Genomic DNA, 115,343 nt, shown 5'->3' with positions numbered 1-115,343 from the left:
GGTTCGTCGCCATCGCGGCGAAAAAGGCGCCGATCGGGATCCCGGCCACGAAGACAAACTCATAGGTGGCCAACGTCCACCCTTTGCTGGTTTCTTTCAGGTAAGGACTCCCGTCGGCAGCATCTGGAAGCACGCTGTGTAGTAGTACGCCGTCCAGCACCACGTACTGCGTGGATACTCCGATCGGCTGGACCAGCGCGACCGCGAGCAACAGAATGACTCCGATCCCAAGTCCCCCCGACCACCAAGGCATCACCGGGACCGTCCGATTCATATCGCGCGCTTGCTCGTCAGCCATGGTGTCTCACTCGTTTTCCGATGTTGCTCACCGCATTGCCTCCACGAATACTGCTCGTCGGCTCAATAGGGGACATCCGCCGGCTTGCCTCCTCTCGGCCAATCATGAATCTTGCCGGGAAAATCAGGCCGAGGCTGAGTATTGATATAGGCCGCCACGTCCACCGCCTCATCATCCGTCACCGTCCACCCCCAACCGCGCGGCATATTGGCCTTGATGAACGATGCCGCCACGCTGACCCGCGCCATCCCTGCACCGATGTTGTACGAACGAGGCCCCCACACCGGCGGTGCCGCCATGGTGCCTTGTCCGTCGGAGCCATGGCAAAAGACACACTTTTGCTCGAAGACTTTCTTGCCGACGACAGGATCAGGTTGATGAGTCGTGGTGAGACGGGGAATTCCTCGCCAGGGGACCGCGCTCCCAGGGGGCACGTTCTGCGATAACCACTCGATGTAGGCGACAATGGCCGTGAGCTTCACACTGTCGGGCGGCAGGGGTTTTCCGTTCATGCTGCGTTCGAAACACTCGTTGATTCGGTCGGCCAGAGTCATCTGTCGGCCGGCGCGTTCACGATATTGCGGATAGAGCGTGCTGATGCCGACGAAGGACGCGGAATTCGGATTGAGTCCCGCGTCCAAATGGCAGTTGGTACAGTTCAGCGCGTTCCCCACATATCGTTTCCCATATTCCTGTGTATCGGCGATCATTTTGTATCCCAGTCGAATCTGTTCGCCCCGCAGATCGCCCGGAATCGTTTCAGGGGAAGGCGGGGCAAACAAGGCGTGGATGGTCGCGTCCGTGCTCGGACGCCCGGCTGTTTCCTCACTATCCGTCACCCGTGGAGGCGGCACACAACTGATCGTCACCGACAAGGCACTCACCAGCACGATGCCTGTCCTGATCGGTCGGCTCATGACTGGAACCTCATTGTTTCACGTCGGAGGCCGGAGGGCAGGTATTGACACCGAACAGCATGAACAGCGGACAATACCCCATCGCTCCAGTGAGCAAGAGTATGGCACAGACTGCAATTGCCGCTCCTGAGACGGCCGTTGAAAACCCGGCAAAGAGGCCGATCATGACCGCCAGGAGTCCCGTTCCGATTCGTATCGGTCGCTCACTGCCTCCCACATTGCACTTCATGGCAACACCTCCCTCTTCTTCAAACCCGGGTGCTCGAGATTTGCCTCTCACGGGGTAAGATACAGCGACCGCTCATTGGATTCATCTTTATGGTTGTCCATTGGACTCGACCCTGAGCGTACGCACGTAGCTCAACACATCCCAAATTTCTTCTTCGGAGAGAGCATGTTTCCACGCACCCATGGCGGTATTCGGTTTGCCTTCATGAATGCGTCGAAACAAGGTACCGTCGAGCCGGCTTTGAACGGTAAGAGAGGTGAGATCCGCGGGAGGTGGAACCAGCTTGATTCCCAACGCGCCCTTGCCGTCGATGCCATGACATCGAATGCAGGTGTGTACATAGATTTCTCGCCCACTGACCGGATCCCCTCCTTTTCCTGAGGGAAGAAGGTCATTGATCCCGACATTGCCGAACCCCGCCGCCACCATCCCGGCGAACACTGCGCACCACACCAGCTTCCGTTCCGTCGTCGACATCTTCTCTTCCCCTTCCGATGAGGAAACCTTGCGATCAGCGTGCCATTGATGCGTAGGCCATACGTAAACATTTTCCCTTATCGGTCAATAGGATAGATGGTTTTGCTAGGATAGTGCCGGTTTGAGCGGAGTGAACTGGCGACAAATACCCCGGGGCTCGTCGTCTACTGATGCAGGATGCTACAGCGTTTACTATGGATCGAATCAGTACCCGAATCGAGCATGGTGGTCTGTCAAGCGTTCGAGGTTGGGATCGGTGGGAAAGCGGGAATTTCTTTGCATTGATGGCCAAACATACTAGGTTTGTAGTCGTCGGTAGACAGATCGCTGATCGAGGTTACTCGTAGCGGCGCAGAGGCAGTCTGTGTCTCACCTCCATGTCTAAACTTCCTCCTCGGGCTATTCACAATCTTTCTGATCTCTTCGAGTTCCGATGCCGGCAACAGCCGAATGCACTGGCCTATGCCCTGATTCGTGACAACCTCGACCTTGAGAGTCAGCTGACCTATGCGCAACTCGAACGCACCGTGCTTTCCCTTGCAGGCCGTCTCGCCTCCGAGGTTTCTTCTGGAACAAAAGCCCTTCTGCTCTACCCACAAGGCCTCGACATGGTCTGTGCATTTTGGGCCTGCGTTTGCGCCGGCCTCGTGCCGGTCCCTGCCCCTGCCCCCGATTTGGTCAGACAGAAACACAGCCTGCCGAGGCTGCGTTCCATCATTGACGATGCTCAGGCATCCCGTGTGCTCACAACCTCAAGCATCGAAGCCCAGGCGCGTGAGCTGTCCATCGCGAAGGAGATCGGTCAGATCAAGTGGATGGCCACAGATCAACACTATAAGCAAACCGACATGGATGAGCTGCCACGGTCTACGAACACCGCCCTTGCCTATTTGCAATATACCTCCGGATCGACCGCAATTCCTCGTGGGGTCATGATCAGCCATGGCAACGTGCTCGCTCATTGCAGAGCCATGAGTCAGGCCGGAGGCGTATCGAACGAGACTCGGTCTCTCTGCTGGTTGCCATATTTCCATGATTACGGATTGCTCCATGGTATCCTTGCCCCCTTCTACGTCGGCGCTCCAGCTTATCTGATGTCACCAGTCACGTTTCTCAGGCGACCATTACGTTGGCTCGAGGCAATCTCCAAATTTGCGGTTACCCACAGTGGTGGACCCAACTTTTCCTATGAAGCCTGTCTTCGGGCTGTCCGGCAGCAGAAAGAATGGCAGGGTGATCTGAGCAACTGGACAGTCGCGAGTTGCGGCGCCGAACCTATCCATGCGGAGACGGTTGAGCAGTTTATCGCCACCTTTGGTCCACGGGGCTTTCGGCGCACGTCATTTGCGCCAGCCTATGGGCTCGCCGAAGCCACTCTGGTGGTGACGATGAAGCAGGCTGGGATGGAACCGACTTTCTTGAAACCTGCGACCGACGCGTTGGCTCGGTCGATCGTCAAGGAATCTTCCTCCGCGGATGGAAAAACTCGAACCCTCGTCGGATGCGGAACACCGCTCGAACAGACCACTGTCAAAATCGTCAACCCCACCACGCACACCGAGTGCCCGCCGGACACAGTTGGCGAGGTGTGGCTGGCTGGTGCGGGAGTCGCAGCCGGGTACTGGGGCAAACCGGAATTGAATCGTGTCACATTTGGTGCGACCCTCGCTGATTCTGATGAAGGTCCTTATCTACGGACCGGCGATCTTGGATTCCTTCACGGGGGAGAGCTGTTCCTCACCGGACGGCTTAAGGATCTCATCATCGTCCGAGGACGTAACTACTATCCCCATGACTTGGAGTGGACCGCCGAGCAGGTGCATGCCGGCTTGCGCCGAGGAGGTGGGGCGGCCTTCTCGATTGAAGGCAAAACCGGAGAGCTGGTGGTGCTGGTCAACGAGATCGAACCGCAGTTGAGGGAATCTGACATGCCGGACGTAATGAGTTCGATCCGTCGTGCCTTAGCTGACGAACATGAATTGGAAGTCCATAGTGTAGTGCTTCTCCGACCCGGCACCATCCCACGAACATCTAGTGGAAAAATTCAGCGCCATGCCTGCAAAACTGCATTTGAGTCCGGTGAGCTCGCCGTGATCACATCGAGTACGCTGGACCTCTCGATAGGAGACGATCTCGGCGATGCTTCGACCGAAATGCCAGAGACTCCTGCCGAGAAAAGCCTGGCCGGCATCTGGCAAGAGGTGCTTGGATGCCCTCCTCCGCATCGCCATGAGAACTTCTTCGCACTCGGCGGCAATTCGCTCCTTGCTTCCCAAGTTGTAGCGCGTATCCTTGACGTATTCTCCGTTGAACTTCCCCTCGGTGTGCTGTTCGAAAGTCCGACCTTATCCGCACTGGCCGTTCGGATCGGTGAGCCGAGCAGGAGGCCGGACGCCGGCCAGATGGCACAGCGGCAGAGGGACGCAAGTGAAGGCGACGGAGCACGGGTTCCAACCGTTCCGCTTCCCTCGGCATCCAAGCGGGAAAGCAGGATTCCGCTCAGTTTCTCGCAGCAGCGACTGTGGTTCTTGGAGCAAGTTCATCCTGAGAGCGCGATCAACCACATCTCCATGGCGGTGCGCATCCATGGGCCGGTCAACCCTGAGATCTTGAAACGATCAGTGCGGGAAATCGTCCGCCGTCACGACATTCTTCGAACTCGTTTCGGATCGGAGCGAGGAGATGGATTCGCGGAAATATCCGACGAGATGATAGTGACGATCGGCCGGGAAGATTTTCAGCCATCGGAGCCTACGGAGCAAGACGCTCAAGTGCGGCAATTCCTCCAAACGGACAGGAGCCGACCGTTTGACTTGCGCCAAGGACCTCTCTTCAGGGTGACCTTGCTGGCGCTTGAACATCAAGTGCATGTCTTGGCGTTGACTTTCCACCGCCTTGTCGCCGACGGATGGTCTCTGCGTATCTTCTGGAAGGAACTGGCTCATCTGTGGGAAGCCGGTGGTGATGTACACCAGGCTGGTCTTCCTACGCTGGCCGTACAGTACGCGGACTATGCCGATTGGCAAAGATCCAGGCTTGATCAAGGTCTTCGGGAAATCCATCGAGCTTACTGGATCAAACAGTTGAGTGGCGCCCGTCCACCCGCCGAACTACCGGCCGATCGTCAACGGCCGCGGCCACGCACCTTCGAAGGAGGTGTGAGGTCTCGATCGCTCTCTCCGGAGCTTTCAGCCGGTCTCGATCGTCTATGCCGGCGCCAGAACGTCACGACGTTCATGGTGCTCTATGCCGTCTTTGTCACGTGGCTGCATCGTTACACACAAGAGTCTGACATCGTCATTGGATCGATCGTGACGGGCAGGCGTCGGAGAGAACTCGAAGACGTCATGGGATATTGCGTCAATACGGTGGCGTTGCGGTCCGAGGTATCCGATGGGCTGACAGGAGAGGAATTGTTGAAGCAGATCCGCCGGGTGGTGGCGGAAGCCTATGACCACCAAGACCTTCCGTTCGAAGAAGTGATCGAGGCGCTGTCGTTACAGCGCGAACGGTCGCTGTCTCCACTATTCAACGTGATGATGGTGTGCGAAGACGACCCTTTGTCCGCGCTCAGGATCAGAGATCTTGAGGTCACCCATCTTCCCTGGGAGCCAACGGCATCGGAGTTCGACCTCGTGTTGATGGTCGTGAACAAGGTCAACGGCCTGGAATTGGCGTTTCTTCATGACTCGACGATTTTTGATGACTCCACGATGGACCGAATGCTGGCGCAGCTGGAGATCTTGCTTGATGACTTTCTCAAAAGACCTGATGCCCCTCTTGATCAACTATCATTGCTGACCGCCGAGGAGAGACGGAACATTCCTTTGACGTGGGACAAACCGTTCACTCAGGCCTCCGGCATCCATAGTCTCATCGAGGCACAGGTGGAACGGACTCCCCTTGCAGTCGCCGTCACGTGCGAAGAGCAATCCATCAACTATCAGGAGCTGAACCGGCGAGCGAATCGCGTGGCTCACGCCTTACAGAAATTAGGAGTCCGGGCAGATCTCCCGGTGGGTCTCTGTGTTGAGCGCTCCGTGGACGCGCTCGTGGGCCTCTTAGGCATTCTCAAGGCCGGAGGCGGATACGTTCCCCTGGATCCGTCCTTCCCCGATCACCGCCTCCGACTCATCTTGGAGGATGCGGGGGTGTCCGTCGTCGTCACACAGGCTCATCTCCATAGTCATTTACAAGGCTACCGCGGCCGGATCTATGATGTAGAAGCTCTTTCTATACCCACAGGAAACGGAACGGAAGAAGAGAACCTCGTGCTTTCCGTTTCCCCGGATCAGCTCGCCTACATCATCTACACCTCGGGCTCGACGGGACGACCTAAAGGTGTGGCCGTGACCCATCACAGTTTGGTGACCTCCCTTCGGGCCCGGTTGCAGTACTATCAAGAGTCGGTCTCTCGATTCTTGCTGACCTTCTCGTTCGCCTTCGATGGGTCCGTGACAGGCATCTTTTGGACGTTGCTACAGGGGGGAGAACTGGTCATCCCAGCGGAAACCGCGCATCGCGATCCGGCGGATCTTGCGACGCTCATCGAGCACCATCGCATTTCCCACGTCGTGTGGGTCCCTTCCTTGTATCACGCCGTGCTGGGGGAGGCGTTGGATGCTCAGCTCGAATCGCTTCGTGTCGTCATCACCGCCGGAGAAAGCCTGCCCCTTGAACTCGTGCGGCGACATTATCAGCTCCTGCCCCATGCCACGCTGTACAACGAATATGGCCCGACGGAAGCCACCGTCTGGTGTAGCGTGTATCAAACGACTCGTGAAGAAGCCGGAGCCCGCGTACCGATCGGCAAACCTATCGCTTATATGCAACTCTATGTGCTGGATACGAATTTACAGCCGACGCCCATCGGCGTACCGGGAGAATTGTATATCGCGGGAGAATGCCTGGCCCGTGGCTATGTCAACCAGCCGCAGTTGACCCAAGAGCGATTTCCGGCGAATCCCTACGTGCCGGGCACCAGGCTGTATCGGACCGGTGACCTGGCTCGATACCGGGCCGACGGCAATGTGGAGTATCTCGGCCGGACGGATCAGCAGGTCAAACTGCGTGGCTATCGGATCGAACTGGGGGAAATCGAATATGTCCTGAGCAACTTCCCCGGTGTGCATCATGCGGCGGTGTTGCTTCGGGAAGACAAACGGGATCAGCACCGTTTGGTCGGCTATGTGGCCGGCGAATCGTCGCTCAAGGACAAGCTCGAACAGATTCGCAGTGATCTCGCCGCGCGCATCCCGCATTATATGGTGCCCTCCGTCATTCTGTGGCTCGACACGATGCCCCTCAGTCCCACCGGCAAAATCAATCGACAGGCGCTTCCGGCTCCGGAACAGGCAGCCGGTCACGCGACGCCCAGGATCGCCCCGAGAAATCAGGTCGAGGAATCCTTGGCAACACTATGGAAGTCGGTGCTCGAAGTGCCGGAAGCCGGTATCCATGACCATTTCTTCGAGCAGGGGGGGCATTCCCTTTTGGCGACCCAGCTCGTCTCCCGGATACGCGAGATCTTCGAAGTCGATGTGTCGTTGCCGGCGCTGTTTGAACGGCCGACGATCGCGGCGCTGGCCGAAGAAGTGACGCGGTTGCGCCGGAGGGACCGGAAGAAATCCGTTCTTCCACCGATCACTCCGGTGCCCAGGGATCGGCCGCTCCCCCTTTCCTATTCTCAGCAACGCATGTGGCTGCTGTATCAGCTGGCACCAGAAAGCACGGCGTATAACATGCCGTTTGCGTCGCGACAGATGGGACGTCTGAATAAATCGGCACTCCGAAGTACGATCGATGCCATCTGCACCCGCCATGAGGCATTTCGAACCACATTCACGATGAGGGATGACGGACCGGTTCAAGTGATTCACCCCTTTCGCCCTCCTCATTGGGTGGAAGTGGATCTGGGGCACCTGCCTTCCGAACAGCGACGACAGCAGGCGGCGCGGCTGGTGGAACAGGAAGCGAACCAGCGGTTCGATCTTGAGAACGGTCCGCTGGCACGGTTTCTTTTGATCGAGATTGAACCCGAGGACCATGTGTTGGTGCTCACGATGCACCATATCATCGGAGACCAGTGGTCGTTCGGCGTCATCGGCCATGAGTTTGCCTTCTTCTACAACGCGTTTTGCCGAGGAGACGTTCCCTCGGCAAAGCCTATTTCTCTTCAGTATGCCGACTACGCGGTGTGGCAACGGCGTTGTCTGACCGAGGTTTGGTTCCGCGCGCAATCGGACTATTGGCAGAAGAAATTGGCCGGGCTCTCCAAACTTTCATTGCCGACCGATCATCCGCGGCCCGCGATCCAGACATTTAACGGCTCACATTGCACGCTGGAGTTGCCCGCATCGTTGATCGACCGCCTAAAGCAATTCAGCGCGGAGCACAACGCAACGGTGTTCATGACCCTGTTGGCCTGTTTCCAGATTCTCTTGAGCCGCTATGCCGGCCAAACCGACGTCGCCGTCGGCACTCCGATCGCCAACCGGACTCAATCCGCGGTCGAGTCGATCATCGGCTCGTTCGTCAACACCCTCGTCATGCGGACCGATCTCACCGGCGATCCGGCTTTCACCGAGTTGATGGCTCGGGTGCGTGACACGGCGTTGGAGGCCTACACCAATCAAGACTTTCCCTTCGACAAGTTGGTCGAGACGATGCACTCCGCCCGCGACCATAGCTCGGCCCCGCTGGTGCAGGTCCTCTTCAACGTCCCGAATGCCCCTATCGGGGAGATCAACGTCCAGGGGTTGAGTTGGGTGCCCTTCGAAGTGGAAACCCAAGCCGCGCAATTCGACCTAAGCTTGACGATCGAGACGGAGTTCTCGCGAAGAGCCTACCTGTCTTTCAATACGGATCTCTTCGAACCCCGGACCGCGGAACGGATGTTGGGACAATATCGGGCCCTGCTCCAAGGCGCATTGGCAACCCCCAACCGCAAGCTGTCCGAGCTCCCGACTTTGACGGAGCCCGAGAGGCGACAGATATTGCTGGATTGGAACCGCACGCAACGGGACTACCCTCGGTCCGAGTGTGTTCCTCAGCTGTTTGAAGCCCAGGTCCAGAAGACGCCCGACGCCATGGCTGTATCGATGGGACAGACAGCGCTGCGGTACGGTGAGCTCAACGCCCAAGCCAATAGGCTGGCACGCTATCTCCAGACACTGGGCGTTAAACCCGGTGTGACGGTGGGAATCAGCCTCGAGCGATCCTTGGAGAAGGTCGTTGCGCTGCTGGCCGTGCTGAAAAGCGGCGCGGCCTATGTCCCGCTCGACCCGGATTTTCCGCGGGATCGCCTCCGGTTCATGGCAGAGGATGCTTCGGTCGCCGCCGTACTGACATCGACCGAGTTATCCGATCGGTTTGACGCCCAAGCCTGCCGCTTGCTGTGTCTTGATCGGGAGGGGGAACGCCTCACGCGGGAATCTGACCACAACTTAGGGCCGATCGCGACGCCTCAAGATCTGGCGTATATCCTCTATACGTCGGGATCGACCGGAAAGCCTAAGGGCGTGGAAATTCCGCACCGCGCGCTGGTGAACTTCTTGTGGTCGATGCTGCACGAGCCGGGATGTACCGCTCGAGATATCATGCTATCCGTGACGACCATCTCCTTCGATATCTTTGGATTGGAATTGTATGTGCCATTGCTGGCCGGGGCCCGGATCGAAATCGCCAGCCGAACGGTTGCGATGGACGGGCGACAACTGCGTGATCTTTGCGAGGCCGTACAGCCGACGATCATGCAAGCGACCCCGGCGACGTGGCGCATGTTGGTGGAAGCCGGCTGGCGAGGCAGCGAGAACTTGACGGTCCTCTGCGGAGGGGAGGGCTTGTCTCCCGACCTGGCGGCATCCTTGTTGGACCGAAGCCGCGCCTTGTGGAACATGTATGGGCCGACCGAAACGACAATCTGGTCCACAATCGAGAAGATCGAACGGACCGATCGGGAGATCACTATTGGAAGACCGATCGCCAACACGGACGTGTATATTCTGGATCAATTCCTTCAACCGGTTCCCGTCGGAGTGTCCGGCGAACTCTATATCGGCGGCGATGGAGTGGCCCGTGGCTATCGAGGACGGCCTGAGTTGACAAAGGAGCGGTTCATCCCTCATCCCTTTTCTCCGGAGCCCCTCTCGAGGCTGTATCGGACGGGAGACCTCGCCCGTTACCAGCCGGACGGACGCATCGTGCATCTGGGTCGCCTGGATAACCAGGTCAAGATTCGAGGATTCCGAGTAGAATTGGGTGATATTGAGGCGGCACTGAGTCGTCATTCAGCAGTCCGTCAAGCAGTGGTCACGGCACGGGAAGAGCAGCAAGGTGTCAAGCAATTGGTGGCGTATGTGGTTTGCCAAGATGGCCCTGTTCCAAGCCAGTCGGAACTCCGTGCATTTCTGAGATCCCAGATTCCAGACTATATGATCCCGTCGCTGTTCGTCTTTCTGGATGCCATGCCATTGACAGCCAATAACAAGATCGACAGGAAAGCACTCCCGGCTCCGGCTTCCGCTCTCCCGACTGCCGCTGTCCGTGTCCTCCCGACCGATCGAACGGATGTGCAAATGGCGGTGTTGTGGCAACAGGTGTTCGGCATCAATGACATCGGGATCCACGACAACTTCTTCGATCTGGGCGGCCATTCGCTCAAAGCCGCTCAACTGTTCTATCTTATTGAACAGGTCTATGGCCGACAGCTTCCCCTCTCCACGCTGTTTCAGGCGCCGACGATCGCCACGCTCACGTCGCTCCTTGTGCAGGATCAGCGGACATCGCCGTGGCAGTCACTGATCGCCATGCAGCCAAGCGGTTCGGCCACCCCCGTGTTTTTGGTGTCGGCAGCGGGAGGAGGAATATTGTGGTTCGCGCAGTTCGCACGGCTTCTCGGCCAGGCCCATCCCGTGTACGGCTTACAAGCCCGGGGATACGATGGGAAAGTGGAACCATATGACTCAGTGCCGGAGATGGCAAGACACTACATCGCTGAAATCCGCTCACGCTTTCCCCAAGGGCCCTATATCATCATCGGCGTATGTACCGGCGGGCTTGTCGCCTATGAGATCGCCCAACAATTGGTCGACCAGAAGGAAGCGGTCACGCTGGTTATCTTGAATAGCTGGCATCCAATTTCGTACAGCTCGTATAAGTATAGTTATGATTCCCCAACCGCACTGGCATTCCCGTCGGAACTCCTTTCTATAACTTTGAGCGCCTTCGGCGAACTCCGGCGTACACCTATGAAGGATTGGCTTCAAGTCCTGCAGTATAATAGCAACCTGCTCTTGTCACGGTTCTACAGACCGCGTGAAAGCGACCCGGAACATCGTCAGTACAACCATATGCGGCTTGCGATGTTCCGTGCGGCAGCCCGCTATACGATGCATCCCTATCCCGGGCGCATACTCAACTTCGTGGCCTCTCAACGGGTCATGGAGCATGATACCAGGCGTGTCTGGAGCGAACTGGCGGGCGGAGGGTGCCAGACTATAGAGGTGGCGGTTCGACGAACGACCGACCTGGTTGTTTCGCCGTCTGTTGAGGAAATATCCTCCCACATTCGACGCTATATCGCCGAATGCACGCAGGACACGCCGGTCCCGTCGAATAATCGAGCTGCGTGACTTTCATCACCTTCTTTTGCCGAACAGCAAAAACGGTGGCATCAGGATAACAATATGTTGATGTCGTTCACATCAATTGAGCGTCTCGCCGATACAAGTCAACCGGGTCATCCCCGTCTTGAACAACATGCCGTTCATCTCTGGGGGCTGGAGCTCCACGGAACGTCACAAAGTTTGGAGCGCTGTGCGGGGTGGTTGGATGAGGGAGAGCGGCATCGAGCGGCCCGTCTGGTTCGCGAGGAACATCGGCGGCACTATGTGTTGGCACACGGAGGTCTCAGAGCCGTGCTCGGCAAATACCTCGGAGTCCCACCGGATAAAATCGTGCTGGATCACAGTGCCACAGGCAAGCCCTTCCTGGCGGGGAACCTACGAGATCGATCTGCGATCACGTTCAATTTATCCCATGCCCATGGCCGTGCGCTCATCGCCGTCTCCAAAGGACAGGAAATCGGAGTCGACCTTGAACTCGTCCGTTCGGATGTCGACGTTACGAAACTATCTGAGCGATTTTTCGCGCGCTCCGAACATACGGCAATTGAGGAGTCGCCCCCGGAACGGCGCGCGAGAATATTCTTCCGCTACTGGGTGGCGAAAGAGGCACTGCTCAAGGCACAGGGTATCGGTCTCCAAGGCTTGTCCCATTGCGAGATTCTTCTTGAAGCGGACGGAGTCGACGGGGACGTTCGGGTTCGATTGGGTAGCCTGTTCCCAGATACGCTTAGCGTACTTCTGCTCCCCTGTGAACCGGGATGGGAAGCCGCCGTGGCCGCTCGGAGATTAGAATCGGTTACTCAGTGCGACTTCGAGCAACGGTCACCGCCTTAGTCGACAGAGTCCTCGTCACACAACACCCGCGCTCACAAGTCATAGGATCGGCGGCAAGTCGTCCGCAGGGCGGATAACCGGTTCCACGGTCACGGTGGCTTTCATTGAGTCGGAAATCAGACAATTGCGCTCGGCTTTTTCAATCGGCTCCCTGGCCTTGACCGCGTCACTTCCGGACTTCAAGGCGAGGGAAGGTTTGATGGTGATCGTCGTGAATCGGAATTTCCCCTCCACCAATTCCAGCCGGCCCTCCGCCGTGCTTTCGTAAGCGGAAAAGGCGAGTCCGGCTCGCTCGGCCATGGCCAGAAACATCGTCATCAAACAGACGTTGGCGGATGCCACGAAGAGATCTTCCGGGGACCACATGTCCTCATGGCCTTTGAACTCCGGAGGAGTGGCCACCTGAACATCCGGTTTCCCAGCGCAGGAGATGATTCCCTTTCGCTGTTCCGTCCGCTTCACGGCGGTTTGGTACAGATACACTTTGCTCTTGTGTTCCATTCGTCCTCTTCACTTCTTGCGATCGGCTGTCATCTCGCACTTTCTTCACGGCTTGATATAGATCCAACCCTGTTCTTGTCTCTGCATGAGTCTCACCATCGCCGGTACCGTATCGCCTACCTCATCGATCAAATCCTCTCTTGTCACCTTGAGAGTCTTCATGGTGTTGGAACAGGCGGTGTAGCGCACGCCGGAGGTGCGTTGTAAGTCAGCCAGTTCCTCCGCCAATGGCGTCACTTTCTTGATGAGGAGAGGGAGGGCTGCCCCATGCACGACCAGTTCAACCGTGAGATTCTGGGGCCCGAGTTCCTGATGGAGATTCCTGATGTTGTTCAGCGCGGCGCGCTGAACCTTTTCGTCGCCGGAGTTGAGGTGAATCACAACCCGGTGCGACCGTTCCTCGGTCGATTGCGCCGCCACCGACATCCCAGGACCGGAATAGGAGGAGGTCCAGACAACCACGCAGGCCAACGTCAGTAATGGTCGGATCATCATCGCTCCTTTGGCAATCGAGCGGGATAGCCGGATGCTCCGACACAGTGCCGGCCACGTTCGCACCAGTGTATCAGTTTTTATGCTAGGCGGCATGAGGCGAGACACGGATGAGTCAACGCGAGTCCTTGACGGTCAGCACCGGACTGGTCGCCTGGCGTAACACCGCCTTGGCCACACTCCCAAGGGGCGGACTGGTATGGCGTGCGGCGTGTGTTCCCATCACGATGAGATCACAATGGTGTTGAAGGGCTCCGGCGAGAATCGAGTCTTGCGTGATACCATCCCGAATCTCCTGCTCCGCAGCGAGACCGTACGAGCGTGCCCTGGTCGCTAGCTCGGTTAATCGGCTTAGCCACACCGTGCGGTTCGTTTCCTCGTTCGCGACATGGATCGTATCCTGGGGGTTCTGGCACGGTTGCAGGACATGCATCAACACCAGGCCGGCTTTGAGCCGGTCTGCCAACCACATCGCATACTCCAGAGCATTCAACGAAGATGTGGACTGGTCGATCGGCACCAGAATTCGACGAATCAAGACCGCCGCCGACTCACTTAGGGAACAAGGGCTGGCTTCTTTCTGCGGCAACGGGACGGATAGGACGGGACAGGCGGCGGCACCGATGACCCGTTCAACGGTACTTCCGATCAACCCAAACGGGGTGTGTGTATGACCTTGCATTCCCATGACAACCAAATCGGCGCCCAGTCGCTGTGCCGTACTGACAATTTGGTCACTGGGTCGCCCTCTCACCTGGCTCATGGTGACGGCAATTCCACCGGCGAGCAATTTGCGCTGCTCTTCGAGGAGCCGACTTACTTCGTCCGTTCTCTCAGGATCTGACTCATGGTCGTCTCGTTCTCTCGGCCCTTCGATCACGTGCAGTAGGTCCACGGGGAGGGTGAGGCGGGCGGCGAAATATTCGGCATAGACCCGTGCACAGGCGGAACTTTCTGAAAAATCCGTAGCTAACAGTATTCGAGACCCCATCGTATGAGACATCGGCGCGTCAGTCCATTATCGTGGTTCAACCCACCCTTGCATCCCGCACGTCGTCGTTACCCCCGACACTTCAAGCAGGTACGCCTCTATCCGGAAATCTGCATGCAGTGACGCTGGAGGGAAAAGCTCCTCCTTGATAGGACACGCTTCAGGATGATCGATTCGATCCGAAGTTCCCGTCTGCTCAATGGCACCGTAGAACCATAGAGCCATCCGCGGCGATGTGCCAACTGAATAGGAACACCCCGAAAACGAGCCGCGGCATGTTTGATATGACGCCTCACCACCACCAGGACGGTGATACGTATCTGGTCATACTGACAAGGCATGAGATACTAGGCGAGACACTAGCTCGACCGTCAGCCGAACGTTTTGCTGACAAATCGTCCAAGATAGAATGTGATCACGATGACGGCACAGGCGATGATCAGGTGTTCTCCCACGACGGTCCACGTCGGCAGCTGTTGGGCTCGAGCCATGATCCAACTAAGGAGACAGAGTAAGCTGATTCCCCAAATGAGGCTCGCGATGACGGCCGTTTCCAACGACAGCAGCAGGACCGGAATCGCAAAAGAGACGGCGACCGTGAACTTGGCCGCAAACGTGACGGCGGTCGATTCCCACACATGAGCACTGGGACCGCGTCGGTTGGCTTCTTCCGCGATGTGGATTCCCAACGCGTCAGACAACGCGTCGGCGATGGCGATAGTCAAAATACCCCCGAGAACCGCAGTTCGTGAATGAGTTCCCGAATGAAGACCGACGATGAGCCCCACCGTGGTGATGACCCCCGACGTCAGTCCGAAACCGAGCCCGGTTTTCCAGGAGGCTTTCATACTGGTGCATCGGTTCATCAGCGTGGGAATGTCAGAACATAGGCCAACACGTCTCGGACGGCTTCGTCTGATAGTTTTGACTTCCAGGCATCCATGGCGGTATTCGGTCGCCCATCGTGAATGTTCTTCACAAGGCTGGAATCCGACTTCCGAAGCACATCACTTGATGTCAGATCCGCCATGGGAGGATCAAACTGGACAACTCCGTCCCCTTTTCCCTGCGGGCCGTGACAGGCCACACAATACTTCTCATAGATCGTTTTGCCTCGTGCGAGATTTCGCTCACCGGCTTCAAGATCCGCCGTGGACGCCACGAGCCAACAGGCCGTCGTCAAGGCACACAAGACGTTGAACACATAGCCGCTCTCGACATCCATTTCCATTGGTCCTTGGAGTATCGTTACCGTCGGCATCCCGGTGAACGCTGAACGCAGTCTCGGACCCACGCTGCCACCTGATCCAGCATCACGGCGACGGCCCGGTTGGCGGCCAGCACACCGCCGTACGCATTCTCACTCGATGCAGGTTCGGCTACCTCAAACGTCTGCATGCCCACGATCGACGATTGCTTCATGTCCACGAGCTGCATGCGGGCGGTCAACCTGACCCGGCTGGGCTGTTGGAAAAACTCCTGTTGTAAAGTCAATCCATACGAATCGAGACGATAATCTTCCGGAACCGCACTCGGCAAGGACACGACGTCACGCCAGACGCCGCTCTCGCCCAGAACCTGCACGAGCAACGGCAGGAACATGCGTGCCGGCGCATCGGCCCATTGATTGAGCGCGTAATACTCCAACTCATACGGCCGTTTGACGTACACCATCCGAGGCGTTTCGAACCCCGGCTCGGCCTGCGGTAGGCTGACTAGAAGGACCGGCGCACCGGCATCGGCGGCGCGCGTGTCACTGCGTCGGTTGTCCAAGCTTAATTGATAAGTATGGGTCTTCGGAGCCTCCCCGAAGGGAGACAGACACCCGGCCGTCGCCATCAGCAACAGTGCGTACCCCACATATGCCAATCGATAGGTCATCGTCGCATCAACGCACACTGCTATTCCCCTGGTCCGCGTACCGGTGCCTTTTTTCCGAACACCAGCGAGCTCGGCTCCCGCTCCAATTCCCGCGCCACACGAGTCAACGTACCCGTCAGCTGCCGCAGTTCGGTTACCAACAAGCCGGCCTCGGGCAGAGTCCGGCGGGTGAACTGCTGCAATTCGGGCCTGGCTTCGTTGACGACCGTTCCAACGGTCTTGCTCGTGCGGGACAGTTCCTCCGTCGCCGTGCCGAGTGCCGCGACGCTCTTGTTGATGCCGGCCAGCAAGGTCGGAACCTCGGTATTCAGTGACGCCGTGAGCTTGACGAGATTGTCGGCGCTCTTGGCCGCCCCGTTCAAGCTTTGCTCGATCTGGGCCTTGTGCGCTGCGACGGTCTGGGCCACCTCCGAGAGATCCTTGATCGTTCGCTTCAGCATGGTGCGATTGTCTTCATCCAGGACCTGTGCCGCTCCCTTCGCGGCCGCATCAAGATCGACCAACAGTCGGGCCAGGCCTTCTTCCGAAAGTAAGCGGGAGACGGCTTCATCCAGGCGAACGAAGAGGGAAGGGCCTGTCTTGATGACCGGATACGTTTGTCCCTCCTGAGCCTGCAATGAAGGCGATTCCCGACTTCCTCCAGTCAAGTTGACGGTGGCCAGACCGGTGAGCCCCTGCGTTTCCAGGACGGCAATCGTGTCGATCTTGATCGGCGTCCCCCGCACGATGTCCATGGTCAGCAGCACCTCTTCCGGATTGTTCGGATTCAAGGCAATCGCCTTGACCCGGCCCACGTCGACGCCGCGGTATTTGACGGTGGAATCGACGCTCAATCCGGCCACCGACTCCTTCATATAGGCCTCGTACCGATCGTATGAACCCCGGTAGTCCGTCTTCCCCAGCCATAGAATACCGACCAGGACGGCCGCTCCCAGCAACGCCACGAAGGAGCCGACCAGGATATAGTTGACCTTGGGTTCCATCGTTTGTCCTTCAGTCACTCGGCATTGACGTGCTTCCGAGTTTCGGATGTTTAGTGTTGAGTCGAATGTGAACTCGTTCAACACTCCCAACTAAAAACCCAACGGAACGATGTGTTCGCTTACAGCTCCTTGTTCCAAGCCGCCTGTTCGCTCGCCGCGCGCCCGCGGGGGCCATGGAAATAATCTCGGACGATCGGGTCGTCCGATCGAGACAACTCCTGCATGGTGCCGACTCCCAGGACCGTTCCGCGGCCGAGTACCGCCACCCGATTCGCGATTCGCCACAGTGAGTCCAAGTCATGCGTCACCATCACCACCGTCAATCCCAAGAGGCTTTTCAACGAGAGAACAAGATCATCAAACCCCGCCGCGATGATCGGGTCGAGGCCGGCGGTCGGCTCGTCGAGAAACAAGAGCTCCGGATCCATGACGATCGCTCGGGCGAGCGCGGCCCGTCTCCGCATGCCGCCGCTGAGCTCGTTGGGATATTTCGCGGCACTGTCCGGCGGGAGTCCCACCATCGCGATCTTGGCGGCGACAATGTCGCGTATCAACCCGGCGCTCAGGGTCGTATGCTCGCGCAGCGGCACGGCGACATTCTCCGCCAGCGTGAACGAACTGAACAAAGCGCCGTGCTGGAACATCACGCCGAATCGGCGATGAACCGGGTGGCCGTCCCCCGTCTCCAATTTTCGGCTGTCCATTCCGAACAGCCGAATCGTACCGGCGGAAGGGGTGATCAGGCCGATGATCTCGCGCAGCAACGTGGTCTTGCCGCATCCATTGCCTCCGGCTATCGCAAAAATTTCTCCCCTGTGGATGGCCAGGCTGACGTCCTCGTGCACGACGGCCTGGCCGAATTTCGTGGCGACGTGGCTGACCTCGATCACGGGCGTCTCGATGTTCGCGGTCAACGGCATACAGGGCTACTTTCACACCGGCGTGCGCCGCTATAGATCCCACCAATTCAGCAGGATGCTGCAGAGGGCATCGAACACGATTACGAGAAAAATCCCTTGCACGACGCTGATGGTGGTATGCCGTCCGACGTCGTCCACCCCGCCCCTGATCTGAAATCCCTGATAACACCCGACCAAGGCGATGATCGCCGCGAAGAACGGCGCCTTCCCTAAGCCGATCAATAAGTGTCGCAGCGGGACGGCCTCCTCGAATCGAGCGATAAACTCGACGAAACTCACGTTGAGCTCTCCCAAGGCGATCAACATGCCGCCGAAGACACCGACCACATCCGCATACACCGTCAACAGAGGAAGGGCGATGACCAAGCCCAGCGACCGCGGCAGCACGAGCAGGTTCATGGGTGAGATGCCCAAGGTCCGCACCGCGTCCAATTCTTCCGTGACCTTCATCGTACCGATCTCGGCCGCATAGGCCGATCCGGAACGACCGGCGATGAGGATCGCCACGATCAACGGGGCGATCTCCCGTAACAGCGAGATGCCGACCAGATCTACGATGAAAATGTTCGTCCCGAATTTACGGAGCTGTTCCGCGCCCTGATAGGCGATCACGACACCGACCAGAAACGTCAGCAGGCCGGTGATCGGCAGGGCCCGTACGCCGTCGAGTTCCACGATCCGCAAGAGCGCTCTCCATCGGATGGTACGTGGCCGTATCAGCGCTCGACCGAACGCGATGGTACTTTCTCCGACAAATGCGAGCGCCCGCAAGACGGATGTCTGTCGGGAGCGCACAACTCGCGTGATGCGTTCCACCCACCTCGTACCGCCGACCGCAGCCTTTCGCTCGGACCAGGTCCACTGAGCCTCTACTTTGTGGAGCAGTTCGGCGAACTCAGGTTTCAATCCTTGGAGGGAAGTCTGTTGCCCCTTGCGCCGCACGCCGTCGAGACAGCGCCGCAACATGAGCGCACCGCCCGTATCCATGGCCGTCACGTCGCCGACATCGTAGAACACCGTGGAGGAACTCGGCCACTGAAGCGCTCGGCCTCTCCGCTCCAGTTGGGACAAGTTTGGAAGAGTCCAAGACCCTCGGCAGAGAATCACGTTATCTTGGACAGAGATGGTCGCCTGTTCCACTGTGCTCACTCCGTCGACCGCCTTGGCTCTTCACCATCTCGCATACCATCACCTCGAAAGACCGGCGGACAATCTTCCAGCTGTTGTTCACGTCGCCTCGAGGATGGCCTTGAGCTCAGCTCCGGTAATCACTTCCCGTTCCAACAAAAGCTGGGCTCCTTGTCGCAGCGCGGTTTTCCTCTCCTCCAGCAATCGCCTCACCCGTCCGTACTGCTCGTCAATGATCCGCCGCACTTCACAATCGATTTCACGGGCGGTTTCTTCCGAATAGTCGCCTTTTTCAGACGCGACCGGAAGCTGAAGGAACTGCGGTTGACGCTCACGTTCCAACGTGATGGTGCCCAATTTCTCGCTCATTCCGTACGCCTTCACCATGCTCTTCGCGATGTCCGTGGCCTTGACGAGGTCGTTCTGTGCGCCCGTGGAAGCTTCCCCGAAGATCGTTTCTTCGGCAATCCTCCCCCCGAGCAACACCGCAACTTTATTCTCTAATTCCGATTTCGTCATCAGAAACCGGTCTTCCGTCGGAAGCTGGAGCGTGTAACCGAGCGCCGCCACGCCGCGCGGAATAATGGAGATCTTCTGCACCTGATCGGAGCCCGGGATGGAAAGCGCGACGATGGCATGGCCCGATTCATGGAACGCCACCCGTTCCTTTTCCATCTTATTCAGGACACGATTTTTCTTTTCCAACCCGGCGATGACCCGTTCCACGGCCTCCTGCAATTCGGAAAGGCCCACTTGGTCTTTACCTCGACGGACCGCCAACAAGGCCGACTCGTTGATGACATTGGCCAGATCTGCGCCGGAGAATCCCGGGGTCATCGCGGCGATCTGCTCGAGATCGGCCTCCTGGCTCAACGCCACTTTCTTGGCATGAACTCGAAGCACATCCAGTCGGCCTTTTTTGTCGGGACGGTCTACGGTCACGTGACGATCGAATCGCCCCGCGCGCAGCAGCGCGGGATCGAGAATCTCCGGCCGGTTGGTCGCGGCCATGAGAATTACGCCGACCCGGGGATCGAATCCGTCCATCTCCACCAACAACTGGTTGAGCGTTTGCTCGCGTTCCTCGTGCGCCATGGGTCCCACGCCCCTGGCTTTCCCGAGGGCATCCAACTCATCGATGAAGATGATGCAAGGCGCTTTGCCCTTCGCTTGTTCGAACAGATCGCGAACGCGCGCCGCGCCGACTCCCACGAACATTTCGACGAATTCCGAGCCGCTGATGCTGAAAAACGGCACACCGGCTTCGCCGGCCACGGCGCGAGCGAGCAGCGTTTTGCCCGTCCCCGGCGGCCCGACGAGCAGGATTCCCTTGGGGATTTTTCCACCCAGCTTGGTGAATTTCTCCGGTGTCTTCAGGAACTCGATGACCTCCCGTAATTCATCTTTGGCCTCATCGACACCGGCCACGTCCGCGAACGTCACCTTGACGTCTTTTTCCATATAGATCTTCGCCTTGGACTGGCCGACCTGCATGAAACCGCCCTGCGCCTGCCCCAAACGACGGAAGATGAAGAACCAGATGCCGACGAAGAGGGCGACCGGAATGATCCACGACAGGAGATCCCGCCAAAAAGTGGATTCGATGACCCCGGTAAACATCACGCCATGTTGGTTGAGCTCACGGACGAGATCCGGGTCTTCGACCCGCACGGCCGCAAAGGCTTTCTGTTCTTTGGATTCTCCCTCCGGTTTCAGCTTTCCCGTCAGCACTTGGCTGGTCAGCGAGACTTCCGCCACCTTGCCGTCAGCTACCAGTTTTTTGAATTCACTGTAGGGGAGTTCCTCGACCTTATTGAGGGCATGAATGAAATCATGCACGATCACCACCGCCATGACGGCAAGCAGCACGTACCAGATGGAAAAAGAAACTTTATTGTTCATCGCTCTCCCTCCGTTTACGGGAATACGAGGGTCGCGACCGGAGAGCCGCTAAAACAAGAAATAGGCACCGGCTCCAAACGACTCGGTCTTCTGCGAGTAAAAGAATTGCCCATACGGATTATATCCATGATAGTAGTTGAAGAGAATCCGGAGGCGCTTGAAATATCCGGCCCGGGACATATCGATCCCCATGAGCAAATTGGTGTTGATGTACCAATCCTGCTCCTCGACGGACTTGAAGTCGGCGGTCAGGAGAGGCGTGAAGAGGATCGGATTCGAAAGCAGCCCAAACATATGGGATCGCCCCAAGGGCCTCGACGTCCGCGCTTCGAATCCCCATTGCGCGGTATTGCGGTCGATCCTGGAGGGTTGGCGATTGACCATGTACGCGCCTCCTCCATAGAGGCGCAGCCATCTCCGGACGTCATAGGACACAATCATATCGACTTCTTCAAACTGGAGGCCGATCGACTGAAAGCCGGGATTAGCCCCAAGGAATTCATCTCCGATGTGGCTACTCTGGTGATAAAAGCGTAGGCGCGCGGACCAGTTTCCATGGCGCCAGGTCAGTGGGATGCCCACATTGAAATCGACATTGATGAGCGCGGAATTCGACGTATCCAAGTCGAATTGCGCGAAAATGCCGGTCAGCAGACTGATCTGCCATCCGTTACATCCCCTGCGCCTGGTATAGAAGCCAAAATTCTCTCCAATCCCGACCGATCCGATGTTCGCATTGGTCCGTTCAAGGAGGGACTGGGTCGATTGCCAAAGGGCGAAGAATTGGGGTTGCTTCGGATCCGCCAAGAGGGGACGAAACAGATCGTCCGATGGAAACGTTTCACCGATCGTTTCCCCTTCGGAAAGCACGATCATTTGCTGGTACCGACAATCCAACACCTCCTCTGGAGCCTTCACATCATCATGTTTCTTGTCCGCTGAACCCTGCGCATACGCCCGGCCGCTCAGGAGAAACACGAGAGAAAGTATTCCGATAATCCATCGATCGCAACGCACTCTCCGGCCCATGCCTCTTCTCCCCTCTCACGTTGTAAGTTGTGAACTGAACACTCTTCATGGAGCCCCTTCGATAGCATATTGTGGGAGAAAATTCATAGGTTTTTAGAGACGTTGTCGACTGGATCGCCGTTTTCCGCAGAGCAACCGATCCCCAACGCGAGACCTCGTCCGCCTGCGTGCGTCCTTCACTGGGACGTGTTGTTCCGGTTCCATCTCCATTGCCGGATCTCCGGCATGTCTTCCCCATGCTCGGCGATGTACAGCTTGTGCTGGATGCGTTTATCCCGGAGGGCCTGTTTGGCATAGTCCGCACGAGAACCGCCCAACGGTATGCGATCGATGACATCGGCGACCAAATGAAACCGGTCGATATCGTTCATGACCGCCATGTCGAACGGAGTCGTGGTGGTGCCCTCTTCCTTATAGCCACGCACATGCAGATTCTTGTGGTTGGTCCGTCGGTACGTCAGTCGATGGATCAGCCAAGGATAGCCGTGGAAGGCGAAAATGATCGGTTTGTCGGTCGTAAAGAGGGAATCAAAATCCCGATCCGACAACCCGTTCGGATGCTCGGACGGCGGTTGCAGTTTCATGAGGTCCACCACGTTGACCACGCGCACTCTTACGCCCGGAAGGTACTCATGAATCAACGAGACCGCGGCCAATGTTTCCATCGTGGGGACGTCGCCGCAACAGGCCATCACCACGTCCGGTTCACTGTCCTTGTCGTTGCTGGCCCATTCCCAAATACCGATGCCCGCCGTGCAATGGATGACGGCTTGATCCATCTCGAGCCACTGTGGGGCAGACTGCTTGCCTGCGACGATCACGTTGACATGGTCGCGGCTGCGCAGACAGTGGTCGGTGACCGACAGGAGGGTGTTGGCATCGGGCGGCAGGTAAATCCGAATGACCTCGGCCTTTTTATTCACGACGTGATCGATGAAGCCGGGATCTTGATGGCTGAACCCGTTATGGTCTTGCCTCCAGACATGGGAGGATAAGAGATAATTCAATGACGCAATCGGCCTCCGCCAAGGGATGTGGCGGCAGCTCTTGAGCCACTTGGCATGCTGATTGAACATGGAATCGATGATGTGAATAAAGGCTTCATAGCAGGAGAAGAATCCGTGTCGGCCGGTCAGGAGATAGCCTTCGAGCCAACCCTGACATTGATGCTCGCTGAGCATCTCCATCACACGCCCGTCCGGCGCCAGATGGTCGTCGTACGGACGACGCTCCGCCACCCAGGTCCGGTTCGTCACCTCCAAGACATCCTGCCAGCGGTTGGAGTTGTTCTCGTCAGGACTGAAGAGACGGAAATTCCGGCTCTCCATATTCATCGCCATCGTGTCCCGCAGAAACGACCCCATGACGCGTGTCGCTTCCGCCTCGACGGCGCCCGGTTCCTTGACGGCCACGGCATACCGGCGGAAATCCGGGAGACGGAGCGCTTTGAGCAGAGTCCCCCCGTTCGCGTGAGGATTGGCGCTCATGCGATGGTCTCCCTTGGGGGCCAGTTCCGCAAGCTCGGCTTTGAATCGTCCGGTTTCGTCAAACAGCTCCCCTGGCTTGTAACTCTTCATCCACTGCTCAAGAATTTTGACATGGGCCTCCTTGTCCATGTCCCCCATCGGCACTTGATGGGATCGCCAGTAATCTTCTGTTCGCTTGCCGTCGATCTCGGATGGGCAGGTCCAGCCTTTCGGAGTCCTGAGTACAATCATGGGCCATTGCGGACGTTCCGTGGCCCCATTTCGCTGAGCAGCGTCCTTGATTCGATGGACGTCCTGCACGACAACGTCGAGCGTTGACGCCATGAGCTGATGCATCATGTGAGGGTCGTCCCCCTCAACGAAATAAGGACGATAGCCGTACCCATGGAAGAGCCGTTCCAATTCGTCATGACTGATCCGAGCCAAGACGGTGGGACTGGCAATCTTGTATCCGTTAAGGTGAAGAATGGGCAGGACGACGCCGTCGGTGAGCGGATTGAGAAACTTGTTGGAATGCCAGCTTGTCGCGAGCGGACCGGTTTCCGCCTCACCGTCACCGACGACACAGGCCGCGACCAAGTCCGGATTGTCGAATACGGCTCCGTACGCATGGGAAAGGGAGTATCCCAATTCTCCCCCCTCGTGAATCGAACCGGGTGTCTCCGGCGCCACATGGCTGGGGATTCCACCGGGAAAAGAGAATTGCTTGAACAACCGTTTCATGCCCGGCTCGTCCTGCGAGACGTTCGGATAGATTTCGCTGTAGGTCCCTTCCAGATAAGCACTGGCGACAAGCCCAGGGCCGCCATGACCCGGACCGGCGATATAGATCATATTGAGGTCATGTTGCTTGATGAGTCGGTTCAGATGCACATAGATGAAGTTCAGGCCCGGCGTGGTCCCCCAATGGCCGAGCAGGCGCGGCTTGATATGGGCGCGCGTCAACGGCTTCTTCAACAGCGGATTGTCATAGAGGTAAATCTGACCGACGGAGAGATAATTAGCCGCGCGCCAATAGGCATCCATCCTCCGCAGTGTCTCTTCATTCAACGGTGTGGTGTTCTTCATCATTGTGTTTCCTCAGTGATTCTCCGTTTCCTTGTTTAACAATCCCGTCACGGACTCGGCGATCTCGCGCTCTTCATCCGTGTGCATGACGCGCACGGTCACAGAACATCCCTCTTGGGAAATCACCGGCTCATTCGCTTCATTGCGCGCGTGATCGATCACGACTCCAAGAAAATCCAACTCAGTGCAGATCCGCGATCGAAGCACCGGAGAACGCTCTCCAATTCCCGCACTGAAGACCACCGTGTCCAGTCCGCCCATTGCCGCGGCCAAGGCCCCGATCGCTTTTCGAGCCTGGTAGCAGAACAACTCGATCGCCTGAGCAGCCTGTGGATCACGGGCTTCATGATCGAGTAGATCGCGCATGTCCGAACTGATCTCGGAGACACCGAGCAACCCCGATTCCGTATTGACCATCCGGTGGAACCGCTCCACGGTCATCCCTTCAGCTCGCGCCAGATACGAGATCAGGCCCGGATCAAGGTCTCCGGATCGGCGGCTCATCGGCAGGCCGGAAGCGGGGGTAAAACTCATTGTTGTGTCGATCGCCTGTCCATTCTTGACCGCCGCCATGCTGGCACCGTTTCCAAGATGGGCCAGAATAACGCGGCCTCGATATTCCTGCGGCGCACCGACACGTTCCAACTCCTTCATCAAATAAGCGTACGACAATCCGTGAAACCCGTACCGTTGAACTCCGGCAGAATAATATCGCCTTGGGATGGCCAAGAGACGCGCAACGGCAGGCATTCTCTGATGAAACGCCGTGTCGAAACAGGCGACCTGCGGGAGATGGGGATACCGCCGCGCAAACCCCGTGATCAATTCGATCTCAGCCGGGAGATGTTCCGGATCAGAGGGACTCAGCCGTCGCAGCTCCTCCATGATCATCGGTGTCACCAGTTGCGACTCACGGTACCGCCGACCGCCGTGCACGACGCGATGTCCGATTGCCCGAAGGGGATGATGCACGAGCATGTCTTTCACGCAAGCCATCAGAGGCTCGATGCAGGCGACATGATCCGACACCTCGATCGTCTGACGTTCAACGGTGCCGACTCTCGCATCCCTCCACGTGAACATCCCGTCCGGCGATCCGATGCGGTCGAACGAGCCCGCTACGCCACGAGCGGGGGGGTTACCGGCCTGAAAGAGCGCAAATTTCAGCGTGGAGGATCCTCCGTTGACGGTCAAGATCGATCCGGTACCGGTTACCGAAGTGGCCTCTATCATGATTGTCGAAATTTCAGCTTCGCCATCCGCGCGTCACATCATCTCTGTCGGACATACTCGCCGACCAGTCGATAGGCATTGTGCAGATACTGCGCCATCATCCGATGGGTGTTGAAGAACCCGCCGTTCAAGGCGATCGCATGGCGCATGATCTCGATAAACCGCTCACGATCCCGGTAGAAACAGGGTAACACTTTCTGTTCCAGCTTATCGTACAGCGCGGATGCATCGCGACTATCCACGCCCTCGCTTGATTCAAGGCTCGCCTTGATCCGACCACCGATCGACCAGCCGGTCACGTCTTCCACATGGCCTTCGATCCACCACCCATCGAGAATGCTCAGGCTTGGAACTCCATTGACCGCCGCCTTCATTCCGCTGGTCCCGGATGCCTCCATGGGAGGGAGCGGCGTATTGAGCCACACGTCTACACCGGCACAGAATAGCTTGGCCAGCGTCATATCGTAATTCGAGAGGTACGCGATCCGGACCTTGCCCTGGAGAAGATCGCGGAACTTGTGGATTCCGTGGATCAGTTGTTTCCCCTCTTGGTCGCGCGGATGCGCTTTGCCGCCAAAGACGATTTGAATCGGGCCGAGCTGCCCCGCAATCTTGCTCAGCCGCTCGACGTCGTGAAAAATCAAGGTCCCTCGTTTGTACGCTGTGGCCCGTCTGGCAAATCCGATCGTCAAGACGTCCCGATCAAAGCCCACATTCGTCACACGATTGACATAGTCGACGAGCGCCCGTTTCGCCTCCATATGCGCATCCCAAATTCTTTGACCGGGAATGCTGATGGCGTACCGAAGCGAGAGCTGATCATGTCGCCAGTCCGGAAGATGCCGATCATAGAGCGCCTGAAATGAAGACGCGGCCCATGTCACCGCATGGACGCCGTTCGTGATCGAGTGAATCGGATAGTCCGGGAAGAGACTATGAGACACCTCGCCGTGCTTCATCGCCACCCCGTTGACGAACCGTGAACCTCGCAACGCGAGCTGCGTCATGTTCAAACTACGGTCATGACCGCACGCTTGGAGCCAAGCACAGCGTCGGTCGCCCAGCACGCGATGGGCAAGGTCGGGGGGAAATTGATCGTGGCCCGCCGGCACCGGCGTATGGGTCGTAAACACACATTGTTCGCGAACGGTCTCGATGAGATCTGTGGAAACCCCTTGTTCCGGAGAGCGAGACGCCAGTTTTTCCTCCAGCAGGGCCAGCACGAGCAATGCCGCATGTCCTTCGTTCATATGGAACCGGCGAATATGGCTATAGCCTAGCGTCCGCAATAGGCGGTAGCCTCCGAATCCCAGCACCACCTCCTGGCAGAGCCGATAGTAATCGTCGCCGCCGTAGAGCAGGTCGGTCAGAGTTCGGTCCCAGGGCTGATTCTCGGGAAGGTCTGTATCGAGCAGATAGACAGGCAGTTCGCCACCCGATTCACCACGTACCCGAAACTGCCAAGCCGCGACATGCACGGTACGGCCTTCGATTTCAACAGTGACACGCGGTTCCACCGGTTTGCAAAAATCGTTGATCGGCCAGGCCACTGGCTCTTCATGCTGCCAACCCTGCTCATCCAGCCGTTGATAAAAATAGCCTCGGCGGTGCAACAGCGTCACCGCCACCATAGGGATTTCCAGATCGGCGGCCGATCGGACGGTGTCTCCGGCCAGCACGCCAAGACCGCCGGCATAGGTCGGCATGCCCGGATCCAGGCCGATCTCCATCGAAAAATAGGCCACCAGCGCGTCGTCAGACCGGTCTGTCATGATGACAGTACCACATGCTTGATGAGCTTCCGTTCATCGCGCACCTCCGCGAGGAAAGAAATGTTTACGCATATGCTTCGCCCGGGAAAGGCCGGAGGCACTCCGATGAGTTTTTTAAGTCGTATCACAAATACCCTCGTCACGAGTTTGGAAGGGTATGCGCCAGGTTGGGCAGCAATAACTCAGCCCTCGTGAAGATGACCGCATCATGCTCCTCGATGGACGGGACGCAGAAACTTGCTGATCTCCTTGTCCGAGCCGAACCGTCGATATGACAGCGCCAGATCCATTGGCGTCACACGGGCCGCGTGAATTGCCGAATCGCCGTGGCAGATCTTGACTCCAGCGAGCTCTTTCCCGAGTGCGACGAGTTATTCGTACGACTCATCACTCATCAGCGTACGACAACGCTCGACGTTCGTTTAGATCGTCCTGCAGCAACGCCCGATGCCCTCTTTCGGTAACATCGTCTTCCTTCCGCCATTCAGATATCCTCCTACTCCGAATAGAAGCCCGGATGTTGCGCAACCGACGCACGGAGCAGTCTTGCACTAAGCAACCAAAGATCCATGCCGAAAAATACGAGGACCCATCATCCGGCCGACATGGTATTTCATCGGCGATGATAGGATCCCGATCACAAACTCTCTACCCCGACGATCATGGCAAAGGTGCAAGGAAAGAGCCGTTACCACATCTAGTGGTCGCAACATCTGTCAGACCCAGAAAATTCATGGAGGGGTGATGTGGGATAGGAACTTCAGCGTCCGTTGAGTGGAATCTTGCGACAGAAGTCGGTGTGTGTCTGTCGCAGAAAGCGACAATGAGGATTCGTGGACGACAACTCAATCTCGCGCAGGCTTTTCTCGCCAATCAGCGGCCGCCAACGGATCTCCCTGCTTGGCCAACCCATTATCCGACATCGGCCTCGATAAGGCCGTCCGATAAAGTTCTGAGGCAACCGACTGTTTCAAAAATACCCGTTACTTGCAGTCTTAAATGTGCTCCGAACCCACCTCGGTGCGTGCCTACAGATCAGCTGTGCCATCTGCAACATTGACACGACCGATGGAAACATCGTCTCCTCTGGTTCCCGGAAATCGCGGGAGCGTCTCGAAGAGCTCCTTAAGTGTGACGAGTACTCCCCCGACGATCTGGCGAAGTTCCCCTTCCGTATATTGCAGAGGCACCAATCGCCGCCGCTGCCACCCTCGGAGAAAGAATTTCTGCCCAATCCGAGTATAGGACCGCTCACACCCCAGCACAAATTCCCTTCCTTGGTCATCCTCAAGAATGAATCCCTTGACATGCATTGTGGCTTCCCCTCCCCTTCTCTGAGATACAACTACGCGCCTTGCTTCCCTCGCAATGCCACACCCGTCGCCTGTCCTTAATTCATACAGCATCAGGACAGTGTTGGAATGAACTTGGTTGTGGCGACGATTCACCCTCGACCGAATCCATTCCACTGGTTACAAACCGGCCACTTTAAAAATAGGGCAGCTGCCCCATTCATCTCACACGATTCATATCAAACAGCAGTTGCACATTGACTTACGAGATCCGATGCGCATAGATCAGGAGCGTCTGTCGATTCGGCACACCGATCTTATAAAACATAGTGGTCAGACGATGTCGTTCGGTACGATCAGCGAGACACAGCTGATCAGAGATCTCAACCTCCGTCATAAACAGCTTTTTCAACTCTCAGCCCATCGGGTTCATGGCATCCAGGCTGGCCGGAGTTTCTAGTGGGAGTATAGAGCTCTTCAATCACGGCCAACATGACTTTCGGAGGTTGAACCGTGAGGATGACGCCGTCGACGCCGCAGGCAAAGACGTTGTGCAGACATTGCATGTCTTCGACTCCGCTCAACAAGATAATTTTGCTGGTCGGGGCCGATTTCCGAATCTGTCGGATCATGTCGATGGCGCCTTGATCGGTCTCCAGATCGAGCACGAACAGATCGGGGGGTCGCTCGGTCCGTAACGCCTCAGGGACCAATCGAGGAAGCAGGTGTACGGCCGTTCCTACACCCGCTAGTATGCTCTGGAATCCAACATGGATGAGATAGTGGCGACTGATCACTGCGAGGGTAAGCAATGGCAGCATTGGAGCGGTACCTGTCATAGTATCCCCTTGACCAAGTCCGACGGTCGGATAGCCAACAGGGCTAGGGATCCTGCATCACCTCGGTGCTCCCCGCAGGGGTTCTCAATTACTTGAACCCTCTCGAGATGCTTAGTCCCCATGTGACAGTTGAGAAGGCCGCGCATTAACGGCGGATCCCGCGTCTCTACCACAGGCACTAGGCCCGAACCCAGTACGTTCTGTCGACATCCAGCGTCAAGCGTACCCGACCGGTCTGAGCGAGGTAGTCGACCGCCAGAACGACCTGTTCGTCCGTTAGGTCGTGACAGAGCTGCGTCACCTCTTCCAGGAGACAGCGCTTCCTCTGTCGCTGCAACACAGTCAGAACCCGATCAATCTGCGCCTGCTCAACGGTGATGTCCCTGTTCATGCGTCACACCATGTGGCAATGTGAGTGTCACCCTAGGGCAGCGACCACTCCATGTGTACTCTCGCATAACCCAGGTCATGGAACGAAAATTACCTGAGTACCCAGGCGCTCTCCGGCCAAGGGGCCATGTCCGGCTGTCTGTGGGTCCTGCCAATCAACGAGCATGGATCAACTACGGCTGGTCACAGGTAAAGCCGTGTGCGATTGCATAACGCATCAATTCCGCCGTCGTGTGGATGTCCAATTCCTGCATCAGACAGTTCTTATGGAATTGGACCGTCTTCACCGACACGCCCAGCAGGGTAGCAATCTCCTTGGTGCCTTTCGCTTCCCCTATGAGTTGCAAGATTTCACGTTGGCGGGGCGTCAATTCCGCAACAGCCTTCTTGATGTCCGGTATCGCTTTGGCGTTCAGCGCTTGGTCGATCACCGGCTTGGCGATTGAGGGAGTGAGATAGTATTTCCCCTGTAAGACAGCCTCGATGGCCTGGGGCAGCTCGGACACGGCCGACTGTTTCAGCAGGAACCCGTGCGCGCCCGCCTTGAATGCTTCCGTGGCATAGCGGGGGCTCGCATGCATCGTCAGAAAGAGCAGTTTCGTCCCTGGCAGGGTTTTCTTGAGCTGCCGGGCGGCCTCCAGGCCGTTCAACAGGGGCATGGAGATATCGAGGAGAATGAGCTCCGGTTTGAGCCGACCAGCCGCGTCGAGTAAGGCCCGGCCATCCTCCACGGTTCCCACGACCTCACAGTGGTCTTCTATCAGCTTGCGCACCCCGGCCACGAGGATGGAATGGTCGTCGGCCATCAGCACGCGCGGCTTGCATACCCGATTCATGTACCTGCGCCTCCATTCATTGGGCCCTCACACCGGTCAAGGGGCAGCCAGGCATGGACTTCTGTGCCGTAACCCGGTTTCGCTTTGATACGGAACGTGCCTTGGAGCGCCCCGACTCGTTCTTGGAGGCTGATGAGACCCAGGCCCTTCCGTCCCCGTGACACCTCCTGCATGACGTCAAATCCCCGCCCGTCGTCATAAATACACAACCCCACCCCTCGCCTCGTGCCCAAGAGCCTAACCAGAACATGGCTCGCGTTGGCATGTTTGCGGACGTTCTGAAGACTTTCCTGCAACACCCGATAGAGACAGGTGGCTCGTATGAGGGAAAGGACGGCTGGTAGGTTGCGCACCACGACTTGCGTCTTCAAACGCGTTCTTCCCTCGAATTCCTCCGCGTGCTCCTGGACCGCAGCTTCCAATCCGACATGTTCGAGCAGGGAGGGGTGCAACTGATGCGCCAGACGCTGGAGATCCGTTGCAATCTGCTCGACCATCTTGCCAGCGCGGTGAACGCGAGCGACCAATAAGGCCTCGGACCCTGGCGGAATTGGGCGAACGCTCTGCAGATCAATCGCCACCGCGGCAATCCGCTGCGTCATATCGTCGTGCAGATCCTGCGCAAGTCTCCGCCGTTCGGTTTCTTGAGCCATGAGCAGCTTCGCGGCCAGGTCTTCCTGCCTGGCTCGCTGCCGGCGCAGTTCTTCTTCGTCCCATTTGCGCTGAGTGATGTCCTCCGTAAAAATGACGATGCCGCCTACTTGACCGTCGTTCACTCGCCAAGGTCGCACTTCCCAGTGAAGCCACTGCTCGGCACCGGTCGCTCGCACGAATCGATCCGCTTCTACCCGCACAATGTCGCCGGCCAATCCACGCCGATGCATCTCTTTCCACCGTTCAGGAATTTCGGGGAACACTTCGTAGTACGACCGTCCGATCACATCTCTTGGGGTCCCATAATCGGTCATCCACCGCCGGCTCAGGGCGAGATAGCGCATGTCACGGTCGAACATGGCAAGTGCCACTGGCGCATAGTCGATGAAGAGGCGCAACCGTTCCTCGCTCTCATCCCTGGCCTGTTGCATCACGGCAATCTGTTGTGCCGATCGCTTTTGAATAACCAAGAGGCCAGCGACGACGAGCAGCAATGCCGAAGCAATGGCCCGGTCTGCAGCAGCTGCGATGGTGAACTCACCTGGGGAAATGGCGATCCCCAGCATTGTCAAAAGGAGGGAACAGCCAGTGATCACGGTAGTGATTCTCGAGTCCGGCACTAACCAAGTGAGGAATATCGGGATCACATACAGCATCGGCACTGCGATGCCGACGGGGGTGAACAAATCGAGAACGAAGATCGCTGCTGCTGCAGTTGCTGCAATGATCCAACCGCCTGAGGATGGGTTCACCAATTCAGCCTTTCATCGGGCAGGATGATCCGACCACGGACCACAATGAACTCTTGGCTCACTTAGGACAGGCAGAAGAACCAGTTTCTTTGTGCTGTCTTATCCCAAAAGTCCCTACGTGGTGGTGGAGGTGTTCGATTCTAAATTTCTGTGTACGGACCTAGCAAGGGCGCGGCGACCTCAATCCTTTCGAAAGTGTCCAACCTGGTACGTTATCATAGACAACCTAGTCGAATGCCTAGGTGTTCAATGTGGTCTTCCGGTGCTTGTGGCGGCACCCTCGAACTGCTATGTGACCGCCGCCTGCGACTTGTCGGCCTCTTGCGCCAGCGTTCCAGATTGGTGATGCCAGTCTCTCTCATGACCGTTTCAATCGCTTCCCCTTTTCCACTCATACAAGCACGGACAACTCAATTGTTTTCGCTTCGATTTTTATCTTTTCCGCGGATGTGTTCCGACTCGGCACAGCCATGGCTTAGGCTACCCGGCACACCTTCGAGGAAGATGACCGGTCGGTGCTTTCGTCCCCGTTGGACTTCAGCTGGAAAGAATCGCGCTGTATGAGGACCCAAGGGCATGATTGTCCACAATGTCATGGTTTGCTTGAGGAGGCCTATTCCGATGTGTGGAGAGTCCGGGCGATACGGAACAGGACGTGATCGGATGAGGCTGCGTGAGTTGCAGAGAATATGTGCCGGACCGGATGGTCCTGCTGAATCGCGGGACACGGAAGGGAATTCCTGCCTACGTCGTGCTCTGTCGCTACCTGGGACAGCTTGTCGCACCAACAGAACGATGGATCGCGCCTTCACCTATAGTGAACGGATTAGAGGCCTATTCCTGTCCTGCTTAGGGAGTTACGGATATGCTTGAGACTACCGAGTCTTGTATCGCTCACTCGCCGTTCCGTCGTCCGACCTGCCTGAATCGTGACGCCAAGGTCGTTCCCATCGCCATTCCACAGTGATCATGACAGACCGGTCATCGTCAGTCTCGACGCACCGAGATGCGATGGAGTTAGGGCAAGGGTCCGGGCACGTCCGGCCGGGGGTCCGGAAGGAAACCGTGGCGGTTCGGCATGGAGATGCCGGGCAACGACTGAGCATTGAGAACGAAGTCCTCGGCAATGATGCCGTTTCGGTACAGCACCCAGGCGACGATCGAGTAGATTTCGTTCGGCAAGAGGCTTTGTGGCGCAGGAAACGGCATGGCGCGATGCACATAATCATACAGCGTTGTGGCATAGGGCCAGTAACTGCCGACGGTCTTGATCGGTTGTTGACTCGCCAACGAGCCTACCCCACCGACCAAGCGATCCATCGGGCCTTCCTGCCCCGTCGGTCCATGGCAGGCCGCACAGCGTGCGGCGAAGACGGCGGCACCTTCCTTGGCGGTCCCTCGACCGGGCGGCAAACCCTCGCCGGTCGGTGCCACATCGATGTTCCATGCTTGGATTTCCTGTTCCGTGGCGGGCCGCCCTAATCCGTAGCTGTGCGCCAGTTCCTGTCGCTCGAATTTGTCGCCGGCCCATGGAGTGTCCAGGCCAACGCTCAGGATGGTGGTGAGTGCCACGGTCAGGAGGTTACGGATGCACATTGCTCACCAGCCCGTCCGCGGCAATACGCCAACTTTGGATCGCATTGTAATGGTAGACGGAGTTTACTCCGCGTACTGCTACCAAGGCAGCACGATCAGGCTGCACGTAGCCTGTTTCATCGATACAGCGGCTTTGCAGAATCACGTCCTCTCCATTCCAACGCCAGGGCACATGGAACCTTGTATGGCACTTGGGCAATACAGGATCTTGTAATGCCGCTTGCCGCCACGATCTTCCTCCGTCCATGGACACCTCAACTTCGGTGATGCGGCCCCTGCCGCTCCAGGCCAAGCCGCGAATCTCCAGAAATCCCGGTTGTATTTGTTGTCCGCCCGAGGGAGAAGTGATGACCGATTTCGCCTCCATGACCATGGTGAATTGGCGGGCCTTGCCATCCGGCATCAAGTCCGTATATTGCGAGGTTTCTTCGCGGGTCATAAACGGTGCCCTGCCAAGTTTCAGCCGTCGCAACCATTTGATGCAGGTGTTGCCTTCCCAGCCTGGGATGACAAGGCGCAGCGGGTAGCCCTGTTCCGGTCGCAGCGGTTCGCCGTTCTGGGCATAGCAGAGCATCGCCTCGTCCAGCATGGATGCCAGTGGAAGGCTGCGGGTCATGGCAGCCGCATCGCTCCCTTCGGCCAACATCCAGGAGGCCTGGGGATTCACACCGACTTCCTGCAGCAGGGTCTTCAAGGCTACGCCGGTCCATTCACTGGTGCTCGTCAGGCCATGGGTGTCCTGCACGGTCTTTCCCGTCGGTCCTTTCCATTCGATCGCTGAATTGCCGGAACATTCGATGAAGGCCAGGCGTGAGACGGCAGGGAACCGCTTCAGGTCGTCCAGAGTGAAGGTCCACGGTTGGTCCACTAACCCGTGAACGAGGAGCCGGTGCTGCGCCGGATGGATCGTCGGCACCCCGTTATGATGTCGTTCGAAGTGCAACGCGGAGGGAGTCAGAATCCCATGAGAGTCTTGAAGCGGTGTCAGCGAAGCCCACCAAGCACGAGAAACACGGCCGGCTGTTTCAAAGCTCGATCGTTGTCCGTACGGCGTGGCCGCTTTGCCTGGCACTCTCGTGGGATCGGCCGGGAGACCGTCGGTGGCCGGTTCGGCGGACGATCGCGTCGATCCCATGACCATCGAGCCCACCAGGCCGACCGTTCCCGCCAGGAGGCTTCGCCGATTCAAAAGGGCGGCTCCTTCAGCTTCAGAACGGACACCATCCCCGGTTGTCTCATTCGTTTCGAGGCGATTTGTCATACCGTCCTCCTTCATGAGACGGCTGCAACGTCACACGGTCTCGCGAAGCTGACCGCAGTTCCCGGCTCTTCTCATTCGTTCAGGAAACTATCATGGGACCAACTGGTGGCCGAAATCAAACAGTCGCAATGGCCTGTTCAAACATACTTTCATCCTCGTCACCGGACGCTTACCCGAACTGCTTCCGGAACCGCCACAGGCCGAAACCGAACATGGCCGCCCCAAGCGCCGTCATCGCAAGCACGGAATCCCAGAGAATATTCAGGCCGGCGCCTTTCAGCAGAATGCCGTTCGCGATATCGATGAAATAACGCAGCGGCGACAGCCCCATCAGATAGCGAACCCAGGTCGGCATGGCCTCCATGGGCGCCGTGATACCCGACAGCATCAACATCGGAGCGGCCACCAGCAGCGTCATCATCCCCACCTGACCCTGATTCCGCGCGAGCGTTGCGCCGGCCAGCCCCATGCAGGCCGTGGTGACGACGAACAGAGCCGTGAGGGTAAAAAAAAGCCAGACGCTTCCTTTAATTGGCACTCCGAAAACCGGCTGCATGATGCCGAACAGACCGACCGCCGTCGCGCCGAGAATCACCACCGTCATCGCGAGAGCCTTGGAGGCCATGATCTGAAACGGCGACAACGGTGAGACTAACAGTTGTTCCACCGTACCCCGCTCTTTCTCCCGCACCAGGGCCGCCGCGGGAAGCAGCAGCGCGAAGATCGTAATTTGACGGAGGAGGTGAGAGATGCACTCGAACCAGGCCTCATTCTGGTCCGGGTTGTACCAGACGCGATGATCGCTCACGATGAGCGGCAGGTCTTGCGACGATTCCGCGGAACTCTCTGTCCTTTCGACCGCGATTTTCTGACCGAACCGCGCAACGATCCGTGCGGCATAGCTTGCGGCAGAGAGCCCGTTTGGCGAGTTAGTCGTGTCAACCAGCAGTTGCACGGCTGTGGGTTCCCCCGTGGCGAGTTGCTCGTGAAACCTCGGGGGAATCTCCAAAAACGCAATGGCGGTCCCCCGATCCAGCTGGCGGAGGCCTTCCCCTGAATCGAGGACTTCGCCATGCAGTCGGAAAAAGGGAGCTTGGAACCGATACATGAGCTCACGCGAGGAGACACTGTGATCGGCATCATGAACCAGCAGGCCGGCATCGTGCAGTTGCGATCGGATGCCGTTACCCGTGATGTAGACCGCCAGAGTGAAGGAATAGACGAGGAAGGCAATGATCGGGACGTCGCGAAACAACTGGAGCATCTCCTTTCGAGTCATGACGAACAGACGATGCCACCAAATGACGACGCGTTGCGAGCCGGCTCGGGGGACAGCGGTCACGATCGAGGCCTCTTTGTAAACAGTCGGTACCCCACGAATCGCAGGATGACGGCGTACAGGGCCAGCGCGAGGACATCCGTCCATAACACCTCCGGCCCTATGCCCTTCAGAAAGGTCCCGCGGACGATGTTGGTGTAATACATGCCTGGGAACAAGTGGGCCTGGAACTGCGCGCCGGGACTCAGGGAAGAGACCGGAACGATGAGACCGGAGAATAGGATGGTCGGCACCATTGCAATAATGATCGTGACGATCAGGGCGGCGATCTGCGTGCGGACCAGCAGCGACACGAGCAGGCCGACGCCGGTGCTGCTGAGCACGAACACGAAGGAGGCCATGAGGAAAAACAGGAGATTGCCCTTGAACGGCACGCCGAACCACAGAGTCGCCATGATCCAGAGGACCACGGCATTCATCGAGGAAATCAGCACATAGGGGAGCAGCTTGCCGACGAGAAATTCGACCTTGGTCACCGTCGAGCTGTAAATATTGTAAATGGAGCCGGTCTCTTTCTCTCGGACGATCCCCAGCGCGGTCAACAAAGGACACGAGAGCATCAAGGTAAACATCACGAGCGCCGGCACCATGGACCACGTGCTCCGAACCTCTTCGTTGTAGAGATAGCGCACCTCGAGCGTGATGGGTCGTGCCCGGTGCTCGGCCTGTGCGCGGGAAATTCCGATCCGGCGGGAGAGATGGTCGACAAGCCGCTCTTCGTTGAAGGCGCTGTTGATGGCGATCACATAGCCCTTGGTAATATCCGTGCGGAGCGGGAACGTTCCATCGATCAGCGTTTGCACGCCGACCGTCTGGCCGGCGTTCAGCCGCTCCTGAAACTTCTCGGGAACGATGATCGCAGCGCGGATGCGGCTTGAAGCAAGCAATGGCTCCACCTCTCGTTCGTCCCTCAAGGCCCCCTTGAAATCAAAATACCGCGACTGTTGAAAGCGATAGAGATAGTCCCGGCTGAGCGAACTCTGATCCCGATCCAGAGCTGCATAAGGAATGTTCTCCACGTCGAGCACCAGCCCGTAGCCGAAGACGAGCATCCAGAGGATCGGCAGCAAAAAGGCCAGCGAGAAGAACATTCGGTCCCTGACCGTCTCGCGCCATTCTTTGGACGCCACGGCTGTAATCCGTTTGAGATTCACGCGGACGTTCCCGGCAAGGCTCTGTGCTCCTGCTCTTCCAGAGCCATCACCTTGTAGACAAACACATCCTCGAGGCTTAACGGCCGAGGGGCTATGGATTTCACGGTCACTCCGCTCGACTCCAATGCCTGGCAGGCACATTCCTCGTCCCGTATCGGGTCACGGCAGAAGAAATGGATGCGGGTCCCGAAGAGCGATGCGCCGGCAAAGCCGGCTCGTTGCAATTGCGTTACAGCCAGGCCCGGTTGGTCAGTGATCACTTCAAGAAGCCGTCCTGCTTCTTGCTCGATCTGCTGTTTCATGTATTCGGGCGCGCCCTCCGCCACGAGACGTCCCGCGTACATGAGCGCAAGGTGATCGCAATGCTCCGCTTCGCTCATATAATGGGTGGTGATCAGAATCGCGACGCCCTCCTCGCGAGCCATCCGTGAAAGAATGTCCCAAAAATATCGGCGTCCGATCGGGTCCACGCCGGACGTCGGTTCATCAAGGAACAAGACGCGGGGTTGATGTACCAAGGCACACCCGAGCGCCAATCGCTGGCGGACCCCCATCGGCAACCGGCTGGTCAGACTTGACTCGTATCCTTCCAAACCAGCCATCGCGGTAATCCAGTCCAGTCGCTGGTTGGTCACTCTTCTATCCAGTCCATAGATCCCGGCAAAGAGACGAATATTTTCCACGACGGTCAGATCGAGATAGAGCGAGAAGGCTTGGGACATGTACCCGATTCGTTCCTTGATGATGCTGCCCGCGATCTTCATCTCTGCCCCCGCCACCCACCCTTGTCCGTCGGTGGGCGGCAAGATGCCGTTCAGCATCTTGATGACGGTCGTTTTTCCCGCTCCGTTCGCGCCCAAGAGACCGAAGATCTCGCCTTGCTTGACCTCAAAGCTCACATGATCCACGGCCCGGAACGACCCGAAGTCGCGCACGAGCTCGCGAGCCTCGATCGCAAGCCCGTGGTTCTCCGCCTGTTTCGCCGTCGACGGGATCGTCAGTACCTTTTGACTCTCAGCCTGCCGAAGGAGGAGAGAGACGAACACATCTTCCAATTCGGGATCATCCACGCGTACCTGATCCGGCTTGATATCACCGAGGCTCGCCTCGATGTTCCTGACGGCCCGATCGCGGTCGATCTCTGTTTCGAACACATGGAGTTTGGAACCCAATGCCTCGACTTGCCGGTAGGTCTGTTTGAGTCGAGCAATCGCAGCCAGTTGCGGTTTGGCCTCGAATGTCACGATTGAGCCGGGAACTAATGCCTGCACTTCTGCTGGTGTTCCGGAAATGACCACCTTCCCACCCGACAGGAACGACAGCCGATGAAACCGCGCGGCCTCGTCCATATAAGCCGTTGAGACAAGCGCCGTCATGCCCTTCTCCTGCAGCAGTTCTGCCAGGATGGCCCAGAAGTCGCGGCGCGAGACGGGATCAACACCGGTGGTCGGTTCATCGAGGATCGCCAGTTCCGGTTCATGAATGAGGGTGCAAATTAACCCCAGCTTTTGCTTCATGCCGCCGGACAAATTCTTCATGGCTCGATCGCGGAACTTCTCGAGGCGGGTCATGGCAAGGAGCCGGGCCTTTCGCTCGGACAAGTCAACCTCCGGCACAAGCCTGAGTCGCGCAAAGAAGTCGATGTTCTCCTCGACGGAGAGGTCGGGGTACAAATTCAGCCCCAGACCTTGCGGCAGAAAGCCGATTCGTTGCTTCACCCGCTCCGCGGCTCGTTCCGAATCGACCAACGTCCCGAACACTTCGACCGTGCCTTCGTCATAGGTCAACACACCGGCAATCGCTTTCATCAGACTGCTCTTGCCGGCTCCATCCGGCCCGATCAACCCGTAGATCTCACCCTTGCGGACCGTGAGATCGATACCATCCACCGACGGATGTTTCTTGTAACGTTTGACGAACTGTGAGACGCGCACGACGTTGTCAAAGTGCGGAGATCCGAGGGCTGAGTGCTGAGACGAAGGTTCTATTCCCATTTCTTTCTCTTTCCCCCTAGGGCGAGCGGGAGCCCCTTAACTGCGCGCTCAGCGAGCACAAAGGGCCCTGCTCGCCCTACCCCCTCGGCTTTGCCCACGCCACATCCTCTTTCCATCGAATGATGGCGTCGGCCGGCAATCCCGGCGTGAGCCGATGCTCCGGATTCTCAGCAAGGTACAGCCGCACGGCATAGATGAGTTTCACTCGTTCGTCGCGCGTTTGTACTTCCTTCGGCGTGAACTCAGCTCTTGAGGAGATATACTTCACCGTCGCGTCGTACGGCCGATCCGGGAACGCGTCCGTGTAGATCCGCGCCGGCAAAGCGAGGCGGAGTTTTCCGATCTGGATCTCAGGAACGAACACTTGAAGATAAAGCCGATCGAGATCGACGAGTTCGAGCAGCGGAGTCCCGGCCGACACCACTTCCCCCACATCGACCATGCGGGTGGTGATCGTGCCGTTCGTCGGGGCCGTGATGGTAAGGTCGCTCAGAATACTCGCGACTTCGGCCAAGGCCGCATCGGCTTGGTCGCGCTGTTGCTCCAGAGCGGCGACCTCTTTTTCTTTGGTCTGGATGCGCCTCCCGCCCAATTCCGCCTGGGCGAGTTCCTTGCGAGCCTGGGCCACGGTACCTTTCGCGGAAGCTTGGTCGCCGGCGGCGGCCCTCCATCGGGCTTCGGTCTGCTCGACCAATTGATGCGAGACCGCCTGCTCCGGCAACAGAGCCCGCATGCGCGCAAGATCGCGTCGGGCCTCCTGCTCGACCGCGCTGGTCTTCTCCAACGCGGCGACGGCGCTGTCCACCTTCGCTTGAGCGGCCTCGATCGCCAGGGGAACTTCGAGATTCAGGACGGCCAATGACGCGTGCGCAGCCTGCACCTGGGCCTCGAGCATATCGACCAACCGGCGTGCCTGTTCGACCTTCGCCCTCGTCTGGATATCGTCCAACCGCACCAACCGCTGGTCTTTGACGACGCTGTCGCCTTCGCGGGCCGACAACTCCACCACCCTGCCGGGGAATTTGCTGGCGATTGTCACGTGATCGCCTTCGATGCGGCCGTTCGCTTGAATCAAACCATCCGGCAATCCGCTGTCCAGCACCCATCGGTTGATCGCGACATAGCCGCTGATCACCAGCACCGCCATCAGAGCCATGAGAATCAGGTACCGCCGTGTCATCTTCATAGGCCTGCTTCACCGCAGCTGAGATTGGTCTGCTCATGTCCAGCCTTTCGCACTTCCAAGGTCGCCAGGTCCGATATATCCTTCATGCGAATCGGCTCCTCCCATTGAGATAGCCACCGACGTTCGGCAGGAGGGGCGCCGAGGCTCGCGTTGGCCTGAGCTTGACCGCAGCGATGCGCTCCCTCAGCAATCCACGTTGGCCTCGTTGTCGCCGACGACTTGAATGGCATCATGCAAACCGACCCTCAGCTCAGGAGACCGCCATGCGCTGCTCCGCAGCGGCAACTCCAGTGATGACCTCGCAAAGGAATACGGTGAGTACAAGGAAAGAGAGCGGCCTTCCGACATGGCGGTGTCGGCGTATGACTGGGAGCAATGTCATGGATGTATTCCGCGCTTCCGGGGATCACCCGAGAAGGAAGTGCAAGGAGAAAGCCGACGAGAAGGGAGATTGAGGAGGACAGCTTTTGATGGCAAATTCATGACTTGAACAGCTCCAGCCGGAAAAAGGGCTTCAAGACAGGGGAAAGGTGCGACAGGATGAAATACCGACTGTCGCAGAAGGCGACAGGACTGGAGGAGATTGGTCTGGGCTGGAGTGTTCTATCTCTTGACCCGTTCCGCTACGCGACAGGATCGTTAGTGGACGGGCAAGCCGGCATCCATGCGTTTGCCGACAGCCTGATAGATCGCATGGGGCAAGTGTTTATATGCCGTTCCCTTTTCGAGCAACAGGCAGGCACCGGCATCCAAAAGTGCTTCCCGATTCCCGTTTCCCACATAAAACGAGAGGCCAATGACCGGCAGGTGCGGATGTTTCCGTATGATGGAGCTTGTCGCTTCAATCCCGTTCATTCTCGGCATGTTGATATCCATAACAACGACATCCGGCTTGAGCGAGTCTGTCAGATTTACCGCCTCTTCCCCATTCGTTGCTTCGCCCACCAATTCGATGTCGATATGATGGCTGAGATACTTCCGTAGTCCTTGCCGGACGAGGAAATGATCATCCGCCAGCAACACACGAATGGATTTCATCTTCAATCGGTCGGCGACGGTATTCTGAGCATGGGAGGCTGAGCAAGTCGACATACGGGACTCCAGTTCGCTCGCCAGTCCATGATGCGGCCGCCCATAGATATCGGCGCACTGGTCGTGCTCATGGACTGACGTTTAAGTGGTTATTGACTCCTCGGTTCTCCCCCCTAAACCGTAATGGCGCGGGCACCGGGACAGGAACGGTTCATTCAACCGATTCGGTTATCTCTGACCGTGATATGGATCATCGATCACGGCCCTACATTCGAGACACCGTACCTTGCCTGTACGTTTGCCACCTCTGGTCAAAATATCATCAATCAGACGCTGATGCATGCACGCAGAGTGGAAGGAGGGTTGAGCAGCCGCGCCTTTTTCTTCCTCGGTATTCTGAACGGCGTGGGAAGGCATGGACACCCCAACATTCAAAAACATTGTCGCGTGTCACGGGAGGAGGACACCCTTCGCTTCCCCATCTCGGACCTATGAGCCTGGGTGTTCCGAAATTCACCCGCCGAGGTTCGGCTATGAGACGCTCTGGTCCCCGCCTGGAACCGATGAATCAGGAAGTACGATGGCAGGGCTCGGACCCGTCTGAGAACGGACCTGAACTCTATAGGTCCTGTCCGCTTCCATCGTCACCCGCACTTCCCCTCTCCGGCTCAAATCATCGATCGCAAAAAACATCTGATTCCACGTCAACTCGGGACAGAGGTCCATCATGTGTTCCAGCGGACAGTCCATTCCCGCCCGCTCCAACGTGGTTCTGACCCGATCAATGAGCTTTGTGTCCGTGGTGTCCATGACATCACCTTTTTTTGTCGTTTCAGCATAGAGGAAGGAGGAATCCGAATGAACTAGCAAAGACCCTAGTTCTTACCAAAAACCTTGCTAGGGGAAAGGCTATAGGCTCGGTGATACGCGACTGGTGACCGCGGATCCCCACCATTGCACGGGGGTCCGGCAGATCGTCTCAGGGCGAAGGGGCATGGGAAGCGTCTGCCGGAACGAGGCGGCGGATGTGAAGGTGGTAGAGCTGTTGAGGTAGGCGGCGGAGTTACGGTTGCTCACTTGCAAGGCCCTCGGTGATGGCGTAGCGCATCAATTCCGCCGTCGTGTGAAGATTCAGTTGCTTCATGATGGAGGTCTTATGGAATTCGACGGTCTTCACCGACACATGGAGCAGGAAGGCGATCTCCTTTGTCCCCTTGCCCTCGCCGATCAATTGCAAGACTTCACGCTGCCGGGGAGTGAGATCCGCAGCGGACCCTTTGATCGTCGAAGTCCGCTCATGCCCCAGAGTCGGCGCAAGCATTACCTTGGTGATCGATGGTGTCAGATACTGTTGTCCCTTGAGCACGGCATCAATCGCCAAGGTGAGCTCCATGGGCGCCGACCGTTTCAAGAGATAACCGCTTGCACCGACATCAAAGGCTTCCTTCACATAACTTGGACTCGTGTGCATCGTGAGAAACAGAAGTTTGGCCGACGGTTGGAGCTTCTTGATCTGACGTGCGGCATCGAGGCCGTTGAGCAGCGGCATGCTGATGTCCAAAAGGATCAGATCCGGTTCCAACTGCTGCGCGGCGTCCACCAGCGCCCGCCCGTCCTCGGCGGTGCCGACGACGTCGCAGGTTTCCTCGACCAGCCGGCGCAGACCGGCAAGCATCAGACAATGGTCGTCGGCTATGAGGGCCCGCGGCCTCCGCCTCACCTCATCCATGGTAGGAGCTCACTCCTTGAGTCATCCACGCCGGACTCTGCGCGTCATGGAGCTGCCTGTGGTCCGCCGTCCGCAAGCGGCACCCAGGCATGGACTTCCGTTCCGTCACCCGGACGCGTACGGACACGGAACGTCCCCTCCACTAGGCGAACCCGCTCTTCCATGCTGAGGAGTCCAAGCCCGCGCGTGGGTGCTGCTTGCGTTTCATATCCCTTCCCGTCGTCATGGATGCAGACACCGACTCCATGGGAGATCCCCAGTAACCGGACGAGGACCGTCGAGGCCTCGGCGTGCTTCATCACATTTTGCAGGCTTTCTTGGACGATACGATACAGGCAAATGGCCTTGTCGGTGGGAATCGATTTCGGTACGCCTCGCGAAGCATAGTGAACCATGAGTCCCGTGCGTTGCTCAAACTCGTGGGTATGATCCCGGATCGCCGCTTCCAGCCCCAGATGTTCCAGGCTGGAGGGATGGAGCCGATAGGCGAAGGTATGCACGTCGTCCGCGAGCTGCCCCGCCGCTTCTCGAATACTGCGGCATTGCGGCAACAGCGCGGGCACGGACTGGCACAACCGCTCGAGTGCGCCGGCATCCACCGACAGGCTGGCCAGCCGCTGCGTCACGTCGTCGTGCAAATCACGGGCGATACGTTGCCGTTCGAGTTCTTGTGCCGCGAGCAGTTTGGCCGTCAAACTTTCCAGCTTCACCTGATGCAGACGTAATGCCTCTTCCGCCTGCTTGCGTCTGGTGACATCGATCTGAAAACCGAACAACTCAACAGGCACACCGGCACTGTCACGAAGGAGACGCAATTCGTCGTGCATCCAGCGATACGTTCCGTCCTTATGGCGAAAACGGTACTCGTGCACCTCATACTCCCGTTCAAAAACCCGCGAGAGATCGGCAAGAACCCACGAACGATCGTCGGGATGAAGATGGGCGACCCAAAAATTCGAGTCGTCGATGAAGTCCGAGGGGCTGTAGCCGAGCTGCTCGACGACGTTTTCGCTTATGAAGGTCGTCCCGAACTCGCCGGTGGTTCTGCGCGCATAGAGCACCACGGGAGTCGCTTGCAACAGTAGTTGCAGTCTGGCCTGCACGGTGCATAACGCGGCCGTGCGCTCGGCGACCCGTTGTTCGAGCATCTCGTTGAGCTCGTGGAGTGTTCTCTCCGCTTGTTTACGCTCGGTGATGTCACTGCCGATCGTGAGCAGACATCGCTTTCCCTCGAGCACGATCACGTCGACGGAAATGAGAAAGTGTCGCAGCCCCCCGTGCCTCGTTCGCATCGACACTTCGACATTGCGGACGGAATCTTGGGATCGGAGCCGAGCAATCAACTTGGCTCGTTCTTGATGATCGGGCCAGATCCCCAGCATCAGCGTCGACTTTCCGATGACTTCATCGCGTTGAAACCCAAAAATGTTCAGGCAGGCGTCGTTGATTTCGAGACAGCGCCCGGTATCCAGTTCCGTGATCCCGATTGGATGGGGACTTAATCGAAGGGCCCGGTCGAAGAGATCGTCTCCCAGCCGCATCCTGCTCGATGACGTGCGCTTGCCGGTCCGTCCAGGAACGGTTGGTCGCCGTGACTTGTTCTTAGTGGTTTGGGGACGCATCGATGAGGCTGCAATTCTAGGCTCGGAGGCATTATTGAACAAGACCAAAGAGGGCATCTCGATGAACAACGCACGTTTCTAGTAAGTTTATCCGTCAAACCAAGGTGAACCCCTAGCTCCATGGCACGGCCTACTCGAGTGAGTCGGTCGCTTCCTATTCTCTGACGCGTCATTTTGCCTTGGCGTCAAACGGATTGCTCAGCGGTCGATGGTCGGAATGCCTACGCTGCAGGGCACAGCGGACTGCCTCTCCCCTCTGGGATCAATCCTAAGATGGATCATGCATTCGTGAAACCCAGGAATCTCCGTCTTTTGGTTATACCAGCGTGACAAAACTAGACTGGAACGGCTCCTGAATGCGCACGGTCAGAAGTCACGTCCTCTTTTTCCAGCGGCGCGTCGGCATCGTTCGGCCTCGACCCTAACGGCATTCCCCTCATCTGATAGTACAGGACCGGGATCACGATGAGGGTCAGCAGCGTCGAGGCGCCGACACCGAAGAGCAACGAGACGGCCAACCCTTGGAAAATGGGATCGAGAATGATGACGAAGGCGCCGACCATCAGCGCGGCGGCGGTCAGAAGTATGGGGCGCGTCCGAATCGCTCCCGCTGTGATGACGGCTTCCGACAAGGACACACCCGCTCGTTCTTGGAGCTGTATGAAATCGACCAAGAGAATAGAATTTCTCACGATGATCCCGGCGAGCGCGATAAATCCGATCATGGATGTCGCGGTAAAGTACGATCCGGTCAGCCAGTGCCCGGGCAGAATACCGATCAACGTGAGTGGGATGGGGGCCATGATGATCAGGGGGGTGATGAACGATTGGAACTGCCCGACGATCAGGAGATAGATCAGCAACATGGCCACGGCAAAGGCGAGGCCCATGTCACGGAACGTTTCATACGTGATGTGCCATTCACCATCCCACTTCATGGCGATCTTCTCTTCCGACCAGGGCGGGGACGCGTAATACTGTTCGATCTGATACCCTTCCGCCGGACGAAACGCGTCCAGCTTTTTCCCGACCCCCAGCACGCCATAGACCGGGCTTTCGGCTTTCTCCGCCCCGGAGCCGCCGACATCGGCGACGACATAGACGACCGGCTTTTGATTCTTGTGATAAATCGCATTATCTTGCACGGTCTGTTCGATCTTGAGCAGTTCCGACAACTGGACGATGCCGCCGGTGTTGGTGCGCATCCCGATCTCGCCGAGATGCTCCAGACCCGTCCGTTCGGCGATCGGCAAACGAAGGACGATTTGAACGGGGCTCTTCTCTTGAGGCATATGGACCAGCCCGACCTTCGCCCCCTGGAGCGCCATGCGCAGCGTGCTCACGATTTCTTCTGAAGGAATGCCGGCGAGGGCCGCCTTCGCCCGATCGACCGTGAAGACATATTTCACCTGGTCCGCTTCGATATAGTCGTCCACGTCAACCACTCCGGACGTGGATTCGAACAGGGTTCGCATTTCCCGAGCCACGGCGAGCTGCCTGTTGTAGTCGGGGCCGTAGACCTCCGCCACCAGCACCGATTGCACGGGTGGCCCGGGCGGCACTTCGACGATCTTCACATTGGCTCCGTATTCGCGGGCAATCTCTTGCACCGGTGGACGGATTCGTTGGGCGATCTCATGACTCTGAGCGTCGCGCCGATGCTTCGCGACCAGATTGATCTGGATATCGGCCTCGTGAGGTTGTTCCCTCAGGTAATAGTGGCGAACCAGCCCGCTAAAGTTAAAGGGTGAGGCCGTTCCGACATAGGCCTGATAGTCGCGTACCTCCGGCACGGTCTTCACGTATCGCCCCAACGCTTGCGTGACCCGCGCCGTTTCTTCGAGCGTGGTTCCTTCGGGCATATCAATGACCAGTTGAATTTCGCTTTTGTTGTCGAACGGAAGCATTTTGACGACCACATGGCGCGTATAGAACAACAACGTCGATCCCACGAGCAACAGTCCGACGACACCCAGGAATGCGTACGCGAGAATCGGATGGGCCAGCAATGGGGACAGGACTTTCCGATAGATTCGAGCGGTGAATCCCCTCTCGTCGCCCTCATGGTCCACTCCCGATACGGAGACTCCGGGGCGGTAGCACGTCTGGCAGAACCACGGAATCACGACGAACGCGACCAACAACGAAAAAAACATGGCGATGGAGGCATTGACGGGGATCGGTCTCATGTAGGGCCCCATCAAGCCGGAAACGAACGCCATCGGTAGGAGTGCGGCAATGACGGTGAACGTCGCCAGGATCGTGGGATTTCCGACTTCATCAACCGCCTGGATGGAGGCGTCGTGATGGGCCCTGAGACGCATCTTCAAGTGACGGTACGTGTTTTCGACCACCACGATGGCATCGTCCACGAGAATGCCGATCGAAAAGATGAGTGCAAACAACGTTACCCGGTTGATCGTGTAGCCGATCACCATCGAGGTGAAGAGCGTGAGAGCCAGGGTCAGAGGGATCGCGATCGACACGACGAGAGCCGGTCGCGGCCCCAATGCCACGCCGAGAAAGACCACCACGGCGACGACGGCGATGAGCAAATGCCATAACAATTCATTGGCTTTCTCCTGCGCCGTTTCTCCGTAATCGCGGGTGACGGTCACACGCACGTCCGACGGAATCGTCACGCCCTTCATCTCTTCAACCTTTCGGATCACGTCCGCGGCGACGGTCACGGCGTTCATGCCGGCCTGCTTGGCGACGGCGACGGTTACTGCCGGCTCTTCTTCCGTGAAACGCTCCTCGTGACGCGTATCTCGCGATCCCTTCTGCGCTTCACGATTCACGAACGACGAACGACTCGCTTCCGGGCCCAGCCCGAACCAGACGTAACTCGTGGCTTCCGCCGGTCCGTCGATCACCTCCGCCACTTGGCGGAGATACACCGGCCGCTGCTCGCTGGCGCCCACCACGAGGGACTCGAGATCTTCACGCGATCGTATGAAACGGCCGGTCTCCACGAGAAAACTTTGATTGCGGCTGTCAAATCGGCCCGTCGATAATGCTCGATTTTCACCCCGTATCACATTCGCGACCTGCAACGGGGTCAGTCCGTAGGCTTTCAGCCTTGTCGGGTCGATCTGGATGCGCAGTTCACGCGGCCGGCCGCCGACGATGAACCCGGCCGATGTGCCGGACACCTTCTTGATCTCCTCCAACACCTGTTTGGCGAGGCGATGGAGTTCGAATTCCCCGTAGCGCTCGCTGGAGAGCGTCAACGTGACGATCGGGACGTCATTGACGTCCTTCGGCTTGACAAGAAAGGGTTCCGCGCCGGACGGCAACAGGTCTTGGTTGGACATCAACTTGTCGTAGAGATCGACCAGGCTCTGTTCCATCGGCTGGCCGACGTAGAACCGGACGATGATCAGCGCGCCGCCTGGACGGGAAATCGAGTAGACATATTCGATGCCTTTGATCTCAGAGAGCTTACGCTCGATCGGTTTCGTGAGTTGTTCTTCGACGACCTTGGCGGACGCACCGGGAAACGGCAACCAGACATCGGCCATCGGCACGACGATTTGCGGTTCCTCCTCACGGGGAGTGGCGACAACGGCAAACAGTCCCAGCAGCAACACACCCAATATGATGAGCGGCGTGAGCTTACTGTCGATGAAAAGGGCCGCGATGCGGCCGCTCAATCCGGGCTTGTAAGTCGTCATGCGTCAACCGTCATGTGTCGTTCGAATCTCGTGAAGCGTATCTCGCCATTTGTTCTGCGCATCACGAGGAACCCTTCACGGAATTTTTGCGGGCGGAGAAGCCATCGTCTCGACTATCTGGACTGTGGCTCCATCGACTCCGCGGATGCCGTCGGTCAAGACTCGTTCGCCTTCATTGAGGCCCGAGAGAATCTCGACATGATTGCCGAAGCGCCGCCCGAGTTTGACCCACCGAAGCCGCGCGATCTGATCCGCCCCAACGACGTACAGGCTGCTGAGCTCACCGCGTTCGACCACGGCTGTGGAGGGGAGAAGAATCGTTTCCGTGGCACCTTTGTCGAGCTGAAAGCGACCGAACATGCCGGTCTTCAGTCCGGCTGTGTTCGGCAAATCCAGCTTGACCATGAAGGTATGCGTGTGTGGATCCCCGGCGGGGAGAATCTGGCTGACTGTGCCGACCAACGCTTGCCCTCCTAACGCATCAATGATGACGGGAATCCTATCGCCGCGGGATACCGATTTGAGGTCTCCTTCCGCCACCGTGGCCTCCAACCGAAGACGCTCAGGGTCTTCCATTTTGAGCAATGGCTGGCCGGGCGAGGCTAATTCCCCCGCTTCCACTTTTTTCTCGGTGATGACGCCGGCAAAGGGCGCCCTTACCGCCGTGTAGCTGAGCTGAGCCTCCACCGCCTGATGATTCGCCTCCGCAACTCTGTAACCTCGGGTCGCGTTTTCCATCTCCTGTTTGGAGACCGCATCTTCCACGTACAATTGATTCATACGGTCGAGGTGCGCCTTTGCATTCTCGACTTCCGCGCGAGCGCGGGCCAAGTCTGCCTGAAGATCTCGGCTATCCAGCTGGACCAGGAGTTGCCTCTTGGAGACTTTCGCCCCTTCGCGAACCAGCAACTTGTCGATCGTTCCTTGAATGCGACTGGAGAGTGTGGCTTGGAAGATCGGAGCGACCTGGCCCGTCACCTCCACACGGATCGGCACCCACGTGTGCCGGGCTTCGACGACCGCAGCCTGAATGATTTTCTGGGGAGCGGCCGACACCGACGTGACCGGCTCTTCCTTCGATCCGCAGCCGGCCAGGAGCAGGACCGCGATAAGCATGCATATCACCGACGTGAACATCATCCGTGCGGTGGTCCTTCCGACTCAGAGTTCTCCCATGGCCGCCCGCGCATGGTCCTCGCACCGATCCTCGGGTTGAGCATTCCCACCCTTCTGATCGTCCCATGTCCCACGCCTGGCTCCCAACTGGCGAAGCAGACATTCCGCCGTCGCGAGCAGCTCCTCAAGGCTACGATCCGGTTTCGCGCCGTAATGCCCACGATCGAAAATCGGGATTTGAAGGCAGACTTCCGCGCGATATCGACGCTCCGGGGAATAGACGATGCGATGCATCGGAGGTTCAGGGTATTGGCAGGGTTTCAGAAGCTCCAGCGATTGAAAGAACACGCGGCAGAGGCGATGAAGAACTCTCACCAGCTCTCGCAGCTCAAAATCGTCACCAGTCGGCAGGTGCGCAGGGTCTTGAAAGGCGGCATAGAGATTAAGCTGGAATCCAATTTTGACGACCCGATCCGATCCATCTTTGACATAGAATGGGTCGTGATCGAAACAGACCTTCCGTGTGACAATCATCTCACGCAACGCCTCTTCGCTCGCAAAGGCGCCTTCGAGTGCAAGCGGAATCGTCATGGCTGACTCCTGATCATCGAACATCCCTCCCTCTCTTCTCCCCCACCCGTCCAGACGCACCGAGAGGCCGAGGTTAAGGCTGAGGAAGATTCAATCGCTCAACCTTGACCTCTATAAAGCTGAAGGGCGTTTTCACCATCCTGCTATTCTTGTACGCCGAGTGTGCGCAACAACGCCATCATCGGACACCACCCGGTAAAAGCCGATTGTATGAGGTTCACCGCCACAAATGCGGCAAAGTAGTTCCAATACGGATGGATGGTCGCTCCCAAGATGACGGCGACAAGCACAAACAGGCCGGCGATGAGCCTGAGTTGTTCATTGAGTTTCATAACCTCCTCCTTTCCTCTTGCTCATGTGAGGCACCGACCCAGGAAAGGATTCAGGCTAGAAGCGGCCGCGATCCAGCGATCCCATCTCCTCCCACGCAATGCCGATGACAAGGGGACAACGAACAATTCTCCCAAAAGCCAACGCGGCGACGACTCAAGCCGTCAACAGGGTGCGCTTTGCACGTGGCCTCTCCGTTGATGTCGACTTTTCTGTACTCCTAGAATTCACTTGTTCAGGTTCTCTCCATTTCTTCTCCGCCACCATATGCACAGTCCCGGCGACAAGATGCTGAACCAGATTATAGAAAATGATCGGCACCATGATCCGCGGGTAGGACGACAACAGGAGTGATGCCAGAACCAATCCTGTTCCGTTGTTGTTCATCCCCAGTCCGTACATCAACGAGACACGTTCCGCTCGTTCCAAGTTAAACAAGCAACTCAGCCCATACCCCGTCGCGAAGGCCAAGAGACACAACCCGGTCGTAATGGCCAGCGTCACGGCGAGGAAATCATAATCGCGATCGGCAGCCGCCTGGGGAAGCGACACGGAGCCGTTCGAATAGTTCAGGAGCAACAGAGTGATGGAATTGGCGAACTTCACGTATGGCATGCCGACCGTCATCCATCCCGCCGGAACAAGCGTCCGCACGGCAATCCCAAGCAGGGATGGCGCCACGACCCACAGCCCAAGGAAGGCGCCCGATCCATACGCAGCCAGTCCATGCAGCACCTGTTCGTATTCTTCCGCCGCCATCTCGCCGAATACGCGTAGCGCGATCGGCGTCACAAGCGGACTCAAGACAGTGGAAAACAGGACGAGACCTAAACTCAATGCCAGATTGCCGTTGGTATTTTGCGCCCAGGCCGTTGACGCTCCCGCTATCGGCATGGCCGCGACCAACGCCAATCCGACTAGGATGTGCTGGGCTTCGTCCGGTTCGTACCACAGTCGCATCACAAGGGTCACCGCAAAGATATAGGCCATCGGAATCGCCACATTTGCGGCCAACCCGGCCCCCAATGCGAACTTCCTCTGCAGGACGGTTCGAAGATGTTCGATCTTCAGACCCAAGCCGGCATTGAACATGAGCATGGCCAGCATGATGAGCAGTAACGACACCTGCGCACGCTCCTGAAAGAGAACGATCTCCCCAAGGGAAGTTTTTCTGATCCAGAGACCGAACGCCGGAGAGACAATCGCGATCACATAGGCGCCGATCAGGAACCACAGCAAATGATGGTGCAAAAATTGAGACAGGGCGAGTACCACCGATGAGCGGTTCGTTGCCGGATCGGGGATCGTTATTGTGTGATGGGAGTCTCTGGCCATGCTCAACCCGTCAGGTTATGCAGGAATTCAGACGACCTTCGCCAAATGTTCGACTGCCATGCTCCACCGCAGAGAGAAGCCTCCTGTCTTGACATCACGCGGACTGCTCTCGCTTCCCGATCCCCATCGCATCGAGAATCGCCTTCTCGAAGAACGGTTCACTGACGCCTCGCTTCATTTTCATCAGGAAATACTTTTCCAGGGCGATCTTGGCGAGATGAACCCATTTGCCTTTCTTCGCCCAGGTGACGTTGCGCGGAGCCATCTGGGGCAGGGCCACGAACGCCATCCCGGTATCGCCCATGTCCGCCAGACAGATCGCATTCCACGTCGCGGTTTCCTTCTTGGTATTGTTTTCGATATCGGCCTTGATATTGTGCACGGCCGCCGACACCATGGATTCGATCATGTATCCCGTCTTGGGCGTGCCGGTCGGAACCGGCGTCTGCTCGACAGGCGGAATGGCCACGCAGACGCCGACCGCGTAGATGTTCTTGTATTTGGGATTCGCTTGATAGGCATCGATGTTGACGAATCCTTTGGGATTGCACAGGCCCGGTGTCCCCGCCACGGCCTCGACTCCGGTAAACGGCGGAATCATCATCGAATACCGGAACGGGACTTCCTGGCCGTCTTCCAAGAGCATCTTGCCGGGCCGGACTTCTTTGATCGCCATATTGTGGATCGGCTTGATCGTATGTTCGGCAAACTCATCCTCCATCAGCCGCCGCGATTTCCCCACACCGGCAAGCCCCATGTGGCCGATGTACGGCTCGGGGGTGATGAAATAGATCGGAACTTTCTTCCTGATTTTTTTCTTCCGCAAATCTGCGTCTAGAATAAACGCCATCTCGTAAGCCGGGCCGAAGCACGAAGCGCCTTGCGCCGCACCGATGACGATTGGACCTGGGTCCTTCAGGAAACTCTGGTAAGCGCCCCACGCCTGTTCTGCATGATCCACATTGCAGACCGATTGCGTATGGCCGCTCGGGCCCAAGCCGGGCACAGCGGCAAAGTTGAGCTTGGGCCCCGTGGCGATGATGAGATAGTCGTACGGCACCTCACCCTTCGCCGTGATGACCCGGTTCTGTTCCGGCTCGATGCGATCGGCCGTGGCATGGACGAATTCGATTCCTTTCTTGGCCAGCACCGGCGCCAGATCAAAGCTGATATCTTTCCTTGTGCGCCAGCCGACCGCGACCCAGGGATTCGACGGCACGAAGTGGAATGAACCGACGTTTGAAATGACGGTGACCTGATGCTTCTTGTCCAACAGCGCCCGTGCTTCATAGGCGGCCGGTAAGCCGCCGATCGATGCGCCGATGATCGCCACTCGTGCCATCGTTCACCTCCAAATCCAGTAAAGTTGTGTGCGAGGCCTTGTGCCATCCGGCCATGACAGGAGTTCTCATGGTTGTGTGAGTCGCCACATCGGAAATGGATTCGCTCTCACGTCGATTCCTCACTGCCTGCTGCTAATCGACGACCGTTACTCGTTCGCTCTGAATTTGTACATGTCGTGACACACCGTGCAGCGAGCGGTCATACTCGACAACCGTTGCAAGATTTGTTGCGGCGTCTCGTTCTGCGCGATGGCATCGGCCAGCGCATCCATATCTTTGTGGATCGACATCCCCATCTGTTTGAACGGCAGCGGCAACTTGACCATGATGGCCGGCTCCGTGTCTGCGGCCATCGTCATCCCGGACGCCCTGGCAATTTCTTCCATCTGTTTCAAACCGGGCTGCGGATCCCCAAGCCCTCTGACGACCCCATCCACCGCTTTGAGGAGGAGCCGCATTTCCGCCAGGATTTGGTCGCGCTCAGCCGGCGCCAAGAGGATTTCCGTGCGACCATCGCTTCCTTGTGCGGTCCATCCCTTCACAAAGATCCACCCGCCTATCGTCCACGTCAGGATCAGTAGGCAAACAGCGGTGAAGCAAATGGTCTGTTTCATCCCAACCTCGGTAAGCCGGTGGTTATCAGCCAAGCCGTCTCGGCATGCTTGGATCTGAGGTGCAAAGAAGACACCTGAGCGATGTACACCTAGGCATGCCACCAGTGGCTTCTGCAGGGCGCCAAATTTATGAGTAATGAGTGGGGAGTCGCTGTTTGCTACAACGATTCATGTTCCCCTGTCGCAGAACGCGACAGCCATACCAGTAACCGAGGCGGTTTTTTCACAACATCAGCAGTCATTGGAGGCATATCTATGCGGAACAGATTAGCAGTCATCGCGATGGTGTTCGGTCTCTTGTTGAGCGGTGAGATTCTCGCCGCCGATCAATCAGGTCAGACTCCTGGTGTGGGAGCGGGCGTAGACGGAGCGAAGGGACCGGATGGAGTGATCGGGATTTCACTTCATATCGGGGCGGAACGCGTGGGCGATCCGGCGTCGCTGTACGTCGGGAGAGTCCATCGTGAAGGTCCGGCTCACAAGGCCGGGCTTCGACACGGAGATGAGTTGATCAGCGTCGATGGCACGGGGGTTTCGGGAAAGAGCTATGAGCAAGTGGTGAAAATGATTCGTGGAGAGTCCGGGAGCACCGTGAAGTTGCAGATCAAGCGCGAAGGTGAGGGAAGTCCCCGAGAAATCGCGGTGACACGAGTCGCGGGTGACAGTTTGTCGAGAAAGCCGGTGGAACAGGGTATCTCTAAGGATAAGCCGCAAGCTCAACCATAGGCATCCTATACCTATACCGGGATGCGAGGTCTCCTTCCGCTTCCTGCACAGATCGGCCAAGATTGTTCAGGAGGAATTGATACTGACCGCTCGTGACAAGCCCTTCCTTGTGTGTCTTGTATGTGGCGCCAGCCGGGAATCGAGAGGTGACTTACGGCGGCCTCAGGCTTCGGATCGTCCCGCCGCTTTCTTCAGACTGCCAGGACCAACTGACTGACTGATCGCATCAAGATTCGCTCGTCCACGAGGCTTCTTTTTATGTTATGTTCCCGGGCATGAGAGCCAGTTCACGACGGGGATCGGTACTCCGGACGAGAGGCGAGCCTCCTACATCAAGGTAGTTCCCAATATGGAAGGGAGGTATTCATGAGATGGACCCTTGGGGCCTTGGGTTTTCTCGTATGCTTGAAACTGACCGTGGTCTCCATGGCGGCGTTGGCGGCCGAAAATGCCGATCAGGATTTGGCTACGGGGGAGAGTCTGCTCAAGAATAAACAATATGCGGAAGCGCGCGCCCTGTTGGAAGCCAGCATCGTGAAGAACTCCTCGAATGTGCAGGCTCATTTTAGCTTGGCTGAGGCCTGTCGAGGCTTGAAAGCCTGGACCTGCGCGGAAGAACATTACGAAACCGCGCTGCATTTGGATGCGAAATCGAGGACAGCGGGGACAAGGGAACTACGGTTGCGAAAAATGGAGGTGTGGCGATCGCTGGAGGAAGTCACGGCGTGGCGGTTGCTGGAGGAAGCCAAAAGTCTGATCGCGGACGGACAGCCTCATCCCGATCGGATCAAGCAGGCGGAGGAGGCCCTGGACGGCGCCAATGAGCTGGGGCTCAACCAGGAGCAACAGGCCGTCTATCAACAGTTGGAAGCCAAACTCCCCGGTAGACGTTCAAGCACCTTGCTGGATAATCTGAAACCGGCTGACGCGCCCATGGCGCTGGTGCCGGCGGGGGAGTTCACGATGGGGAGTACCATGAGCCCCGACGAACAGCCAGTGCATCGCGTCTACCTCGATGCCTTCTATATGGACAAGTACCACGTGACGGTGGGGCAGTATGCCAAGTACCTGGAAGCCACGGACAAGGGGGCGCCGCCGGAGTGGAATATCATGAACCAACCTCAACATCAGAAACGCCCCGTCGTCAATGTCAGTTGGTTTGATGCCGCCACGTACTGCAAATGGGCCGGCAAGCGACTGCCGACAGAGGCGGAATGGGAAAAGGCGGCGCGAGGGACGGATGGCCGCCTTTATCCCTGGGGCAACGAGGCTCCCACCAGGCTCCATGCGAATTTCGGCAAGAAGCAATGGGCCAACCACATGGCCTTGGTTCCGGTGGGGATGTTCGAAATGGGCAAGAGCCCCTATGGCATCTATGACATGGCCGGCAATGCCTGGGAATGGGTGAACGACTGGTATGACCATGACTATTACAAGAAGAGCCCGGCCAAAAATCCGCAAGGACCGGCGAAAGGGAAGTCGAAAGTCGTGCGGGGCGGCAACTGGCTCTACATCCAGGAATTTTTGCGTTCGTCCTTCCGATTCAACGCCGAACCATCCAGTCGGCAGTTCGGCTATGGGTTCCGTTGCGCCAAGACTTCGTAGCAGTTGATTAATCGACAGCGAATGATATTACGTCCCTCTTACGGCGTGGATCACTCGAGACCAAAGCCCAGAGAATCAGCACACCTGAATGTTGACGTCAGGGATGTCGTGCCGGTTTTCTGTTTTCGTTTCGGCCTGTCTCAACTCCCACGGTCTTCCGGTAGCATAGTAGTACAGCACCGGGATCACGACGAGAGTCAGCAACGTCGAAGCCCCCGACACCGAAGAGTAACGAGATGGCCAACCCTTGGAAGATGGGATCAAGGATGCGATGACAAAGACGGTCCGCTGTTCCGTCAGGTGCGCAACAACCGTACCGGCGAGCTGGAGCGGCCGCTTAATGCAAATTCGATCTATCGGAATATCGTCAGAAAATATGGGCAGGCGACAGGCTTGAACATCGAGGTCAACGGGCTCTGTGTGCATTCAATGCGGGCTACGGCTGCCACCAATGCTATATCGCACGAGGCAGATATCGCCAGCGCAGCTCTGTCAAGCGTGTTAGAGGCGGTCAGGTAGCGCGGCGGGCCGCCATCTCCGTTAGGGAAGAATCTATCCCGCCACCGTCACTGTCCTACCGCTTCGAGGCCTTCTTGTTCCCTGAAAGCTTATTGATTATCGTTTCTCGGCGCTTCATCACCGCCGTCTCCAGCTTTTCCCAGTTGATCTCGCTCTCATGTGCCTTAGGCAACATTCCCCCAGGACTTTGAACTTCGCTTGAAAGACCTCATCTTTTGGTTTGAGCTTCTTGAGTTCCTTAATCAGGACATGGACAAGATGGTGTTTCTCCACGGCCTCATTCATCATCTCGTCTTCGTCGATTTGCTCTCGAAGAGCCGGGTAGATGAGATTTTCCTCCAAATCGGCATGAACCTCAAGCTCCATGATCGCTGTGGCGGCAATCTTCGCCTGATCTTTCCCTTCGAGCCAACAGCTAATATACTTCATATCGGCAACGTAGGGCGACTCACCACTAGGACCTTCCCTGAACAGGAAGTGGCGGTGAGGCCGCATTCGCGGGATGAGCTGGTTCCTCTCGCTCTAAAGGAATCGCACTGATGTGTCCGGTTTCTTCAAGAATGGCGCTTTTTATTCCTTCCGGGGATGAGTAGCCCAGCTTCCGCAACCCAGCGAGAAGTTCATCATGGGAGAGCCCTTCGCTTTCCAGCGCTTCGTAGTCCACACGGGCATTCTTGATCAGCGGTCGAGGGCAACTGCGCACGATTCGACGAATGCGGGTTGAGCGAGCGCAGACCACCGCAAGGAGCTGGTGTGCACCAAATACCGTAGTGATAAAGACGAGGGCGTTAAGGACTCCGTCACGGAGCGCGGTCGTCTGCAAGACGACACTGATGGTGATGAGTATCACCAAATCGAAGGTCGTGGTCTGCCCCGCCAGCCGTTTTCCAGCGAGCCGCATAATGGTGACAAGAATCGCATAATAGGCGAGCGCCAGCCCCATCTGTAAGAGAATGTCCTGGAGCATGCTTACATCTATCCACGATAGCTGTGACATCCTAGAGCGGTCTGTCGTCTCCAGCTCGATAGGTCAATAAACATGAAGAATAAACACTTTTCAGACAGGGCGGCGACTAGTATTCACCCCAGCTAGGTGGAGGATTTTATGCCCTCATTTGGGTTGCCGCCAGACATTCCACATTCCGCAGGCCGTCGACCTCGCTCCACCGGACTTACCTGAATAGCTATACCGGTATATTCTGCGGCATTTCCCCATGAGGAGACTGAGAAGACCTTTTTCGAGGAGACTGAGAAGACCTTTTTCGAACGTACTCTGCAGACCTCAAGACCAGTGTGCACCATCCTGACGGATACCCCTTGATGCCCATGGTTCTTTTATTCTCGGAATAAAGTGTCCGGGAATTTACTAGTAGCCTCGGTTTCATGACCTATTTATTGTACAAAATATTCTGACTATACATTGGAGGCATAATGATACGCGCAACATCACTCATGATTCTCATTGCATCCCTGCTCCTGACGACGGCATGCTCCACTGTCCTGCCAGGTGAGCGAGGCCTCATGTTGCGTTCATCCGGTCTTGATAAAGAGCCACTTAAGGAGGGGTCTCACTTTAAAGCGCCGTGGAACGATATTTACTTCTATGATGTGCGTTGGCAGAATTACGCCGAGAAAGTTGATGCCTGGAGTGCAGACGACGTACAAGTCGATATCAAAGCGGCCATTGTGCTGAGGCCGATTCCAGAAGAGGTGTATCATTTAGCCCAGACGGTGGGACAGGAGTATTATTCACAAATCGTCCAGCCAGAATTTGTGGCCGCGGTTCGTCAGGTCGTCGCTATGTACCCCGCGCTGGTTCTGGGGGAGAAGAATGCGGAAATCGCCCAGAAGGTGCAGATGGTGGTGCAGGACAGGCTCAAGGACAGTCACTTAGCGATTCGTAGTGTCGCGCTTGCGGATGTCGATTTACCGCAACTCGTCTTAACCGCCCTTGAACAAACGCAGGCCCAAAAACAGCAGAAAGAACAAAAAGAGTTCGAAATGCTGCTCGCCGGAAAGGATGCAGAGATTGCCCGCATTCGTGCGGAAGGTCAGGCCAAAGTCCAGGAAACGATTACTAGGACGCTCACCCCTGAATACCTTCGTTTAAAATTATATGACAGCCAAAACTCCAAAATGGTCCTGGTGCCTGACAATCTTAAGCTTCCGCTCGTCATAAACCCAGGAGAACAGCAATCTGCTCAACCGCGTTAAAAGCGCCTGACGAGAGATACGATCAAGGGCACCCTAATGAGTATCGAAGGGGAGTACGTTGTCGTACAAGAGAAACCTCTTCCCATCGCCCCATAACCAGACAGACTTTAGTGCTGCGGCGACGCGTTCCGACGCTTCGCATTTTCTCTATCCCAGCATCAATTAGATGATGCTTCTTAGCGGCACGTTTCGATGCGCTTCCAAATGGCTTCCTTTCTTGGTACTCTCTGTATCAATAAAAACAAATCTGCTTGTTTCCACAATCTAACTGCTTCTGATTCGTCTTTCTTTACACCTGAACCAGACAAATAGGCATTTCTGAGTAGAGTTTTCGAAGGCGTATACATTGCCAGCAGCCTTTCGCCACAATGCAACGGCTTCTATTTCATCTTGGGGGCCCTTAGCTACGTCAGCTCCTTCCTCTTTTCATGCAGGTCTTTTCTTTATGGATCTATCCTGAGTCCGGCGGTGGTTTTTCGCTACATAAAGTAAAGCCGTCTCTGTCGCGGAAGGCTCAAACATGACGTGTTCATCCAACCATCCGGCGATGCGAAACAACGAAACGGGGTTTCAACATCCTGCTACAGATCGATCCGGAGGCCGCCGAGGATGAGCAGCGGTTGACCCAGAGTTTTGATGCCGCCCGTTTGCGTGGCGATGTATCGGCGATCGGTGAGATTTTCGCCGTCGATGAAGAGTTCGGCCCACGGCGTGATCCGCTTCCTCAGCGACAGGTCAAGGACGATGAAGTCCGCGATCGGCTGCCGATTCAGGTCATCCGCGAACTGACGAGACAAGTATCGAACTTGGAGCGTCGCCTGGGCGACGTCCGGATGACCGACGGTGAGCGCGGCCGTCACTTGGTGCCGGGAGACGTTGGGGATCCGCAAGCCTTCGCGAGACGGATCGCCGGGGAATCTCGTGATGATCGAATCCACGAACGAGTATCCGAGAGCCAAGTACATGAGATCGTCCAGACGGCTCCGCAGTTCGACCTCCGTCCCGACCGACCGGCCTTCCCCGATGTTTCTCCTCACGGCGGACGTCGGCCCTTGGGTCACGAAGAGAATTTGGTCCTTGATCACGTCGTAGTGGCCGGTGGCGCGGAAGCCCAATCGTCCGTGCGGCAGCAGGTCCACTTCGATCTTCATCTCCCCGCCAGTGAGTCGTTCCGGCTCCAGACGATCGTTGCTCAGAAACGCGAACCCGGAAGAACCGAAGTCTCGGTACAGTTCGTTCAAGGTCGGCGCGCGGAAGGCTTGGTACACCGAGCCTCCGATACGCACACGGTCATTGAAACGGTACAGCAGGCTGAATTTCGGGTTCACCATGCTGGCGGTATTGTCCTGTGTCGGGGTGACCGGTCCTGATGCCGCCGTCCTGGCGCCGTCAAAGTTCTTCCACCAATCCCAGCGGGCACCGGCGGTCACCACCAAGGCATCGAGGGGTTCGATGATCCATTCGCCGAACGTGCCGATACCGACTTGCTTGCCGCGCGTCACCGTCGGAGTCTGAGACGGAACGAGCAGCTCTTCCGACTGCGCAAGGATCGCCCGCCCATCGCCGCCGACCACGATTCGAGAGAATGCGAGGAACGGCATGCTCCATTGCGCCATGCCGCCGACATCATTCGAAGGGATGACTTGGAGCCGGTCCGGTTGGTCGAATTGCCGAATGAACGGAGAAGGCAGCACCGAGCCGATTTGATTGCGGAACGTTTGCCATTGCGCGAAGGTCTTCGCTTCCCATACTCCTCCGTTCCCCAGATCTCCCTTGAGTCCGAACGATACGGTGCCGATGGTGCGTGCGCCTTGGCTGAACGGGGTGCCGAATGAGCGATTTTCCGTATAATACGTGCCAGAGAGTGTGGCGATAGTCTGCGGAGTCACCTCGTGAGAAACGTGGCCGGTGAACTGGTGGTGTTCGGATCCAACGGGCGTATCGACAGGGCCTCGTTGGTAGGCCGGCACCGTGAGAAAGCCGGCCGTATCAAAACGGCGGTAACTCAAGATCAATCCCGTCCGATCCTTGCCATACCGAGCCCGAACCGACTGAATGTTGGTCCCGAGCGACCCTCCGCTCACGTCACTGCTGGCCCCGGTCTTCGGCCGTCCCGATTGGGTGATGATGTTGACGATCCCGCCCATCGCCCAGGTGCCGTAGAGGTTCGATCCTCCACCGGGGATCACTTCGACCCGCTCAATTCGGTCCGGGACGAGCCCCCAATTGATCCAACCGCCGAAGCCGTCGTTCAGCGGCACCCCGTCCAGCAACACGAGCGCGCGACGGGTCCCCAAGCCTCGAATACTGACAAATTGCGCGGTCGGATGGTTGTACCGGCTACCGAGGAGACTCGGTTGGACGGTCGGCACATAGCGCAACAGGTCATCGATCTGCGTCCCGCTGTGAAACGGCGTGCGGCGGATATCGTCCTGCGTCAAAACCGTCGCGGCGGCGGCGATCCTCGATGGGGCCATCGGGATCCTGGTCGCCGCCACGACGACTTCTTCCACGACAAGCGTGTCCTTCTCTTCCGCATGAGAAACAGGAGACGTGAAGGAACCGCACAAGACAAGCATCATCGCGATCGCGATGTGCCGAAGGAATCGTCGCTCAGCTCGCACGTTGATGATGAAGAGGGATAAGGCAAGGCATCCGACTCACCCGTGGCGGCGCAACGCCTCTAGATAGGCGATGAGAGCCTTCAACTCAACTTCGTTGATTTCATCCTCGTGAAATGCCGGCATGGCTCCGAATCCCCGTCTGATCTGCGTGCGAACGGCGAAAGCGGGCAACGGCTTGTTATTGAGGGCCGGACCGAGCCCGGCTTCGCCACCGGGGTGGCATTGATGGCAATGGGCCATGAATACCGCCCGGCCTTCGGCGATCGCCGGCGAAGAGATCGTCAGCGGCCCGGCAAGCGGCTCGCTTCGGCGCGCCGAGCAGCTTACTGCTGATGCGGCACAGAGAACAAGACTGATCAGAAGCGCCGTTCGTCTCATAGCGCGTCACGGTTGCCTATTCGTCCTGGTGATTTTCCAAAGCGCGCCGGTGCCGCGCCGAGGCTCCGAGGAAGGTTTCTTCTCGGCCCAGGGTAACCGAACCTTCCCTCCTTGCCCCACCGTCATGACGCCGAAGTCGACGACATACAACGCCGAGCCGTCGGGCGAAAAGCGGGCGGCAATGGGTCGCTCCAAACCGCCGCCGCCGAGCTTGGAGGCGGGTCCGTTGACCCGTCCCCGATTGACCGCGAAGTCTTCCACGATTCCGTTCTCCACGTTCACTCGGACTACTTTGAAGCCGACCGGGGCCAGCACTTTGCCGACCGTCGGCGAGAGATCTCCGAATTGCGCGATAAAGGCTTCCCCGACGTGGCCGAAGAGCGGGCTTCTGGAAAAATCGAACATATTCGAGGAAGAATGCACGCCCAACACCGCAATGGGTTTCGGCGGATGATTGGGATGTTGCGCCAAGAGCAGCGGCGGCTGCGGCTTCCCCGGCGGGATGAAATGATCGTGATGGTCGAGCGCCAACGCGCCATGAAAATCGGGCCATCCGTACCAGGTTCCGGGCTGAACCAACCAGAGAAGATCCCCCGTCCCATGCACCGGGCGGCTCCCACGGTCATCGTAACTGTTGTCGGTGACATACAGCTGTTTGTCAGGCGAGAAGGCCAGGCCGAACGGATTGCGGAATCCCCAGGCCATCAATTGAAGCGGACCGCCGCTCACCGGCGTCTTGAGAATCGCCCCATTGCAGGGAAGTCGTCCGCCAACCACTTGACCAGCTTTGGTGATCGTCCCGAATGGAACGAAAGCTCCCGTCACGGCTTCATCGTCCGCATCGGGAGTAAAGGGATTCATCGAGGTAAAGTTGACCCCGCGCAGCGTCACATCGCGACAGGGGATATCGTGCGCAGCGGGATGGCGCTGCAGCCATCCATACCGATAATTGTCTTCCCCCACGATGCCGCTGTTCGTAAACGTGCCGATCCCAAAATACAGTTGGCTGTCCGGACCGATGACGGGGCCGTTGACATGATGATCGCCGAAACCGGGCAAGTCACTGAGCAAAGGCGTGATCGTGCCGTCCCGCCCCACTCGTAACAGTCGTCCGCCACGATGGGTGCCGCCTTCGGCGATATAGAATGCTCCCTCAAAATACGACAGGCCGGTCCAAGGTCCGTTGTTTTCGCCCTCCGCGATCACCGTGACCTGCCCCTGCGGATCGATGCGCAACAATCGTGGAGTGTCCCACGCTTCGCCGTAGGAATATCCGGACTCGGTGACATAAGGGATGCCGTCGCCGTCAAAGGTCACGCCCGTCGGAAACGTCAGTCCCGTGGCGACAAGGTCTATGCGGTAGGAAGGAGGAAGAGCGATATCGGCGGCGTTGAACGTCCGAGGCCCTTGAAACGTGGCCTGGCTGCCCCCGTCGGAAGGAGACAATTTGAAACATCCGCCGGTCAGCAAGAGAAAGAGAACGAGATACCGCATGGGCAAGGAGAATCCCCCCGAGAGGGCGACCGCGCAGCTGGGAAGTCCCCTAGGGAGACTTCTTGGTTCCTTCTTACGCTTACCACGGATGAGGTCGCTCTTCACCTTGCGCTCATGCACCGGGCGCCGCCCACGATTTCCGGATGCGGCCAACCAGGCGCGTAGGCGCGAGCAAAGAAGAGTGACCGATCACCCAGTCGCTTCTTTCTTCACCGCTTCAAGAATCGCGTCACAGAGTTGTTCCACCGCTGCTTCCTTGGTCATGAGCCGCACCGCCCCGACCGCCCTCATCGCCTCTTCATTTTCTCTCGTCGCGTTCACCGAGATACCGATCACGATGGTGTCCGGATAGCGACGCGTGATCTGTTCCGTCGCCTCGATCCCGTTCATCTTCGGCATGTTGATGTCCATCACCACCACACGTGGCCGGAGCTCCTCGACCAGTTTGACCGCTTCCGCTCCATCCCCAGCCTCCCCGACCACCTGAATATCCGCATAGGCATCCAGCACCGAGCGCAGCCCTTGCCGCACCATCGCATGATCATCCACGAGGATCACCGGCACAATCTTGCGTCCCGTTTGAAGACCCGCATCCTTCTTGTTGCGTGCCGCAGGGGCCGCTTCAAGCTGGAGGGCATCACAGCTTAATCCACTTTCTTCTGCGCTCCGCGCCAGCGGCAAGACCAGCGTCGCCGTTGTCCCCTGCCCCGGAGCGGAGGTAACGGCAAACGTGCCGCCCAGCGCCAGCATCCGCTCCCGGATGCTGTACAAGCCGAACTTAGACGACATCTCGCCGCCAGGCCTGTCCCCAGCAGCAGCAGCAGCAGCAGCAGCAAGATTGAAACCTTTTCCTTCATCCTTCACGGCGATGCAAAGCCGGCCCGCTTGCCGGGTCATGGTGAGCCTAGCCTGCCCCGTCCCGGCATGTTTCGCTGAATTGATCAGCAGCTCACGCACGGACTGAAACAACAGGATCCGTTGGTCTTCCGGCAGGTCCAGCTCCTGATCGTCGGGAACCTCGATCGTCACCCTGTGGTCATGCTTTTTTTCCATGTATTCAGCAAGCCATCTGAGGCTGGCGACCAGGCCATGATCCCGGAGGACCGGGGGACTGAGTTCCGCCACCAGCGTCCGGCTATAGGCCAAGGCGTCGGACAAGATGTCATCGACCTTTTTTAGGATGATTTCACAGGCGGGCACGCCGCTCGCCGCCCGTTTCCCTTGCCCGATGGCCAGCTTGCCGACGACCAGCATCTGTTGCAGATGGTCGTGCAGGTCGGTGGCCAGGCGTTTGCGCTCACGCTGTTCGGCCAAATTCAACTCGCTCGTCAGCGCTCGCAGCCGCTCCTGCGAATGCTGCAGTTCCTGTGTCCGTTCCTTCACCAGTTGTTCCAGCTTGTCGGTCAAGAGCTGCAGTTGCTCCTTGCTGGCTTTCAATTGTTGTTCGGATCGAACGCGATCCGTAATATCGATTCCGATGCCACCGACCAACGGTGGTTCTCCGCCGCTCCGGTGAATGGGAAACTTCGTCACCAGCGAGAAATGGATGCCGTCCGGATGTTCCAAGGTTTCCACCGTTTGGATGCCGCTCGAGCTGGACAGGGCTTCCTTGTCGTGCATGATGAATTGTTCAGCCGTCTCCTCCGAAAACAATTCCTTGTCCGTCTTGCCGTAAAGATCCTCCGCGGGTCTGCGGAACACATGTTGGGCCGCTTCATTCGCATAGCAATATCGTCCCTGCGCGTCTTTCACCCAAGCCAGTCCCGGTAAGTTCCGCATGAACTTCGAGAAGCGCTGCTCGCTTGCCATCAAGGCCTCTTCCGTACGCTTCCGCTCGGTGATATCCGTCCCTATCCCGAGAATCTGACGTACTCCGCCCTCGCGAGTCCGTTGCCACACCACGTCTCGGCTGAGAAACCAGCGGTACGATCCGTCGCGATGCCGCAAGCGATATTCCACTTGAGCGGTGACGCCATTTTCCAGGTCCTTGAAGCTTTCGAAGTGCTGGAGCAAGCGTATGGCATCGTCGGGATGCAACACGGTGGCGATAAAATCGGCTCCGAGGGTGTGGGCTTCTTCCGGGCTATAGCCCAGCACGGCCCCGGTGTGTCGGTTCACATAGACGTTCCGCTGTTCTTGGAGATCGAAAATATACAGTATGCCCGGAAGCACCGAAGTCATCTCACTGATGAATCGATGATTCTCAAGTAGCTGGTGCTCGGCCTGCTTCCGCTCCGTGATGTCGATGTTCGTGCCGACGACCCACTCAGTTGCCCCTTGCGCATCCGTCCGAGCGATTTCCACCGCCTCGATGTGTCGCTCTTCGCCGTCTCGATATCGGCGAATACGAAACCGTCTGGTGCTGGACCCGCAACGACGCACCGTCTCCCACAGGATCCCTTCTTGCACCGGCAACTCCTCCGGCACAACGGCATGGCTCCATGTCTCGTACGGAACAAAACCGTCCGCTGTTGGAGCCGCCCCATAAATCGTGAACATCTGGGTGTCCCACCGAATCCGATTCGTTTTCACGTTCCATTCCCAAATGCCCACCGCTGCCGCGGTGGTCGCCAGACGCAACCGCTCTTCGCTCTGCCTGAGTTGTTCATGCAGGTGTTGCCGACGCAGATCCGAGACGATACAGCAATAGAACCGGCCCGGCTCGACCGGCAGATGACGGGCCGACAGGAGAACGGGAATCGACTCCCCGCTTGCGCTGACGAAGGCCAGTTCCCGCCGGCTCGGTTCCCCGTTGGCCTCGCGTATCAGGTCGTCCCATTGCGATTGATCCGCCTGCGCCACAAATTGAGACAGTTGCCCGCCAAAGATCTGTTCCAACGGCAGGCCGACGAGATCGGCGAACAGATGGTTGGCATAAACGATGAATCCGTTCTCGTCGATGGTCACCGCGCCTTCATTCATGTGTTCGACGAAGACCCGGTACGGGAAGTCGGCTCCTTGGAGCGAATAGATCTGCTCGCCCTTCGGTCCCTCGACAACCAGGGCATCGACGCTGCCCGTCCTGATGGCGGTGAGGACGTCTCGCGCCTCGTCAAGTTGCGCGCGCAGCTCCTCGTTCTCTGTGACGAGGTCCTCGTACGATTTCTTCTGGTCGTTCATGTCGCTTTGGTCTCGACCGAGACGCCCAAACGCCGCAAACTCCCCGTCGTATCCGACAAATCACCGATGAGTCGTCGCAGCGGTGGCGGGACCGTTTTCAACAACGTCGGGGTCGCGAGTATTTGATGCTTCGCAGCCAGTCCCGGCTGCTGATAAAGATCGATCACTTCGAGTTGATACTGACCCTTGAGGTACGTCTCGCAGATCTTCTTGAGGTTGACGAGGGCCGCGCGCGAGCGGGGTGTCATCCCGCTGATGCAGAGCCGCAAGACATACACTTGTGCATCCGCCTTGGCCAACGCCCGGTCGTATGTGGCCGTCTTATCCCGCGGCTTCTTGGACATCGCGCCTTTCGCTAATCGTCCATGATGAGGTTCAATCGCCGGCCAGGTTGTCTCAAAGACATCGGATGCCGAGTGGTCATCATCGTGGCCTCAAATCCAAGCCTACCAACACCCGCTCCGCGTTCGACAGATCCCCGATGATTTTACGCACTGGTTCGGGCAGCTTTCGCACCAAGGTAGGAATAGCCAGGATTTGATCTCCCTTCGCGAGCTGTGGCCGTTCGAGCAGGTCCACGAGCTCGATGTCGTACCGGCCTGCCAGATGCTCCTCGCAAATCTTTTTCAAGTTGGCGAAGGCGGTCAGGCATTTGGGCGTCTGCCCGGCCACATACAGCCGCAATTCCCACTGTTTAGCGCGCTTCTGCTCGCGCCCGGTCTTTGCGTCCGCGACCGCGGCCCTGTTGTTGACGGAGATGTCCATTATCAGTCCCTTTCCGTAGTGACCCGCTGCCGTTTATCCTGTCGCCGCCGCGCAAGGCCGACAAGAGTTGCCGTTGTTTGCCGAGGACCCGCTCGGCGTTCTGTCCCTCGTTGATCAGCGTTTCCAGCTCGGAGGCTTCGGCCTCATACGCATCACGCAAGGACGCGATTTGCACCTCCATCGCGGTCCGTTTGCGCTCGAGTTCACGCTGCTTCCGTGCGATGTCGTTGTAGCGGACCAATTCTTCGGCCCGATCCCGTTCCTCCTGGATGGTGCGCGCGGTCCCGGTGAGGACACCGGACGTCCCGATATACGCCTCACGCAGGACGGCACCATGGCTCGTCAACACGAATTCCCGCACTTGGTTGGAATGGGGCATGCCGCGGGATTTCAGGATGTACAGTCCACGATTGCGTTCCCCGTTGCTTTCCAGGTTCCGCACCAGCAGCCAGGTGTCCATCAGCGACGAAATGCCGACTTCCGTCCTTTCGGGATCGTCCGTTTGAGAGGTCAAGCTCGTGAAGACGGCGGTGATGCCTCGAGCCTTGAGAAAATCCACGAGTCTCGTCAACATCGCCTTCGCTTCCGAGGAGGTCCCGATGTCAGTGAGGTTCGACACGGGATCGATGGCCACGATTTTGGGAGCAAACTCCGCGATCTGCTTATGCATGGTGGCTAAATGGGTTTCCAGGCCGCGGAGGTGTGGACGGGCCGGATGAAAGCGCAGGAGTCCTTGCCTCACCCAGCGCTCAAGATCAAACCCGATCGACTTCATGTTCCGGATGATCTGTTGCTGCGACTCTTCGAAGGGAAAGTACAGACAGCGTTCTCCTCGTGCACAGGCTGCATCCACCAGGTGCACGGCCAGGGACGTCTTGCCTGAACCGGGCGTGCCGGACACCAAGATGCTGCTTCCGCGGTAGAGCCCTTTTCCTCCCAGCATCTGGTCCAGCATCGGGATGCCGGTCGAGAGGCGGCCGGTCGGCGCCTCATGGTCCAAGCTGAGCGACGTGATCGGCAACACGGTGAACCCGGTGTTATCGATGAGGAACGGGTATTCGTTGGTCCCATGCGGGGAGCCGCGATACTTCACCACCCGCAGCCGTCGCGTCGACATCTGATCCACCACCCGATGGTCCAGCAGGATGACGCAATCGGAGACATATTCTTCCAACCCGTGGCGAGTCAGCATGCCGTCGCCCCGTTCGGCCGTCACGATCGCCGTCACGCCGCGATCCTTCAGCCAACGGAAGAGGCGGCGCAATTCGGCGCGCAGGATGTAGTGGTTCGGCAAGGCGGCGAACAAGGTTTCGATCGTATCGAGCACGACGCGTTTGGCCTTGATCCGGTCGATCGCATGGTCAAGACGAATGAAGATTCCTTCGAGGTCATAGTCGCCTGTTTCTTCAATTTCGCTCCGCTCGGCCCGGACAACGTCGATCATCAGAAGCTTCCGTTTCACCAAATCCGCTACGTTGAACCCGAGCGAGGCGACGTTTTGCAGGAGTTCTTGTTCGCTTTCCTCGAAGGACACGAACAGCCCCGGCTCCCCATACTCTTGGACGCCGCGAATGAGGAATTCCATGCCCAGCAGGGTCTTGCCCGAGCCGGCTCCTCCTGTAATCAGCGTGGTGCGTCCCTTCGGCAGACCGCCGTCGGTGATTTCATCCAAGCCTGTGATCCCGATAGGCGATTTGGCGAGCACACGCTTTGGGTTCGATTCTTTAGCATTGGTAGATGACATGACCGTCTTTCCCGCAGGCAGGCTACAGGTGAGTATCCCTTCTTACTAAGAAGAATCCCGAGAAGGGACGACATAGTAACCCATGGCATTAATGGGCTAGCCTAGGGGGATCCCTAGTTATTCAAGGTCGGTTTCATATGTGAACTCATACGAGCCATATGGCTATCTCTTAAGTATCCGTGGTTCGTTACTTGCCATGCTTCCAGGAACCGGGTGATTTACGACCGAGCCAGGATGGCACCCGCCACCAATACGCCCAAAGCGATCAGCAGGGATAGGCGGGGGAGCCAGCGCGCGGTTTTGAAGATAAAGTGCTGTCCGGTCGTTCGTTGCGATTTCGGAATGATACTCACCTGGCTGACTCGCGGACCGAATAGGAGGTCATGCAGCAAGGTGAGGACCAGCAACAGGGGACGAGCGTCCGTTTCAGAATGAAGGTATTCTAAAATAAATTAGGGTTTCCGAGACAACCGCTCATGTAAGGGTCGCGATCAGAGCGTTGCGTTGAGGGGGTCTCGGACTTCTAAGAACGAGAAGCGATGAAAATCCGCGTCCCGCGTATAGATTCGGCTGATGCCATGTTCCCGCATCAATACCGCCGTATGCACATCGTGCAACAGATTTCCTGCGAGGTGCGGGGTCTCGCGAATCGTCTGATGTGCCACCGCCGCATGGCGTTCGCTCGCGATCAGAACCCCGAGTCCAGGGGAGGCCAGCAGGGCTTCAACAAACTGCCAGGCTTGATCCGCCGTCCATGGCTGCCGTAGCACCCTCGGGTGCGTGGAAACCCTGAGGAACTCATAGAGAATGTTCCAGGTCACGTACCATGCCGATTCTTGACCGCGCCATTCCTCTATGAGAGCTCTGCACTGACGGTGGGCTGAGGCGTCGGCATCCGCCGCGTAAATGAGCACGTTCGTGTCGACAACGAACACTAGCGGCCTTCCATGGACTGGTACAGCGCATCGCGGTCGGCGATCTCGACAAGGTGTCCACCGCTCTTAAAGGAGGGGAGCGGCGGAAGGGCATCCCGGCGTCTCTCAGTGCGAAACAACGACCTGAGTGCGCTCTCAACCAGCTCGGACATGGTCCGTCCCTGTCTGACGGCTTCTCGTTTAAGCTGCGCCATGACGGAGGCATCAATATTCAAAGTTGTTTTCATATGGCAAACCATACTCAACATATGGCTGTATGTCAAGTGGCGTAGATTTCCTAGCCAATGTACCAACTGCGCGGAATCAGAACTCTTACGACCGGGCCAGGATGGCACCCGCCACTAAGACGCCCAACGCGATCAGCAGGGATAGGCGGGGGAGCCAGCGCGCGGTTTTGAAGATAAAGTGCTGTCCGGTCGTTCGTTGCGATTCCGGAATGATACTCACCTGGCTGACTCGAGGACCGAGTAGGAGGTCATGCAGCAAGGTGAAGGACAACAATAGGGCGACCAATGTCAACTTGACCGTGACGATTCCAGGCCATACGGTCGGGGTCATCACGCTGAGGCCTCGGTGTGAGAGGAGCATCGGACCGGTCACCAAAAGAATCGCCATCGCAACCCACACGATAGGACGAAACCGCAATGCGGCGGATCGAAAGAGGGCCATGAATTCCGGCGCGGCCTTCCTGCCCCTGACCAACGGGGCCAAGACGAACGAGAGAAAGATCATCCCGCCGATCCAGCTCACGGCGGCCAGGATATGGAGGACGACCAGGGTGGAATACATGGGCGACCATTCTAATCGATCCGAAGAGGAAAAATCGTCATCGGATAAACGACTTGTTCCCGGGCATTGACTCCTGGAGACCTTATCGGTACAGAACATCATGAACCGGCGATGGCCCATGTGCGGCCTGCTGCTCACGATGTTCGTCGGGTGCTCACTTGCTTCGGCGATCGGCGCGGCGAAGGATGACTCGGTGTATGAACGTCTCGCGGCTCTCGCCCGCCACTCACCGATGCTCCCTGTCGCCGAGGGGAACTTTCTCATGGGGACCGCCAGAACGGGGCACGATCTCTACAGTCTCGATCTTCCGTACGATGACACCGAACTACCGCAGCGCCGTGTGTGGCTGGATCGGTTCGAGATCGATCGTGACGAGGTCAGTCTCGGAGAGTTTGTCCGGTGGTTACAACAGCAGCGCCGTCCCATTCCGATGGAGATACGCAAACTGATCGACCATATGGTGACCGTCCATGCCGTGCCGCCCGAAACCCTCTCACGGTGGCCGGCGCTGTACGCGACATGGGCCGAAGCCTCCGCGTTCTGTCATGCACAACACAAGCGCCTGCCGACCGAAGCTGAATGGGAAAAGGCCGCCCGCGGAGACAGGGGCAACCTCTTTCCTTGGGGACAGAACCCTCCTGCGCCGGGCTTGGCCATGTTCGGACAGTATCATGTCCATGAAATCCCCATCGTGTCGGCGGTCGACAGCGGCGAGGAGGGCCGGAGTCCCTACGGCCTGCACCACATGGCCGGGAATGCCGCCGAGTGGGTCGAAGATTGGTTTGGGATCGATTACTATGTAGTGATGCCCGAGCGCAATCCGCGCGGCGTGGGGCACAGTCGCTATAAGGTGGTGCGGGGCGGCTCGTGGAAGAGCGCTCCGCCGTTACTGCGAACCGCGACGCGAAGCGGCGCATCACCGGAACAACGGACGGCCACCATCGGGTTTCGCTGTGCCACGTCGTCCGGTAAGGGAGGATAACACTGCCGTATGAAGCCACTGATGATTCGGGGATATCTTGTATTGGCCCTCGCGGCGATGAGTCTCATCCCGAACGTTCCGCCTTCACTCGGCGCGGTGGTAGACGCTCCCGATGGGAACGGCTGGAAGGTCTATACGAACGCTCGTTTCGGTTTTTCTCTCCGCTATCCGGATGACTGGAGGCTCGGAAATCCTCTGCCGGACGGAATCGGAGTGACGCTGTACCCTCCGTTCGAGCACAGCCTGGTCGCGTTGTCCGCCCACATGAATGTGGTGAGCGGCAGCAGCCAGGACGGACGCCAGACTCTCAAGGAATTCGCCGACGCCCATCGACGTATCATCTCCGATCTGTACGGACGGAAATCGGTCGCCATCAAATGGCGGCCGGATCAAGACACGAAGTTGGCCGGATTTCCCGCGAAACAAGTGACCTTCACGTACTCCGACAGCAAGCAAGGCAATGTGGTGGAGCACCACATCATGTCGCTCGGCCGCAACGAAGGGCGCGGCATCCGGGTGAAAGTCCCCCTCCCTGACGAAGAGCGGCTCATGTCGACGGTCAAGAAGATGCTCGAGACCTACCAGCCGGGACGAGATCAGAACGCGATCAGCCCCCTCGCACCGAGACCTTGAGGCCGGTAACGCGACGATGAACGGTTCGCGGACCTTATTAGGATGCTGAAAAAATATGCAGTGCGCTCACAGGCGTACCGCGCTTTGTTCGGCACAACGTGGACCTCGAAGGCTCAACATACCGCAACGGGAGAGAACTGCCTGGAGCTCGCGGGACAGGGCTACTCACTCGCGGTTTCATGAAACCGGATTCGGCCCGGAGTGGTCTCATCATTTCGCTTCAAATGAGAAGTCGAGCGAGACCGACTCGTTCGGTTTCACGGTGATATCCCGCTCCTGAGTTCCCAGAATCGGGTGCCAGGCCTTGATGTGGTAGGCGCCGGCGGGAATGTCACCGATGGCAAACGATCCATTGACGTCTGTGACCGCATAGTACGGATTGTCGATCGCATAGCCCCAATTCTGCATGTAGGGGTGCATGCCGCACTGCATGGTGAACACCTTGCGCCCTTTGACCAGTTGCACGATATCGGTCGTTCCACTCACATGGAGCGCGGGCCGATGGAGAACGATATCGACGCCTGACTGGTCGTACGCATAGCCTTGGATGTCGTGGGACACCGGATCCCGATTGAACACCGTGACGCGGCGCTTGTCGCTGACCACGGTGACGAACGGCAGGAACTGGCAAATCGTGGCTTCCACCTCGGCATCGGTGAACGTAAACGGCTTGCCTTTCTCGATGCCTTCCACCACCACGACGACATCCCGGAGGCCGCCGTCCGACCCGACATTGACTTCCTTGAGGAGCCGATACCCGTTTCCATCCGATAGGGCGCCGCAATACGCGCGGTCGTAATAGCGACGCAGCTCGAACGCTTTGGGAGCCGGCACCGTCCCGGTGAAGGTCACTTTCCCTCGCACCGCCGCCCCGTCCGTCACGGTTTCAGACTCATAGGCTCCGACATCCGGTCGAAAGCCGAAGGTCAGGATCGCCGATACACAGACCGTAAGCCCTACTCCTCCCAGGATCGCGTGTCTCATGTCTCCTCCGGTCGCAAATTCTAGTGGGTTCAATGTTGTGTCTCGGCGGGTGGATTCGCGTGATCCAACCGTCGCGGCAATTCGAACAGGAACTGGGACTGTTCCGTGAAAATCAACCGACGAAATTCTTCCGACCACTTCCCTTGTTTACTCACCGTCTTGAGCGGAAAACGTTCGGCCTTGGTCACCCACCGATAGTATTGCCGAGTCTCCCCCTGTTCAGCAACCGTGACTTCAAATAATTCCGTCGGATGCCCGTTCAGCGTCTCGTCACCGACGAACTCGCGCGAGACCTCGCCGTCCATCTTCTCCGTGACGGTCAACAGGTGGTCAGCCGAGATCGGGACCTCGAGGTACTGCCGCCGCTTTGAGAGGATGAGCCACGAATGCTGCTTATCCATCCGAACGATCATGATATTCGCGCCTCGTTGAGGTTGCGCGTACTCAAACCGCCAACGATCGTCCTTGGCGTTGACATGGGCCGTGACGACGGACTCTCCGCTTTTTACGATCCGGTCGGCCGAAAAATCAAGCGCGATGGCTGTCGAACTCCCCAGGAGAAAGATCGACATCAACCAGAACAGAACCCTCCCGATCGGTGAGGGTAAACCGGGTCGTTCCATAATTAGTATGTACAGGATCGTCCCGGATCGGTTCAAGCCGTCACTCGCCGATAACGCAAACGGGAGAACCCGGCCCTGACGAACCGGATTCCCCCGTTCTGAATGGCCCGATCGGCCTACTTCGTCGCTTTCTTCGGAGCCTTCATGGACACCGGCGTGGACTTCGCCAGAGACTGATCCTTGGCCTGTTGAGTGGACGGAACCCGGCCGCTCAACGGAAGAATCGCCCGACTGTCCCGATCCAGCACCTTCAACATGCCCCAGTGTCCGGCATCGAGGTACCCGGGCCGTTGGTTCAGCCAGAGGTAGTCGCCTGCCACACCGTTCGGCCCACCGGCTCCACCGTGCAGCCAGGCATTGATGACCTCAGACCCCCCGAATTCCATGGTGCTGACGAGATCCGCCCCGGCCATATAGGGCTCATGCTTCCACTCATGGCCGGAGACACTGAACAGCTGAACCTGTTCACTGAAGGCCCCCAGCACGTGAATGACGACCGGATCTCCGACGTGCGCTGCAATCGTCGGCGTCACCGGCTGATCCCCGGCCTTCACACAGGCAAAGACCTCGCTGTACGCGCAGCCTTTCTCCGTGCGGTAGTCCGTCGGCTCCGACCGGTAGTTCACCGCCGTCACGCCCGCCACTTTTTGGATGTACGGCATGAAGCTGGTGCCGATGATATTGTCTTCGTCCTGGAACAGGAGCGCAAACGAGCGGTAGTTCTGCCGCTTTTCGTTTCCTGACACAGTCCGATCGACAATCACATCCGCCCTCCACGAGCTCTTCTGGCCCAAATCGTCGCCGGTCACCGGATCGCGATACTGCGATCCTTTCGGACCGATGATGACGGCGCCGAAGAGTCCGTTCCGCGGATTTTCGATGACGTTCCCCCAATCCTGAATCAGCGCCGCGTTCTCGCCGAACTCCGGATGGGCATAGAAGGTATAGGTTCGGCTTTGTCCCGGTGCGACCGTCTGATCGCCGGGATTGTTACCGGCATTGATGCCCATGGATTCCTTGGGGTCATACGCGAGGTTGTCCACGTGGAACCCGGCACGGTCCTTGGCCATCTCGTTTCTTAAATTGATCTTGATGCAGTCCCCAACATTGACATGCAGCGTCAACGGGCTGGGCTCAAGGTTGCCCGACGCGACCTTTGTCTTTTCGCCTTCAAGCACATACATCTTGCCTGTCTCATTGCCCAGCACCATCTTGCGCTCCAGATCAACTTCTATCGTCCCAGGCGTGCCTCTGTTGTATCGGATCGCCTTGTCGATAGCCGAAACGTTGAAGCTCTTCACCGGTGCATCAGCAGGACAGACCGACTTGGCCGACTGTGGAATCTCGTTGCGCCCAGGCAGAGGCTTCAATGTCGCATCCGCCTTGTCGAGCACGCGGACGATCCCCCAGCTGCCTTCGACGAAGTGCGACGCCCGACCGCTATAGTACAGGTAGTCGCCCGCCATCTGTTGCGGTCCGCCGGCGGCCGGAATGGCCGCATCGTACCGTTCCCCGATCACCACGTGCAGTGAGCTGCGTGGGATGGAGTTCTTGCTGTACCGCTCCATCGGGAACCAGTGACCGCTGATGTGCCAGGAATGCACTTCATTGGCGGATGTTTCAAGCAGCCTGACCACCACTGGATCACCCAGGTAGGCCCGCAGCATGAGCGTATCCGGATCTCCGTGAATCCGACTGCTGAACAGCTGCGACGGATCGGGGTTATTAGCTAAGCGGACAGACAAGGGCTCAATCCGCATGTTGTACCCGCCACCGGTCGTGGCTTCGCCGCCGTTCAAGAACTTCATCGGCGAAAGGTTCAATTTCGCTGGATAGACCGCCGACGGCGTCCCATCCACAGAGATTGCGTTGACCCTCGCTTGTGGATTGTCGGCCGTAATCAATTCCGCCGTCCGAGGGTTGGAATCCATCACATGGGTCACGATCTCACGGAACGACCCCTTGATATGGGCGGAGACCTGTTCGGTCGTATGAATGTCCGCGACAGGGCCGCTCCTGATTTCCTTACCCGTGACGGGATCATGATAGGTCGATCGCGGCGGCTCCGTGATGAATGAGGCATACTGCCCGTGCCCCCACGAGTCGAGTCCAAACACATGGTCATGCCAGAACGTGGTACCGAAGTCGGCGTCCACATACCAGCGCTCGCGGATCCACTCGACCGAGGCAATCTCACCCTTCTTATGGGCATGCTGCAATGGCCGCTCGAAGGTGATCGTATTGCCGTCGATCTTGCTGATACGGGCTGACTCGAATCCATTCACTTCATCCATTCCCACGCCCAGTTCCGTCTTAACGTGGAACTTTGACGCATCCTTGACCTTGATGTTGGTTGCCCCCTTGGCGGCATCCGCCTCGATCGTCGTGTTCATCGGGACCGGCATGCCCTTCCCTGGGTGCTCGTCCTTTAAGATCGTGAATGGACGGAGCGACATCTCATAGGAGAAGCCGATGATGGGTCCATCCGAGGCTTGCGTGTCGAACTGGAACATGTGCGGATGCAGGTTCGTCTTGCTCGAGAACCCTTGCCGTGCATCGTCTTTCAGCTCGCTCTTATAGACAACGTCAATACAGTCCTGCACGTTTCCGCGAATGACCAGTGGAAACTGCTTCGCCCGATTCTTTCGGACCTCAGCCTCCTCTTCATGCAACACATAGAGCAAGCCGTCCGGATCGACGATCGCCGGCGTCTTGGCCGTCGCCGCCTTCAACGTAATCGGCAAGGTGATGGCGTGAATATTGAAGAATTTACGCGGCGCGCCCTCGGGGCAGAGGCTCCAAGGCCCGTTCTCGCCAGGCTTGGCGGGCTCAGTTGAATTACTGCCATCGTCACGCCGATGAATCGGCTCCAACCAGGGCGCCCCGCTATGGCTCGGCGAGAATGGCACCCGCCTGCCGAGATGCGGCCGCAGCCACGGCCACGACAACTTTCCACTCCGTGGATCGAAGAGGATCTCCTGCCGCTTGCCAGGAGTCGTCGACTTATAGTTCACCCATTCGTACGTCGTTTCAGGCTCGCTCAGCGCTTTCGCCCCGTCCCAAGTCCAATCATTGACCGTCGAGTCATAGGCCAGGGTTTGCTCCTTCTCCGTGTTCTTGTGCCCTGGTTTGCCCTGCGGCGGCACCTGCATCTCGACCCAGTCCTTGATGGAGACCTTGGCCGGATTGGCTTTCCAATCCGTCTTGTCCTTCGTGATCTCGAATTTCTTGCCACCGTACCAATCGACCGTTTGACCAACAAGCTTGTCGCTCGAAATACCCGTTCTCATACGACCGACACGGTCCGGCAACTCAACCAATGGCTTCATCACATCGGTCTGGAACCCTGGCGCCTGCAAGGTGTTGTAGACGCGCCAGAACCCCCACATGCCCGTCACATAGTGCTGCGGGATGTGGCAGTGGAACACGAACTCGCCGGCCAGCGCTTGCAGACCCCCGGAACCACCTTCAATGACCTGATCGTAGACTTCCGTCGGTCCGATGGACTGGACGTCCAAACGATCCGACGTGTCGCTGATCAAGGGGAACTTCACCGGTCCGTTTTTGGAGACGGCGAAATCCAGCATACTGTTGCCCGGTTGGCGTGCCCAGCGGATGGACCCCCCGTGCAGATGGTGGGAGTGAACGATCTCCGACCCACCCGCCATCCGGAACTTGGCCGGATCGCCGAGATAGGACCGGGGAATCGTGGTCGCCGGATCACCGAACGTATAGGATCCATAGGCCATGGATTCATCGCCATAGAACCCCATGTGCGCTTGGAGTTCGATACGTGTGCCGTGCGGCTCACTCCGATAGTTCAGCAGCCTTGCCCCAGGACGATAGGAATCGGTATGGGGGTCACGCTGCGGGAGCATCTCCCCCTTCTTGTTCAAAATCCGGAACGCCTCGTCTCCTGCCTCATGATAGAAGATCGCGAACTCACGAAAATCCGCCCCATTCGGATCTTCGATCATCGCTTCCCAGCCACTTGTCAGAGGTTGACCGTCGAACGGGCTGAGATAGCGGGATCCACGCGGTTCTACCACCAACATGCCGATCAAGCCCAGATTGAACTGTTCACGCGAGGCGTGCGACCGGAAAAACCGCGCACCCTCTTGTGTGTCCGGCTTGATGTACCATTCAAGACTTTGCTCTTTCCCCGCCGCCACGGTCGTATCCGGATTCGACGGAGTCGCCGGCTTGCCGGTGGAAGAGACCACCATCGACGAGCCGTTGATCACAAGATTGGTCGGCTCGTCAGCAATCCGATTGTGGAGCGTCATCTTGAGGCAGTCACCCTGATTCGCTCTGATGACCAGCGGTTGGATGACATCACCCTGCAAGCCGTTGGACACGGCACCGGGGTCATTCTCCTTCTCCCGCGCCTCTTTATTCGCTGTCTCCTCGGCCCGCGCTTTGTCCAGATTTTCGTTCAGGACATACATGTACCCGGGAAAGTAATCGAGGAACCGGCTCAGCGTGATTTCGATGTTGATCGCCGAGACGTGATATTCCTTGACGGGTGCATTCGCCGGACACCGCTGTCCGTTCCCCACGGCGACCTTGGAGGGGTCCTCCGCCACCAGCAACACGCCCTGTTGCATCATGTGGCTGTTGGCGCCTGTGCTGTACCCTCCCTTCTTTCCGATAAATTCCTGCTGCCGCTTAATTTCGTCCATCATGCGGTCGTGCAGAATCGCTCCCCCTTCACGATAGATGACCTTTTGCGCGGACGCCTGTCCCGCATCTCCCTGATGACTGTGCCGCTCTGCAGCAAATCCCATTGGCGCGAAGGCGAGGCTGCTTGCCAGCGCCAAGATTTGGAAGCGCAGCATCTTGCCGGCTCTCCTCTGCTCCCGACTTTGTACAAATGGAATGGACCTCATGACTCGGCCTCCTCTTTCGATATATCGCCTCACCAGGCGACCGGTTGAAATGATGCTCCCGAGGATTCTCAATGGTCCTCTCTCGATCATCCTATGAAATGAGGACCGGCCTCCGAACAACTTCCGGCCTCGATTCTCAGGAGGGATAAGAGCTGGTGAAGGGTTCCTTCTTGCGAAGGAATGGGTCATTCGGAGGCCGGTCCAAAATCACCCAGACCCTCACCAGCATTACTTTCGTAGGGCAATCACCGTGCCTTCCCTTCGCCGCATGCCTCATTGATCAAAATGTGCCGTTGTAACGGGAAGTTACAAAAGATTCGACGACCGAGAAGTCATCATTTCAATGTGAGGAAATTTTCTACGAATAAGACGCCAACCGACCGAGAAACTATTCATTTGTAAAAAATCAAAATGTTATGCTGTCCAATTACTTGGACAGGATCTAGGGGGATCCTGGGGCAGGACGGGGCAATGTCAATGCATTGAGTTGGAGCAAGAGCTTCCGTCCTCGGCTTTTCATAGCCGGACTACCGGTCCTGGTGAGCGATAAGAGGAGCGGTCGAATTGATTTCGCTAACCGGGGGTCCTGCTTTGCCAAATCGGTCAAGCCCTGCATCGCGAAGGTCTTCACGATTCGGCTTTCATCCTTGACATACCGTCGAAGCAACGCCAGCACAATTACCCGATCTCTTTTCGACAACGTCAAGCGAGGCAGCATCTGGGCCAAATGCCATCGCAGCTCTTGCTGTGTTGCCCTGCCCGCCAACGTGATGAGCCGCGCTTTGAATGGGCGAAGCCACTCAGGATTCATCTCGGTGAGTTTTTCGACTGCATCGGCGGCACGCATGCGGACAAGCTCGTCCGCATGGTGCATGCCCCCAATCAGGACGGGAAACAGTGCCGGCTGTCGGCGCACGAGTGCCACGACATGATTGGAGCGGCCGATGGAACGCCGATCGCCGCCCTTCAACAGATGTAAGACCGTCAGTGTGTCCATATGACCTGCTTGTAATGGCAATATCCCTAAAAACCAATGGCTCCATACATACCGGCTGTCCGGAAATCGTTCATCGTGTTAGTTAGACCGGAGGTCAGATGGAAGCGACTGTCGCGGCTGAGCCACAATTCGCTTTCACATGCGAATCGAAGGAGGTGGAAAAAGGCAACGAGGAGGTTAGTCGATGCTATAGGCCCGAAGCTTGTTGTAGAGACTGGCCCGGCTGATTTTGAGCAACTTGGCCGCCTTCAACCGATTTCCCGCGGTCTTTTGCAACGCGTCAACGATCCGGATGCGCTCGGTCTGCGCAACGGCTCCGCGCGCGGCTGACCGCAAACTCTCGTCTTCGGCCACGATCCCACCTGACATCAAATCGTCGCATATCAGCCATGGTCCGCCGGTCGTCACCACGGCCCGTTCGATGTAATGCTGCAATTGCCGGACATTGCCGGGCCAAGGAGCGTCGCGCAGCGCCCGCATCGTTCGTTCCGCCACCTGACGCACGGGTTGATGATGCCGAGGGCACGACGCGGCAACGAAATGCTGAACCAACAGCGGAATGTCTTCCCGCCGCTCGCGCAGCGCCGGCAAATAGAGCGGCAAAACCGCCAATCGATAGTAGAGATCCTGCCGAAACGTCTTGGCCTTCACCAATTCGGACAAGTCTTTGTTCGAGGCGGAGATGACACGCGCGTGAATCTTGATCGACCTCGTCCCGCCGACCGGTTTGATCTCCCCCTCTTGCAGCACGCGCAGCAGCTTCGCTTGAAAGATCGGCGTCGTATCGGCAATCTCATCGAGGAAAATCGTCCCTCCGTCCGCCTCTTCGAAGAGCCCCCGCTTGTTGGCGACCGCCCCCGTAAAGGCGCCCTTCACATGGCCGAACAGCTCGCTTTCGAGCAGCGTTTCTGGCAATGAGCCGCAATCGACGACGATGAAGGGTTGATCCTTCCGATTACTGAGCGCATGGATCGTTTTCGCCAAAAGTTCTTTTCCCGTTCCGCTCTCGCCCTGGATCAGGACGGCGGCCGAGCTGTCCGCCACGAGGCGGGTCATGTCGAACAGCTGCCGCATGACCGGACTCCGACCGAGCAAATCCCCCAACCGATCCCCTTGGGCCTGATCGACGGAGTCCTCGGGCGTCGATCGATGAGGAGGTTTCGGTGCAGGTTGAAAGAGGACCAGCATCGAGGCCACGGCTCCGTTCGCATCCGCCAGGGGAAAGGCCTGCTGCATTCCACAGGCCGTGCCGTCTCCTTCACTCGCACAGGACACACACTGCACTCCCGGCGCGTCGAATACCTTTATGGCCGGACAGGTCCCGCAGGGGTCTGTCCGATGTGCAAACGCTTCGTAACACTTGGCGTGAGGCCGCGATGGTTTTGCAGCCTGGTCCGTGGACCAAGCCGCTTCATTCGCGTAGACGACGTTGAACGATCGATCCATGACCGCCACCCGGTCGGACAGACCCTGAGCCAACTGTTTGATCGCTTCGACTCGTGCGGCAATGACGGGGTCAATGAGCGCCGGTTGATTGGAGCTGCCTGAGTCAGACAAGGTGCTCTCGCTTCCGGAGAATATATCCTCTCTGCTCACACATGACAGTGGATAAGCAAATAGCTACGTCATTCGTCCGACCGGCCGGACGTGTCAGCTATCGGCCCCACTTCCGTGGCCGAGCAATTGTTGCACACACTTCTTGAGATCGGCAAGCCGCACCGGTTTGTCGAAATAGGCAGTGGCTCCCGCCTTGAGTACCCGTGCTTTCAACGCGGCATCGCCGAACGCGGTCATGACGACGATCGGACAGGCGGGTGCCACGGTCCGCAACCGGCTGATGTAATCATCTCCTCCCGCCGGCATCCGAAGGTCCGTGAGAATCAGATCCGGTACCGATTGCAGCACCGCGAGAAACGCTTCGTCTCCATTGCGGGCTTCACGGAGTTGATACCCCGTTCCCCACAACTCATCGCACAGCAGACTGCGCATCTCTCGGTCATCTTCCACAATGAGCACCATGGCGGCTCTTCCTTTTGCTACCGTTGACATGCTCTGCTCTCATTCCGTCATGTCGCTTGCCTGACCCATGCCCGATTACCAGCAAGGAAGATGCCGACACGAGCCGTTCATGGGGATGGGTCGGATTCAAAGGAATCCTGAGGGAAATTGATTGTGAAGAAGGCCCGGTGGCGAGAAACACCACGATGAAGGGAGGCCCTATCGTAGCGAGATGCCACAGCGGGCCAATAGCAGTCAGCTATCAGCTTTCGACCGTCTCTCTGGCCTGAGAGCTGATCACTGACAGCTGACGGTTATCCGTTATCGGCTTGCGGCAGCAGGATCGTAAACGTCGTGCCTTTTCCTTCTTCGCTCTCCACGGTGATGGACCCCTGATGTTCCTCGATGATGCCCTTGACCACGGTCAATCCCAATCCGGTCCCTTGGCCGAAATCTTTTGTCGTAAAGAACGGCTCGAAGATTTTCCTGACCACGTCTTTGGGAATTCCGTGGCCGGTATCGCCCACCGTCAGTTTCACCGTCTGTTTTTCCGGACCAAGACCGATTCGCAACGTCCCCCCGTCCGGCATGGCATGCACCGCGTTCATCACGAGATTGATGAAGACTTGACTCATCTGATCGGGATCCGCCAGCACCCTTGGGCAATCAATGTCCAACGACAATTCGACCACGACGCCGTTTTTCGCCAGCCGTTCTCGAAACAGTTCCAGGCCGTCCTCAACAATGTCCTTCAAGAGGTGCGGGGCACGTACCGGCGGCTTGCGCCGTGCAAAGGCGAGCAGTTGGTTCATGACTCTGGTAATCCGTTCGACCTGGGTGACGATGGTCTGAAGCCCCTTCTTGACCGGCTCTTCCGTCACGCGATCCATCAAATATTCCGCGCGGCCGAGGATGACGTTCATCGGGGTCCCGATTTCATGCGCCATTCCGGATGCGAGGGTGCCGAGCTCGGCGATTCGCTCGGTCTTTCGCAATTGGTCCTGCAGCCGTATGCGTTCGCTGATGTCCCGGAGCATGACCAGGATGGCCGGCCCTTCTTCATCGACGAACCGCGCCGCGCTCACTTCGACATCGATCGACGTACCGTCCACCCTGACGATTTGTTCCTCGATCATCGGGACGGGCGGGCCGCCCTCCAGCAATTCATGGATACGCTCGCGCACGGCATCGTGAAAATCGGGATGAAACAGGTCCATGGGAGGCTTTCCCAAAATCTCCTCCGCCTTCACCGCGCCGAACAGTTTGATAGCCCGGTCATTGGCGAAAATGACGCGGTCTCCCCGGTTCACCAGAATCGCATAGGGCGAAATGGCGATCAGACGCCGGTAGCGTTCTTCGCTCTGCCGCAGCAAATGTTCGGCGCGCTTCCGCTCCGTGACGTCCGTGACGAAGCCCTCCAGATAGCTCAGTGTGCCGTCCGGTGCATAGATCCCCTCTCCCCTCTCCCAGACCCATTTCACCTCGCCGGACTTGGTCAGGATACGATAGGTCATCTCGAAAGGTCGGCGTCGTTCCAAGGCGGCTTGCACTTCCTTCCATACCTGCTCACCGTCATCCGGATGTGTTTTCTCCCCGCACGTGACGGTCTTCTGCGACAGGTACTCCTCGACCGTGTATCCGGTCAGATCGAAGACTCCTTCACTGATGTACTGCAAGGTCCAGTCACGGTCGTTGCGGCAACGATAGACATAGCCGGGCAAATTGCCGATCAAGGTGGCCAGCTGCCGCTGGCTCTGCTGGAGGTTTTCCTCGACCTGCTTCCGGGCGGTGATGTTGAGATGTGCGAGCACCACCCCGCTGGCGTCTTTCAGCGGAGTGACGCGAAGCAGGAACCATCTCGGTTCGTTGGGCGAATGGCACGGATATTCGGCACTGAAGGTCGTCTGCTTTCCTTCAAGAACCTCCTGGATACCGCGAAGAATCGACTCGGCGGTCGAATCTCCGTTCGCGACGGCTCGCCGGCATACCTCCAGATAGTTGTCCCCCACATCCCCGGCGGTCGAAGCGGAATCCGAATTGTCTTCGGCGAACCTCTTCCAAGCATCATTCGTCCTCATGATGGTTCCGCTCTTTTCCAACACGCAAATGTGCGCCGGGAGGGAATCCAGCACGTCACGAGTGAATGTTTCCTTCGCTTGCAGAATCTCCTCCGATTGTTTCCGTTCGGAGATGTCGCGAAGAATGACGGTATAGTATTGCTTTCTCTCGACGGCGATATGCGAGATGGCCGCTTCGATCGGAAATTCTTCTCCGTTCGAGCGAAGTCCCTTCACCGTTCCCAATTGCCCCATCTTCCGGCTCGTCACACCGGATTGTCCGAACGTCTGAACATGGTGACGATGGGCCTCGCGGAACCGTGCGGGCAAGAATCGATCGAGCGGCTGTCCGAGAGCCTCTCGAAAAGGACAGGCGAACATGTGTTCGGCGGCTCGGTTGAACAACACGACTCGCTGATCTTCGTCCACGGTTATGATCGCATCCATGGCGGATTCGATGATCCCTTCCAACCTGAGTTGGCTGACCAGGAGTCGCTCTTCCGCATCTTCGCGGCCGACTGCGGCACGCACCGCCTCCCGATTCGCGTGGTAGCGCGCCTCCTGCGCCTCCATCATCAGCCCTTCGGCATGGGCCTGTTCAACCAACGCCGATTTCAGCTGGTGCTGAGTGCTCTTATATCGGATCAGTCCGATGGCGATGACCCAGATGACCGCCGTGCCCAAGATACGGTTGAACAGGGCATAGGGCATCGGGAGACCGGACGGACTTATCAAAACGTCAACCCACGTCAGTAGCGTGACAACAGCGGCAAAGTAGAACGGGTCCCTCGTGCGGGGAGATGCATACGTGAGCAGCAACGGAACGACATACAGAATCGATAGGGCTACGCCCACCGGAGTCAGCAGGTCAAAGGCAAAAATGCCTATCGTCAGAAGAGGAATCGCCCAGGGTGCACTACGCATAGCGAGACTGCCGACACCATTCATGCGATCCATCCCGGCCTGGGTCAGGATTATTCGACTTCAATCCTGATTCGATGATCGGTAAAGAGGTTGTTACTCCTCCGGATGAGGCTTGCCTTCGATCTCGGCGAGTTTACGATACAGGGTCTTGCGGTCGATGCCAAGCGCGTGGGCGGCCTGATATTTGTTGCCGCCGGTCTTTTCCAACACCTTCTTGATATATTCTTTCTCGAGCTCGTGCAGGGGCAATGTATGCTCGGCGGCTTCGTCCAGCACCCGCCGATCCCCACGGGCCCCTTGCACCGCCCCGGGCAGATCATCCGGTGAAACCTTCTCTCCTCGACTGAGCGTCACGGCCCGTTCGATGACGTTTTCCAGTTCCCGCACGTTACCGGGCCAGGCATAATCCATCAGCATGGCCAGCGCCGCCTCGCTGACACCCTTGACCTCCTTCCCGCGGGCCTCACCGCACTTCTTGAGAAAGGCCTCCACCAGAAGCGGAATATCTTCGCGTCGCTCTCGGAGCGGCGGCAGCTTCAACTCGATCACGTTGAGTCGATAGTAGAGGTCCTCACGGAACCGCTTGTTCTTCACTTCCTCGCTGAGATTCAGGTTGGTGGCCGCGATGATGCGCACATCCACCGAGATCGGCTTGGTGGCTCCCACTCGCCGGATCTCCTTTTCCTGAATGGCGCGGAGGATTTTCGCCTGCAGCATGAGCGGCAGCTCGCTGATCTCATCGAGGAACAGCGTGCCTTTCTGCGCTTCTTCGAACAATCCCCGCTTGTCCACCTTTGCATCGGTGAAGGCGCCTCTCATATGCCCGAACAGTTCGCTCTCCAACAGCTGCTCTGGAATCGCGGCGCAGTTGACCGGGATGAAGGGCGCCTCTTTCCTGTCACTGTTGTAGTGAATGGCCTTGGCGACCAATTCTTTCCCGGTTCCGCTTTCTCCCGTGATGAGCACGTTGGTCGGACTATCCGCCACCCGCCGAATGAGATCGAAGACCGCCTGGATCGCCTTGCTCTTGCCCAGTATTTGATGAAAACTATATTCCTTGTGAACTTCTTTTCTGAGCCGGCTCACCTCGCGCCGTAAGGCCGCTTCCCTGATCACCCGTTCCACGACGCGGATCAGCTCGTCCTTCTTGACCGGCTTGGTGAGATAATCGTTCGCTCCATGTTTCATGGCCTCGACCGCCGTCTCCACCGATCCGAAGGCGGTCATGAGGATCACGTTGATCTCCGGATGGTCTCGCTTGACCTGGGTCAGCAATTCGAGCCCCTGCATACCTTTCATCCGAAGATCCGTCAGGACAACGGCATAATCTTCTTCGGTCAATCGTTTCAGAGCTTCCTCGCCGCTCCCAGCCGTGGTTACTTGATGACCCCGGTCTTTCAGCATGTCGTAGGCCAATTCCCTCATATCTGCATCGTCGTCGACGACGAGAATGGCGCCCCATTCTTCTCTCATTTCCTACTCCACCTAGGTATTGCCTGTCCCAAATTGCTACTGCACACCAGAGCCCCTGGCGCATTATGCATCAGTTTACTGCGATTCGGCTTACTAAAAGGGTGGGGCTGCAAAGGCAGGACCAGGAACTGCCATCCAGCAGGTATCGGCAGGAAGTCTTCCCGGAGAGAAATGGAGGCGGCGCCATAAGATTTGGAGATTTGGCTATTCCCGCCGAGGTTATAGCGAGTTCCTGGGTCGAACGGATAGCTATTCTGCTCGTGCAAGGTTCCTCTTTGATTGCCCACGGTGATGCCGTTTATAAGGCATGGCTCGTGACTGTCCGAAGTCTTAATGCGAAAAAAACCAGGACATTCCGGCATAGGGAAGCACGGCATCCAATCCAAGGTTCCGTTGTCCTATCCCGGCGTTCGAGATGTGATGGTATCGTACTCCAACTGTCACAGCCAGGCGCGTCGTCGGAAAGTATTGAACGCCTGGTCCGGTCTGAAGGGCAAAGTTCACCTGGCTACTGTCTTCGGCAATGCGGGGAGCAAGATCGGTCCACAGCACTCCGACTCCGGCATCCCAGAAGGGCACCCAGCGTCCGAATGAGAGCAGATTGTATTTCACGATTAGCGAAGCCCCGACCGTATCAGCAGAAAACCTGTTCTGAAATCGACCATAGAAGGGTTCCACAAGAATCTGTAGGTTGCCGGACAGCAGGCCGGCATCCGTTTCATCGGTCATGACCACCCCCAGCCTGGGCATGACAAAGATGGCATGGCGAGTGGCTGTGTGTGCCTCGGTGGGAAAGAGAAACTCTTCCCAGTACCCGACGGTTCCACCGGCTTCGATTGTCCCGCGTTTCAAAATGGCTCGGGCATCCGGTGCTAGGCCATCTGACTGTGCCCAACAGAATGGGACCCATCCGGCCCACGCCGCGAGAAATGCCACGCTAACATAGGACGATACGGCGTACTTGCTCTCTCGCAAATCTTCTTCCTGCTCCAGAGTCACCGCGTTATACGTTCGCCGGTTGCGCCGGCAGGAATGGATTCGAGTCGAAGTGGATTTTCCCTCAAAGAGAGACTCGCCAACGGTCCATGTCTACCCACAAGTGTTCTGCATGCCGTGATCGTTACTCCACGAAGCCGCACCAGGCCATGCCTCTCTTCCCTTGAACGGTTGTGTTCTAGTCTGCTCTCCCGTGGTAATCCTGTAAAGGTCTTTCTGGTGAGGATTCGTTGAATATGTGAAACACTCGCCGTATTGAAAGATGGCGAGTCAGCTGGAACTCAAGCCCTGTGGTTAATGGAAGTCAGTTCAAGTTGATGAGGCCGAGACGAAGATCGTCCTGGTGATCGGCGTGGTGGAATGTGAAGCCGCTCCCTTCCTGATAGTCCACGGTGACGCCGTTCATGCGAACGGTGCTGGTTGCGGGTATCGCCACTGTCAAACCGTCGTGTATCCGCACGTCGTCGTCCGGCTGAACGTTGGCCTCCAACGTAATGCTGAAGGCCAGGCGCGCTTCATCCAGATCCTTCACCTGCACTCGAACGATAGGATCCTCGGGATGCTCCTGAACCAATGCCTTCAACCGTTCGACGGCCGATTGTGTGAGCTTCATAAGCTATGCCGTTTCCTTTGATCCGATCCACTCATCTCACGACTTACAGAGCGGGACCATGACATCACGATATCACAGATATCACACATCATCCGATGGGTTCTGAAACGGGTCGTACGGTTGATCAGCGACTTCAGTAACGCGCATCCTGGCGGGATCTTCCATCAAAGAGAAGATTGGAAGAAGGTGGTGGAGGAGATCTCGGTCACATGAAGCGGACGGATGGTCGCCGCCCGGATGGGTCCTAGAGCCTTTCCCAGTGGGCTTTAGCGGAAATCGGCGTAGTGGTTAGGCAAGAAAACAGTCACCACCGTACAACCAATTGGTATCAAGAGGGGTCCGGATGACGCGACAAGATAAGCATGATGTACGGGAAGCCTGCCTGCGCCTGATGAAGACCGCAGAAGCCTTTGTCAGACGGGCGCCTCGGCAGAAGCGGATCGAGGCGGAACGTTCGGCTCTTTACAAAGCCCTCTACGAGGTGCAACTCGTGTTGTCGGTAACTCGATTGCCACTGTCAAACAAGGATTCTTCGAAGAGAGAGGGAGCAGCCCGCGTACTCGAAAAGGAACTAAAGCAGTCGAAGGCCAACTTGGCCAGATCTCAACACGCTCTTGAACAGATGGATTATCTCATAGAACCTGTCGCGACGAAGCTGGATGATCTCCAGGTGACGGCAAAAAAAGTCCAGACGGTTCTGAAGTCGGCGTTGAGATCTCCCGCTCGAGTGCTTCCTTTTCGGAAATCTCGGTAACACGTTGCCATCGAGTGTGGTGGCCGTTCGTTTACATGGGGTTGGTGTCGCCATCGTGTTTCTTCCTTGAAGTGACACATCCGGCACGGCGGATGTGCCTTTCGGGTATCGGCGGGGGTCGACTCCAGTTGTCGGCAGTCAGACACAGCGGAAGCCTGAGAACAGGAATGAGACCAAGTGCACCTTCGATCGGAGCTCTTTTTTGTATACAACTGGATGTGAACCCAACCGGTGACACGCTTTCCGAATCTCTTTCGATTCACTGAATCGAAAGAGATTCGCCTTCTGGTGCTCCTGCTCAAAGAATGGCGTGATAATCCATCGAAATTTAGGCAACCTTCGCTGACTCTTCCAAGGTATGGACTTTGCGTGAGAACGCACTGTCGAGTCGCTCTCATAGAGACGATATTGCGAACAGGTACGCCGGTCATGATGCCTTATTTGGAAGAGCCGTGTGACTCATCCATCACGAGTCGGTATGTCTTTCCGGTGAGGATACACGAGGGAGGACCTTATGCTCACGGTCAAGAGCCCGTTCGTTCAGCAGACATTGGCGGGGATTACACTCGTCCTGGTTCTCGGCACGCTCTCGATCATCTGGCCCGGCATCATGGCGCTCTTTCTTGGTGTACTTTTACTGCTCCAATCTTGCAGCGCCGAACAGGAACTTGCGGCGCTGTCGTGGACCGAAGTCGGTCATGTGTCGATCGTCTTGGCCTCTCTGCGGCGACCCGGTCTTCCGACGATACCTTCGTGACGAGTTCGAACGCTGCATTCATCCGTCGAGTGCATCCGCCGGAAGAGGATGGGCGGCCGGGTAATCATGAGGTCCGACGCGAAGGCTTGCCCTCCATGTACCGGGGCGAGAACAGCCATGCCAGCCTTCAGCTCGAAAGAGAGACTGGGTAAGCATTAATAGACGTATCTCGGAGAAAGGAGAGAGCCAGCATGAATGTAAAAGGGTTCATACTCGAAGACAATCAAGGAAGGGAACTGGTGATGGGGTGTGAGCGGCCCTATACGCGGATCCGGGGGACGTACTTTCTGCGGGGGTGGCAGCGGCGGCGACTTATTCCGCTGCGATATTCGGAACGAGAACTCCGCCAAATCGTCGGGGAAGTGCTGATTGCACTCGACGACTTGTCCAATAATCTTCTAGCAATGCACAGCAACCGGACGGTTACGGCACTTCTCTCGGAGAAATCTCCGGAGGGCCGGAAGCTTCCCAGGAAAACCGCTTAGCGCCTCGGTGTATGAGCGAGATTCCTACTCTTTTGCCTCAAGCGACATGAGCACATCGAGACGTTGAGATTCAAGGATGTCCCCATGCGCCATGGGGGACTGATCCTTGAACAGCCGCGAAAAAGTTTGACGATTGCCCACCAGGCATCCTCCGCAACTTCGTGCAGAAGGGACGCACCATATCTGACCGGCCCGATGCGACAGAGTAGCTATTCCCGTATACACCTGATAGGATGACGCTGTTTCATCGCGAAGGGCCTCGATGAAACGAGCATCCAACGGCCTACCACCGATGTTGTTCCTACCGAGAATCTGATCGGAAGCCTGACCTGAGCCGTTCACCAACTACGTCTTTGGCCCTCTCCTTCCTCTCTGAAGTCCTCTCGCGTCATGGACAATGTCATTCCCCCAAGGAGGACCTCATGGGTACAAAACTGTATGTCGGCGGGTTGCCATATGCGGTAACGGAATCGCAACTCACCACCTTGTTTGCCGAGCATGGCACCGTAGAATCGGCCCGCTTGATCACGGACAAATTCACCGGCCAACCTCGCGGCTTTGGCTTTGTCGAAATGTCGACCACGGAAGAAGCGAAGGCGGCGATCACAGCGTTAAACGGCTCGCAGATGGATGGACGATCACTCACGGTCAATGAGGCCAAGCCGATGGAACCGCGTTTTGGCGGGGGCGGCGGAAGGCCTGGAGGTGGGGGCGGACGGTCCAGCGGTGGACGCAATCGCTATTAATTCACAACCTCTACCGGAATCCCGAAGGGGCGCTTTGATTGAAGCATCCCTTCGGGTCCCCGGTCTCCCCATTCATCAGGAGAAGCTCCTGCATCGTAGAATTCTACATCGTTCCTCCCCATGTGCGATGAGCTTCACTCACCTGCTCGATACCCTCGGTCTTGGTAATCACCCAGTTCACGTCGTCTGGAATTGTGACGATTCTGAGGCTGGCGGCATGTCCATCGGCCGCTTCCCCAAGTTCCTCCACCACTCGAACGAGGTGCTCATCATCACGCGGAATAAGTTTGCCATATTGGTTCAAGCTCGGCTCCCGCGGGCCCGCAGCTTGAGGCCAATAGGCTCCGGAATCCACTTCCTCCAGCGCCTCCCGTTGCCCCAATTCGCGTAGCCGGACCAGTGCCTTATGGCTGACGCAAAATTTATCATAGCTTCTGTTGATCACGATTCGCTTCATATTCGCTCCCTTTGTCTTCGTCGCGTTCCTCGTCGGCTGAATGACGATCGACCTACAGCGCCGGAGCCTCTTCCTTATAACCGAGGTAGTTCCCCGACCAATGGCAGTAGCGCCGGTTGGCCCATGCCGCCACTTCATCCGTCTGAAGCTCGCCGTAGCGTTTCTGGAGGACGGCACCGAACACATCGAGGTTTCCTTTGATTTCCACGAGGTCCTCCTCGGTGATTCTCACCCACTTGGCCTTGAGCGGCGTCTTGAGCTGCTCCCAGAATTGTCCGAACTGTTCCTTATTCATATGGGCTCCTTGGTGAAATGTGAGGCCTCCACCCCTCGGCCAAGACACGTTCGGCGTCTTGGCGGAGAGCCAATGATGGAGATACAGGCGTAGAAGCGGCGAAGACCCGGGGAAATCAGACGCGCCAGGAGGCATGAGAAGGACGGCGCGAGAGATGGGATAGTCAGCGTAGCTCAATACGTCATGCGGTGAGCCTATAGGTTTACCCAGGTCCTGTCAATGGAGCGAACTATGGACGCAGACTCATCAGACCCGTAAAAGCCGAATGACTTCGATGAGCGCATTGGTATTCTCTTCGGGTCGCTTCTCTCCGCGAGAGCCGGGTATCTGGTCTGCCGTGCGAGTCTAGCAAAAGTCGATGTCGGTTCATGGGATGGTCTCCGGAATGCGATCCCCACTCCGAAGCTGTCGGATCGTGTCACAAACGGTAGTAGACGCCGTGCCTTTCGACAGGTAGGCGGAGGCGCCGGCTTCGTACATCAATTGCTCCAGCTTCGGATCCTCGTGCATCGATAGACCTATCACCGTAATGCCTGGGAACCGATGCTTGATGCGACGCGTTGCTTCCACGCCGTTGAGTTTCGGCATGTTGATGTCCATCAGGATAACGTCGGGATGAAGGGACGCGGCGAGCTCAACGGCGATTTCGCCGTCCATCGCTTCGGCCGCGACCTCGAATCCCGGTTCGGTCTCGAGCATGCTGCGGAGGCCTTGCCGCATGATTTGATGATCATCGACCAAAAGAATCCGAACCTTGATAGGGCTGGCTTCCCCGCTGCCGACATCCAGTGCGGCGGAGGCACGGACCACCTGACGGCCGACCTGCGTCGTGGCACTCGAGAGTCGCCGCAACGGCAACACTATCACCACACGAGACCCACGATCAGGGAGGGACGAGACACGGATGTGCCCCTTGATCGCGCGTAGTTGCTCGCGCAGATTAAACAGACCGAACCCGCTCTCTTGCGTGGGTGCTTGCGGGCCCTCCACTTTAAAACCGATGCCACGGTCCTTGACTTGAATGACAAGATGATGGCCGATTCGGCGCATCCGGACGGTCGCTTCGGTTACATCGGCGTGTTTCAGAACATTGAAGAGCAGCTCATGGAGGGACTGATGCGCGATGCGTAAGACATCGGGGTCCAACAGCTTTCGCCTGCCGTCGTCCACGACCCGCACGGTTAGTCCATGGCGCTGGAGCTTGGCTGCTACCCACTGAACTGCCGCAGCGAGATCCTCATCACCGCCGAGCGTCGGCGGCCGTAAATCACTCATCAAGTTTCGAGTGACTGTCAACGCTTCCTTGAGCAGCTCCGTGACTGGCGCGATGCCGGCGGCAACGGACGGCGGCGCGGCGTTCGACAGGGCCACCAGCTTCATCCGGCAGAGGGCGAGCGTCTGCGCGAGGTTGTCGTGCAACTCTGTCGCAAGACGTTGGCGGACCAGCTCATCCGCCTTGCGTAACTGTGTCGCAAGCGACTGCAGACGTCTTTGATACTGCAGGAGCTCCGTGGTCCGCTGCTTTCGCTCAGTAATGTCCATCAGAGTGAACACGAAATCGGTGGTGTTGGCGGCTTCGGTGAGAGGAAAGGCCGAACATTCGAGCTCTAACAAGGTGCCATCTTTGCGCCGGAACACCTGCTCGGCGAGTCGTGTGTATTTTCCATGTGAAACGGCCTCTTCCAGCACGCACTGAGAGCCACACAATCCGTCCCCCTCAGGGTGTACGCGGTCGTGGAAAAGACTTCCCAGAAGGTCATCGGGCGCATAGCCCAGCATCTGGGCCGCTGACCGGTTGATGAAGGAGCAGCGGCCTTTGTGGTTCACGCCAAAAATGCCCTGGTCCGTCGTCTGCAGCAATAAATGATACTGCGCCTCGGCCGCCGTAGCGCGAAGCCGTTCTACCTGGGCGAACTGCCATTCCTTCCGCAAGCGTCCTTGCAGCCAGATGAGAAGGTAGAATATCGGCACAATGATGACGATGCCTATCACCGCGACCTTGAGGTGAAACCATTGAACGGGCTGCACCAACGACGCCGTGGGAATGCGCACCAGCACCGTCCATCGGAACCCCTCGGACTGGCCCCATCCCCTGGTGGCGCTGTACCCGGTAATGACGGGAATATGCCGGCGCAGGTGCAATTCTTCTACATAACCCGCCTGTCCGTGGCCGGCCCGTTCCAGCGACTGCAGTTTCAGCGTGGAGAAGTTAGCCCGGCCCTTATGAGCCAAGTCGCTGTCGATGTAAGCGACGCCATCCTCGGCGATGATCTGGTACTCAATGTCCGTCAGCATGGAATTCTTGGTAAGCAAAGAGGGAAGCTTCTCCACGACAATAGCTTCCAAGACCGTGAGGGTGATGCGGCTCGTGACCACGCCGGCAAAGGTTCCGCGCGAATCATAGATGGCTCGCGAGATGGCAATCGCATCGGGCGCGCCTTCCTCGGTCAGGAAGGCGTCTACTCCTCCCAGCAGCGTTGCCTCCTGTCCGGCCACCGCTCGTGAGCGGATTTCCTGAAACCAGGAAGTTCCGCTGACGTCCGTGCCCTGCGGCGATTGAAGGGACGTCGAGCCCGTCAAGCGTCCTTCGCTGTCCGCCACCGCGACCCAATGATACGTTTGATAGGCGTCCCGTGCCGTCTCAAGGTAGCGCTGCACGAATGCCGTGTCGTCTTTCATGTGGTTCGAAAAGGCGACCGCCATCACACGTAAATCATCATAACGTTCAAAGATCATCCGGTCGAATTTTGAGGCGATCTCAGCCGCTCCCAAGCTGAGCGCCTCCCCCGCTGTCCGGATGAGCGACTGTTGGACATACTGCCAGGCCGCCAGCCAAGTGACCACGATCACCACCGCGATCGCCGTGATCAGAAAGGGCAATTGATAGAGAATGGGCTTGGATGTCTTCATCGGTGAAGCGAGGGAGGCACTCTACTGTATTGTCCCAAGACAGCAGCTAGGGGAATCCCTAGTGAAGTCGGCTCGACGGTCATCCCCTTTATCACCTTGGTGAGCCAATGGGATTCGAACCCAGGCTCAGAAGGCAGGAAATTCTAGGTTGGATTTGTTCTCCATGCCTGGGCTGGCCATGCCAGGGAAGCCGAGCACACAATATGCCGAAGGCAGGAGAGAAAAAGACTGCCTCATCTAGATGGTGTTGACACTGGTCGGTAGCGCGAAGAAATAGCGTTGGAATCGTTGATGTTGGTGGGCAGTATAGTGTCGAGCCTACGGCCTGCTGATTACAAGAGCAGGCGACCATCCATTCCATTCCTTGACCTCACCAGCCACGGTGACGAGTGACTCCAGGTCGTTGACACCCAACGAGATGCCGTTGCGCCAGACACCGGACTGATCCTTGAACGATCGGGAGAAGGTCTTTGCGAAAAATGGTCTCTTTCGCTCACATTCTGCCAAATCGTCGCCTTGAAGTTCCCACATCGCAACGCGTCGTCGCGGGTCGTTTGGATGAGTGGTTGGTCGCCATGGTGTTTTCTCTTTGGGTGACGTGAAGATGACTCTCTGCCGCGCGGAGGCGAGGCACCGTACAAGTCACTGAAGAAACAGGAGGCAGAGCCGGAACCAGCGTGCCGGAGAGATTCAAGCATTGGAGTGACGGCTCACGGGCGCGACCAAGGGCATGCGAATGAGCGTGATGACGGATAGCCGGATACAGTCAAAAAATTCCCGATATCTGTTTACCGGTTCGATCCAATTGTTGATCATGCGCTATTCCGTCTCTTCGGCGCCTTCGATGCACACCTCGCATTGGTCCAATTCCAAGGTTCCGTGCTCACTACAGAAATACCGACGGCAGCGGTTGCACGTCATGAAGGTCATCCTGACTCGATCTTCGGCTTCGCATCGATCACACTGGCCGGCGCTGCGGGCTTTGGGCATCGCGATGTCTCCACAACAAGTCGTCTTAGGTCTCAGGACATCATTCCATGATGTGGCGATTATTGTGGGAAGTGGCCCACGTCCGCCACATCAGGGGTCCTACACTGATAACACATGGGTGTTCGTCACTCCAATTCAAAACAGACCGGCGTTGGTCCGGCGAATCACCATCGCAACGGCATCGTTGTGACCCGTCACAGGTCTTGCGGCAGGCCGATTAAAGTTCACCAAGACCGCTTAGGGCAGGATGGATGGTGAGTTGTTTCGGGTACTAGACCGGTTCATCGCCTATTCCCCCGATATAGCTGGAGGCTTAACAAGTGCTCGCTATCGCAACGGTTTCCCCCTAATGTGCTGAAATATTGAGAAGGTATCGCATTCTATTAAGTTCTATACGTTCCCGCGCCTTACCTTCCATTCCAGCAGGGTTTTGTCACACAATTCACCACCGTTGTATTACGTATAAAGATGAGGAATTGATTTCTGCTTGGGATGCCTCCTCGTGATGGAAGGCCGTAAGAGGGTTGTCGACTGGGCTATCTCCTTGCAGAGTAATGTGAAGGCTGCTTAGTAGGTTCGGCTTCCGGCACCACCGTTGGTGATCGCCATCAGCGTCTCCTACGGCTTTCGCTCGAGGTCTCGCTCCCTGTACGGAACATGGATCGGAAAAGAAGTTCCGATTGTGCCGCCTGTTCTTCCTCGTGCTAGAATACCCGCGATCTCATCGGATGACAGATTGTAGAATCTGCTGCATGCATCTTATGCGAGCGTGATCGAACCGGAAGGAATCCCCCGCGATGCCCACAAGCCGCGACGAAGTCCTTAAGCTGATTGAGCAAAATCAAGCGATCCTCAGAAGGTTGGGAGTTCGCCGGCTTGGCCTGTTTGGGTCCTATGCCAGGGGCGAGGCCATGCCAGGGAGCGATCTCGATTTTGTCGTTGAACTGTCAGAGAAGTCTTTCGACGCCTACATGGATACGAAGATGTTCCTTGAGGACCTGTTCCGGTCACGCGTAGACCTGGTCACGATGAGTTCCATTAAGCCGCGCCTCCTGCCGATTATCCAACGAGAAGCCGTCTATGCCCCGGGATTCTAAGGTCTACCTGGAAGATATTCTTGAAGCGACTCGGAAGATCGCGACCTATACAGAAAACCTTTCTAAGGCTGCATTCCTTGAAGATGAAAAGACTTTCGATGCGGTGGTCCGGAATCTCGAAGTGATTGGTGAGGCCGTCAAGAAACTCCCGGAGGACCTCCGAACCCAGCATCCGGCACTGGAATGGAAGAAAATGGCCGGGCTTCGCGACATTCTGATTCATGAGTATTTCGGCCTGGATTCGGAAATCGTCTGGGACATCGTGAAGAACAAAGTCCCGACGCTCAACCAAGCGGTTCGGGCGATGTTGAAGCAATAGACTAAGCCGGTGGCGACCAGAAACATGGGAACACAGTTTGATGCCTGAGAGGGAGATGCCACCTAAAAAGACTCCCGGTACCTTTTCTCATTTCTTCACTTCACCACTTTCGGAAATGTGTAGTGTCCCTGGCCGCTTAGTGTCAGGGTCTTGTGGCAGCCAGAATTATCCAGATTCGCGTATTGGTTCAGAAAGTCGCATAACAATAACCCTACTTCTTATGTTCGAGGGCGCATCGCTTCGTCCTTTTGAAACATACAAACTAAGAATGCATCCATAATTCCGGTAAGCAGGGTAAGGTCATGGTCGATACTAACTACAGGGCTCCTAAAATAGTGACCTTGTTTATTCTTGAGATAGACCATATGGTCAGCTAACCTTTCCCTCTTTGAGTCACGCCATTGCGACACAGCCTGTTCTTCTAGCCATGCTTTACCCTCAGCGCTCAATGAACTTTCTCTAAATACATCGAAATCTGGGTCTTCGATCTTCAATATGTTTAGGATTTCTTCTTTAGACCTTTTAGAGTCTTCCGTATCAATAACCACTTCCGTTGGCATCGGAATTACTTGATGGGCTGCGGTATGCCTGAAGTCGCTCATTAAGCCAATCCAATCATGCACGATTGGGATCAGAAGGAACTTATAAAGACTTGATTTCTGTTCCTTTAGCGCCTTCAGGAATTTAGGTCTTCTAATACCACAATCGAACGGGTCTAAGCCGAGGTTGAAGATAAGATTGGCAAGCAGAGAGAGTTGATCCAGCATCCCCCACAGCAAAAGATAGAACTGATTGAGATGATAAGTAAGCCCAAACCCAAAATGAGAGTCGCCATGTCGTCTTGAGGCGTCTCGCTGCAGGCGATAAAACCTCACCATATCTCTGGCGTATAGGATGAACGGATATCGATTTAAAACAAGGGTCCGGAGCTGTTCCTGCGCCTGGTCACTGAAAGTATCTTTCTGAAGACTACTCCACCAATCCGCCAGTCGATGACATTTGTGATGGGCCAAGATGTAATACACGTCTTGATAGAGAGAGGACGAATGAGAAACAGACCAGAACACATTATGTCCATGGGCACATATTTCTACAAAATCCGCTAGTTCATAGAGCGGAATAATGTTGATCAGATCGCTTGCCAGCGCATACCGCGCTTCAAGCAAAGCTTGTGATGACCTTCCCCCTGAAAACTAGACCATTGGCAAGGAAGTGCCACTGTGCTGAGATGGGCTCCACAGGAGGGGGCCATGACACGGAAACGGCACACGGAGGAACAGATCATTGCGGTGCTCAAGGATGCGCAGGGGGGGATTGGAATTCCAGAGCTCTGCCGCAAGCACGGCATCTCGGACGCCACGTTTTATAAGTGGCGGACGAAATATGCTGGGCTCGAAGTCAACGATGTGAAGAAGCTCCGCCAGCTGGAAGATGAAAACCGGCGGCTGAAACAGATGGTGGCGGAGCAAGCGCTGAAAGCCATCAACGCAAAAAACTGGTAGGGCCCAAGGCCAAGCGAGCGGCGGCTCAGTGGAGCACCGAGCGCTTTGGGCTCAGTCAGCGACGGGTATGCCGCCTCCTGACCCTTGATCGGAACACGCTCCGGTATCGCAGTCGACGCCAGGAGGATGCGGCGCTGCGGGTCCGGATTCGGGAGATTGCCGAGCAGAAGCGGCGGTATGGCTGTCCTCGGATCTACGTGCGGTTGCGGCGAGAGGGCTGGCGCGTGAATCATAAGAAAGTGGAACGGATTTACTATCGGGACGAAAGGCTGTCGTTACAGCGGCGCCGCCGCAAGAAGGCGACAGCCGTCCCGCGCATGGCACTCCCTCGCCCAACGCAGCCAGGACGCTGTTATGCCCTTGATTTTGTGCATGATCGCTTGGTGACCGGGCGACGGTACAAATGTTTGACGATGACCGATCCGTGTTCCAAGGAGGTGCCGGTGATTGAGGTGGATGTGTCGATCGGCGGAGCCCGGGTCTGTCGGATTCTCGATCGGGTGTTCCTCACTCGCCCGCTGCCAGAGATACTGATCCTGGATAACGGCCCCGAATTCACGGGGACGGCACTGGATGCATGGGCGGTGCAACATGGCGTGCATCTGCACTTTATTCAACCAGGGAAGCCGGTGCAGAACGCCTTTATCGAGAGCTTCAATGGCAAGTTTCGGGACGAATGTTTAAACGAACACTGGTTTGTGACCCTGCAGGAAGCGCAGCTCGTCATTGAAGCCTGGCGGCGGGAATATAACGAAGAGCGCACACACAGTGGGATCGGTGATATGACACCACACGAGTTCATGCTTAACCATCAAAACGGGGCTCAGCTCACACAGGAGCTAACTTCTTCAGCTTTGGTGTAATAAATGGGGGAAGGTCAGTGACATAGTCACTAATCCATCGACCTTTTCGTGAATTGCCAATGCGCACAATGCCTTCTCATGAGTTGCAGTTGGATTATCCTTTAACAACTCTGCACGTGGATCGTTTTCACCAAGACGGGTAGGTACATACGCTCCCGACTGGATTCTGTCAGAAACAACTTCAAATAAAGGTTCTTGTAAACCTCTTTTCTCTGACGTCAGCAGTTGAATATGTATCAATGGGTTGAGCAATCTCAGATCAAGAATGAATTGGAGAATCTCGGATTGGAGAGGAGCGGAAAACAGGTTCAGGCAGTTGGGATCGATAAGGAGTCTGAAATCCCGCTTTGGGTAGAGTTGCCAGAGATGAGGACGCAAACCGTCTCTTATTAACATTGCTGCCACAACTTATTCTGGAGGTCTGTCCAGCTCTTCCATAGCATTCATGTCCATCATGTTTGCCCTAGAAGCGGGCGTGACGTTCCAGAATTGAATAGACACGGGAATCGAACTGTCTGCATACCAGACCCTATCGAGGCCACTTGGCAGACAGTCCGGATACAATTCTTCGACTGTTTTTATCATCCTCCCTCGGCTCATGTTAGCGATATCTTCATTCTCTATCAGAAGAATCAGCAAGTTGCAGCAGTCCCTGTACCTTGCGAGCTTTCGCGCCTTTCGGTCTATCTGCGATTCGAGCCGCTGAGGGAAATCTGATTCTTCCTCCAGACTACGTGCGAAAAATAGACCATGGCTGCCAGATACAGACTTCTGTACAGCTTCTGTACAGTGAGGGGGAAAGGAACTCCCTCAATGCTAATGTTATGTTTAGACTCATCGGCTGGCAATTGAGGAACGTTATCAAGGATCCATCTTCGTAGGCGATCTCGAATCTCGTCCCAGCGTATTCCTGTTGGCACTGCACCGAAAGGAGTGATCACACGTAGGTGAGAATGGATTTGTCCTTTTAACTCTTGCTCCAAATAACCAATCGCTTGTAGGAATCGCTCGTCATGCAGTCGCTGATTAGGAAGGTAATCGGTGCTTGTGTGTTCGATGGCAACGCGTTTGTCCCCGCTTTCAGCTATAGCATCAATATCGGTTGTGCGTGTGTTGTTCTTATCCGGCCATTCGACTATTCGAAGACCAGGATATAACCTTGCAGCAAGATAGGTCACAAAGGCTTTGACGATTAGGTCTTCAGGTCTCGGACAAGCCGGTCCATTCATTGGCTACCACAATTGTGGCCAATATGATCTCTTCTTCGTCGACGCCAGGATAGAGTTCATTCGTTCCAGAGTGGCGGGCTGTTATCCCCTGTCTTGACGAGCATTACCCCAACAAGACTAGTTGCCTTTCGCAATCTATTGGCAAGCCTTAACTAGGTTCCAGTCCTATTTGGCAAGATCGGAAGGGTGTTCGATGCCACACTTTTCAAATAAAGCAGCGTAGAAGGGAATTAACACTTCTGCAGGCGCTTGCCCGTCGTTGTACACCCCTTCAACTTCTATGTTGTCGCTTACACAAACCGGAGCTTCTCCCCCTATGTTTACAAAGCCAGACATTTGTGGCACCACCAGCTTACGACCTTTGACTCCCGTAATCCCCGCAATCCAGTGGTAGGGTGGGAGTACACCTAGGGCCTTTATGAATTGCGCATACCCAGACAAACGTTTATTGAAATACTTCTGAATGAAAGGGATCCAGTCGCTATTTCTTGCGAGGACTTCTGTATCGATGGTCCAGATTTCCCCAGTATCAAAAGCAAACACTATACTTGACGCTTCTCTTCGCTTTTGTTGCTCGTCAATCTGTCCTGAAGAGTCGAATGCCCCCCATCCATCTTCAGCTCGCAGAAAACTATAGCCCTTACTTTCCACGAGAGGGAGAAGGTTGAGGGTGTTACCGGCGATCGCCACTTCTTTAAGCTCGCGAGGGGTCCATTTCCTTCCAGGAGGGGAAAAAGGCATAATCCGCAGCCACATCGCAGGACCTGGTCTTAAATACACTTTCAAGGACCTGTGCGAATGACCGTCGCCATATCCGAGCTCCTCATTTGCATTTCTGAATCGAGCAGGTCCGTCTTTGGGGACGGCTTTAGGGAATATGGGTATCGGCTGGGCAGGAGGTGGTGATATCGTTGCGAGGCTAGCCCTGATAGCTCCCTTCAAGCTGGCAACTAATTTTCGCCTTGCGGCGGATTTGTGCTCGGCTGAAGCATTCTCCTGTAATGTGAAGCATGTTGGCCATCGAACGTGAGCAAGATCAAAAGGAAGTGTTTCTGCAGAAGGCTCGCCGTATGCGTCATTCATAACTGAGATGACCCGGGAATGGCCTAAGGACTTTAAGGCCCATCCATACTCTATGAGCACATTTGGATTCGGTGTCGGCCTTCCATCTACTCGCTTGGCAGTGAACGTCACATCTGCAACGAAGACGGCCGCGGTATCGATTTTTTTAAATATGGTTTCGGCTATAGGCGGCTGACCTGCCTCACCTTGTGTATCACTGTCCACCACTAGCTCGTCGCGCAAAGCTTCATCGATGCAGGATTCCCCCGCAAGAGCTTTCCTTAAAAAGTTCCTCCCAATTCCAGTTGGTGTATCCCCCTGCCAGGAAAAGAAAATTGAATTTTTCACGGTTGAAAATATTAAAACCTATTTCAAAATAGCGAGATGGCAATTCTTACTCGCAGCTTCACCTGATTCTACCTGGTGACATATCGCATAAAAGCGGTCCTGAAAGGCCTCAATTGCTTTTGGCATGGGCAACGGATCTTTTTGGTAGGTCGAGCCTAATCTCCTCGTATTTGTCTCTGAGCATCGTTATAAAATTATCACCACTAACAAGTTTTTCTATATCCTGAGATGAAACGACTATGATTACGATTCCACGATCTTGAAATACTTTAAGCAACTCCCTGGTCGCGGCTGTTGTATGTGCTTCGCCAGTGATTCCCAGCTTTGAAAACAAAAGACCAAACTTGCATTTGGCTGACTCTAGAACTCTTGCGAGCTTTGCAAGAGTGGTGAAATCTGCTGGCTTAGACCAGTCTTTGCATTCGCAGATCAAATAGCGGCCTAAGTCGGACCTAAAATCAACATCTTGACCTTCTAGGGCACCAACGACGTCATATTGGGTGGACTGGCTGCGCACATTCATCTTGGCTCGGCACCCGGGAATAGTACTCAGTAGATAATGAGCGAGCCATTCTAGGGATCGTCCCGGTTGGGATTTCAACCTTGTTTGAAGGACTCGAACATATCGTATATTGAGGAAGTATAGAAAAGACTCAGCTAAAGAGCGCTGTTCGATCATCCACGCATCGCCAAGCTGTTGCAGGATCCATTCAGGGAAAAGGCCCATGACACGGTTTCTCTTGTAAAGTCCCCAAATGTGGTCTGCGTAGTTGATCAGTTCATTGTGAGAAAGACCAAAACTCCAGACTAACTGTTGGTAGGCTCCAGACAGATGAGCCCTGAAGTTCCCCTTATCTCTAATAGAATCTTCACACAATGCTAACATCATGTACCGCTTCGCTAGAACTGGCCGCTGAGCTAATGAGTGACATCTGCTTAACCAGAACAACGACGTGCCTTTAGGTACATGGCAGTGATGCTTCTCTTGATAGTCCAACAAGCGATAATACAACTCATAGAACACAGGGATCGCTTCATGAACACGTCCTTGATTCAGAAAATAAAGTCCGAAAAGCTCCCAGACTCTTTGCAAATCTTTCTTGTTATCAAGAAGCGCCGTAGGTCCGATGAGCTTTGGCAATTCTGTAGCTAGTTCGGCAGCTCCTTCCATCTTAGTAAGGCGACCCAAGAGGGCCGCTACCTTGCCTTTAGCCTTTTGCTTAAGCTCATCAAGAATAATATTCTGTTGTGGTGTCATATCCGTTCTCTCAACTAAGGGCCGTTGGCCTCCAGAGGAATCGGCCAAGAGATAATTGCGTTTATCACAATTTGGCGGTCTTTTATCACAAAGGCCCCTTGACTTTCGCCTTTTCGGTCGAAAATCAGCGGGCCTTTGCTGTGACAACTTGTGATAGACGGCGTCTAAATCATAGACTCTATCGATTCAATAGAATCCATAGAACCGTCATAAGTAAATGAATTTACAAATGAAGGGGGAAACCGCTGACCGATCAAACCCTTGTGAAATTGGCCCTGAATGGCCTCTTAATCAGCGGGCCGTATGTGAGCCAAAACCGCAGAACCGGCCACTCCTTTTATTGGCAGTAACCAGATTTTGGCCATGTCTTGTAGGAAAGTCTCCATCGAAATCTCGACGGCCGATAACCCGAACTGTTGCAGCCGATGTGGTGAGAGTTTTGGGAGACTGTCCAATGGCTGTCCAATGGAGGTTCATTGGACAGCGAGTAATTTGTAAGTGATTGAAAAGTGGTGAGCCGGCTGGGACTCGAACCCAGGGCCCTCGCCTTAAAAGGGCGATGCTCTACCGACTGAGCTACCGGCTCACAATCAGGATGTTGAAAAAGACTTCCCGCTCCGTTCTCGCATCGGTGAAAATTCACGCATCTCTCTTTTACAAGATACTGGGCGCTCACCGACTCGCCCGGCGCGCACAAACGTGGCGCTCTGTCTTTATCGCGCCGTGCGCCTCATTATTCTCCGCGTCGCGGACCTTGCCTGAAGGCCTTTTTGAACATCCTGAATATTTAAACTCATTGGTTACTCGTGAAGCGACTGGGATGAAACCAGCCGAAGACAGCGCGCATCATAGCATTGACGAATGACCGAAGACCATGGACTATTTTTCAGGAGCGTTTGGGGCGTCGGCGAGAGCAGTCCAAGGGATTGCGCAGCATGATCGTCTCCACACGCTTGGACCCCGTCGAGATCATATCGATTCGGCACTGGGCCAACTCTTCGATGCGGGCCAGGTAACGTTTCGCTTCAACCGGGAGTCGGGCATAGCTGGTCGTTGCGGTCGTCGCCGCGCTCCACCCTTTCATCCGTTGATAGACCGGCACACAGTTCGTCAACGCGTCGAGATCCGCCGGCATCGTTTTATACAGGGTGCCATCATGTCTGTAGCCGGTACAGAGCTTCAGCTCCTTGCAGCCGTCGAGCACATCGAGTTTGGTCAGTGCCAGCGAGGTAAGCCCGTTCACCACCGTCGCATGACGAACCACGACCGCGTCAAACCAGCCGCAACGCCTGGCACGTCCGGTCGTCGAACCAAATTCCCGACCTCTTTCCTGCAGCCCTAGTCCCACTTCATCGGTCAGTTCCGTGGGAAATGGTCCGCTGCCGACTCTGGTGCTGTACGCCTTGGCGATGCCCATGACCGCGTCGATCATCGTCGGGCCGACACCAGTCCCCGTACAGGCTCCGCCGGCTGCCGCGCTGGACGATGTCACATAGGGATAGGTGCCGAAATCCACATCCAGATTCGTGCCTTGAGCTCCTTCGAAGATGACGATTTTGTTCTTTTCTATCGCGCGATTCAGCAACACCGTGGTGTCGGTAATGTGCGTCTTCAGTCGGTCGGCATACCCTAAATATTGCTCGAAGACTTTGTCGACCTGAAAGGTCTCGACCTTGTACAGTCGCTCCAAGAACCAATTCATCTCGACAAGATTCTCTTCGAGTTTTTTCTTGAACAAGGGCGGATTCAGCAGGTCGCCCATAAGAATGCCGACCCGTGCCATCTTATCGGCATACGAAGGCCCGATCCCCCGTCCGGTCGTCCCGATTTTCCGCGACCCTTTCGATTGCTCCGACGCCCGGTCGATCGCCTTATGATAAGGGAGGATCAGGTGGGCCCGCTGACTGATGGCGAAGTTCTTGCCGATCGGGATGCCCTTGGTCTGGAGCTGATCCATTTCTTCGATTAACGCGCCGGGATCGACGACGACTCCGTTTCCAATGACACAGGTCGTCCCCCGGTACAAAATCCCCGACGGAATGAGATGGAAAATATAGGTTCCCCGTTCATTGATGACGGTATGGCCGGCATTGGAGCCGCCTTGATAGCGCACGACGATGTCCGCGCCCCGGGCCAAGATATCGACGATCTTCCCCTTGCCTTCATCACCCCACTGCGCACCGATTATGACGAGATTACCCATCGTTGAGGATGTCCCACAGCGGTGTCGGCACGAAAAAATGGCTCTGCCCCTATTGGGAGATCAGAGCCAAGGGGCTTCATGGTAGGTGTAGCCTATTCTTTTGTCAAGTTGGTCGTTGAGATACTTCGTATCCGAAGCTTTGTTGGCGTCCTGATGGCGGAGAAGGAACAACTGGTCGGTTGACTGGCTCGGAGCTGCGTGTTAGCATGCCTACTGTTGTTTCAACGCCTTAATTTTCCATATCAATTTCGATTTCCGAATCTCCAAGAGTGGGGCTGTGGCGCAGTTGGGAGCGCGCGTGAATGGCATTCACGAGGTCGCCGGTTCAATCCCGGCCAGCTCCACCAAACCTCGCTTGCGCGTGCCGGCCGCTCTTTTGAGGTTTATCGTAATCGTTGCGGCCGGATGAACACCACAAGTGATTCAGGGTTTTAGATACCGCACATCGTGTGTACCGTCGGCTAATTTGAGATTTCGTTATTGAGCCGACGGATAAAACCCACAAGTGTCTTACAGTTTTAGATAGCCGTTTGAGCCGGCGGCTTTTTTGAGTAGTATCGTAACTATTGCCGCCGGATAAATCCCACAAGTGTCTTGGTTGTATGGAAACGCGTGCCGGCCGTTCTTTTTAAGGTTTATCGTAATCGTTGCGGCGGGATAAAACCTCAAGTGTCTTAGGATTCTAAAATGTTTGTTGTGTTTAATTTCCTCAAGCTGCCTCGCCTCCCAACCTGCTAGCCATTCATTTCGATCGAGTGCATCTCAGTCGATCTCGTTATTCAATTTCAGACGGAAGGTTTGTGCCCATGCTCCAAATAGAATCCATCAGCAAGCAATATTCCACGAAGGTGCTGTTGAGCGAAGCCTCCGCGCATCTTCGCCCCAATTCACGAGTCGGCCTCGTCGGCCCCAACGGCGCCGGGAAGACCACGCTCTTCCGCATGATCCTTGGTGAAGAGTCACCGGACAAGGGCTCGATCCGCAAACGGCCCAGGCTTCGGATCGGCTACCTCCCCCAGGAACTGGAAACCATCACCGGCAAGACCGCCCTCGATGCCGCCCACCGGGATGAATACCCTGAACACGAAGCCAAGCGCATTCTCATGGGACTGGGGTTTACGGAGAGTGATTTTCATCGTCCCGTAGAGAAACTGTCCGGAGGCTACCGGATGCGGGTGGCGCTGGCGCATCTGCTCTTATCGAACCCCGATGTCTTGATGCTCGACGAACCGACCAACCATCTGGATAAACCCACTCAACGGTGGTTTGAACAGTTCTTGCTCCAATCCGGCATGACGCTCCTGATCATCAGCCACGACACCGCCTTTCTGGACCGCGTCGTGACGCACATTTGGGAACTGCGGCACCATACGATCGAGGAGTACCGTGGAAATTACTCGCTGTTCCAAGAATTGAAAGCCGAAAAAGACGCCCAATTGCAGGCCTCCGCCTCTCGCCAGGCCAAGGAAATCGCGCGGGTTCAAAAGTTCGTCGACCGGTTCCGCTATCAGGCCAATAAGGCCAGTCAGGTACAATCGCGTCTCAAACAGCTCGAGAAAGTCAAGCGCATTGAAATCCAGCGGGACCCGAAGCGGGTCAAATTTCGGTTTCCCCTTCCGTCGGTCAGCGGCCGCCAGGTCTTGGACCTCGCCGGAGCGAGTAAACGCTATGGCGAGAAGGTGGTCTACAAGACGCTCGATTTCTCGGTGGAGCGAGGCCAGCGCGTCGCGCTCGTCGGTGAAAACGGGGCAGGAAAGAGTACGCTGTTGAAGATGCTCGCCGGTGTGCTTCCTCCCGATACCGGCACCAGAACCGTGGGCCATGGCGTGACCTTACACTACTTTGCCCAGCACCAGGCCGAGACCTTGAACCCGGAACATTCGATTCTCGAATCGCTCGAAGAAGTCACCAAACATGCGGAAATGAATTTTCTACGCGGGATCGCTGGTGCCTTCTTGTTTTCCGGCCAGGATCAAAAAAAACCGATTAAGGCGTTGAGCGGAGGTGAGCGGAACCGGGTCGCCCTGGCCCGCATGCTGGTCGAACCCGCCAATACCCTGCTGCTCGACGAGCCGACGAACCATTTGGATCCGGCCTCCGTGGATGTGCTCACTGACGCCTTGGCGGAATTTCCCGGCACGATCATTTTCATTTCCCATGACCCGACGTTTCTGGCTCGCATTGCCACCCGGATCGTCGAAATCGAAGAGGGACAAGCCCGCAATTACATCGGCGACTATGAGTACTATCTGTGGAAGAAGGCCCAGGAGTTTGAATCGATCAAGGAAACGAGCGAGGAACTCACGAAGCCGTCACAACCCGCCTCTTCCGCTCCTACGCGGGCGATGGCACAACAGGTTCAGCCGAAACTACGCGGTGGAGAGCGACGAGACCTGACCAAGACACAGGCTCGCTTGGAAAAGCAGGTGTCGCGAGCCGAAGGGGACATTACCGAGGCGGAGACCAAGATCAAGGCCCGTGAAGCGGAATTGGCCGATCCCAAGCTCTACGAAGATTTCGGCAGGTGGAACGTTCTGCACGAAGAACAAGAAGGGTGGAAACGCGATCTCGAGCGCCTGACCGCTCGTTGGGAATCGTTGTCGGCGGAACTGGAAAACGTGAAGCAACAACTCGTGTCCATGGGGTAGGAACTCTCCGCACCATGGCGTGACGCAATGGTTGTCGATGGACCGTGTAACGACGTGGCCGCTTAGAGTGTTAGGGGGAGGCTTTGAGGGTTTCTTCGAGATAGTAGTACAGCCAACGGTTCTTCTCTTTGGTCACCAATTCATCCCAGACGACTCCGATCAAAAACCCTTTCTTTTCCCATGGCTTGACCCAGGCGACCGTCCCGTCGAGCCGTTCCTGTTGTTCCGCTCCGTCGGAATCGAGAAAGGCGAGGGAAACAGTGACTTTCTCGTTTGAAGGGAAACGATCTTTGGTGTGAAGCCCGGCTCCGATCTTGTTAACATTATCCAAGACCGCGGTGCAGGCACGCCCGCCGCTTTTCGGCGACACCAAGGCGGAGCCGACCAAGGTTGCCCGGACGAATTTCCTCCGTTCACTCAAGGCCGCCACGCCGGCGGACGTTTTTCCTTCTCCTCTCTTCATTACTCTAAGTATAACCGATTAGACAAGAATGTAAACGAGGACAATCGGCCCTATTCCAGAGACTTTGGGCGGTAGTACCGTCGATCTTGGAGCGGAGGAGGAAGGTGTGTTTGCTCTCTTCGCGCCGACGGGTCGTCGTGGACGTACCGGTAGTCGGCTCCGTAGCCGAGGTCTCTCATGAAAGGAGTCACCGCGTTCCGCAGATGGAGGGGAACCCCAAGATTGCCATGCGCTCGTACGTCCCTGAGCGCTTCCAAGAGGCCGACATAGGACGCATTGTCTTTGGGTCGTGATGCCAGGTACGTGGTGCCCTGAGCCAGATTGATCTGTGCCTCCGGAAGTCCCACGAATTGGACAGCCTGTGCGACCGCGGTGGCCACGAGGAGCGCCACCGCATCGGCATTGCCGATATCCTCGGAGGCGAAAATCACCATCCGCCTGGCGATAAATTTCGGATCTTCGCCGGCGTCCAGCATGCGCGCCAACCAGTAGAGCGCTCCATTGGCATCGGAGTCGCGAAGGCTCTTAATGTAAGCCGAGATCACGTTGTAGTGTTCTTCGCCCGCTTTATCGTACCGCAGCGCCTTCTTACCCAACGCCGCTTCGAGCGTCGCTTCATCAATGACCCTTGTCCCATCAGCTTCAGCCGGCGCTTGCATCACCACAAATTCCAACGATGTGAGCAGCGCCCGCGCATCACCATTGGCGAATGCGATCAGCCGGTGCTTGGCCTCCGAGGAAACGTGCGCCTTCCATCCTCCCAGTCCCCGTTCCACGTCGGTGAGCGCACGATCAAGAATCTGACCCAACGCTTCCGCCCCCAGCGGCTTGAGTACGACAATCAACGACCGTGACAGCAAGGGACTGATGATCTCAAACGAGGGATTCTCCGTCGTCGCGCCGACCAGAACAACGGTGCCTCGTTCGACATGGGGAAGAAAGGCATCTTGCTGTGCCTTGTTGAAGCGGTGAATTTCATCCACAAACAAGATGGTCCGTTGCCCATTGATCGATCGGCGTTGCTCGGCAGCCTTGATGATGGTGCGTAACTCGGGCACGCCGCTCGTCACAGCCGAGAATGGAACAAAGTGTCCGCTCGTATGCCGGGCGATCAGATGAGCCAGCGTCGTTTTCCCCGAACCGGGCGGCCCCCAGAAGATCACGGACGAAAGCTGATCGGTCTCGATGGCCCGCCGTAGTGGTCGATCCGGCGCGGTGATGTCGTCCTGCCCCACGAAATCCGTGAACGTGCGTGGGCGCATCCGCTCTGCGAGCGGGGCCCCGACCGTGCGAGGGCCGTCGAGAGGTGTGAACAGATCAGGAGCCTGATCGGGAAAGTTGTCCATCTCACTCCTTTGAATGGCAGGATTGTATACGCCGCGTCGTATGTGCGCAAACGGCCTCTTGACCATGCCGGCCGCCGGTGGTACGAACACCGCAATCAACGGAGCTGCCCGTGCAGGCTCAAATCAACGGCATCACGCTCGCGTTCAACGATCATGGAACCGGTCTTCCGCTGGTCTTCCTCCATGCCTTTCCGCTCAACCGGACCATGTGGCGCGAGCAGGAAGAAGCGCTTTCATCGCAGTTCCGTGTCATTACGATTGACCTGCGCGGGCATGGGGAATCCGACGCACCGCTGTGGTGTTATACCCTCGAGCAAGCCGCTGATGACGTGATCGGCCTGCTCAATCACTTGTCAATCCGACAGGCCGTCTTCATCGGGCTTTCCATGGGCGGCTATATCCTGTTTGCGCTCCATCGAAAGTACACGGGCCGCATAAAGGGATTGGTGCTCGCCGACACAAGAGCGCAGGCAGACACCGCGGAAGGGAAAGCAGCACGGTTTCAGATGGCGCAGATCGCCTACAAGAATGGACCATCGGCTGTCGCCGACATCATGATCCCAAAATTACTGAGTCCCGGAACGATCCAGGCGAGGCCGGAGCTGGTTCAGCGTGTGCGCACGATGATCGAGGGCAACCAAGTCACCGGCATTGCGGGAGATCTCATGGCGATGGCTGAACGACCCGATTCCGTTCCGTTCTTGAAGCAGATCACGTGTCCCACCCAAATCATCGTCGGCGAATTGGACCTTCCCACTCCGCCGACAGACGCCACACTCATGGCCGACCAGATCCCCGGGGCACGATCGGTTGTCATTCCGGCTGCCGCCCATCTCACGAACCTGGAGCAGTCCGAAAGGTTCAATGACGCCGTCCGGGCCTTTGTGCGGAATGTGGCGAGCGAAACAGGACGCTAGACGATCACCGAGAAATCAGTCCGAATCACCGACGTTGCCCCGACGGATCAACTTCAAAAACTCCACGCGTGTCTGCGATTGACTGCGGAACGCTCCCAGCATGGAACTTGTGACCGCGACGGTGTTTTGTTTTTCGACTCCGCGCATCATCATGCAGAGATGCCGAGCTTCGACGACGACTCCGACGCCGTGCGCGTTCAACTTGGTGCTCAGCGTTTCGGCGATTTGAACCGTCAATCGTTCCTGTACTTGTAGCCGTCGAGCGAAGGTATCGACGATTCGAGGAATTTTGCTGAGGCCGACGACTTTCTTATTCGGCAGGTAGCCGACATGGACTCTTCCGAAAAACGGGAGCAGATGGTGCTCGCACATACTGAAGAAGTCGATGTCTTTGACGATGACCATCTCGTCGTATTCGATCGGAAACAGCGCTCCGTTCAACAAATGGTCGATATCGCGTTGATAGCCCTGCGTCATAAAGGCCAATGCCTTGGCCACGCGCTCCGGTGTTTTCAGCAAGCCGTTGCGACCGGGTTTTTCACCCAGGGCGAGCAACATTTCCGTCACCAGCGACTGGAGCACCCGCAGGTCTGCGGGCTTTCCCGTTCCGCCGGTATCTTCCACCGCTTCTCGTCCTTTCTCCTTTTTTCGTTGCTCGCTCACGCCATCCTCTCGTTTCAGGTAACGCCCGCATATTCGAAATAGTTGTCTCTTGTCTCGATGACCCCGACTTTCTGCAGACTGTCGGCGGGCAGGAACGGCGCCAAGATGTCCCAGATCACTTTGACCAGATTCTCCCCGGTGGTCGTCAACGCAGCGAATGCCGGATCACCGTTGAGATCGCGATGATCGAAGCGTTCGACGATGTTCTCACTGACGATGCGGTCAAGACGGTCCACGTCGCCCATTCCCTGTATCGCTCCGTTCCTGATCGTCACCAGCACCACGTAGTTATGCCCATGACCGTTCGGGTTATTACACTTTCCGAACGCGGCCCAATTCTCCTCCGGCGAGAGCTGATCCGTGTGGAGCCTGTGGGCGGCGCAAAACCGGTAGCGCCTCGTCACATATGTCCGTGGCATTCGTTTGCGTGTCTCTTGTGGATGGTAAAACAGCAAGGACCGCTCGAGCCTGAGCGGTCCTTGCCCGAAGGGTCTCTAGTCGGCGCTCCAACGCGATCCGGTGGCTCTTATGCGCTAAATGAGCTGCCGCAGCCGCATGTAGTTTTGGCCTGGGGATTCTTGATCGAAAAACCCGAACCCTGGACGCTGTCCACGTAGTCAACTTCCGCGCCCTGCAGCAAAGGGGCACTCTGAGAATCCATGATGAGTTTCACTTCGCCCTTTTCAATGACCGTATCATCTTCGGCCATCTTGGATTCAAAAGCCATTCCGTACTGATAACCGTGGCACCCACCGCCACGAACATATACTCGCAGCCCCACCACATCCTTTTCTTCGGCCATTAATTCCTTGATTTTCTGTTCCGCCACGGGCGTAATGGTAACCATCGTTGTCCTCCTCTATGGATCGATCCGGCCCGCATCAACGGGCCAGAGTGTTAGTCTAACATCTCTCTCTCGAATATCAACCCCATGCCTCCGTCGTCGCGGTCGTCGGATTCTCCCACTTGGCCTCCGGCACACGCACGACGACGTCTCCCAAGACACGCGCCTGGCACGCCAGGCGATGCCACGGCTCCGTCAGCGCTTCCCGATCCAGCAGGTCCTGCTCGTCAAAATCGATTTCCGAGAGGTGGTCATGCCCCGATTGTACCTCCACGCGGCAGGTCGTGCAGGAGGCGTTTCCTCCGCAGTCGTGATTCAACCGGAAGCCCACTTCTTTCGCGGCGTCTAGAAGGGAAATGTTCTCTTCCACGTCCCCGCTCCGCCCGTTCGAATGCAGAAAGGTCACTCGCGGCATGACTTCTCCTACGAATGAGCCCCCATCCCGGCCGGTGCTTCCTGATAGGGACACCGCTGCAACCGGATATGATCCTCGTATTCGTGACGGAACAACTTCAGGCTGCTTTGCACCAAGACCGAGGCACCGGTCACGAGGGTGCAGTACCCGGTCCCTTTGACGAATCCACACAGCTGCAGCATGCTGTCCAGGTCTTTTTGAGTGCCTTGTCCCGCTTCAATCTTCGCCATCAGCACGGCGAGATTGTTGGTTCCCATTCGACAGGGAGGGCATTGCCCGCAACTTTCGTTCTTGAAAAAATTGGAAAAGTGCAGAGTCTTAGCCACCATGCAGGTCGCATCGTCGACGACGATCACACCGGCCGAACCCAACCCTGTCCCGGCTTTCTTCAACGAATCGAAGTCCATGGGCAAATCGAGCTGATCCGCCGTCACCATGGAAAACGCCGGGCCGCCGGGAAAGACCGCCTTGATCGTGCGGCCGTTGGGCACCCCTCCGCCGCATTGCTCGATCAGGTCTCTGATCGTCACTCCCATCGGCATTTCGTACACACCGGGACGATTGACCGCTCCACTGAGTGAAAACATCATGGTGCCTGGGCACTTTTCGGTCCCGGTTTGAATGAACCACCCCGCACCTTTAGAGAGAATCCGCGGTATGTTGCACAACGTCTCAACATTATTGACCAGAGTCGGCTTGCCGTAGAGGCCGAAGTCGGTCGGATAGAACGGTGGTTTCTGCCGTGGCATTGCCGGACGTCCCTGCATCGACTCCAGCATGGCCGTCTCTTCACCGGCGACGTAGCTGCCATGGCCTTCAAACACTTCCAGTTCTATATCGAAGCCGCTGTCCAACACATTCTTGCCGATCAGCCCCCGTTCTTTCGCTTGAGCCAACGCTTTCTTCAGATTCTGTCGTTCTTCATGGTACTCATGGTTCACATAGATGAAGGAGGCTTTTGCCTGTACCGTGTGAGACGCGATGAGACAGCCTTCGATCAGCTGATGCGGCAGCGTTTTCAACAGATGACGATCTTTAAACGTTCCCGGCTCATGTTCGCCGGCATTGCAGACGAAATAGCGCTCTTTCACGCGGTGGTTCAAGACCTTGTCCCATTTGATTCCCGTCGGAAACCCTGCTCCACCCCGCCCTCGTAGGCCGGACTTCTTCAGCTCGTCGATCACTTCAGTCGCCTTCAGTTCTTTCACGCAACGCGTCCAGGCTTTATAGCCACCCACTTTGAGGTACCCTTCAATCTCCCAAGGAGCACCTTCCATCTGTTGCACAAGGCGTGGTTCTGCAGTCGTAGGCATAGGCATACCGCTTACGTCCTCAACACGGACTTCGTACTATACGGCTCCGCCTCTTCATCCGTCAAGGCGACTTGGCTAAATAGGCCTGAATCTCAATCAGTTAGGACTAGGTGACCTACCCTGATACTGGGTATAGAGGCGCAAGAGAGGCAACTAAACCGAGCTACTGCCACAAACTGTTCGCCGGTAAAGGGAACTTACCGGCGAACAGCCCAAACTTTTAACGAAAATGGCTGCCGGCTCCCATGAAGAACAACATAGGAATCGACAACATGAAATTGACGCGCGACGCCAGTAAGGCAGTCCGTCCCCATTGGGCCATCTCAGGCGGTGCAGGAGTTCCTTGCGCCGCCGCGGTGACGGCGGCAATAATCTTCTTCTGGTTCGGCCAAATAATGCCATGGACATTGCCCATCATGATGATGCCGAGCAGCCCGCCGATCGCCAAGGCGACAGCGCCCGTGCCGCCCTTGTGGTACATGTGGCCATACAGCAAGACGCCGGCCAGCACGGTGACCGTCGCCCCGTGCCGGAACCAGTTGAGCGCAGCCGGCATGAGCTTGGGGATCACGATGTTCTTGGTAGGCCCGTCCAGGCTTTTCAGGAACGCGGCATTGATCAAATTGAAGAAATACAAGAGCCCAATCCACGTGATGCCGGCCAGGAAGTGTATCCAGCGAAGGATCATGTTGGCCCACTCCGCTTCACCCGCGCCAATACCCGTTAAACCCAAATATATAACGATCAACACGATGGTGAGCGCAAATCCTACTCCCATCGTCTGCATCGGATCTTCAAGAAATTTCATAACTCCCCTCTCCTTCGAACGGTTGACTGCCTAATCCGATTTCTGTACGACAGCCTTTCTCCGAATGTCAAGCCGTCGCGACCTGTGGTGATGTCAAGCCGCGTGTGTAAATTGACGAA

At 56.9% G+C, this 115,343-nt stretch carries 102 protein-coding genes, 2 tRNA genes and 2 pseudogenes (1 of these 106 running past the window's edge); 22 read left to right on the top strand and 84 right to left on the bottom strand.

The window, feature by feature from the left end:
- The 4 genes from A4E19_04900 to A4E19_04885 all read right to left on the bottom strand — a co-directional run.
- Positions 1–298, bottom strand: the 5' portion of a protein-coding gene (locus tag A4E19_04900) for a hypothetical protein (protein ID OQW32703.1). The gene continues 266 nt to the left of window position 1, outside the view; only the first 298 of its 564 coding nucleotides appear in the window; its start codon is at positions 296–298; its stop codon lies beyond the left edge, outside the window.
- 62 nt (positions 299–360) lie between these two features.
- On the bottom strand, positions 361–1,215 hold the full coding sequence (locus A4E19_04895; GenBank protein ID OQW32702.1) for a cytochrome C: 855 nt from the start codon (positions 1,213–1,215) through the stop codon (positions 361–363).
- A 10-nt stretch (positions 1,216–1,225) separates the two neighbouring features.
- Positions 1,226–1,444, bottom strand: coding sequence for a hypothetical protein (locus tag A4E19_04890; GenBank protein OQW32701.1), 219 nt, complete (start codon positions 1,442–1,444; stop codon positions 1,226–1,228).
- A gap of 87 nt (positions 1,445–1,531) precedes the next feature.
- Positions 1,532–1,921, bottom strand: coding sequence for a hypothetical protein (locus A4E19_04885; GenBank protein OQW32700.1), 390 nt, complete (start codon positions 1,919–1,921; stop codon positions 1,532–1,534).
- Between the two features lie 377 nt (positions 1,922–2,298).
- Between A4E19_04885 and A4E19_04880 the strand changes: the two genes are divergently transcribed.
- Entirely contained in the window at positions 2,299–11,553 is a 9,255-nt protein-coding gene (locus A4E19_04880) for a hypothetical protein (GenBank protein OQW32699.1), read from the top strand.
- Positions 11,554–11,607: 54 nt separating this feature from the next.
- Positions 11,608–12,381, top strand: coding sequence for a hypothetical protein (locus A4E19_04875; GenBank protein ID OQW32698.1), 774 nt, complete (start codon positions 11,608–11,610; stop codon positions 12,379–12,381).
- Positions 12,382–12,420: 39 nt separating this feature from the next.
- Here the strand turns inward: A4E19_04875 and A4E19_04870 are convergent, their stop codons facing one another.
- The 14 genes from A4E19_04870 to A4E19_04805 form a co-directional block, all read right to left on the bottom strand.
- Positions 12,421–12,882, bottom strand: coding sequence for an osmotically inducible protein OsmC (locus A4E19_04870; GenBank protein OQW32697.1), 462 nt, complete (start codon positions 12,880–12,882; stop codon positions 12,421–12,423).
- A gap of 45 nt (positions 12,883–12,927) precedes the next feature.
- Positions 12,928–13,374, bottom strand: a complete 447-nt coding sequence (locus A4E19_04865; GenBank protein OQW32696.1) for a hypothetical protein — start codon at positions 13,372–13,374, stop codon at positions 12,928–12,930.
- A 115-nt stretch (positions 13,375–13,489) separates the two neighbouring features.
- Positions 13,490–14,377: a hypothetical protein gene (locus tag A4E19_04860; protein OQW32695.1), complete on the bottom strand. Its 888-nt coding sequence runs from the start codon at positions 14,375–14,377 to the stop codon at positions 13,490–13,492.
- Between the two features lie 359 nt (positions 14,378–14,736).
- Positions 14,737–15,213: a hypothetical protein gene (locus A4E19_04855; protein ID OQW32694.1), complete on the bottom strand. Its 477-nt coding sequence runs from the start codon at positions 15,211–15,213 to the stop codon at positions 14,737–14,739.
- Positions 15,214–15,230: 17 nt separating this feature from the next.
- Positions 15,231–15,590 (bottom strand): hypothetical protein, encoded by a 360-nt coding sequence (locus A4E19_04850; GenBank protein ID OQW32693.1) that lies wholly within the window; start codon positions 15,588–15,590, stop codon positions 15,231–15,233.
- 23 nt (positions 15,591–15,613) lie between these two features.
- A complete protein-coding gene (locus A4E19_04845; GenBank protein OQW32692.1) occupies positions 15,614–16,264 on the bottom strand; it encodes a hypothetical protein in 651 nt (216 codons plus the stop codon).
- Between the two features lie 2 nt (positions 16,265–16,266).
- Positions 16,267–17,229: a hypothetical protein gene (locus A4E19_04840; protein ID OQW32691.1), complete on the bottom strand. Its 963-nt coding sequence runs from the start codon at positions 17,227–17,229 to the stop codon at positions 16,267–16,269.
- Between the two features lie 119 nt (positions 17,230–17,348).
- Entirely contained in the window at positions 17,349–18,149 is an 801-nt protein-coding gene (locus A4E19_04835; protein OQW32690.1) for an ABC transporter ATP-binding protein, read from the bottom strand.
- A gap of 30 nt (positions 18,150–18,179) precedes the next feature.
- Positions 18,180–19,298 (bottom strand): hypothetical protein, encoded by a 1,119-nt coding sequence (locus A4E19_04830; GenBank protein ID OQW32689.1) that lies wholly within the window; start codon positions 19,296–19,298, stop codon positions 18,180–18,182.
- A gap of 78 nt (positions 19,299–19,376) precedes the next feature.
- Positions 19,377–21,179: a cell division protein FtsH gene (locus A4E19_04825; protein ID OQW32688.1), complete on the bottom strand. Its 1,803-nt coding sequence runs from the start codon at positions 21,177–21,179 to the stop codon at positions 19,377–19,379.
- A gap of 48 nt (positions 21,180–21,227) precedes the next feature.
- Entirely contained in the window at positions 21,228–22,208 is a 981-nt protein-coding gene (locus A4E19_04820; GenBank protein OQW32687.1) for a hypothetical protein, read from the bottom strand.
- A gap of 176 nt (positions 22,209–22,384) precedes the next feature.
- Positions 22,385–24,766: a phosphoketolase gene (locus tag A4E19_04815; protein OQW32686.1), complete on the bottom strand. Its 2,382-nt coding sequence runs from the start codon at positions 24,764–24,766 to the stop codon at positions 22,385–22,387.
- A 9-nt stretch (positions 24,767–24,775) separates the two neighbouring features.
- Complete coding sequence (locus tag A4E19_04810; protein ID OQW32685.1) at positions 24,776–25,996, bottom strand: acetate kinase; 1,221 nt, start codon at positions 25,994–25,996, stop codon at positions 24,776–24,778.
- Between the two features lie 38 nt (positions 25,997–26,034).
- Positions 26,035–27,768: an alpha-glucan phosphorylase gene (locus A4E19_04805; GenBank protein OQW32684.1), complete on the bottom strand. Its 1,734-nt coding sequence runs from the start codon at positions 27,766–27,768 to the stop codon at positions 26,035–26,037.
- Between the two features lie 14 nt (positions 27,769–27,782).
- Here A4E19_04805 and A4E19_04800 point away from each other — a divergent pair, with 14 nt between their 5' ends.
- Positions 27,783–28,043 (top strand): hypothetical protein, encoded by a 261-nt coding sequence (locus tag A4E19_04800; GenBank protein OQW32683.1) that lies wholly within the window; start codon positions 27,783–27,785, stop codon positions 28,041–28,043.
- A 753-nt stretch (positions 28,044–28,796) separates the two neighbouring features.
- Here the strand turns inward: A4E19_04800 and A4E19_04795 are convergent.
- From A4E19_04795 to A4E19_04775, 5 genes are all read right to left on the bottom strand, one after another.
- Positions 28,797–29,081: a hypothetical protein gene (locus A4E19_04795; protein ID OQW32682.1), complete on the bottom strand. Its 285-nt coding sequence runs from the start codon at positions 29,079–29,081 to the stop codon at positions 28,797–28,799.
- A 362-nt stretch (positions 29,082–29,443) separates the two neighbouring features.
- Positions 29,444–29,881 (bottom strand): hypothetical protein, encoded by a 438-nt coding sequence (locus A4E19_04790; protein OQW32681.1) that lies wholly within the window; start codon positions 29,879–29,881, stop codon positions 29,444–29,446.
- Between the two features lie 196 nt (positions 29,882–30,077).
- Positions 30,078–30,290, bottom strand: a complete 213-nt coding sequence (locus A4E19_04785) for a hypothetical protein (protein ID OQW32680.1) — start codon at positions 30,288–30,290, stop codon at positions 30,078–30,080.
- A 172-nt stretch (positions 30,291–30,462) separates the two neighbouring features.
- On the bottom strand, positions 30,463–31,125 hold the full coding sequence (locus A4E19_04780) for a DNA-binding response regulator (GenBank protein OQW32679.1): 663 nt from the start codon (positions 31,123–31,125) through the stop codon (positions 30,463–30,465).
- Entirely contained in the window at positions 31,122–32,345 is a 1,224-nt protein-coding gene (locus A4E19_04775; protein OQW32678.1) for a hypothetical protein, read from the bottom strand. The genes A4E19_04780 and A4E19_04775 overlap by 4 nt, the downstream gene beginning before the upstream one ends.
- A 22-nt stretch (positions 32,346–32,367) precedes the next feature.
- Between A4E19_04775 and A4E19_04770 the strand changes: the two genes are divergently transcribed.
- Positions 32,368–32,559 carry a hypothetical protein gene (locus A4E19_04770; GenBank protein ID OQW32677.1) on the top strand — a complete coding sequence of 64 codons (192 nt, stop codon included), beginning with the start codon at positions 32,368–32,370 and terminating at the stop codon, positions 32,557–32,559.
- Positions 32,560–33,548: 989 nt separating this feature from the next.
- Here A4E19_04770 and A4E19_04765 read toward each other — a convergent pair.
- From A4E19_04765 to A4E19_04730, 8 genes are all read right to left on the bottom strand, one after another.
- The gene (locus A4E19_04765) at positions 33,549–34,031 is read right to left on the bottom strand and encodes a cytochrome C (protein ID OQW33175.1); all 483 of its coding nucleotides are present in this window, start codon (positions 34,029–34,031) and stop codon (positions 33,549–33,551) included.
- 82 nt (positions 34,032–34,113) lie between these two features.
- Complete coding sequence (locus A4E19_04760) at positions 34,114–35,316, bottom strand: sulfite dehydrogenase (protein ID OQW33174.1); 1,203 nt, start codon at positions 35,314–35,316, stop codon at positions 34,114–34,116.
- Positions 35,317–35,557: 241 nt separating this feature from the next.
- Positions 35,558–36,667, bottom strand: a complete 1,110-nt coding sequence (locus tag A4E19_04755) for an ABC transporter (GenBank protein OQW33173.1) — start codon at positions 36,665–36,667, stop codon at positions 35,558–35,560.
- Between the two features lie 59 nt (positions 36,668–36,726).
- Positions 36,727–37,881: an ABC transporter permease gene (locus A4E19_04750; GenBank protein ID OQW32676.1), complete on the bottom strand. Its 1,155-nt coding sequence runs from the start codon at positions 37,879–37,881 to the stop codon at positions 36,727–36,729.
- Positions 37,878–39,875, bottom strand: a complete 1,998-nt coding sequence (locus A4E19_04745) for an ABC transporter (protein OQW32675.1) — start codon at positions 39,873–39,875, stop codon at positions 37,878–37,880. Before A4E19_04745 ends, A4E19_04750 begins: the two co-directional genes overlap by 4 nt.
- Before the next feature lie 76 nt (positions 39,876–39,951).
- A complete protein-coding gene (locus A4E19_04740) occupies positions 39,952–41,055 on the bottom strand; it encodes a secretion protein HlyD (protein ID OQW33172.1) in 1,104 nt (367 codons plus the stop codon).
- Positions 41,056–41,057: 2 nt separating this feature from the next.
- Positions 41,058–41,294: a hypothetical protein gene (locus tag A4E19_04735; protein ID OQW32674.1), complete on the bottom strand. Its 237-nt coding sequence runs from the start codon at positions 41,292–41,294 to the stop codon at positions 41,058–41,060.
- A gap of 406 nt (positions 41,295–41,700) precedes the next feature.
- Positions 41,701–42,153: a hypothetical protein gene (locus tag A4E19_04730; GenBank protein OQW32673.1), complete on the bottom strand. Its 453-nt coding sequence runs from the start codon at positions 42,151–42,153 to the stop codon at positions 41,701–41,703.
- 123 nt (positions 42,154–42,276) lie between these two features.
- Here A4E19_04730 and A4E19_04725 point away from each other — a divergent pair, with 123 nt between their 5' ends.
- Positions 42,277–42,588, top strand: a complete 312-nt coding sequence (locus A4E19_04725; GenBank protein OQW32672.1) for a hypothetical protein — start codon at positions 42,277–42,279, stop codon at positions 42,586–42,588.
- 36 nt (positions 42,589–42,624) lie between these two features.
- Here A4E19_04725 and A4E19_04720 read toward each other — a convergent pair whose 3' ends face one another.
- From A4E19_04720 to A4E19_04675, 10 genes and pseudogenes are all read right to left on the bottom strand, one after another.
- Complete coding sequence (locus A4E19_04720; GenBank protein ID OQW32671.1) at positions 42,625–42,903, bottom strand: hypothetical protein; 279 nt, start codon at positions 42,901–42,903, stop codon at positions 42,625–42,627.
- Positions 42,904–43,156: 253 nt separating this feature from the next.
- Positions 43,157–43,822, bottom strand: a complete 666-nt coding sequence (locus tag A4E19_04715; GenBank protein ID OQW32670.1) for a DNA-binding response regulator — start codon at positions 43,820–43,822, stop codon at positions 43,157–43,159.
- A 44-nt stretch (positions 43,823–43,866) separates the two neighbouring features.
- On the bottom strand, positions 43,867–45,363 hold the full coding sequence (locus A4E19_04710) for a hypothetical protein (GenBank protein OQW32669.1): 1,497 nt from the start codon (positions 45,361–45,363) through the stop codon (positions 43,867–43,869).
- Between the two features lie 416 nt (positions 45,364–45,779).
- A complete protein-coding gene (locus A4E19_04705; GenBank protein OQW32668.1) occupies positions 45,780–49,121 on the bottom strand; it encodes a multidrug transporter AcrB in 3,342 nt (1,113 codons plus the stop codon).
- Between the two features lie 75 nt (positions 49,122–49,196).
- On the bottom strand, positions 49,197–50,261 hold the full coding sequence (locus A4E19_04700) for a hypothetical protein (protein ID OQW32667.1): 1,065 nt from the start codon (positions 50,259–50,261) through the stop codon (positions 49,197–49,199).
- Positions 50,262–50,282: 21 nt separating this feature from the next.
- Positions 50,283–50,852, bottom strand: a complete 570-nt coding sequence (locus tag A4E19_04695; GenBank protein ID OQW32666.1) for a hypothetical protein — start codon at positions 50,850–50,852, stop codon at positions 50,283–50,285.
- 119 nt (positions 50,853–50,971) lie between these two features.
- Positions 50,972–51,160 (bottom strand): rhodanese, encoded by a 189-nt coding sequence (locus tag A4E19_04690; protein ID OQW32665.1) that lies wholly within the window; start codon positions 51,158–51,160, stop codon positions 50,972–50,974.
- Between the two features lie 277 nt (positions 51,161–51,437).
- Positions 51,438–52,397 (bottom strand): annotated as a pseudogene (locus A4E19_04685) (Na+-dependent transporter).
- 190 nt (positions 52,398–52,587) lie between these two features.
- Complete coding sequence (locus A4E19_04680) at positions 52,588–53,835, bottom strand: pyridine nucleotide-disulfide oxidoreductase (protein OQW32664.1); 1,248 nt, start codon at positions 53,833–53,835, stop codon at positions 52,588–52,590.
- Between the two features lie 147 nt (positions 53,836–53,982).
- A complete protein-coding gene (locus A4E19_04675; GenBank protein ID OQW32663.1) occupies positions 53,983–54,450 on the bottom strand; it encodes a hypothetical protein in 468 nt (155 codons plus the stop codon).
- A 255-nt stretch (positions 54,451–54,705) separates the two neighbouring features.
- Between A4E19_04675 and A4E19_04670 the strand changes: the two genes are divergently transcribed.
- Both A4E19_04670 and A4E19_04665 read left to right on the top strand, forming a co-directional pair.
- Positions 54,706–55,176, top strand: coding sequence for a hypothetical protein (locus A4E19_04670; protein ID OQW32662.1), 471 nt, complete (start codon positions 54,706–54,708; stop codon positions 55,174–55,176).
- 366 nt (positions 55,177–55,542) lie between these two features.
- Positions 55,543–56,781, top strand: coding sequence for a hypothetical protein (locus A4E19_04665; protein OQW32661.1), 1,239 nt, complete (start codon positions 55,543–55,545; stop codon positions 56,779–56,781).
- Positions 56,782–56,856: 75 nt separating this feature from the next.
- On the opposite strand, the gene A4E19_04660 is transcribed toward A4E19_04665, so the two are convergent.
- The 3 genes from A4E19_04660 to A4E19_04650 all read right to left on the bottom strand — a co-directional run bounded on the left by A4E19_04660 (position 56,857) and on the right by A4E19_04650 (position 58,267).
- Complete coding sequence (locus A4E19_04660) at positions 56,857–57,207, bottom strand: hypothetical protein (GenBank protein ID OQW32660.1); 351 nt, start codon at positions 57,205–57,207, stop codon at positions 56,857–56,859.
- 210 nt (positions 57,208–57,417) lie between these two features.
- The gene (locus A4E19_04655) at positions 57,418–57,729 is read right to left on the bottom strand and encodes a hypothetical protein (protein OQW32659.1); all 312 of its coding nucleotides are present in this window, start codon (positions 57,727–57,729) and stop codon (positions 57,418–57,420) included.
- A 25-nt stretch (positions 57,730–57,754) separates the two neighbouring features.
- Positions 57,755–58,267, bottom strand: a complete 513-nt coding sequence (locus A4E19_04650) for a hypothetical protein (GenBank protein OQW32658.1) — start codon at positions 58,265–58,267, stop codon at positions 57,755–57,757.
- A gap of 485 nt (positions 58,268–58,752) precedes the next feature.
- Here A4E19_04650 and A4E19_04645 point away from each other — a divergent pair, with 485 nt between their 5' ends.
- On the top strand, positions 58,753–59,514 hold the full coding sequence (locus A4E19_04645) for a hypothetical protein (protein OQW32657.1): 762 nt from the start codon (positions 58,753–58,755) through the stop codon (positions 59,512–59,514).
- A 581-nt stretch (positions 59,515–60,095) separates the two neighbouring features.
- On the opposite strand, the gene A4E19_04640 is transcribed toward A4E19_04645, so the two are convergent.
- The 11 genes and pseudogenes from A4E19_04640 to A4E19_04590 form a co-directional block, all read right to left on the bottom strand.
- On the bottom strand, positions 60,096–62,138 hold the full coding sequence (locus A4E19_04640; GenBank protein OQW32656.1) for a hypothetical protein: 2,043 nt from the start codon (positions 62,136–62,138) through the stop codon (positions 60,096–60,098).
- Positions 62,139–62,174: 36 nt separating this feature from the next.
- A complete protein-coding gene (locus A4E19_04635; GenBank protein ID OQW32655.1) occupies positions 62,175–62,516 on the bottom strand; it encodes a cytochrome C in 342 nt (113 codons plus the stop codon).
- A gap of 6 nt (positions 62,517–62,522) precedes the next feature.
- The gene (locus A4E19_04630; GenBank protein ID OQW32654.1) at positions 62,523–64,010 is read right to left on the bottom strand and encodes a glucose dehydrogenase; all 1,488 of its coding nucleotides are present in this window, start codon (positions 64,008–64,010) and stop codon (positions 62,523–62,525) included.
- A 189-nt stretch (positions 64,011–64,199) separates the two neighbouring features.
- Positions 64,200–67,130, bottom strand: a complete 2,931-nt coding sequence (locus A4E19_04625) for a hypothetical protein (GenBank protein ID OQW32653.1) — start codon at positions 67,128–67,130, stop codon at positions 64,200–64,202.
- Positions 67,127–67,474, bottom strand: coding sequence for a hypothetical protein (locus A4E19_04620; protein OQW32652.1), 348 nt, complete (start codon positions 67,472–67,474; stop codon positions 67,127–67,129). Before A4E19_04620 ends, A4E19_04625 begins: the two co-directional genes overlap by 4 nt.
- Positions 67,475–67,553: 79 nt before the next feature.
- Entirely contained in the window at positions 67,554–67,895 is a 342-nt protein-coding gene (locus A4E19_04615; protein OQW32651.1) for a circadian clock protein KaiB, read from the bottom strand.
- 40 nt (positions 67,896–67,935) lie between these two features.
- Positions 67,936–69,639, bottom strand: a pseudogene (locus tag A4E19_04610) (KaiC 1).
- A 218-nt stretch (positions 69,640–69,857) separates the two neighbouring features.
- Positions 69,858–70,046 (bottom strand): hypothetical protein, encoded by a 189-nt coding sequence (locus A4E19_04605; protein OQW32650.1) that lies wholly within the window; start codon positions 70,044–70,046, stop codon positions 69,858–69,860.
- Positions 70,047–70,130: 84 nt separating this feature from the next.
- A complete protein-coding gene (locus tag A4E19_04600) occupies positions 70,131–70,574 on the bottom strand; it encodes a hypothetical protein (protein ID OQW32649.1) in 444 nt (147 codons plus the stop codon).
- On the bottom strand, positions 70,574–70,822 hold the full coding sequence (locus tag A4E19_04595; protein OQW32648.1) for a hypothetical protein: 249 nt from the start codon (positions 70,820–70,822) through the stop codon (positions 70,574–70,576). The genes A4E19_04600 and A4E19_04595 overlap by 1 nt, the downstream gene beginning before the upstream one ends.
- A 64-nt stretch (positions 70,823–70,886) precedes the next feature.
- Complete coding sequence (locus A4E19_04590) at positions 70,887–71,483, bottom strand: hypothetical protein (protein ID OQW32647.1); 597 nt, start codon at positions 71,481–71,483, stop codon at positions 70,887–70,889.
- Here A4E19_04590 and A4E19_04585 point away from each other — a divergent pair.
- Complete coding sequence (locus A4E19_04585; protein OQW32646.1) at positions 71,482–72,345, top strand: hypothetical protein; 864 nt, start codon at positions 71,482–71,484, stop codon at positions 72,343–72,345. The genes A4E19_04590 and A4E19_04585 overlap by 2 nt on opposite strands.
- 9 nt (positions 72,346–72,354) lie before the next feature.
- Positions 72,355–72,978 (top strand): hypothetical protein, encoded by a 624-nt coding sequence (locus A4E19_04580; GenBank protein ID OQW32645.1) that lies wholly within the window; start codon positions 72,355–72,357, stop codon positions 72,976–72,978.
- 210 nt (positions 72,979–73,188) lie between these two features.
- Here A4E19_04580 and A4E19_04575 read toward each other — a convergent pair whose 3' ends face one another.
- From A4E19_04575 to A4E19_04530, 10 genes are all read right to left on the bottom strand, one after another.
- Positions 73,189–73,962 (bottom strand): hypothetical protein, encoded by a 774-nt coding sequence (locus A4E19_04575; GenBank protein OQW32644.1) that lies wholly within the window; start codon positions 73,960–73,962, stop codon positions 73,189–73,191.
- 29 nt (positions 73,963–73,991) lie between these two features.
- Positions 73,992–74,585, bottom strand: a complete 594-nt coding sequence (locus tag A4E19_04570; protein OQW32643.1) for a hypothetical protein — start codon at positions 74,583–74,585, stop codon at positions 73,992–73,994.
- A 116-nt stretch (positions 74,586–74,701) separates the two neighbouring features.
- Positions 74,702–79,474, bottom strand: a complete 4,773-nt coding sequence (locus tag A4E19_04565) for a hypothetical protein (GenBank protein ID OQW32642.1) — start codon at positions 79,472–79,474, stop codon at positions 74,702–74,704.
- Positions 79,475–79,916: 442 nt separating this feature from the next.
- Entirely contained in the window at positions 79,917–80,471 is a 555-nt protein-coding gene (locus A4E19_04560; GenBank protein ID OQW32641.1) for a hypothetical protein, read from the bottom strand.
- 177 nt (positions 80,472–80,648) lie between these two features.
- Positions 80,649–82,028 carry a hypothetical protein gene (locus A4E19_04555; GenBank protein OQW32640.1) on the bottom strand — a complete coding sequence of 460 codons (1,380 nt, stop codon included), beginning with the start codon at positions 82,026–82,028 and terminating at the stop codon, positions 80,649–80,651.
- 93 nt (positions 82,029–82,121) lie between these two features.
- Positions 82,122–82,490: a hypothetical protein gene (locus A4E19_04550; protein OQW32639.1), complete on the bottom strand. Its 369-nt coding sequence runs from the start codon at positions 82,488–82,490 to the stop codon at positions 82,122–82,124.
- A gap of 293 nt (positions 82,491–82,783) precedes the next feature.
- Complete coding sequence (locus tag A4E19_04545; GenBank protein ID OQW32638.1) at positions 82,784–85,483, bottom strand: hypothetical protein; 2,700 nt, start codon at positions 85,481–85,483, stop codon at positions 82,784–82,786.
- 60 nt (positions 85,484–85,543) lie between these two features.
- Positions 85,544–86,923 carry a Fis family transcriptional regulator gene (locus tag A4E19_04540; protein ID OQW32637.1) on the bottom strand — a complete coding sequence of 460 codons (1,380 nt, stop codon included), beginning with the start codon at positions 86,921–86,923 and terminating at the stop codon, positions 85,544–85,546.
- A 330-nt stretch (positions 86,924–87,253) separates the two neighbouring features.
- Positions 87,254–87,922 (bottom strand): hypothetical protein, encoded by a 669-nt coding sequence (locus tag A4E19_04535; GenBank protein OQW32636.1) that lies wholly within the window; start codon positions 87,920–87,922, stop codon positions 87,254–87,256.
- A gap of 301 nt (positions 87,923–88,223) precedes the next feature.
- Complete coding sequence (locus A4E19_04530; protein ID OQW32635.1) at positions 88,224–88,532, bottom strand: hypothetical protein; 309 nt, start codon at positions 88,530–88,532, stop codon at positions 88,224–88,226.
- 343 nt (positions 88,533–88,875) lie between these two features.
- On the opposite strand from A4E19_04530, the gene A4E19_04525 reads away from it, so the two are divergent.
- The 3 genes from A4E19_04525 (at position 88,876) to A4E19_04515 (ending at position 90,528) form a co-directional block, all read left to right on the top strand.
- Positions 88,876–89,286: a hypothetical protein gene (locus tag A4E19_04525; GenBank protein ID OQW32634.1), complete on the top strand. Its 411-nt coding sequence runs from the start codon at positions 88,876–88,878 to the stop codon at positions 89,284–89,286.
- A gap of 514 nt (positions 89,287–89,800) precedes the next feature.
- Positions 89,801–90,043, top strand: coding sequence for a hypothetical protein (locus A4E19_04520; protein OQW32633.1), 243 nt, complete (start codon positions 89,801–89,803; stop codon positions 90,041–90,043).
- Between the two features lie 191 nt (positions 90,044–90,234).
- Entirely contained in the window at positions 90,235–90,528 is a 294-nt protein-coding gene (locus tag A4E19_04515) for a hypothetical protein (protein ID OQW32632.1), read from the top strand.
- 24 nt (positions 90,529–90,552) lie between these two features.
- Here A4E19_04515 and A4E19_04510 read toward each other — a convergent pair whose 3' ends face one another.
- Positions 90,553–90,870: a hypothetical protein gene (locus tag A4E19_04510; GenBank protein OQW32631.1), complete on the bottom strand. Its 318-nt coding sequence runs from the start codon at positions 90,868–90,870 to the stop codon at positions 90,553–90,555.
- Positions 90,871–90,950: 80 nt separating this feature from the next.
- On the opposite strand from A4E19_04510, the gene A4E19_04505 reads away from it, so the two are divergent.
- A complete protein-coding gene (locus A4E19_04505) occupies positions 90,951–91,274 on the top strand; it encodes an RNA-binding protein (GenBank protein ID OQW32630.1) in 324 nt (107 codons plus the stop codon).
- 103 nt (positions 91,275–91,377) lie between these two features.
- Here the strand turns inward: A4E19_04505 and A4E19_04500 are convergent, their stop codons facing one another.
- The 4 genes from A4E19_04500 to A4E19_04485 all read right to left on the bottom strand — a co-directional run bounded on the left by A4E19_04500 (position 91,378) and on the right by A4E19_04485 (position 95,467).
- The gene (locus A4E19_04500) at positions 91,378–91,731 is read right to left on the bottom strand and encodes a hypothetical protein (GenBank protein ID OQW32629.1); all 354 of its coding nucleotides are present in this window, start codon (positions 91,729–91,731) and stop codon (positions 91,378–91,380) included.
- Between the two features lie 52 nt (positions 91,732–91,783).
- Positions 91,784–92,026: a hypothetical protein gene (locus A4E19_04495; protein OQW32628.1), complete on the bottom strand. Its 243-nt coding sequence runs from the start codon at positions 92,024–92,026 to the stop codon at positions 91,784–91,786.
- Between the two features lie 366 nt (positions 92,027–92,392).
- Positions 92,393–94,936 carry a hypothetical protein gene (locus A4E19_04490; GenBank protein ID OQW32627.1) on the bottom strand — a complete coding sequence of 848 codons (2,544 nt, stop codon included), beginning with the start codon at positions 94,934–94,936 and terminating at the stop codon, positions 92,393–92,395.
- 318 nt (positions 94,937–95,254) lie between these two features.
- Positions 95,255–95,467 (bottom strand): hypothetical protein, encoded by a 213-nt coding sequence (locus A4E19_04485; GenBank protein ID OQW32626.1) that lies wholly within the window; start codon positions 95,465–95,467, stop codon positions 95,255–95,257.
- 214 nt (positions 95,468–95,681) lie between these two features.
- Here A4E19_04485 and A4E19_04480 point away from each other — a divergent pair, with 214 nt between their 5' ends.
- From A4E19_04480 to A4E19_04470, 3 genes are all read left to right on the top strand, one after another.
- On the top strand, positions 95,682–96,116 hold the full coding sequence (locus A4E19_04480) for a hypothetical protein (GenBank protein OQW32625.1): 435 nt from the start codon (positions 95,682–95,684) through the stop codon (positions 96,114–96,116).
- A gap of 607 nt (positions 96,117–96,723) precedes the next feature.
- The gene (locus A4E19_04475; protein ID OQW32624.1) at positions 96,724–97,023 is read left to right on the top strand and encodes a nucleotidyltransferase; all 300 of its coding nucleotides are present in this window, start codon (positions 96,724–96,726) and stop codon (positions 97,021–97,023) included.
- A complete protein-coding gene (locus A4E19_04470) occupies positions 97,007–97,342 on the top strand; it encodes a nucleotidyltransferase (protein OQW32623.1) in 336 nt (111 codons plus the stop codon). The genes A4E19_04475 and A4E19_04470 overlap by 17 nt, the downstream gene beginning before the upstream one ends.
- 218 nt (positions 97,343–97,560) lie before the next feature.
- Here A4E19_04470 and A4E19_04465 read toward each other — a convergent pair whose 3' ends face one another.
- Entirely contained in the window at positions 97,561–98,508 is a 948-nt protein-coding gene (locus A4E19_04465; protein ID OQW32622.1) for a hypothetical protein, read from the bottom strand.
- An 84-nt stretch (positions 98,509–98,592) separates the two neighbouring features.
- Here A4E19_04465 and A4E19_04460 point away from each other — a divergent pair, with 84 nt between their 5' ends.
- Positions 98,593–98,844: a transposase gene (locus A4E19_04460; protein ID OQW32621.1), complete on the top strand. Its 252-nt coding sequence runs from the start codon at positions 98,593–98,595 to the stop codon at positions 98,842–98,844.
- A 77-nt stretch (positions 98,845–98,921) separates the two neighbouring features.
- Complete coding sequence (locus A4E19_04455; GenBank protein ID OQW32620.1) at positions 98,922–99,707, top strand: hypothetical protein; 786 nt, start codon at positions 98,922–98,924, stop codon at positions 99,705–99,707.
- 683 nt (positions 99,708–100,390) lie between these two features.
- Here the strand turns inward: A4E19_04455 and A4E19_04450 are convergent.
- The 5 genes from A4E19_04450 to A4E19_04430 form a co-directional block, all read right to left on the bottom strand.
- Positions 100,391–100,936 (bottom strand): hypothetical protein, encoded by a 546-nt coding sequence (locus tag A4E19_04450; protein ID OQW32619.1) that lies wholly within the window; start codon positions 100,934–100,936, stop codon positions 100,391–100,393.
- A gap of 165 nt (positions 100,937–101,101) precedes the next feature.
- Positions 101,102–102,241: a hypothetical protein gene (locus tag A4E19_04445; GenBank protein ID OQW32618.1), complete on the bottom strand. Its 1,140-nt coding sequence runs from the start codon at positions 102,239–102,241 to the stop codon at positions 101,102–101,104.
- A gap of 214 nt (positions 102,242–102,455) precedes the next feature.
- Positions 102,456–103,604, bottom strand: coding sequence for a hypothetical protein (locus tag A4E19_04440; protein ID OQW32617.1), 1,149 nt, complete (start codon positions 103,602–103,604; stop codon positions 102,456–102,458).
- 510 nt (positions 103,605–104,114) lie between these two features.
- Positions 104,115–104,190 (bottom strand) — tRNA-Lys (locus A4E19_04435).
- Positions 104,191–104,490: 300 nt separating this feature from the next.
- A complete protein-coding gene (locus A4E19_04430; protein ID OQW32616.1) occupies positions 104,491–105,807 on the bottom strand; it encodes an adenylosuccinate synthase in 1,317 nt (438 codons plus the stop codon).
- A gap of 271 nt (positions 105,808–106,078) precedes the next feature.
- Here A4E19_04430 and A4E19_04425 point away from each other — a divergent pair.
- Positions 106,079–106,154, top strand: a tRNA-Ala gene (locus tag A4E19_04425).
- A 459-nt stretch (positions 106,155–106,613) separates the two neighbouring features.
- Positions 106,614–108,455: a hypothetical protein gene (locus tag A4E19_04420; protein ID OQW32615.1), complete on the top strand. Its 1,842-nt coding sequence runs from the start codon at positions 106,614–106,616 to the stop codon at positions 108,453–108,455.
- A 70-nt stretch (positions 108,456–108,525) separates the two neighbouring features.
- On the opposite strand, the gene A4E19_04415 is transcribed toward A4E19_04420, so the two are convergent.
- Both A4E19_04415 and A4E19_04410 read right to left on the bottom strand, forming a co-directional pair.
- Positions 108,526–108,918, bottom strand: coding sequence for a hypothetical protein (locus tag A4E19_04415; protein ID OQW32614.1), 393 nt, complete (start codon positions 108,916–108,918; stop codon positions 108,526–108,528).
- A gap of 50 nt (positions 108,919–108,968) precedes the next feature.
- Positions 108,969–110,234 carry an AAA family ATPase gene (locus A4E19_04410; GenBank protein OQW33171.1) on the bottom strand — a complete coding sequence of 422 codons (1,266 nt, stop codon included), beginning with the start codon at positions 110,232–110,234 and terminating at the stop codon, positions 108,969–108,971.
- A 140-nt stretch (positions 110,235–110,374) separates the two neighbouring features.
- Here A4E19_04410 and A4E19_04405 point away from each other — a divergent pair, with 140 nt between their 5' ends.
- Complete coding sequence (locus A4E19_04405; protein ID OQW32613.1) at positions 110,375–111,181, top strand: hypothetical protein; 807 nt, start codon at positions 110,375–110,377, stop codon at positions 111,179–111,181.
- A gap of 15 nt (positions 111,182–111,196) precedes the next feature.
- On the opposite strand, the gene A4E19_04400 is transcribed toward A4E19_04405, so the two are convergent.
- The 6 genes from A4E19_04400 to A4E19_04375 form a co-directional block, all read right to left on the bottom strand.
- Entirely contained in the window at positions 111,197–111,805 is a 609-nt protein-coding gene (locus tag A4E19_04400) for a GTP cyclohydrolase I FolE (protein ID OQW33170.1), read from the bottom strand.
- Between the two features lie 53 nt (positions 111,806–111,858).
- Entirely contained in the window at positions 111,859–112,248 is a 390-nt protein-coding gene (locus A4E19_04395; protein OQW33169.1) for a hypothetical protein, read from the bottom strand.
- 122 nt (positions 112,249–112,370) lie between these two features.
- A complete protein-coding gene (locus A4E19_04390) occupies positions 112,371–112,691 on the bottom strand; it encodes a hypothetical protein (protein ID OQW32612.1) in 321 nt (106 codons plus the stop codon).
- 76 nt (positions 112,692–112,767) lie between these two features.
- Positions 112,768–113,103, bottom strand: a complete 336-nt coding sequence (locus A4E19_04385; GenBank protein OQW32611.1) for a ferredoxin — start codon at positions 113,101–113,103, stop codon at positions 112,768–112,770.
- Between the two features lie 8 nt (positions 113,104–113,111).
- The gene (locus A4E19_04380) at positions 113,112–114,416 is read right to left on the bottom strand and encodes a hypothetical protein (protein ID OQW32610.1); all 1,305 of its coding nucleotides are present in this window, start codon (positions 114,414–114,416) and stop codon (positions 113,112–113,114) included.
- A 220-nt stretch (positions 114,417–114,636) separates the two neighbouring features.
- Entirely contained in the window at positions 114,637–115,104 is a 468-nt protein-coding gene (locus A4E19_04375) for a hypothetical protein (protein ID OQW33168.1), read from the bottom strand.
- Positions 115,105–115,343 lie beyond the last annotated feature (239 nt).

The organism is Nitrospira sp. SG-bin1 (genome assembly GCA_002083365.1).
Taxonomy (GTDB): Bacteria; Nitrospirota; Nitrospiria; order Nitrospirales; family Nitrospiraceae; genus Nitrospira_D.
The sequence above is the reverse complement of the archived record's forward strand: the minus strand, read 5'-3'. Positions and strand labels throughout refer to the sequence as shown.

What these genes read in the sequence shown, in the direction of transcription:
- A4E19_04895 (OQW32702.1), bottom strand. Translation starts at nt 1,215, where the DNA reads ATGAGCCGACCGATCAGGACAGGCATCGTGCTGGTGAGTGCCTTGTCG.
- A4E19_04890 (OQW32701.1), bottom strand. Translation starts at nt 1,444, where the DNA reads ATGAAGTGCAATGTGGGAGGCAGTGAGCGACCGATACGAATCGGAACG.
- A4E19_04885 (OQW32700.1), bottom strand. Translation starts at nt 1,921, where the DNA reads ATGTCGACGACGGAACGGAAGCTGGTGTGGTGCGCAGTGTTCGCCGGG.
- A4E19_04880 (OQW32699.1), top strand. Translation starts at nt 2,299, where the DNA reads ATGTCTAAACTTCCTCCTCGGGCTATTCACAATCTTTCTGATCTCTTC.
- A4E19_04875 (OQW32698.1), top strand. Translation starts at nt 11,608, where the DNA reads ATGTTGATGTCGTTCACATCAATTGAGCGTCTCGCCGATACAAGTCAA.
- A4E19_04870 (OQW32697.1), bottom strand. Translation starts at nt 12,882, where the DNA reads ATGGAACACAAGAGCAAAGTGTATCTGTACCAAACCGCCGTGAAGCGG.
- A4E19_04865 (OQW32696.1), bottom strand. Translation starts at nt 13,374, where the DNA reads ATGATCCGACCATTACTGACGTTGGCCTGCGTGGTTGTCTGGACCTCC.
- A4E19_04860 (OQW32695.1), bottom strand. Translation starts at nt 14,377, where the DNA reads ATGTCTCATACGATGGGGTCTCGAATACTGTTAGCTACGGATTTTTCA.
- A4E19_04855 (OQW32694.1), bottom strand. Translation starts at nt 15,213, where the DNA reads ATGAAAGCCTCCTGGAAAACCGGGCTCGGTTTCGGACTGACGTCGGGG.
- A4E19_04850 (OQW32693.1), bottom strand. Translation starts at nt 15,590, where the DNA reads ATGGATGTCGAGAGCGGCTATGTGTTCAACGTCTTGTGTGCCTTGACG.
- A4E19_04840 (OQW32691.1), bottom strand. Translation starts at nt 17,229, where the DNA reads ATGGAACCCAAGGTCAACTATATCCTGGTCGGCTCCTTCGTGGCGTTG.
- A4E19_04835 (OQW32690.1), bottom strand. Translation starts at nt 18,149, where the DNA reads ATGCCGTTGACCGCGAACATCGAGACGCCCGTGATCGAGGTCAGCCAC.
- A4E19_04825 (OQW32688.1), bottom strand. Translation starts at nt 21,179, where the DNA reads ATGAACAATAAAGTTTCTTTTTCCATCTGGTACGTGCTGCTTGCCGTC.
- A4E19_04820 (OQW32687.1), bottom strand. Translation starts at nt 22,208, where the DNA reads ATGGGCCGGAGAGTGCGTTGCGATCGATGGATTATCGGAATACTTTCT.
- A4E19_04815 (OQW32686.1), bottom strand. Translation starts at nt 24,766, where the DNA reads ATGATGAAGAACACCACACCGTTGAATGAAGAGACACTGCGGAGGATG.
- A4E19_04810 (OQW32685.1), bottom strand. Translation starts at nt 25,996, where the DNA reads ATGATAGAGGCCACTTCGGTAACCGGTACCGGATCGATCTTGACCGTC.
- A4E19_04805 (OQW32684.1), bottom strand. Translation starts at nt 27,768, where the DNA reads ATGACAGACCGGTCTGACGACGCGCTGGTGGCCTATTTTTCGATGGAG.
- A4E19_04800 (OQW32683.1), top strand. Translation starts at nt 27,783, where the DNA reads ATGCTTGATGAGCTTCCGTTCATCGCGCACCTCCGCGAGGAAAGAAAT.
- A4E19_04795 (OQW32682.1), bottom strand. Translation starts at nt 29,081, where the DNA reads ATGCATGTCAAGGGATTCATTCTTGAGGATGACCAAGGAAGGGAATTT.
- A4E19_04790 (OQW32681.1), bottom strand. Translation starts at nt 29,881, where the DNA reads ATGCTGCCATTGCTTACCCTCGCAGTGATCAGTCGCCACTATCTCATC.
- A4E19_04785 (OQW32680.1), bottom strand. Translation starts at nt 30,290, where the DNA reads ATGAACAGGGACATCACCGTTGAGCAGGCGCAGATTGATCGGGTTCTG.
- A4E19_04780 (OQW32679.1), bottom strand. Translation starts at nt 31,125, where the DNA reads ATGAATCGGGTATGCAAGCCGCGCGTGCTGATGGCCGACGACCATTCC.
- A4E19_04775 (OQW32678.1), bottom strand. Translation starts at nt 32,345, where the DNA reads ATGCTGGGGATCGCCATTTCCCCAGGTGAGTTCACCATCGCAGCTGCT.
- A4E19_04755 (OQW33173.1), bottom strand. Translation starts at nt 36,667, where the DNA reads ATGACTCGAAAGGAGATGCTCCAGTTGTTTCGCGACGTCCCGATCATT.
- A4E19_04745 (OQW32675.1), bottom strand. Translation starts at nt 39,875, where the DNA reads ATGGGAATAGAACCTTCGTCTCAGCACTCAGCCCTCGGATCTCCGCAC.
- A4E19_04740 (OQW33172.1), bottom strand. Translation starts at nt 41,055, where the DNA reads ATGACACGGCGGTACCTGATTCTCATGGCTCTGATGGCGGTGCTGGTG.
- A4E19_04735 (OQW32674.1), bottom strand. Translation starts at nt 41,294, where the DNA reads ATGATGCCATTCAAGTCGTCGGCGACAACGAGGCCAACGTGGATTGCT.
- A4E19_04730 (OQW32673.1), bottom strand. Translation starts at nt 42,153, where the DNA reads ATGTCGACTTGCTCAGCCTCCCATGCTCAGAATACCGTCGCCGACCGA.
- A4E19_04725 (OQW32672.1), top strand. Translation starts at nt 42,277, where the DNA reads ATGGCGCGGGCACCGGGACAGGAACGGTTCATTCAACCGATTCGGTTA.
- A4E19_04720 (OQW32671.1), bottom strand. Translation starts at nt 42,903, where the DNA reads ATGGACACCACGGACACAAAGCTCATTGATCGGGTCAGAACCACGTTG.
- A4E19_04715 (OQW32670.1), bottom strand. Translation starts at nt 43,822, where the DNA reads ATGGATGAGGTGAGGCGGAGGCCGCGGGCCCTCATAGCCGACGACCAT.
- A4E19_04710 (OQW32669.1), bottom strand. Translation starts at nt 45,363, where the DNA reads ATGCGGCTGGGAGACGATCTCTTCGACCGGGCCCTTCGATTAAGTCCC.
- A4E19_04705 (OQW32668.1), bottom strand. Translation starts at nt 49,121, where the DNA reads ATGACGACTTACAAGCCCGGATTGAGCGGCCGCATCGCGGCCCTTTTC.
- A4E19_04700 (OQW32667.1), bottom strand. Translation starts at nt 50,261, where the DNA reads ATGATGTTCACGTCGGTGATATGCATGCTTATCGCGGTCCTGCTCCTG.
- A4E19_04695 (OQW32666.1), bottom strand. Translation starts at nt 50,852, where the DNA reads ATGTTCGATGATCAGGAGTCAGCCATGACGATTCCGCTTGCACTCGAA.
- A4E19_04690 (OQW32665.1), bottom strand. Translation starts at nt 51,160, where the DNA reads ATGAAACTCAATGAACAACTCAGGCTCATCGCCGGCCTGTTTGTGCTT.
- A4E19_04680 (OQW32664.1), bottom strand. Translation starts at nt 53,835, where the DNA reads ATGGCACGAGTGGCGATCATCGGCGCATCGATCGGCGGCTTACCGGCC.
- A4E19_04675 (OQW32663.1), bottom strand. Translation starts at nt 54,450, where the DNA reads ATGAAACAGACCATTTGCTTCACCGCTGTTTGCCTACTGATCCTGACG.
- A4E19_04670 (OQW32662.1), top strand. Translation starts at nt 54,706, where the DNA reads ATGCGGAACAGATTAGCAGTCATCGCGATGGTGTTCGGTCTCTTGTTG.
- A4E19_04665 (OQW32661.1), top strand. Translation starts at nt 55,543, where the DNA reads ATGAGATGGACCCTTGGGGCCTTGGGTTTTCTCGTATGCTTGAAACTG.
- A4E19_04660 (OQW32660.1), bottom strand. Translation starts at nt 57,207, where the DNA reads ATGCACACAGAGCCCGTTGACCTCGATGTTCAAGCCTGTCGCCTGCCC.
- A4E19_04655 (OQW32659.1), bottom strand. Translation starts at nt 57,729, where the DNA reads ATGAAGTATATTAGCTGTTGGCTCGAAGGGAAAGATCAGGCGAAGATT.
- A4E19_04650 (OQW32658.1), bottom strand. Translation starts at nt 58,267, where the DNA reads ATGCTCCAGGACATTCTCTTACAGATGGGGCTGGCGCTCGCCTATTAT.
- A4E19_04645 (OQW32657.1), top strand. Translation starts at nt 58,753, where the DNA reads ATGATTCTCATTGCATCCCTGCTCCTGACGACGGCATGCTCCACTGTC.
- A4E19_04635 (OQW32655.1), bottom strand. Translation starts at nt 62,516, where the DNA reads ATGAGACGAACGGCGCTTCTGATCAGTCTTGTTCTCTGTGCCGCATCA.
- A4E19_04630 (OQW32654.1), bottom strand. Translation starts at nt 64,010, where the DNA reads ATGCGGTATCTCGTTCTCTTTCTCTTGCTGACCGGCGGATGTTTCAAA.
- A4E19_04625 (OQW32653.1), bottom strand. Translation starts at nt 67,130, where the DNA reads ATGAACGACCAGAAGAAATCGTACGAGGACCTCGTCACAGAGAACGAG.
- A4E19_04620 (OQW32652.1), bottom strand. Translation starts at nt 67,474, where the DNA reads ATGTCCAAGAAGCCGCGGGATAAGACGGCCACATACGACCGGGCGTTG.
- A4E19_04615 (OQW32651.1), bottom strand. Translation starts at nt 67,895, where the DNA reads ATGGACATCTCCGTCAACAACAGGGCCGCGGTCGCGGACGCAAAGACC.
- A4E19_04595 (OQW32648.1), bottom strand. Translation starts at nt 70,822, where the DNA reads ATGTTGAGTATGGTTTGCCATATGAAAACAACTTTGAATATTGATGCC.
- A4E19_04585 (OQW32646.1), top strand. Translation starts at nt 71,482, where the DNA reads ATGTGCGGCCTGCTGCTCACGATGTTCGTCGGGTGCTCACTTGCTTCG.
- A4E19_04590 (OQW32647.1), bottom strand. Translation starts at nt 71,483, where the DNA reads ATGGGCCATCGCCGGTTCATGATGTTCTGTACCGATAAGGTCTCCAGG.
- A4E19_04580 (OQW32645.1), top strand. Translation starts at nt 72,355, where the DNA reads ATGAAGCCACTGATGATTCGGGGATATCTTGTATTGGCCCTCGCGGCG.
- A4E19_04575 (OQW32644.1), bottom strand. Translation starts at nt 73,962, where the DNA reads ATGAGACACGCGATCCTGGGAGGAGTAGGGCTTACGGTCTGTGTATCG.
- A4E19_04570 (OQW32643.1), bottom strand. Translation starts at nt 74,585, where the DNA reads ATGGAACGACCCGGTTTACCCTCACCGATCGGGAGGGTTCTGTTCTGG.
- A4E19_04565 (OQW32642.1), bottom strand. Translation starts at nt 79,474, where the DNA reads ATGAGGTCCATTCCATTTGTACAAAGTCGGGAGCAGAGGAGAGCCGGC.
- A4E19_04560 (OQW32641.1), bottom strand. Translation starts at nt 80,471, where the DNA reads ATGGACACACTGACGGTCTTACATCTGTTGAAGGGCGGCGATCGGCGT.
- A4E19_04550 (OQW32639.1), bottom strand. Translation starts at nt 82,490, where the DNA reads ATGGTGCTCATTGTGGAAGATGACCGAGAGATGCGCAGTCTGCTGTGC.
- A4E19_04545 (OQW32638.1), bottom strand. Translation starts at nt 85,483, where the DNA reads ATGGATCGCATGAATGGTGTCGGCAGTCTCGCTATGCGTAGTGCACCC.
- A4E19_04540 (OQW32637.1), bottom strand. Translation starts at nt 86,923, where the DNA reads ATGAGAGAAGAATGGGGCGCCATTCTCGTCGTCGACGACGATGCAGAT.
- A4E19_04530 (OQW32635.1), bottom strand. Translation starts at nt 88,532, where the DNA reads ATGAAGCTCACACAATCGGCCGTCGAACGGTTGAAGGCATTGGTTCAG.
- A4E19_04525 (OQW32634.1), top strand. Translation starts at nt 88,876, where the DNA reads ATGACGCGACAAGATAAGCATGATGTACGGGAAGCCTGCCTGCGCCTG.
- A4E19_04520 (OQW32633.1), top strand. Translation starts at nt 89,801, where the DNA reads ATGCTCACGGTCAAGAGCCCGTTCGTTCAGCAGACATTGGCGGGGATT.
- A4E19_04515 (OQW32632.1), top strand. Translation starts at nt 90,235, where the DNA reads ATGAATGTAAAAGGGTTCATACTCGAAGACAATCAAGGAAGGGAACTG.
- A4E19_04505 (OQW32630.1), top strand. Translation starts at nt 90,951, where the DNA reads ATGGGTACAAAACTGTATGTCGGCGGGTTGCCATATGCGGTAACGGAA.
- A4E19_04500 (OQW32629.1), bottom strand. Translation starts at nt 91,731, where the DNA reads ATGAAGCGAATCGTGATCAACAGAAGCTATGATAAATTTTGCGTCAGC.
- A4E19_04495 (OQW32628.1), bottom strand. Translation starts at nt 92,026, where the DNA reads ATGAATAAGGAACAGTTCGGACAATTCTGGGAGCAGCTCAAGACGCCG.
- A4E19_04490 (OQW32627.1), bottom strand. Translation starts at nt 94,936, where the DNA reads ATGAAGACATCCAAGCCCATTCTCTATCAATTGCCCTTTCTGATCACG.
- A4E19_04485 (OQW32626.1), bottom strand. Translation starts at nt 95,467, where the DNA reads ATGTGGGAACTTCAAGGCGACGATTTGGCAGAATGTGAGCGAAAGAGA.
- A4E19_04480 (OQW32625.1), top strand. Translation starts at nt 95,682, where the DNA reads ATGACGGATAGCCGGATACAGTCAAAAAATTCCCGATATCTGTTTACC.
- A4E19_04475 (OQW32624.1), top strand. Translation starts at nt 96,724, where the DNA reads ATGCCCACAAGCCGCGACGAAGTCCTTAAGCTGATTGAGCAAAATCAA.
- A4E19_04470 (OQW32623.1), top strand. Translation starts at nt 97,007, where the DNA reads ATGCCCCGGGATTCTAAGGTCTACCTGGAAGATATTCTTGAAGCGACT.
- A4E19_04460 (OQW32621.1), top strand. Translation starts at nt 98,593, where the DNA reads ATGACACGGAAACGGCACACGGAGGAACAGATCATTGCGGTGCTCAAG.
- A4E19_04450 (OQW32619.1), bottom strand. Translation starts at nt 100,936, where the DNA reads ATGAATGGACCGGCTTGTCCGAGACCTGAAGACCTAATCGTCAAAGCC.
- A4E19_04440 (OQW32617.1), bottom strand. Translation starts at nt 103,604, where the DNA reads ATGACACCACAACAGAATATTATTCTTGATGAGCTTAAGCAAAAGGCT.
- A4E19_04430 (OQW32616.1), bottom strand. Translation starts at nt 105,807, where the DNA reads ATGGGTAATCTCGTCATAATCGGTGCGCAGTGGGGTGATGAAGGCAAG.
- A4E19_04420 (OQW32615.1), top strand. Translation starts at nt 106,614, where the DNA reads ATGCTCCAAATAGAATCCATCAGCAAGCAATATTCCACGAAGGTGCTG.
- A4E19_04415 (OQW32614.1), bottom strand. Translation starts at nt 108,918, where the DNA reads ATGAAGAGAGGAGAAGGAAAAACGTCCGCCGGCGTGGCGGCCTTGAGT.
- A4E19_04390 (OQW32612.1), bottom strand. Translation starts at nt 112,691, where the DNA reads ATGGTTACCATTACGCCCGTGGCGGAACAGAAAATCAAGGAATTAATG.
- A4E19_04385 (OQW32611.1), bottom strand. Translation starts at nt 113,103, where the DNA reads ATGCCGCGAGTGACCTTTCTGCATTCGAACGGGCGGAGCGGGGACGTG.
- A4E19_04380 (OQW32610.1), bottom strand. Translation starts at nt 114,416, where the DNA reads ATGCCTACGACTGCAGAACCACGCCTTGTGCAACAGATGGAAGGTGCT.
- A4E19_04375 (OQW33168.1), bottom strand. Translation starts at nt 115,104, where the DNA reads ATGATCCTTCGCTGGATACACTTCCTGGCCGGCATCACGTGGATTGGG.